Genomic DNA, 112660 nt, shown 5'->3' on the forward strand with positions numbered 1-112660 from the left:
AAGACGAGGTTGGGGGCGGTGCCAGTGATCGAAGCCTGCAGTTCCGACCCGACCGGGCCTGTGGTGACGGCGCCGATGGTGATCGTGCAGGGTTCACCGTCCGGTCCCGCGGCACCGAAGGCATCGGTGAACGAATCGAAACTCGTTCCGTTCCAATACATCATCGTGTCGGTGGTCAGCACCCGCCACGTCTTACCCGCATGGGCGGGACCGAGCTTCGGGCCGAGTGCGAACAACGCGGCCTGGTCGGCGATGTCGCCTTCCCATCGGAAGGCGCGGCACGGCGCACCGGCCGGACCCACCGGCCCGGAGATGCCGGTCATGAGTTCCAGCGATCCATCCCGGGGCGCGCCCTGCATCGACTGTACGGTCTGCGCTGTTCCGATGCCCTCGTCGATGCCGCGAATCAGCGTCGATTCGAAATACTTTCCTACAGTGGACATCTCAATCTCATCCGATCGGTTGTGCATTGACGACGAGCGAGGCATGGGCTTGGCCGAAGCCGATCTCGACATTGGCGCTCCCGTAGCGCTCGACCGCGACCACGAAGTTTACCGCCCGGCCCGCCGGTACGGTGGCGAAGGTCGACGTCGGTGACAGCGTCTTGGTGGTGTCGCCCTCGCGATAGGACGGGATCAGCGGCATGAGTGTCCATCCGTCGGCAGTGACACTCGACGCAGCCACAATCACGCCGTCCGCGGAATGCAGCCGAACCGTGGAATAGACACCGACGGTGCGCGACTTATCGTTCGTCACCTGGGCAAGATGACCGTGCACGATCGGCCGCCACGCGAAGTCCTGCGCGGGAATCGTGAAGGTGCCGGCAATGATTCGCGGCACCGTGGCGGCCGTGTCGGCGATGAAATCGGTCGAGTACCACGACCAAGGGCCGGTGCCGTATGGCGGCGGCGCGGAACGGAACTTGCCGCTGGCACGGTGGTAGGAGAAGACGCCATCACGAATCGGCTGGCTGATCTTGTCGTAGTCGTCTGCTTCAGTAATCGTGCCGGATTCGCCTGCGGGCCCTTTCGGGCCCCGCAAACCTGCCGGTACGGTCACCTTCAGCTGCTGCTGCGGCCCGGAGCCGACGAACTCGACTGCGGGGACGGTCAGATTCTCTTTGCGGATGGTCTCGATATCAGTGATCGAGTTGGCTTCGGCTACCGGTCCTTTCGGCCCGACAGCGTTCGGTGAGTGTTGCCAGCCGGCACCGGTCCACACATCCATGCCATTGTCGTCGAGCCGGTGCCACCATTTCCCGCGGTCATCGGCACCGAGCCCGGTCGGGCGGGCTGCGGTATTGGCGATTTCGCCCGTCTTTCGGAATGTGGCGCGGGGACGACCTTGCTGTCCTTGCGGCCCGGCCGGCCCTTCGGGCAGCGGCAGCCGGACCACATCGTCGTCGAGGTCGACCTGTGCGGTCAGAATGGGCAGCCCGTCGATATCAGGCTCCCGTTTCACGGTGAGGTGGGCGGGAAAACTGAGGTCCGCCATAGTGTTTCCTCCCTGAGGGTTAGAAGATGAGCAGATCCAGATCCGCGCCCACATCGGTGGACAGATCCTTGATCGCCGCGGCGAAACGCCCCATGCGCTGCCAGGCCTTGACGATGGAGTCCTCTTCGTCAGCGCCGTCACCCACGGTGATCTGCCATACGGCCGGGGTTTCGCGGTTGTCGGTGAAGGTCAGCTCGGTCACGTAGTCGGTGAAGACGAGCTGATCCATGGCGAAGCCGATCTGGTCGCCGAGCCCGAAATCCCTGCCCAGCAGGTAGGGGGCGTTGTCCTCGATGGTCACCTTGTGGCTGGTGTAGCCGCGGGTCAGGTGCAGGCCCTGGCGGGCCGCGACCAAGCCGTCGAGGTTGAACGCTTTGTCACTGCCGGTGATGTACAGCTCGCGGAAGGCGTACGGTCCGGCCTTGCGTGCGCGTTCCGCATCCCGGTACACCATCCAGGCGAGGAAGATGTCGTTGAGCTGGCCGCGGTAGAGGAAGTCCAGGCCGATCAGCGACAGCAGGCCCTTGATCACCACTTCGATGCCCGCGTTCACCCAACCTGGGGAACGGCCGCCGATAATGATGTCGGTGGCGGTGGGCTTGTGCAGGGCGATCTCGGATGGGCCGATGCCTGAGTACTCGCCTTCGAAATACCAGACCCACGGGAAGTTCTTGACCGTGCCGAACTTGCCCGGCTGTCCGTAGACGGCCTCGTACTCGGTGGTCGAGTCGAACTTCGGATAGCGGACCGGAGTGGTGCCGTCATCGGCGAATTCCTCGATCCACGACTGGATTCCGTCCAGCAGTGTTCCGGTGGAGCCGGTGACGCCGGACTTGTCGACGGTATCGAGCACCACGGTCGGCCGTTCCAGGTAGAACCAGTTCGGCGCGGGCTGCTCGTCTTCGCCCGGGATGAAGAACCGGGCGGTGAGCATCACGCCGGAATCTTCGAGCATCGGCTGGAACAGCTTGTCCGCCATATCGAATCGCGCCGACGCCGCACTCCAGCGGCTGGTGTCCTTCTGCGGATCGACCGGTACGACCGCGATCGGGAAGGTCGTGTCGCCGCCCTGGGGCCGCATCAGGTTCATGGTCAGGTAGGTGATGACGAGCGAGCGCACCGGCCCGAACAGAATGTGATGCCGCGGGAACTGCGCCAGAATCGGCGCGAACGGCGAGGCCCAGCAGCAAATCGTGGCGATGTGGTTCCAGGCGTGGATGGCCTCGATATCGACGGTCTCCACACCGTTCTCGTCACGGACGATCGATACCTTGGTGATGTAGCCGTCCCACCGGAATCCCTTGGTGTTCACCGTGATCGGGATCGTGGCATCTTGGCCGTACTTGTTGTTGAACAGGTGATCGAAGTGCACCATGTCGCGCGGGCAGATCATCTTCAGGCCACCGGCCGCATTGCGCGGATAGGTGAATTCCAGCGACAGATAGCTGTGCTCCTCCCCCACCTCTTGCATGTTCTCGTCCCAATAGCGCACCAGCACACCGGGATTCCGTGCCTGCTCCTGACCAACCCGATAGGTCCCGTCCATCCGCCGCGCTTCGGCGTACGGATCCCAAGTCCCCGCGCTCATCAGAACGGCCTCGAGGATCGCGGCGTGACCGTGGCAATCACAGTCGAGGCGGTGGTACCGCCTTCCACCTTCACATTGATATCGGTGGAGCTCCACGGATCCATCGACTGCAACCAGCGGCGACCGGCGAGCTGGCCCCACACATTGCGCGGCTTCGTGACGCCCTCGACATAGAGTTCAGCGGTCCGATGTCGCGGATGCGTGTCGATACGCAATGTCTCGTTGGCCTGCAAGGTTGGCGTTTGCACCATTCTCACCAGATCGCTGTCGAGCGGATCGAGAATCTCCCATCGCCCAGGTCCGTTCATCGTGTACCGCGGCCAAACCGGCTGGTCAGCGGCATTACGCAACCGCAGCACACCCGATCCGGCGCCCGAGGTGTTGGTCCACACCGAGTGCTCGTCGAAGTGCCGCTCGAGCGGATCCATCGCGGTGGCCGACATCTTGTATGCCGCAATGGCATTCCGCGCCGGATCCACCTCGCCGACCGGTTCCGGCGCGGAATCCAACTGCGCCTGCTGAAACCGCCAGCCCTGATGCCGCGTGTAGTAGCCGACAGTCACCGGCTTGTCCGTGGACCAGCCCCGGAACCAGGCGTCATGCACGGCATGGAAGTCCCGAACCGGGTCCGCCCCATTGTTTTTCGCCGCACCGGAAATGACGACCAGAAAGTCCCACTCCTTCTTCGACCGCACGGATCGAATGAAAGTGGCGCCGTCCTGCCGCGCCCCCTCCGAAACCAGCAGCTGCACAGGCGCGAACATGAACCCTGCCTGTTGCGAAAGCCGCACGCCCTCCCGCCCCGAATTGGTGCCGGACACATGCCACACCCGGCCGTTGACATCCCACACCACGACCTTCGTGCCGTGAGTTTCCAAAAGTTGGTGGGTCATCGCCCGAAACCTCCTCCGCGTTGCTGCGCCAAAGCCCGGCGCCGGCGCACCCGCTCGGTCGCGATCGACGCGCTCTTGGGGTCTGTGCCGTTGAAGTTGTAGATATCGACCCGGGCGGTATGCCCGCCCGGGCCCTCAGCCAGATCGGTCAGGCCGAAACCGGTTCCGACCAGCTCTTTGAAGGTGTTCGCACCCCATTCGATCGGCTTGGTGACCAGCTCGGCAGCCTTGGTTGCGAGCAATGAGCCGGCCATGGATCCGATCGCGGTACCCAACGCGCCGCCGAATTGGCTGCCCGCATCGGATGCGAGACCCTTGATCGCGCCGGTGATTCCCTTGACGAACCCGCCGTTGGCAGCGCCGGTCAGGTATCCCTGCACTCCGGCAACGAGCTGACTAGATGGGTCGAGGTTGAAGGCTTGCGGTTTGTCCTTCTCCATCAAGGGGACGTCGACGGTCTTGTCCGCCGACCAACCCAGGAGATTGGCGATGGGACCACCGGGTTCCAGCGCGGCCGCCACGCCCGGACCACCGAATGCACCGATCAATGAGGCGATCTTCGCAGCTGCCTGCTGACCTGACTCGCCCAGCGGTGCAGCCAGTTCGGTGCCGACCATGGCCGCACGATCGATGGTGTCGCTGTCCTGATAGATCAGCGGCCGCTTCGGCGTCAGGCTCTGCTGACCCGCCGGGTACTCACCTGCGGGCTCGCCGTTCGGTGTGATGCCACTCCCGGTCTGCACAACTTGCAGGCCAGGACTGACAAGGGATTCCGTGGGCAGACTGGATACCGGATCCGATCCGTAGGTACAAAGACCAACCTGGGGTATCGCGGGGGTGTACGTATTGCCTTGGAGGTCAACAACACCACTCGGTGTTGTGCCGGGCACGTCTCCGCCGCTGAGCTCCGATCCGGAGCCGCCGTCGGGCTCTACCTCGCTGCGCAATGTCATCGACGCCTGCAGGCTGCCGCCGAACTCAGGACCGATCAATCGGCCAAGTTGCTCGCCGATCAGCGGCGCCAGGTCACCGGCAGTCCCGAGCGCGGGAGCGAGTAACTGCCCCAGCATCGACCCCACGCGACTGCCCGCCGTGGTCGCGGCGCCGGTGACTCCGGAGCTGAGGGCCTCGGACAGAGATCCGAGCTCACCGGAGCCAGTTTCAGCCGGGCCGGTCGACAGACCGGGCATACGGAGACCGGCCAGGGCCCCCAGTAGCCCGGTGGGAGTGGCCTGCATCGACGCCGTCAAGGGCAGTGGGGCATCCGGCGCGGTCGAAGCCGACGGACTCTGCACCGACCCCAACGCGCTCCCCGGCTGCGAGGCCAGCGGACCGCCGGGCCGGAACATCGGCGCCAGTGCCGATCCCACCGCTGCACCGGCCGATCTGCTCGCATTCAAGGCGGCATCGCCGATGCCGCCCAACATGTCCGCGACACCACCCTGCCCGAGCATGTCTCGCCACAATGCGGGGTTCGCCGCCGGATCCCCAACGGGCCCGGACGCGCCGAACTCGTTCAACAATCCGGTCAGGTACCGGGCCGACGGCACCCATCCCGCATTGATCGCCTGCAAGATCGGCAGCGTGTCCGAGTTGGTCGCCGCGGCGTTCACCACGAACTCGCCTGGGGAGGCGAGCATCAGGACTCTGTCCTCAGTCGGGCCTCCCGGCCCGAACACCAAACCGCCGCGCGCTCGCCGGATCGGTTCCACTCCGTCATCGGTTGCCGAATCCTCGTACATCCGATGCTCTTCGACGATGTTCTCCCCGCCCGAGCGGTTTCGCCGCTTGGCCGGATTGAGCAGCGTCGTCTTGGAGCTGATCTTGACGATGCGAGTTTCGGTCTCGACATCGTCCGGTTCGGTGTTGCCGCGCAACAGGTTCAGTGCTTCGGAAGCGACATGGTCCGCAAAGAAGTTCGGGACGTGGCCGAGAACCTCCTCAAAGATGCGAGCCAGTGCACCGAACGGCCGGGCGCGCCCGACAATGGAGTTCGGCAGACCCTTGTCGTCATCGGCAACGAGGATCGGATCCTCATCGGGAAGGGTGATGAGAGACGTCCCCTTGGTGGGTCCACCCTCCCACACCGCACCGCTGGGAAGTGCGATCTTCTTCCCCGGAGCCGGCTGCCCGCTGGTTGTCATCGCAAGAATGTCCGGCAAGGTCATTGCCGTTGGGCGTTGCTTGTCCACAATTCACATCCACTTTCTGTGCCGACTGCGCCCGAGCTCGGCCCACCGGCGCGCGATCACCGGCTCCAGCCGAGGAATTCGTTCATCCGATCGACGCCCGTGGCCGTGCCCACCCGTTCGCGGTCAGTGCCGACGCCGGGTCGCTGGATGCGTTCGGGCCGGTTGCGGCCGTTCCGCGCGTCGTCGGTCTTCTTCCAGGCCAGCCAGCGCACGGTGTCGACGGCTTCCGCGAGCAGCTGTGCCTCCAGCGGCCACTGGTGCTGATCGGGGTAAAGGGTGCGCATCAACGCCGAATCGCTGGGCAGAAACTGCACGATGGCTTTCAGGTCACCCCAGGTCAGGGTTTCACCGCCGAGTCGGCGCAGCCGAAGTCCACGGGTGATCAGGTCGTATTCGATTGCCTCGCCATGCTCTTCGAGAAGAGCATGGCGGCCTAGGATTCCCCCAGGCTGATCCCCGAGTGCGCGCGCCAGGCCTCCAGCATTTCATGGTAGGCGTCCGGATCCATATTGTCCAGGGCCGCAAGCGCTTCGGGAGACAGCGTGATCTCCAGCAGGGTGTACATCGCGTCCACATCACCCAGGCGGCGGATCCGGCGAACCAGGCCCGGCTTGAGGTAGGACAGCGACGGCAGCTGGATCTCGACGCCGCTCACCCGGTAGAAGAAGTCGTCCTTCACCTTGACCGGAGTGGTGATCGTGATAGGGGCTTTCGGGGAAGTCATTGTTACGCAGACCTTTCAAGGTTTGAATTGGTTATGGGTTTCCAGGCGTTGAAACAAGAAGGGCCCAACAGCGGCGGGCGGGCCTGCGCATAGGATTGGAATCCCGCCGCCGTTGGGGGTTGTTGGACGGCCATCACCCGTCGTCAGGCATGGTTCGACCCACTCGGGTTCTCCCCATGGTGATTTTGACGGTCGATGCCGTCGAGATCAGGCAGTGAGCTTGTTGCCGTCGTTCAGGTAGCGGTACGCCTTCACACCGCTGTCGTCCTTGAACGCATCAACGGTAATGGTGAACCCGGCCAGCTCATTCGACACGAACTTCTTCTCGGTAACCGAGGAGATCTTGGCGTTCGGCAGCACGATGCGCAGCTTCTTGTCCTCGTTCATCATGTCGAAGACCCACGAACGCCGCGGCAGCACCGAACCGGTCTCCTTGACCGTGTACAGCGCACCGGAAGTGGTGGTGGCATTGGTCGGAACAACATTGTCCTTACCGAACACCTCGGTCAGAACATCCTGATCCCACACCGCATACAGAGTCAGCCCAAACCGCACCGAATGCTCGGTCTGCAGCTGGGCAATAATATCGGCGTTCCAGTCCTTGATCGACTCGATCCGCCGCTCACCCATCGATTCAATGCAGTCCTCGGATACATACCCGAGCGCCTTGAACGCAGGATCGATAACGCCATCCGCACCGGTCGGCAGCGAGGTAGCCAGCGGAGCAACCAGAACACCACCGGTAACAGCGATGTTCGGAGTGCCGGCACCAATAAACTTGCTAGAGGGCTTAGCCATCTTCATATCTCCCTTGGGATTGTTGCGCAGGCCCTAGGGATGTGTATTCAGTTGTTACTCCCGCGCTTTCGGGGGAGTCACGCGAGGACTTTTCCTCGCACGATCATATCGGCAATAACCGTATACCGCGGAGCAGCAGTCACCGGGTCGGTATCGTTCTGTTCACCGGCATCCTCAACATAATCGCACCACACAGCGCCGATATACCCAGGCGCAGCAGCGTTCACAATGCCTCGGACCAGAGCCGCCAGACTCGCTGCGTTACCCTCATCATCGGTGCACTCGAACACAACACGCGGCCGATCGAGGATCAGGCGAGGGCCTCGGCTCCCCTCCCGATCTTCACGATCAAGCCGCGCCTTGCGGTCGTTTCGGGTTATCCGAACCATCCGCATCGGCCGCGGCTCGGGAACCCTTGTCACGACCGTTGCATTGTCCGAGAATTCCCCGAGTTGGGCAGACAGATAATCGACAAGCGCCTTTTCAATGTCAGGGAATCTTATTTTCTCCAACACAGATATCACCCCTTTCGCCATGATAGTTACACTAGGATTCAAATTTCTGATCGAGGTACGATGGGTCGGTCAATGACGGCCAGCCACTACTCGTCAGTGGCGTCTGGAAGAGATGCGGGGTCAGGGTATTCTGCGCGCTCCTCCTACATGAGATACGTGCGATTCCAGAGTGACATGAGGTGATCTTTTTCATCTCAGGTAGGAGCACGATCTTCACCACTAACAACTTCCAGGAGGCCATCGATCTCCGCATACAAATCATGAGCTGGATCAGATCCATGCTGGAAATCTGCACGCACCCGCTCCGCATCAACTATGAACTCATCCCGCTCCAACTCCCAGATCTCTGGATGTCCAATAATCGACATGGCCTTACCCACGACACTCGATACCGCTGGCTCGAAATGCCCCGTATCAGAATTGATAATAAACCCGACAATATGCCCTTCGGAATCCTTCTCCACCCGCAACGGTCGATTGAAGTACGAGTAGTAAATAGGAAACTTCATTAGCCCAAACGTCCTTTCGGAAGACCCTTCGCGAGCGCTTCCCAGAACTCACCGGCGTGGCGATCATTCCTCAAATCTGGTCCACACATCGGACGGAGCACCTCCTGGATCGAAGAAGTTGTCGATACCCGTCGCTGTCGGCCTACCGAAATAGGTTGGATCGCCTGGGTCTATCTCCGAATCCAGAGCCATGGAAAGATCCCGCAGTGCAGCAGCCAGACGTGGCTGATTCGCTGCATATGTTTCAGGTTGAGGCCGACCTCGCAAATCGTACGGCATCCAGGCATCGGAGAACGTCACCAGTTCAGCGGCGACGTAGTCCGCATAGACGTCAACACTCAACCGGAACAGGTTGCTGTGAACGGCCTGCTGTTCGCCCCCACTGACTTCGCCGACACAGTTGACGGTGGCCGTCACCGAGCCGATCTCACCAGTACGCAGGACGCCGCGAACCTCGTGTGCGATGAGCGCTGCGCCTTCCGCTGGTAATCGGCTGTTATCAGGGGCAAACTCGCCGTCGAAGAGATAGCTCCTGGGGCTCCCTGCCTCGGATACCCTCACGCGGAAGACTGGTGCACCGACTGCAAGCCGCAAACGGGCCAATGTGGCGTATGCGGCCATAAATTCGCGCATGCACAACTCGACAACGTCGGCTTCTTCGTGGTCACGTCCCCATGTCCATCGACCGACGGGTGTCCTAGTGATCACAGCGTTCCTTCCGGAGTAAATCGACCGTTCAGAGGGATGAAGATGATCCCGTCTGGGGTACGGATGACTACCTGGATACCATTCTTCAGGTAGTTCTGTTCAAGACGTACGAGGTGCGGTGCGAGATCTACCTTTAAGACGGACGTATCGAGGACAAACGTCTGGACGTCGGCACCGGAGTCCGTCAGCTGTCGCATTTCTTGGAAAACCTTGCCGATCACCTTCTTTGGGTTGTTCGACTGAACATCCTTGAACTGCCAGCCGTGCACATCACCGTTCTGGTCTCGTGCCATCAAGTCCAGATCGGTACGCTCGCCGGTAATGACACCGCGCTTGATCTCATGCCCCCCTTGCTTGACCTCGAATACGATGTCCGTGATTCCGCGGTCCAACAACCGCCCAGCGAGCCTAATCTGCTCCAAGCTGCCAGGAATCACATCATACCGAGCGAGATTCGACACCACAGACGAGAAGTTGGTAGCGTCCTTGAACCGTCCGGAGGCGATGGCCTCGGCAAGTTCCTTACCTGCTGGATGGTTGGCGAGGTTGTCCAGGATCGTGCCCACATCGCCTGCCTTAACCTTGGTACCCACCAACTGATCTCGAACCTGCTGTTCCAATTCCCCACCCCGATCGAGCGGTCTTGGGGCGCTGCCGGGCCGCTTCCAACCGCCGGATCCAGACGAAGGTTGTTGTCGCCCTCCTCCGGAGGATTGATTGAACTTGGCACCGGTCCACGTACCGCCGTCTTCCAAGCCACCGCCAATGGCTCTTGAACTCGGATGTTTTGGAGGGAATAGCCTGCCCTCAAGCGAGGCTTTCCCTGCTAGCCCTTGCAGGACGCCCATGTGAGCGCCGCCTGGAACTAGACGCAGTCCTCCCGACCATCCAGCTGGACCGCGGAAGAAGTCCTTGATAGGAATATCGATCTTGACGAAGCCAGTCAATGTGGCTCCACCACGGCGGTCGGCCAATGTGCCAGCCGTCTTTGGCGATGGCGCACTTATAGTGTTTGCAGACGCGACAGGGGTTGGGCCGGTTTCTCGGCTGTTGATAGCTTGTTGTCTAAGCACCAGAGACCTGGGTCCGACCGCACCTGGTTGACGACCAGCCTCGGTCGTCACATAGACCTTCGTAGACTGAGCCAACTTTGGTCGCCCTCGGAAGTCCGTCTGGTCGAGTACAGCGCGGTAGGAGTTTCCGAGAACCCTTGGCAATCCGCCTCTTCTGCCACCGTAGCTCATGGCGACATTCATGAAGAGCTGGAGAAATCCCTGGGACCACCCTTGTGGAGGTAGAGCTGGTAGGGGGGAGACGTAGTGGCTGGCGCCGGATTGGTCGATGATGACGAGTCGGAAGTCTTGGAGCTGGTAGAGGGCGAGGGCGGGAACGCCGGGCGGTAGGGGGAGTTGTTTGCTGGGGATGGGGAAGGCGGCCGTGATCCAGCTTTGTGGCCCGGTTCCGCGGTCGTCGAGCCACATGCCGATGGGGCCGAGGGGGCGTAATCCGTTGGTGGGGTCGATGACACGCTGCAGGTCGGGGCTGAAGGCGACTTTGTGGCCGTTGACGTTGTAGTAGGGGGTGCCGTCGGGGCCGATGTAGTGGTCGGTGCCTTCGCGGTCCCAGGGGATGTTGAGGCTGCGTTCGGCGGGTGTAGGTGGGAGTGTTTGCGGGGTGGCGTCGACCCAGTGGTATTTGTTGTCGTTGCCCAGCAGGATGAGGCGGCTGTCGTGGGCGTAGAGGGCTTTGCCGGGGACGCCGGGGGGTAGGGGGATGGGGTCGAGTTTGGTTGTCCAGCCGTCGGCTTCAACGAAGCCGATAGCGTTGTTGGCGTCGGGGAAGGGGTGGATTTGTAGGTCCGGGCTCGGTAGGCCGGGTGGGTCGACCACCTTGCCGTTGGGGCCGATCGTGAGGGTGTGGCCGGCGCCGAGCAGGAAGACCTTGTCGCCGGTGGGAGTCAGTGTGTAGTGGGCGAGTTCGCGGCCCTCGGCATCGAGGACCCGGACGTCGATTGTGGGTTTGATTCCGTTTGTGCCGCCTTGTGGGCTGCGGACCTCGATCGAATCGTCGGGGCGGGCGATGATTTGGGCGGGTCCGGTGGCGGTGAGCCAGGCGGGGATGCGGTCTTCGGGAGTGAATCCGATGGGTGTGTCGGCGGGAGGATGGATCCAGCGCCCCAGCATCGGGTCGAACATGCGGTTGGCGTGGGTGCGGCGCGGTGGGGCGATCCGGGGGAGTTGACCGGTGTCTCAGTGCTGTCGGGGTCGATCACGACCATGCTGCCGTCGGGGTGGATGACGAGGTGGAACAAGCCTTCCGGGCCCAGGACCGGCATCACGATCGTTTCCGCGCCGCTGGCGTTGACGACCGCGACGGCGGGTGGCGGGCCGAAGGATGGTCCGGTATCGAGGTCGAGGGGTTGACCGTCGGGCAGGGTCCAGCTCGCGCGGCCCCAGGCATCGACCGCGACGTTGGTTCCACTGGGCAGCGGCCTGGATTCGCCCGGCGCCGGGAGCCCCTGACTGCCGATCGCGAGAATGTCGGTCGTGTCGAGTGGAACGGGCCGCTGCTGTTGCGGTGTGGCCAGTCCCAGGATGACCGCCATCTCCGCAGTGGTCCCTTCCGGGATCACCGGCACGGTCGTCGCGGTGACCGGGGAATCGGGCGCGATAGGAGCAGGGTCACCGGTCGGTGTGGTGGCCGATGGTGGGACCGGAACCGGTCGGATCGGAACGACCGGCAGCTCGGTCACCGCCGGTGGGGCAGGAACCGCCGCGGGGGTGTTCGGTGCCTGCGGCAGCAAGTCCCTCGGCGTGCCAATATTCGGCTGAGCCTGGGGTCGCCCGCCCGGCCCCGGCACCCCGAGAAGCCAGGCATCCTCCGGCGAGATCTCCCCACTGATCGGAGACGCGTACACCGCAGTATCCGGCCCACCCTCAGTCATCGCATTCACACTGAGGATCCGCGCGTACTTTGCGACAGCCTCCTCCGGAGAACGCACCGAGAAGTTATGAACCCGCACACGAGAGTTGGAGTCCGCTACCTCGTTCGGAGTGATCGACATGTTTACTCCTCGCGGGTGCGACGGGCTTGGTCAATCCGCTCGCGGAGTTGGTCGACAAGACCGGCGTAGGCGTCGGTTTTGGTGGGGGCTTCGACAGCGAGACCGCGGGGGTGGGTGGCGAACCAGATGCCGTCGTCGGTTTGTTTGACCTGGATGTCTTCGAGGTCGTAGAAGGATTCCGGGTCGGGGGTTGGCCAGTTGCCGTTGGCGTCCTTGGTGATGTGTTTGCCGGTGTCGAAGGCGCCGGGAGGGCCGTCGGGGGTGGGGACCCAGCGGATTTCCTCGAGTTCGGGGTGGACTCGGACGCCGCGGTTGACGAGGTATTCGGCTACGCGGGTGGCCTGTTTGATGGCGGTTACGGTGGGGTCGGCCAGTTTTCGGCCTACCTCGCTGTGCCATTCGGGGAGGTGGATTACCGATAGTTCCTCGGCTAGGGCTCGGACCTGGGGGTCGAGTTCCTCGTCGGGGTGGTGTTCGGCGAGTTTGCCGGAGAGGGTTTGCTGGATGAAGGACAGGAAGTCCGGGGTGACCAGTTGGCCTGTATCGGTTTTGACGTAGTCCGTGGGGGATGGGTCGTTGCCGAAGCGGACGGAATCGATGATCTCCTTGCCGGGCATGGGCTTTCGGAACCTTCCTGATCGGGGCATGAAGAATTCCGGGCCCTGGTGCGGGCTCGGGATTCGGAGGATTGGGGTCCCGCCCCCGGTGAGAGGGGAATGGCCGGGGGCGGGACCGTTTCGCCCCTGGCGCTGCGACCGGTGTCTGCGACCGCGGACCACCTGCGGGAGACGGGCGCGCCAGGGGCGGGCATGCGGCTTGCTCTGAACCCGCGGTGTACCTATCAAGAGGTTTTCGGGGGCGAGCCGCATGGGCTGGAACGGCTTGTGGCCGTTAGATCTCTTCTTCGAGAGTGGTGGGGATTTTGTAGGTGGCCTGCGGGGGTTCTTGGGCTGGGACGTGCAGTCTGAGGAAGCCGAGCAGTTCGTCGATGTGGCGTTGCAGGGCGCGGATCAGGCGGATGGCGTCGCGGAAGCGGCGTTGGTCGCTGGCGGCCTGGTCTTCCAGGGCTGCCACGCGTTCGCGGAGGTTGGCGACTTCGCGGGCCTGCCAGGCGGTTACGGCGCCGATAACTGTTGCGACTGCGACTCCGATGGCTTGCACGAGATCGGGGTTTAGCCAGGATTGCATTCAGGCATCACCCTCCGAGTGCTGCACCGGAGTTACCGCCGGGCGGATGAGGGCGCCGGCGATTACGGGAGTGAGCAGGCCGTAGATGGTGAGTGCTGCGTCGATCCATTCGGAACCTACTTCGCGGCCCAGCACGAAGGCGATGACTCCGGTAATGGCTACGAGGACGGATCGCACCAGAGCGGGCTCGGGAACCCTGTTGATAAGCATATGTTTTCCTTCCGACAGCGCCGCGGTCCCGATTGCTGCTCTGGAAGCAGGAACCGCGGCGTGGATTACAGAACTAGCGGGGCAACGGTTGCCAGGAGCTGGACTACGAGTCCGGCGAGATGGATCCATTGGTCGACAGTGAGGCCGAAAACCATTACTGGTCCTCCTGATTCGAGGGAAGACGTGTTTCAACGACAGAAACCCCGATCCATCGGAGGATCGAGGGTTCCAGGTGAACACGATGTGGTCGGCAGACAAGGCTGAAACCCTGTGCCGGAGTGATGGTTTCCCGTGATTTCGGGATGAAGGCGCAACTGTGGCGCTGCAGATATCTTCACTTAAGCGGAGCGGAATGTCAACACTCATCTTGGAGATTCATGAAAAGTGCAGGTAGATCAGTCCTTCGTGACGGCCTCGCGACATCGGCTACTGCCGGAAGCGCAGAAGTCCCGGCCCACGGATGGTGGGCCGGGACTCGGGATATCGTTTCGGACAGCTCATTTGGTGAACGACGTCAGTGCCTCCGAGCGGCGTCGGGAACAATGCGGCCGGACTCGATGAGCACTTCGAATGCCGCTGTCTTGCGCGGGCAGTAGTAGGCGGCGCACTCGCGGTGCAAGCGCATGATTTCGTGTGCCTCCTCGGTGGTGAGCGGGGTGTCGGGCCCTTCGTGGGCAGCCATCTCGATGAGTTGGGAGAGCGTGAAGGTCATTTGGGTCGGCCCACGCTTTCCCGCTCGACTCGGGGACGTGCCGGATGACCGCCGCACTGAGCTGACGAGGTCCTTTTGGCGCGTACGGGATGGGCGAGGTGCGCATCCAATACCTCGCCGACGAGGAACTGCTCGGGCCAGTCCACCGCCCACGGGCCGGGAACGGGGCTGACCTTGCCTGCGTCGCGCAGGGTTTGGATGCGGCGGACCGTGACGGCGCGGAATGGCTCGCCCAATCGTTGTGCGAGAGTGGCGATTCCGGAGGCATTGAGGAGGGCGCGGCGGGCGGCCTCGATGGCGTTCGGATTCACCGCGATTCGCTCGGGGGGTGGGCAGACGATCGCTTCGGCCGCTTCGACGGCGGCGCGGAGCTCGGCCGGGGCGGATTCGACGCCCTCGGTCATAGCGAGGGCGATCAGGTTTCGGTTGAGCCAGCGGGCCAAGGCTCCGGTGGAGGGGTGACCGGGATAGGCGATGGCGCGTTGTTCGCAGATCAGGCGGACCCAGCCGACGAGGACGGTGTGCAGGTGGTCGCGGATCTTTGCCGCACTCGGGCTGAAGGGGAGGGGCTGGTCGCTGGTGCGGGTGTTGAGGCGGAGATTGGGGTCGCCCAGGCGGGCTCGGCCTGCGACAGTGTCTTCCAGATCCTCAGCGAGGGAGGGGATTTCGCGCAGGAGGGTGGAGAGGTCGCGGATTTCGTCGTGGGAGAGGTACAGGTGGGGCTCGGATTGCGACATCAGGCGACCTCTCGGTTGATGGTTTCGGCTAGGCGGGCGGCGTGGCCGTGGCGGACGTAGTCGGTGGTGTGGCGGCCGTCGGTGACGTAGCCGCGGGTGTAGGCGAGGGCGCCGGACCAGGCGCTCCAGTTCTTGGGGGCCCACCAACGCTGCATTCGGCGGTGCAGGACGACGTCGAGCAAGTCGTTGCCCCAGCGGGCGGTGGCTTCGGGTGTTGCGAGACAGAAGAATTGGGAGAGGTCGGCTACCAGGCGGAGGGCGTTGCCGGCGGGGAGGGCGGTGATGGGGTCGCCGGGGGCGGCGGACCAGAAGACTGGGATGTTCGCGATCCAGCGTTGGCCTGCTATGCCGTAGCCACCCGGATCGGGGCCGACGGATTGGCCTGCCGGGCGCAGGGGGTCGGCGATGAGGGCGCAGGCCGCGACTTCCAGCTCCGGCCATACGCCGCAGCCGATTTCGGCGGCGATATCACCGGCGATGGCCGCGCCCTGCGAATATCCGTCCAGGACAACATGATTGGGCGAGGCAGCGATGGCCACCAGCAGCGCGGCCTTTCCCGCAGCGCTGCTCTCCGCGTAGGGCATCGCCCGGCCGTAGTCCGCCGGGTACGGGACCATCCGGGGTGCGAATCGGCTGTGATTGAGGGTTCGGGAGAACGTGTCGGTGACGGCTTCGCCGTGGGGAGCCCAGGTCCCACCGACGATCAGGACGTCGATCATGCCGCTTCACCCCGGCAGTGGATATCAGCGCGAGCGACGACTACCGTTGTAGATTGATCAAGCAACTCCACACGGAGCACAGTAAGGTCCATATGGACCTCTCACAAGTCCGTATGGACTAGTTATTAAATCGTTACTAGAACTAGGTTTAAAACGCGACACAACACGACTCGATCAAGCCGTTTGCAAGATAGCTGTTTGGACTTCAGAATGGTCCATATGGAACTGCGGGAGCTCCACGACGGCATCAACCGCGCAGTGGGCGGCGAGCTCCGGGCCGCGCGGGCGCGGCGGGACCTCACTCGCCCACAGCTGGCCATCCTCTCGGGGGTGGCGATCAGTACGATTCAGCGCTTCGAGAACGGGGAGCGCTCACCCGATATGCATCAGCTGTTCGCGCTATGCCAGGCGCTCGAGGTGTCGCCGCTCGAGATCATGGATCGGGCGGTGAAACTCGTCGATGCGGGCGAGCCCGAGACCACCGGCTCCGGACCGCAACTCGTCGAGGGATCCGGGCAGTAGCTTCCCGAAATTCAGCCCGACGGCCATCGACGCCAAGTAGAGATCCGCGACCGTGGCGCCTCCGCGCGTCACGCGATCCGCCAGTTCCGAACCCAGCTGCTCGGCCACGATCCCCATGGCCTCACCATCGAATTTCCCCGCAAGCCATGCTGCCAACGCATCTGCGAGCACCGCAGAACCCCTTCTCATTGATCGAAAGAATTCCCCCGACGGCCGACCGGCCGCTCCTGTCCCCCAGCTACGCACTACCTCAGCAGTTGATCTATCACGCCATTAGGCTACAACACTTCATGCAATTTACATACAAAAAGATACAACCGCCTGCTCAGCGAGCCCGCAGGCCCGCCACGAACGCGGCGACCTTGTTCAGGTCGTCATCCGATAACCCGGACAAGTCAACGACCGCGTCGGCATGCCGACGTGACGACTCTCCCCGCGCGGGCGCTTCGAAGCCCGCTCTGTGCAGCAACGGAGCGGGATCCATTCCGACGGCCTTGGCCATGGCCTGCAAGGTGCGAGCAGTGGTTCGAGCAGCGACTTTACCGTCGTCTTTGTACTGTGTGCCGAGTTCTACCTGAGTCCACAGGCTGATGCTGATACCAGCCGCACGCGCCGCGGCGTCCCGAGACAGCCCCAGGGCCTGCCTGGCATCCCGGATCGCCTCGCTGACCTCCCTGGGTACTGGGGCGCTCTGACGAGTACTCATGCAACACAATATACATTGCTACCTGCATTTACACACGCATTTTGTATGGTGCGCCGCCGTGGGGCCTACCACACCTCGCAGCGCATGGATCATGCGATAAGTCACCCAATTAGTGGCAGTTCGAGTCGTCTTGCCGCAGCGATCTGATGTCCGAATCCTGACACTTGGGATGTAGATTGCATGCAACCAAGCACTGCGCTTCAGCGGTAGGCGACGACCTCGGTGATCGTGGTCCGCAGCGCATCGGAGAGCTTCCGATGCACCGGTACCGGCTGGGCATCGGTCCAGACACAGCTGATCGGCAGCGGATAGTCCCCGGCATCCGACCAGTCGAGGCGATCGACCATATCGGCCGGCAAAGCGCGTCGTTCCGCTCTCGACAGCGTCCGCAGCCGGTGGCGGACCGTATCGGGATTGACCTGGAGCAGGTCGGCCGCATCCTCGACACGGGTGTACCGCGCGAGCGCTTCCCTGAGCGCATCGACCGGAATCAGGTTGCGGCAGGCCACCTCGTACACGCGGAGTTCGGCGGCCAGCCGGGATTCCCGCCCCATCCGGGTCCTGCGCACCACCTCCGAATGCTCCAGCTGGGCGTGCGCGATGGCGTGGGCCAGACCTTCCCGGCGATCCACCGCCGTCAGATCCGCAGCGATCATCACTGCCCGGCGTCTGGGTTCCCAGATGACAATCCGCGCCTCGAATGGGAGGACGCCGATCGTGAGGTCGAGCTTCGCGGCATGGGTGCGGGCGTCGTACCGTTTACTGGCCTTGCGGCGGGGCATGACACCGGCACCTCGTTACACGATCTCTCATCTCATCGGAAATTCTTGCACTACTCGGTAATCCGATATGCCCCGACGACATCGGTCACCGCATCGGCTAAGCCAGCATGGCCAGGAACTCGTCGGCCAATTCCTTATCGTGCCGACTCAAATCGGATAGAGCGCCGAACTTGGGGATTGTGTGTTTCGCCATGGCAAAATTGTCATCGAGATCGGCCCGCCCTGCACCCGGTTCCGAGGTGAGGGCACCATCGAACTCCTCAGGTGTCTGCGGGGCGAACTCGAATTCCATGAAAACTAGTCTACAACCCGGCTTTCCATACTTCAGCGCGACCTGATGGTGTGCGACCCGGCCCCGCGCGATCGAGCATGAGATCGCGAAGGTCACTGCGCTGCTGAGTCTTTCGAAGCGAGGACTACAAGCCGGTGAATATGACCGATTCGATGACCGATTCGAGGTCAGCGGGGGCTCGTGGAGGTGACTGTGGGTTGAGTGAGGAGAGGGAGGGGGGTCAGGGGTGGGGTGGGGGTGGAGGCGGTGCCGGGGGCGTTGGTGGCGCTGGGGACTGCCGGTTTGATGGAGGATTCGGGGACGGAGGGATGGGTGTAGTCGTGGGAGTTGGTGATCAGGTCCACGGATTCCGTGACCGGCTGGGGGCTTTGGTCTCCCAAGTCGAGTGATTCCCAGGGGATTTGATCCGGGAGTGGGGCGTGATCGGATTCCACCGGGGCGGTGGGGTCGGATTCCGCTGGGAGAGTTGGGTTCGGGTAGACCGGGATCGTCGGGTCGATGAATTGTGGTTGGGCGGAGGGGAATTCGCTGACGGCGGGGCCCAATTCGAGGTTTTCCGTTGTGGGGGAACCGGAGTCGCCCGCGGAGTATCCGGCGCGGAGGACGTGGCCGTCCAGGGCGAGGATTTGGCCGGTGGTGGAGTGGACGGCGGCGGTGGTGCGGGGGTCTTCCTTGTCGGTGCCGGGGTAGGCCTGGCAGTCGGTGGTGTCGCAGGTTTCGGCGTAGGGGTAGCGGGATTCGGCTAGGGCGTAGGAGCGGGCTGCTATGGCTTGGGCGCGGAGGGCTTCGGTGCCGCCTTGGTCGGCCCAGTTGGGGACCATTTCGGCGGGGACTACGCCTTGGAGGTAGTCGTCGATGTCGATGTAGTTGATGGTGCGGAAGGCGCCGTTGTCGAGGGCTACGCCGAGGGCGCCGCGGTAGGCGCTGCCGCCGCAGAGGGTGAGGTGTTCTTCGGCGGGGCGGTCGGGGCCCTCGTAGATGGGGTAGACCCAGGGGTCGTCGGTGGCGCCCTCCCAGAGGACTTCGCCGTCGCAACCGGTGGTGATGACGACATCGGCGCCGGTGGGGGTGGGGGTGAGGTGGGCGGCTTGGCCGGGGATGACACGGCGGCCCGCTACCAGGAGACCTGATTCGGATTCGACATCGAGGGTGCTGTCGTCCTGGGCCATGAGGCGGACGCGGACCGGGACGGGGGCGATTTCGGTGAGGGAGGCGCCCGGATAGTAGTGGGCCAGGATCGATTCGGCGGTGGAGCCGTCCTGGGCTTGGTTGTAGGCGCCGTTCTGGCTGAGGCCGCGGCCGTGGCCGGGGCCCATCGAAGCGCGGAATTCGATACCGCCGGGCCAGGCGTAGAGCAGGGCTCCGGTGCTGGTGGCGAGGGTTAACGCGGTTAGGGACAGGGTGAGCAGGCGGCGCCTTCTACGGCGCCTGTGTAGGTGACCCTTCGGCATGTCATACCCGTTCTTTCGTGAGGCGAAGCTACATTCGAGTTACCCAAAGCTAATCCTCAACCAAACATTCAGGGCTTGTGACAGTTGGGACTAGTGTGATCGTTGATTCGCCGGGAAGCAACTCTGGCGTTCGGGCGAGGTTCAACGGTTTTACCTGGAATGGGAGATGCACGTGCCGTACCGCAGAGCGAAACAGTCCTATGCGCTCCCGGTTGTCACCATCCTGGCCCTGACCGCGCCTTTTGCGGTCCTGGGACTCAGCGACTCCCCGGATATTCGGGCCACGGATGAGAGCAATCTGGCAGCAATACCTGCGACTCTGGCCGAGGTGGGTTTGGCCTCGGCACCCGACATCGTCTTGCCGCTGCGCGAGCTGACCTGATTGGATCTACCGGATCTCCGGCTGTCGGACCTGCGGAAACTACCTCTGCCCGCCTCCATTCGGGTACCGGACGCACTGGAAGCGCCGCTCGGGATCGAGCTACCGGACGAGATTCCGCTACCGCGACTAAGTCGGCCGGAGCAGCCCGGCGCAACCAGCCCTTACGGACCCTCCCAGAACGCTCCGGGATTCATTGCCGATCCCGAACCGATCGACGAATCCCCGGCGGGCGCAACACAACCCGCCCTCCCGGAAATCACCGGTGATCCGCGCACCCCGGCCCTCGCGCCCGGTGCGGTGCCACACGAACTGGCGGCCAAGGTCGGCCCGCAGGTCAAGGAACTCACCCGCGACACCCCGTTCAGCATGGTCGCGCTCACCGCACAGGACATGGCGGGAACGACAGCGCTGATCCGGGCCAAGCGGCCCGACGGCAGCTGGGGGCCGTGGTTCTCGGCCGAACCCGTCGACTCGCCGGGACGACCGGGTGCGACGCGCACCGGGACCGAACCGATCTACGTCGGCAACACCAAGGCCGTGCAGATCCTGGTGACGCGCAAGGACACCGGCGCGACGCCGGGATCCGCGCCGACCACACCGGGCGCTGAAGTGCCTGGTACGGCACTCGATACGCCAGGGGTGGCACCGAATTCGCCGGGTGCGGTGCCCGGTCAGGTGCCCGCCGCCGCCCCCGTGCCGCGCACCGACACCGCGGGCGATCCCGCCCAGGTCAACCTGGAAAAGCTCGCGGCCATCCTCATCGATCCCGGCCGCGGCGCCGCCGACGAGAACCTGCACCAGGTGGCGGCCTCGCTGCCGGGCGGCGGTCCCAAGGTGATCACGCGCTCGCAGTGGGGCGCGGACGAATCGATCCGCTGCGACGAACCCACCTATGACGACGGCCTGTCCGCCGTCACCGTGCACCACACCGCGGGCCGCAATGACTACACCCGCGCGGAATCCGCGGGCATCGTGCGCGCCATCTTCGCCTATCACGCGAAAACCCTGGGCTGGTGCGATATCGGATACAACGCATTGGTCGACAAGTACGGGCAGATTTTCGAAGGCCGTTTCGGCGGACTCGATCGCCCGGTCGAGGGCGCGCACGCGGGCGGATTCAATATCAATACCGCCGGTGTCGCCTTCATGGGCAATCACGAAGACGAGGAACCCAGCGATGCCGCCGTCGAATCGATGGGTGAATTCATCGGATGGCGCGCCAAGGTCGCCGGATTCGATCCGGAAGGGTCCTCCACCATGTATTCGGAGGGCAGCGAATTCACCCGGTACGCATTGGGCCAGGCCGTCAAATTGCCGAATGTGTTCGCGCACCGCGATGTCGGCAATACGTCCTGCCCCGGTGATGCCGCCTACGAGGTGATGGACCGCATTCGCGAAATCGCGAAATCCTTCGCGGGCCCGGGCCCGGTGACCACCACGACGCCCGGCAATTCGCGGCCGCGTCCGGAGCTGAATGCCGGAAACCAGTACCCGCAGAAGCCCACCACCCCGAACACCGACACCGACCTGGCCACGCTGGCCGAGCTGACCACCAAACTGCTGGGCCTGCTCGACACCAGCCCGGTGGCCCGGTACTGGAACGACCAGGGCGGCCCCAATGGCGCACTCGGACAACCGGCTTCGGAACCGCAGCCGACCGCGGACGGCGGTCAGTACGCCAAGTTCGTCAACGGCTACGTCTATTCCACCCCGGACGGCCGGGTGTTCGCGGTCGTCGGCAAGATCCTCGAGCGCTTCCTGCAACTGGGCGCGGGCACCGGCATTCTGGGCCTGCCGCTGAGCAACGAGTACGCGGTCGACGACGGCGTGCGCGCCGATTTCCAGCACGGCTCGCTGATCTTCAACCGGCTCACCGGCATTGTCACCACCGTGCTGAAGAACTTCGGCGCGGTGCAGGATCCGGCCGGATCGGCGCTGCCGGAGATTCTCGGCAATCCGCCTGCGCAGGGTGATCAGATCCCGGCGCAGCTGCCGGACTACACACCGGCGCAACCCGCCACGCCTTAGTTGTCACCGATCGCTGCCGCCGGGTATCGAGGACGCACTGTCCCCGGTATCCGGCGGCTGCCGTTCGAGAACCCGGACCGAGGCGCTTACATCCACCAGCGTTCGAGAACCCGCGCCACACCGTCTTCGTGATTGGCCGCGGTCACCTCGTCGGCCGCGGCAATGGCTTCCGGATGGGCGTTGGCCATGGCCACGCCGTGCCCCGCCATCTTCAGCATCGGCACGTCATTGGGCATATCGCCGAAGGCGATGAGCGTCGCGTGCTGCACGCCGAGCCGCTGCGCCACCGTGGCCAGACCGGTCGCCTTGGTGACGCCGGGCGCGGAGAGCTCGATGAGCCCGTTGTCGGTCGAATAGGTGAGATCGGCCCGGCCCGCGAGGCGAGGCTCGAGGATGGCGCGCATTTCGCCGCTGGTCATGCTGGGTAGTCGGATCAGCATCTTGATGGCGGGCGCGGCGATCACCTCGGCCCGGGACACCTCGGTGTCGTCCGGATTGAGCCAGGCGTGCTCGTATTCGGGGCTACTCACAAACTGCGGAGTCGCCGCGTCGTGGGCGCTCGCGCCGACGCGTTCGGCCGCGAGCCCGCAGCCGGGCAGCAGAGCTTCGGCCAGATCCGCCGCCCAGGCCAGAGTGTCGGTATCCAGGGTGTAGGTCGACAGGATGCGGTCGTTGGCGCTGTCGTAGATGACAGCCCCATTGCCACAGACACACAGCGGCGCGTAGCCGAGCCCGTCGACGACCGGATCGATCCAGCGGGGCGGCCGACCGGTGGCGAGCACGAACGGCACGCCGTCCGCGATGAGGGCGTCGATCGCGGCTTTCGTACGCGGGCTCACCTGCTCACTGTGGTCGATGAGCGTGCCGTCGACATCCGTGGCGACCATCTTGGGTTTAGGCAGGTGAAAGAGAGTCACCTAGTCCATCCTGCCTGAAATACGGACATCGATTGGTAACGAGGGGTGAATTGCTCCGCATTGGCTGAATCGTTGTGCCTGCGCTACCGCCCGGTTGCGCACCACGGTCCTTATGATCTGACCCAAGACTCGACCCGAGAGGGACTGATGGCCGGATTTCTGCTGCGACGGGCGCTCAACTACGTCGTGCTCTTGCTGCTGTCCTCGTTCCTCGCATTCTCGGTGTCGGCGTGGACGTTCGAGCCGCTGGCCTATCTGGAGGAGCGCAATCCACGCCCGCCGCAGGCCACCATCGACGCCAAGCGGGCGGAGCTGCGTCTCGACGATCCGATTCCGATCCGGTACGCCGCCTGGGTCTCCGGGGTCGTCCAGGGTGATTTCGGCAAGACCATCGCCGGGCAGCCGGTGAGCGAGGAATTGCCGCGCCGCATCGGGGTCAGCCTGCGATTGCTGGCCATCGGGGCGATTGTGGGCACGGTGCTGGGCGTCCTGATCGGCGCGGCCAGCGCCATCCGGCAATACAAGTTCAGCGATTACGCGACGACCGTGCTCTCGCTGCTGTTGTTGTCGACGCCGGTATTCGTGCTCGCCACCTTGCTGAAATACGGTGCGCTGGAGATCAACCTGACGACCGGGAAACAGATCTTCCTCTATACCGGCGAAACCTCGGCGACGCCGGTGAGCGGACTCTGGAATCAGATCGTGGACCGCATCCAGCATCTCATCGTCCCCACCACCGGCCTGGCGCTGGGAGCCATGGCCGGATACAGCCGCTACCAGCGCAATGCCATGCTCGACGTGCTGGAGAGCGATTTCATCCGCACCGCCCGCGCCAAGGGCCTGACCCGCTCGCGGGCGCTCTACAAGCACGGCCTGCGCACGGCCTTGATCCCCATGGCGACCCTGTTCGCCTACTCCATCGCGGGCCTGTTCACCGGGGCCACCTTCACCGAGAAGATCTTCGGCTGGCACGGCGTCGGCGAATGGCTGGTCGATGCCATCAATGCCCAGGACATCAATATCGTCCTCGCGGTCACCGTCTTCTCGGGCGCGCTGGTCCTGGTGGCCGGGCTGCTGTCCGATATCTTCTACGCCATTCTCGACCCCAGGGTGCGTGTCGGATGACAGACGTCGAAATCATCGTCCAGGGCGCGCCGCCGCCGGTCGGCCGCCGCAAACTGGTGTGGCGGCGGTTCCTGCGCAATCACGTCGCGGTGGCCTGCGGCATCATTCTGATCCTGCTGTTCGCGGCCGCGTACGTGCTGCCGCACTTCCTGCCCTACACCTATACCGAGCTGGATCCGACGGCGAAACTCAAGCCGCCCAATGCGAAACACTGGTTCGGCACCACCGCGCTCGGCGAGGACGTGCTGGCGCAGACGCTGCGCGGATTGCAGAAATCCCTGGTGATCGGCTTCGGCGCGGCGCTCATCGCCGCCACCATCGCCACCGTCGCGGGTTCGGTGGCGGGCCTGCTGGGCGGGGTCGCGGACACCGCCATCATGTGGGTGGTGGATCTGCTGCTGGTGATCCCGTCCTTCATCATGATCGCGCTGTTCACGCCCAAGGTGCAGGGCAACGGGTCGATCCTGCTGCTGACCTTCCTCATTGCCGTCTTCGGCTGGATGATCACCGCGCGCATCGTGCGCGGACTCACCATGAGCATGCGGGAACGCGAATTCGTCCGGGCCGCACGGTATATGGGCGCGAACACCCGGACGGTGATCACCACCCACATCCTGCCCAACATCGCCTCCATCCTGATCATCGACACCACCCTGGCGGTGGGCTCGGCGGTCATGGCCGAAAGCGGTTTGAGCTTCTTCGGTTTCGGCGTGCAGCCGCCGGACGTATCGCTGGGCTCGCTCATCGGCACCTACTCCAAGTCGGCGCTGACCTATCCGTGGACGTTCATGTTCTCGGCCGGATTCCTGGTGATCATCGTGTTGTGCGCCAATCTCATGGGTGACGGCCTGCGCGACGCCTTCGATCCCAGCGCCAAGAAGGCCCGGTCCAAGCAGGCGCGGCGGAAGGTCGACCGGGCATGAGCGGTCAAGCGCGGAGGCGGCAGCGGAGCGTAACCACGCAGCGCTCCGCTCATGCCCGAAAGGACACAGTGTGAGCGAGAATTCGGCCGACAGGCTGAAGGCCACCACCGCGCCGCTGCTGGAGGTCGCGGACCTGCGCGTCGCCTTCCCCAGCGAGGAAGGCCGGGTGGAGGCGGTGCGTGGCGTGGACTTCCGGGTCGGCGACGGTGAAGTGCTGGCCATCGTGGGCGAATCCGGATCCGGGAAATCGGTGTCCTCGCTGGCGGTCATGGGTCTGCTGCCCGAACAGGCCCGGGTGCGCGGCTCCATTCGCCTGCGCGGGCGCGAACTCGTCGGGCTCGGCGACAAACAGCTCTCGACCTTGCGCGGATCCCGGGTCTCGATGGTCTTCCAGGACCCGCTCTCGGCCCTCACCCCCGTGTACCGGATCGGTGATCAGATCGCGGAAGCGCTACTCGCGCACCGCAAGTTCGACAAGAAGGAGGCCGCCGAGAAGGCGGTCGAACTCCTGGATCTGGTCGGCATTCCGGATGCGGCCGTGCGCGCCAAGGGTTTTCCGCACGAATTCTCCGGCGGTATGCGCCAGCGCGTGGTCATCGCCATGGCCATTGCCAATGATCCCGAGCTCATCATCTGCGATGAGCCGACCACGGCGCTCGATGTCACGGTGCAGAAGCAGATCCTCGGCCTGCTGCGCAAGGCCCGCGATATCACCGGCGCGGGCGTCATCATGATCACCCACGATATGGGCATCGCCGCCACCATCGCCGATCGCGTCGCCGTCATGTACGCAGGCCGCATTGTCGAAACAGCGCCCGCCGCAGGGCTTTTCACCGCACCGCGAATGCCGTACACGGTCGGGCTGCTCGGCTCCATCCCGCGCATGGACGGACCGGCTCGCGCCCCGCTCATTCCCATCGAAGGCGCACCGCCCGCCATGCACGCGCTGCCGCCCGGGTGCTCCTTCGCGCCGCGCTGCCCGATCGCCGTCGACGACTGCCGGGCCGCGGAACCGCCGCTGGAGGACACCGATCCCGGGCACCGCGCCGCCTGCATCCGGACCTCCGAGATCGGGGCGCAGGAACTGTTCGCCGCCTATCGCGCGACGGTGCGCAGCGAAGCCGCCGTATCCGAGTTCGCCAACGCGCCCCAGCTCGGCAAAACGCCCGAGCGCGCCGCCGAGCCGACCAAGGATCCCGCGCCCGGTGCCGCCGCCCGTCTCACGAAGGATCCCGCGCCCGAAGTGGTACTGCGCGTGGAGAACCTGCGCAAGACCTTCCCGATCACCTCCGGCGTGGTCTTCCGCCGCCGCACCGGCGAAGTGAAGGCCGTGGACGGCATCAGCTTCGAAGTGCATCGCGGCCGCACCCTGGCGCTGGTCGGCGAATCCGGATCCGGCAAGTCCACCACGCTCACCCAGATCATGGAGTTGAAACAGCCCGAGGGCGCGAACCGCAAGGGCGACCCACAACAGCCCGGCGGCAGTATCGAGATCCTCGGCCACGATGTCGCCCGCCTGACCACGGCGCAGCGCCGGGAGATCCGCGGCAAGATGCAGATCGTCTTCCAGGACCCGTCCTCCTCGCTGGATCCGCGCCTGCCCATCTCCGACGCCATTGCCGAACCGCTGCGCATCGCGGGGCGGCCGAAGGACGACATCGCCCGCCGGGTACCGGAACTGCTGCGCCAGGTCGGGCTGCGTCCCAAACACGCCGACCGCTATCCGGCCGACTTCTCCGGCGGGCAGAAACAGCGCATCAATATCGCCCGCGCCCTGGCCTTGGATCCGGAGATCCTGGTGCTCGACGAACCGGTGTCCTCGCTGGACGTCTCCATCCAGGCGGGCGTGCTCAATCTGCTGCGCGATCTGCAAGCCCAGCGCGGTCTGTCGTATTTGTTCGTCTCTCACGATCTGTCGGTCGTGAGTAATCTGGCCCACGACATCGCGGTCATGTATCGCGGGCAGATCGTCGAATACGGCCCGGCCGAAAACGTTTTCGCCGACCCGCAGGACGAGTACACGCGGGCATTGATCGATGCCGTGCCCGTCCCCGTAGCGACCCGATAGGAGCTGGCCATGCGGATTCGCCAATGGGAGAAGGGGTCCCGGCTGGGGCGCTGCGGCGGCGCGGTGCTGCTGGCCGCCGGACTGGCCCTGGCCGGGTGTAGCGCGCCGGACGACAGCGGCACCGGAACCGCCGAGATCGGCACCGGCAGCGCCATCAACCCGCATGCGCGCGACGACATCAAGGACGGCGGCAATCTGCGGCTGGCCACCACCGCGTACCCGGAGAACTGGAACACCCTCCAGATCGACGGCAACAACAATGAGATCGCGGAGATCGTCTGGCCCATGATGCCGCGCGCGTACAGCACCGACGCGGCGGGCAATCTGAGCGTCAACCACGACTACTTCACCGATGTGCAGTTGACCGGCACGAATCCGCAGCAGGTCACCTACACCATCAACCCGAAGGCCGTGTGGACCGACGGCAGCCCCATCACCTGGGAGGACATGCGCCAGCAGTGGCTGGCGCTGAATGGCTCCGACAAGACCTTCCTCATCGCCCAGACCAATGGCTTCGACCGGGTGTCGGCGGTGGAACGCGGGGCGGACGACCGGCAGGCCGTGTTCACCTTCTCGCGCCCTTACGCCGACTGGCGCGGCCAGTTCTCGGGCAACTCCATGCTGTACCCGAAATCCGTGACCGCCACCCCGGAGGCGTTCAACACCTCGCAGGTCGAGGCCATCGGGCTCACCGCCGGACCGTTCCTGGTGCAGTCCACCGACCGCACCCAAGGCCGGATCGTGCTGGGCCACAATCCGAAATGGTGGGGTGAGAAGCCCAAGCTGGACACCATCACCATCAGTGTGCTCGACCGGCTGGCCTGGCCGCAGGCGCTGCAGAACAAGGAACTCGACGCGGCCATCCTGTCCACCATCGACGATCTGGCGACGGTCCGGTCGACGCCCGGTATGGAAATCCGGACCGCGCCGGGCAATCGCTGGCGGCACTTCACCTTCAATGGCGCGCCCGGCTCCATCGTGGCCGATCCCGCGGTCCGCGTGGCGATCATGAAGGCCATCGACCGGCAGCAGATCGCCGATGTCATTCAGAACGGCCTGGTCGCCAAGCCGGAACCGCTGAACAATCACGTCTTCCTGCGCGGCCAGACCGGCTATCAGGACAATGCCTTCGCCTTCGATCCGGACGCCGCCAACCGCGAACTCGACGCGCTCGGCTGGGTGCGCTAGGGCGATGTGCGGGTCAAGGACGGCCGCAGGCTGAGCATTCGCGATGTCATGTACAACGATCCGACCTGGGTGCAGATCGCCAAACTCATCCAGCAGGATCTGGCCGAGATCGGCGTCGAGCTCACCATCGACACTCGCGCGGGCGCACGGTATTTCCCGGATGTCATCCAGCCCGGCGATTTCGACGTCTGCCAGTTCACCTTCGTCGGCGACGTCTTCGCGTTCAGCAGCATTCCGCAGACCTACGGGTACTACCCGGACGATCTGCAGAACAACTTCGGGCGCATCGGCTCGCCGGAGCTCAATGAGCTGATCGAGAAGACGCTGTCGGAACTCGATCCGCAGAAGGCCATCGAACTGGCGAATCAGGTGGACCGCAAGGTCTTCGAGGAGGGGCATTCGCTGCCGCTGCTCCAGGGGGAGGGTAACTACGGCGTGCGCGCGGACCTGGCGAACTACGGTGCGCCCGGGCTTGGGTCGTACGACTACACCAACATCGGTTTCTTGAAGTGACCGTCCCGGAGAAAGGAGCGATCCCGATGCGGATACGTTCGGCTGTCATACGATTCGCGATTCCGGCGGTCGCGCTGGGACTACTGGTCTCGGGGTGCAGCGCCGATGAGGGCACGGGCGGGACGGCGGAGATCGGCACCACCGCCGCCATCAATCCGCATCCGGTCGAGGATCTGCAGGACGGCGGCAACCTGCGGCTGGAGGTCAGTTCCTTCCCGTCGACCTTCAACTACCTGCATATCGACGGCGGTGACTCCGACACCAGCGCCATCATCGCTCCGACCATGCCGAGTAACTTCACCAGCAATGCCGCCGGTGAACTGACCGTCGATCACAACTTCTACACCGATATCCAGCTCACCGGCACCAGCCCGCAGCAGGTCACCTTCACTCTCAACCCCAAGGCGGTGTGGTCCGACGGATCACCCATCACCTGGGAGGATCTGCGCTCGCAGTGGCAGGCGCTGAACGGGTCGAATCCGGAATACCTGATCAACTACTCGTCCGGCTTCGACCGGGTCGCCAAGGTGGAGCGCGGAGTCGACGACCGGCAGGCCATCGTCACCTTCGACAAGCCGTACTCGGAATGGAAACAGCTCTACGGCATCCTGTACCCGAAGCAGATCACCGGGACGCCGGAAGCGTTCGAGAATGCCGCGCGCAATGACGCGCCGCTCAGCGCGGGCCCGTTCATGATCACCAATATCGATCGCACCGCCAACCGGATCACGCTGAGCCGCAATCCGAAATGGTGGGGCGATACCCCCAAGCTGGACACCATCACCTTCAGCGTGCTGGCCAATGAGGCCCTGCTGCCCGCCATTCAGAACAACGAGATCGACTACGCGTACATGTCCGGCCTGGAGAATGTGACCGGTGCCAAGAACAGTGCGGGCGTGGAGATTCGGCGCGCGGCCGAACCCTCCTGGTCGCACATCACCTTCAATGGCGCGCCCAGCTCACTGCTGGAGGATGTGAAGCTGCGCCAGGCCATTGCCAAGGCCATCGACCGGCAGGCCATTGTCGAGAACAGCCAGTACGGCATCGTCGACAACCCGAAGCCGCTGAACAATCACATTTTCATGGCGGGGCAGAAGGGCTACCAGGACAATTCGGCCCCCATTGCCTTCGATCCCGACGCCGACGCTCGCATGCTCGACGAACTTGGCTGGGTGCTGCCGCCCGGTGGCGATGTGCGTGAGAAGGACGGTCGCAAGCTGGAACTGCGCAATGTCATGTACCAGCAGGACCGGTGGGTGGACACCGCCAAGATCGTGCAGCAGAACCTGCAAAAGGTCGGCGTGAAGATGAACATCCAGACCGTCCCGGGCACCGGCCTGTTCCCGCAGGTCATCGATCCCGGCAATTTCGAACTGGCGCAGTTCAGCTGGGTCGGCTCGACCTTGCCCATCGGCGCGCTCCCGCAGATCTACGCGTACGACCCGGAGAACCTGCAGGGCAACAAGGCACGCATCGGCTCGGCCGAACTGAATGCTCTCATCGACCACACCATCTCCGAACTCGATCCCGAGAAGGCCATCGAACTCGCCAACCAGTGCGACAAGATGATCTTCGAGGAGATCTACTCGCTCCCGTTGCAGCAGGCGTCCGGTACCTACGCCGCCCGCATCAACCTCGCGAACTGGGGCGCGTTCGGCCTGTCCTCTCCCGACTACACGAAGGTCGGCTTCCTGAAGTGAATTCCCGGACAGGCCATCCCCTGGCCTACCCGGTGCTCGTGACGATCGGCGTCCTGGCGGTAGGTCTCGCCGGGACGCCGTTCGCCGATCCGGAGCTGCTCGGCCTGCTCGCGACCGTGGGCCTGATAGTGCTGGGCTACAGCGGGTTCCGGCTGTTCATCGCGACCCGCACCACCGCCGGCGCGGCCAAGTTCGCGGCGGAGATCGCCCCGGGAGAGGCACCGGAAGACCCGCGCGGAGTGATCGTGCGCCGGGTCCGGCAGCAGCATCGGCTCACCAGCCGGACCTGGCTGGAACTGGACGCGCGGTTCCGGACCGTCTGGCTGCCGGTGTATTTCGATCCAGCGCTGACCACGCTGACGCCGAGCCGGATCGATATCTCGGCGGGCGGCATCCATATCGACGGGCTGCGCGTGTATCCCTCGGGGTGGCTGCGCCGCACCGAACCGGTGGGACGGCTCGTCGACAATCCGGCACAGGCCGATCCGAACGGCCCCGCCATCGCGGCCCGCGCCGCGCGCATCGGGCGGCGACTGCTGCTCGACGCCCAATCCGCCGTCGTCGCACCATTCGTCGGCCTGCTGTGGGTCTACGTCGCGGGCGGCGGAATCACCGCCTTCGCGGCCGCCACGGTCGTCGCCGCCGCGACCGTCGTCTGGCTGGCCGCCATCCGGGGGTCCGACCCCAGCTGAGGGTGACCACTCTCATGGTTGCCGACGTCAACTGGGAGGAAACACCTCGATAGGATCGGCCCATGCCACGCCGCCCCGAACACCGCGATTCCGGCGACCCAGCACCGGTGCACCGGGAGATCGCTCCCGAAACACCGTCGAAGGTCGACCTGGAGAAGGTGATCGGCCGCCAGGTCCGGGCCCTGCGCATGACCAGCGGCCTGTCCGTCGGCGATATGGCCGCCAAGGTCGGCATCTCCAAAGCCATGCTGTCCAAGATCGAGAACGCCCAAACCTCGTGCAGCCTCTCGACTCTCGCCCGCCTGGCCGCCGGACTCGACGTGCCCGTCACCTCCCTGTTCCGCGGCGCGGACGCCGCCCGCGAAGCGGTCTTCACCCCCGCGGGCAACAGCGCGGTCATCGTAGGCCGCGGCACCCGTGTCGGCCACCACTACGAACTCCTCGGCGCGCTCCGCGGCCAGCACAAACGCCTCGAACCGGTACTGGTCACCCTCACCGAGGCCAGCGAAACCTTCCCCCTCTTCCAACACCCCGGCACCGAACTCATCTACATGCTCGAGGGCGTCATGGTCTACGGCCACGGCGACTCCGAATACACCCTCCGCCCCGGCGACACCTTGCTCCTCGACGGCGAAGGCACCCACGGCCCGAACAACCTCGTCCGCCTCCCCATCCGCTTCCTGGCCGTCACCGCCTACCCCGACAACCACGAATCCTGAGCGTTCACACCCCTTTCCGCCGGTTCACACCGCTTAGGACCGTCGATTACAGGTGTGAACCGGCGGAAAGGGGTGTGAACGCCCAGGCTGTGATGACGGCGGCGAGGGCGGCTGCGCCGGTGTGACAGTCGCTGCTGTCGGCGTGCTCGGCGGGGGAGTGCGAGACGCCGGTGGGGTTGCGGACGAAGAGCATGGCGGTGGGGATTACGGCGGAGAGGATTCCGGCGTCGTGGCCTGCGGCCGTGGGGATGACGGGGATGTCGTCGAGGTGGGAGAGGGCCTGTGCCAGTCGCGTCCTGGGTTCGGGCGGGAATTCCACTATGGGCGTGAGTGATTCGGCCTCGATCGCGAGGGCGACGTCGTCGATTGCGGCGTGGGCGCGAGCCGCGGCAGTGATGCGGGCGACCAGGGATTCCAGGGTGGGCTGGTCGGCGGCGCGGGCGTCCAGCCAGGCCCGCACACGAGAAGGGATGGCATTCGTGCCATTCGGGGAGACCAGTACCTTGTCGAAGGTGGCGACGGCCTCCAGCGCTGCCGCTTCCGTTCGTGCGGTGTGCACCGTGGACGCGAAGGCGAGCATCGGATCGCGCCGGTCCACCAACCGGGTGGCCCCGGCGTGATTGGCCTCGCCGGTGAACTCGAATTCCCAGCGGCCGTGCGGCCAGATGGACGAGGCCAAAGCCAGTGGGCGATCCACCAGATCCAGGGCGCGCCCCTGCTCGATGTGGAGTTCCACGAACACCCCGACCCGTTCCGCGAAAGCCGGATCCGCACCCACCTGCTCCGGGCGACGCCCGGCACGAGTCAGCGCCTCCGCCAAGCTGATTCCATCGACATCGCGCAGCCCGAGAGCCCGTTTCGGTGCGAGCGCACCACTGGTCAACTGGGAACCGATGCAAGCCACGCCGAACCGCGCCCCCTCCTCATCCGAGAACGCGACCACCGCCACCGGAATCAATGGCTCCACGCCACGCTCCCGGAGCAGATCGACAGCGGCAAAGGCCGAAACAATGCCGAGCGGGCCGTCGAACGCGCCGCCATCCGGCACCGAATCCAGATGCGACCCGGTGACGAACGCACCCTTGGGGTCTCCCACCCAATTCCGCGGCAGCCACCAAGCCCACAGATTCCCGTTCCGATCCTCCTCCACATCCATCGACCGTGCCGCCGCGCACCCCCGAAACCACTCCCGCAACGACAAATCCGCATCCGACCACACGTAACGGCGATAGCCCCCGGTCGCACCACAACGACCCACCCCGGCGATCTCGGACCACAGCGGATCGAAGAACCGTGCCGCGCCGACGAATTCGGCCTTCGTCTTCGGATCATGCCGACCATCCACGTAGTCGCGACTCATGCGATGGTCCCGGGAATCCAGGCAGTTCCAGCCAGGGGGACGCGGGCCATGGCGGCGGATTCGACGGTGAGGGCCACCAGGTCTTCGGGTTCGAGGTTGCGGAGGTGGGATTTGCCGCAGGCGCGGGCGAGGGTTTGGGCTTCCATGGTGAGGACGCGGAGGTAGTTGGCGAGACGACGGCCGCCTTCGATCGGATCCAGGAGCTGGGCGAGCGCGGGGTCCTGGGTGCTGATGCCCGCGGGGTCGCGGCCGTCCTGGAAGTCGTCGTAGTAGCCGGGGGCCGAGCCGAGGGCCTCGTAGTCGGCGGTGAAGCGAGGGCTGTTGTCGCCCAGGGCGATCAGGGCCGCGGTGCCGATGGCGACCGCGTCCGCGCCGAGGGCCAGGGCCTTGGCGACATCGGCTCCGGTGCGGATGCCGCCGGAGATGATGAGCTGAACCTTGCGGTGGACGCCGAGCTCCTGGAGGGCTTGGACGGCTTGGGGGATGGCGGCGAGGGTGGGGATGCCGACGTGTTCGATGAAGACGTCCTGGGTGGCGGCGGTTCCGCCTTGCATGCCGTCGACCACGACGACATCCGCGCCCGCCTTCACGGCGAGTTTCACGTCGTAATAGGTGCGAGTTGCGCCGATCTTGATGTAGATCGGTTTCTCCCACTGGGTGATCTCGCGCAACTCCAGGATCTTGATGGCGAGGTCGTCCGGGCCGGTCCAGTCCGGGTGGCGGCAGGCGCTGCGCTGGTCGATGCCCTGCGGCAGGGTGCGCATGGCGGCCACGCGGTCGCTGATCTTCTGGCCGAGGAGCATGCCGCCACCGCCGGGTTTCGCGCCCTGGCCGAGCACGATTTCGATGGCGTCGGCCTTGCGGAGGTCGTCGGGATTCATGCCGTAGCGGGATGGAAGGTATTGGTAGACGAGGTGTTTGGACTGGCCGCGCTCCTCCGGGGTCATGCCGCCGTCGCCGGTGGTGGTCGAGGTGCCGACGGCGCTCGCGCCCCGGCCGAGGGCCTCCTTGGCGGGGCCGGACAGCGCGCCGAAACTCATGCCCGCTATGGTTATCGGAATGTCCAGGTGCAGTGGATGTTTCGCATGGAGGTCCCCGAGCACCACATCGGTGTCGCAGCGCTCGCGATAGCCCTCGAGCGGATACCTGGACATGGAGGCGACCAGGAACAGCAGGTCGTCGAAATGCGGCAGCGGACGCTTGGCGCCCCAGCCGCGAATGTCGTAGATGCCGGTTTCGGCGGCGCGTTGGATCTCGGCGATGGCGCGCCGGTCGAACGTCGCGGATTCCCGCAATGCCGGGTTTGACGAGGTCATCGGTTCTCCTGAGGGGCTTCACACCCCCTACACCCGGTTCACACCCGCTATATCGAGTGTGAACGCGCGGGAAGGGGTGTGAACCCAGGGGTCAGTAGGCGCGGGCGTTGTCGACGTGGAAGTGGTAGAGCTCGCGGGCGGAGCCGTAGCGGGTGAAGTCGGCGGGGTCGGCGGTTATGCCTGCGGCCTCGAGCAAGGCGCTCAGTTCGGCGAGATGCTCGGGGCGCATGGGCTTGCGGATGCAGTCCGCGCCGAGGGACGCCACTGTGCCGCGCACGTAGAGGCGGGCCTCGTAGAGGGAATCGCCGAGGGCTTCACCGGCATTGCCGCACACCACCAGGCGGCCCGCCTGGCCCATGAAGGCGCCCATATGGCCGATATTGCCGCCTACGACGATATCCACGCCCTTCATCGAAATACCGCAGCGCGCACCGGCATTGCCCTCGATGACGAGCAGCCCCCCCCCGTGTGCGGTCGCCCCGGCCGATTGGGACGCGTCGCCGCGCACCCGCACGGCGCCCGACATCATGTTCTCGGCGACGCCGACGCCCGCGCTGCCGTTCACCGTCACCGTGGCGCGCTGGTTCATGCCCGCGCAGTAGTAGCCGACATGACCGTCGATGGTGACATCCATGTCCCGGTCCAGCCCACAGGCCAGCGCGTGCGCGCCGCGCGGGTTCGCGAGGGTCACCGCCCGCGGTGCGTCCGGCGACAGCAGCACCGAATTGACTGCCCGCGTGCCGGATTCGGCCACATCCAGGATGGTGCGCTCACTCACGATCGCCGCCATACGTACACCTCTTCCGGTTCGGGTTCGAAGATTCGGGCCTGCTCGATACCGGGCAGATCGGCCAGGGCGCGGTATTCGGAGGCCATGGCGACCCAGCGGTCGGTCTCGGCGATGACGGCGGGTTTGCAGCCAATGGCGTCGCGCACCACCGCGAACGAATCGCTGGTGGACACCAGCAGGGTGTAGAACCCATCGAACACATCGTTGAGCAGTAGCAGCGCCTTCTCCAGATCCGCACCGCCCGCCAGCTGCTCGGCCACGAACCGCGCACCCATCTCGGTGTCGTTCTCGCTGTCGAATTCGACTCCGCGCCGCCGCAATTCGTGCTTGATGCTCATGTGATTGCTGAACGACCCGTTGTGCACCAGGCACTGCCCTGCCCCCACCGAGAACGGGTGCGACCCCTCGGCCGTCACCGCGGATTCGGTGGCCATGCGGGTATGCACCACCCCCTGCCAGCCCTGCGCCGCGGGCAACCCGAAACGCCGCGCCAGCTCGGCCGGATCGCCGACACCCTTGAGCACGGCGAGCCCGGCGCCGAAACCGATCACCCGCGCACCTGGCGCCACCGCCCGCACGGCGCTCGCCAGCACCTCGGACGCGGCCGCCTCGGGTCGGTCCCGCACCGTTGCGGCGCCTGCGGAACCGACGCTGGGAGCATGCAGCACGATCGTGGGCTCCAGCTCGATGGCGGTCACCGCCACACCCAGTGCGGCCGTGAGCTGCTCCGCCAATCGACCGGTGGATACCGGCGAATCCAGCACGGATACCGTGACCGAGCCGGGCGGCGACCAGACCGGATCGCCGTAGACCGCCATCCCGGCCGAATCCGGGCCGCGATCGCACATGTGGCCGAGCATGCCGGTCAGCAGTGTGCCCAGCCGTGGGTACAGTTCCGGATCGCGCAGGTGCAGGCCGACAATGCCGCACATCTGTAGTCACCGTCCTTTCCGGGGTTCAATGGTCGATTCGATACCGCGCGAGTATCGGATTACCTTGCCGCAGTGCTGATTCCGAATCATCAGAAGGCGGTGAGGTAGCGGTCGATCTCCCAGCTGGAGACCTGGTTGTGCCAGGCGAAGAACTCTTCGCGCTTGCGCTCGGCGAAATAGGCGGCCACGCCGGGACCGGCGATATCCAACGCACCGGTGAGCACCGGATCGGATTCGAGCGCGTCCATGGCGTGCACGAGCGTCATGGGAAGCATGTCGCCGTGGCGTTCGCCGGGCGCGCCGGGATCCAGGTCCCGGTCGATGCCGTCGAGTCCGGCGGCAATGGCCGCCGCTGCCGCGAGATAGGGATTGGCCGAGCCGTCGGCACCGCGCAATTCGACGCGATGCTGGTCGGGGACGCGCAGATAGTGGGTGCGGTCGTTGCCGCCATAGGTGGCGTAGCGCGGCGACCAGGTCGCGCCGCTGGCGGTATTGGTCGCGCCGATTCGCTTGTAGGAGTTCACGGTGGGGGCGATGACGCCTTGCAGGGCGCAGGCATGGTCGAGCAGCCCCGCCAGGAAGGCGTAGGCGGTCGGCGACAGACCCAGCCCGAGCGGATCGGCGGCATCGGGGAACAGGGAACGGCCGTCGGACCACACCGAGAGATGCATGTGCATACCCGATCCGGTCCGGTCGGTGAACGGCTTCGGCATGAAAGTGGCCTTCATACCCCGCTTTTCGGCAATCACCGACAGCAGATAGCGGGCGGTGATGACACGGTCGGCGGTGGTGAGGGCGTCGGCGTAGTCGAAGTTCTGCTCGAACTGACCGTTCCCGTCCTCGTGGTCGCTGGCGTAATTACCCCAGCCGAGAGCATTCATCGCTTGCGAGACCTCGGCCAGGTGGTCGTACATGCGGGTGACATCGCGGGCGTCGTAGCAGGGTTGCAAGCTGATGTCGGCGGTATCGGCGGGGACCAGCCCCTCCGGCGTCTTGTCGACCAGGAAGTATTCGATCTCCGCGCCGACATTCACCATGTAGCCGCGCTCGGCGGCCCGGGCGAGGGTCCCACGCGGGGCGCGAAAGGCCAGGGCTTGCCCTCGACGTGCGGCGTGCAGTGCACCATGGCCAGACCGGGACGCACGAACGGGATGGGTGTGAAGGTGGCCGGGTCCGGCACGGCGATCAGATCCGGATCGCGCGGCTGCTGGCCGATCATGCCCGCGGCGTACCCGGCGAAACCGACGCCGTCCGCCTCGAGCTGGTCGACGGCTTGGACCGGAACGAGTTTCGCGCACGGTTTACCGGACAGGGTGGTGAACACCGCCAGGATGAAGGCGGTGTCGGTCAGCCGGGCCTGTTCGGCCAGGGTGCGGTGGGTGGTGATCGGCGTGACGGTCGCGGCGGGGATGTCTATCGCCATGTCGGCTCCTGGAGCAGGGGTTCTGTCGGATGGACTGGGGTTCAGCGCATTTCGCCCGCGCCCGTGTACGGGTGCGGACTGAGCAGGGGGGCGGCCCTCGGCGAACCGCTCGTGGCGGAAATCGGCGGGATCGACATTCGGCAGTCCGGTGCGCCCGTCCAGCAGCAGATCCGCGACCAGGCGGCCGACCGCGGGGGAGATCTTGAAACCGTGGCCGGAGAATCCGGTGGCCAGGAACAGGCCGGGGACGGGCGCTGGACCGATGATCGGGTTGTAGTCGGGGGTCACGTCGTAGGCGCCGACATAGCTGCCGGTAATGCGCGGGTCGGGCATTACCGGCAACCGGTGATCCAGTTTGGCGACGACCTTCTCGACGGTGGCATCGTCGGCGCGATCGACGAAATCGTCCGGGTCGACGTATTCGGGCACGGCGTGATCGCTATTGCCCGCCAGCAGTTCGCCATTGGGTTCGCGGCACAGATATTGCAGGCTCGCCAGATCGGAGAGCACCGGCACCTCGGCCAACGGTTCACCCTGATCGATCAGAACCAGCTGGGCGCGTTGCGCTTTCACATCGACCTCCACGCCGACACCGAGCGTCAGGCCCGGCGTCCACGGCCCGGCGGCGAGCACCACGGTCGCGGCGTGCACCTCGCTGCCGTCGGCGAGCCGCGCACCTGTCACACGACCGCCGGACTCGAGCAGTTTGACCACCGCAGCCTGCTGCCGGATTCGCACGCCGAGTTTCCGTGCGGCGGCGGCGAATGCCATACCCGTCAGATACGCCTCGCCGCGGCCGCCGCGCGGTTCGTAGGCGAAGCCTGCGGAGTCGTCCAGCCGCAAACCCGGCCACAGCGCGGCCATCTCGTCGTGGCCGATGAGCTCCACATCGATTCCGAGCACCCGCTGCATGGAAACATTGGCGCGCAAGGGATCCAGATTGTCCGCGCCGACGCCCACTACATAACCGCACTGCCGGAAGCCCAGATCGTCGCCGAGGATGTCGCGCGCGTTCTCGAAGAACGGCACCGACCACCACGACATGGCCGCCAGCGACGGTGCTCCGTAATGGCAGCGCACCACGCCGCTGGACTTGCCGGTCATCCCCGAGCACAGCGTATTCCGTTCCAGCACAAGTACATCTGTGGCGCCGCGCGCGGCCAGCGACCAGGCGATGGCGAGTCCCTCCAGGCCGCCTCCGATGATCAGGTACTCGGCGGTATCGGTCATGCGGTATCCCTCGGCTTCATCACTGTCTTCTGTAGTGAATCAATATTTATTAATAGGAAACCAAGTGACTGTGTCGTAGCCATTACGCGGGCATCACGGGCCGATGACGCGCGCTCGGCGAATCATGGTCTGTGTACTTTGCATACGACCACCCGGGTTAACCCACCTTTCACAGCCTCGTACCCCGGCGCAACATCCACGGTGGTTCACTGCCAAGCAACGACTATTCCTATCAGGAACGCCGTTGGTAGCGAATACGTTCTAAGCAAGGTGAAAAATGGAGCAAGCAGTGGCCGCGGCCGATACCGCGTGGATGCTCGCCGCTTTCGCGCTGGTATCCGTCATGGTGGCCGGACTCGCGCTTTTCTACGGCGGCATGGTCAGCGTCAAGAACACACTGAACATGGCCATAATGGTCTTCGGCGCCTTCGCGGTGGTCGGCGTGCTGTGGATCGTCGTCGGCTATTCGGCGGCCTTCGGGGATTCACTGGGCGGACTCGGGCTCATCGGTGACCCGCTCGAATACCTCGGATCCACCAAACTCCTCACAGCGCCGGAGAGTCCGGGACTACCCCCGGCCATCTTCTCGGCGTTCCAATTGCTGTTCGGCGCGATCACCGTCGCGCTCATCGCGGGTGCGGTGGCCGACCGCATGAAATTCGGCTCCTGGATGATCTTCGCCGGTGTCTGGGCGATCCTGGTGTACTTCCCGGTGGCGCACTGGGTGTTCGCCTTCGACTCCAAGGACGGCTCGGTCATGGGCGGCTGGATCGCCAATGACCTGAAGGCCATCGACTTCGCGGGCGGCACGGCCGTGCACATCAATGCCGGTATCGCGGCGCTGGCGCTGTCGGTCGTACTCGGCCGCCGCCACGTCTTCCCGAATTCGCCCCGGCCGCACAGCCTTCCGCTGACCATGCTGGGGGCGGGCATCCTGTTCTTCGGCTGGTTCGGCTTCAATGGCGGTTCGGCGCTGGCGGCGGGCAACTTCGCCTCCGTGGTGGTGCTTAACACCCTGGCCGCCACCTGCGCGGGCATGTGCGGCTGGCTGCTGGTGGAGAAGTTCCGGGAGGGCTACGCCACCTCCCTGGGCGCGGCCTCCGGCATGATCTCCGCCCTGGTCGGCATTACCCCCGCCTGCGGTGCGGTCTCACCGATCGGCGCGCTCGCCATCGGCGTGATCTGCGGCGCCGCTTGCTGTTACGCGGTCTCGCTGAAGTTCCGTTTCGGCTTCGACGATTCCCTGGACGTGGTGGGCATCCACCTGGTCGGCGGCATTCTGGGCACCGTGCTCATCGGCTTCCTGGCCGATCCGGACGCGCCCAATGCGGTGACCGGACTGTTCTACGGCGGCGGTGTGGACCAGTTGTGGCGGCAGGCAGTGGCGGCGGCCGCGGTGCTGGGCTACACCTTCGTGGTCACCCTCGTCATCGCGACCGTGCTCAAGATGTTCGGCGGTATCCGCGCGGATTCGAAGAGCGAATCCACCGGTCTCGACCTGGCCGTGCACGGCGAATCCGCCTATGTGCTCGACCATCTCGAAACCCCGGCCACCACCCCGGCCGATCCGGTCGGCGCGGCCGAGGCCATTACCAGCAAGGCCGCGGCCGGAGTCGACTAGATGACCCGCGCCCGCCGCGTTTCACCCTCATCGGAAAGCCGCGGCGGGCGCTGCCCGAAAAGGGGTGTGGCCGCAGACGTTCTGCCGGGCCGCGCGGTCACACCTCTTTTCAATTCACTCCTGCGACCGCGACTCCCGGCGCGCGGCGCGCTCGGCCACCTCGGCGGCATCGAGGGCGTGGGCCTCTTCCAGGGTCGGGGCGCTGCCGCCCAGCCGGGACGGCACCCAGTACGCGCCCGGTTCGTGCGCATAGTCCTTTTGCAGGTCCAGCAGCATGGATTCCATTGTGGAATGCAGCTTCTCGGTCAGGGCCGAGGCGGGCTCGAACGGTTCGATCGGCTCACCGACCGCCATGGAAATGGGGGTATTGGTGCGGCCCAAGCGCTTGGGGTGCCCCTTGGTCCACACCCGCTGCGCACCCCAGATGGCAATCGGGATGATCGGCACATTCGCCTCGATGGCCATGCGCGCCGCGCCCGACTTGAATTCCTTCAATTCGAAACTGCGGCTGATGGTTGCCTCGGGGTAGACGCCCACCAATTCGCCCGCACGCAGCCGCTCCACAGCCTCGCGGTAGGAATCCGCGCCCGCGGCCCGGTCCACCGGAATATGCTTGAGCGCCCGCATGATCGGACCGGCGACCGGATTGTCGAAGACCTCCTTCTTCGCCATGAACCGGATGTAGCGCTTCGTCGTACGCGCGGGCAGACCCGCGTACGTGAAGTCCATGTAGCCGGTGTGATTGATGGCGATGACCGCTCCACCCGTGGCCGGGATGTTTTCGTCGCCTTTGACGGTGAACTTCAGGCCCTGCAGCGCGAACACGGTGCGGGCCAGCCCGATGATCGGGTAGTAGACGGGTTCCACAATTCCGCTAACGTAGTCGCTGCTCAGCTCGGAACCTGTGACACAGGCAACACCTGATCCAACGAATTCGAAAGAGGTTCGCACGAGTGGAAAACGCCCGGACAGCACTGCGTTCACACGACCGCAGGGGCCTGCTCGGCAGACGGACTCTCGCGGTACTCGGCGCGGCGCTGCTGGCCGCCGGTTGCGATTCCGTGGTCGGAATTCCGGGTGACGAACCCGCCGGGTCCGGGGACTCCCGCATCGCCATATCGGTGACCGACACACCCGGGCCGGACGAATCCGCACTCGCCGCGGCGGCGGTGCGCGGATTCGCGGCCGATCTGCGCGGCGGTGACCTCGACAAGCTCGAGACCACCTGCTGGACCATGGCGCCCTTGAACGTGCGAACCATGTACGCCGAGCCGGAGCCCATCCTCGCCGCGCTCGAGCGGCCGGGGGCGCACACCGGGTCCACCACGGTGTGGAAGACGAATGCCGTCACCGTCGTCGTGCCGGACGCGTCCGTGACGGGCGGGTACGCCTGTCCATATGTCTACACGGCCGGGGACGAGATCGGATTCAACGATGCGGACGCCCGGCACACGGTGCGCCGCTATCTCTCGCGATTGATCGGCGAACCGGTGCATCCCGATGACGACGAGCAGACCCATCCCTTGGTCTGCGCCGCCGGATCGGGCGACTGGGATCCCAATCAAACAGGCAAAACGGGCAAACCACCGCTGGCCGGAAACACCGCCGCGCTCGCGGGCATCCAGGGCTTCGTGGATCAATCCATCAAATCGGAGTGGCCGCGCGGTGCGTACATCACCGTATCGGTACCGGTCACCACCGCCGCGGGGGTCCAGAAGAAACAGGTCTTCACGCTGAAGTCCGGCAACGAGGGTTACTGCATCGGCGACGTCTCGGGGTAGCAAGTACCCTGGGTGGCTGGTAACGGTCAGGGAGGAAGATAGCTCGTGCAGATCACCAGCGTCGGACACGCCGGATTCCACATCCGTACCGCAGCGGGGACGATCCTGTGCGATCCATGGGTGAACCCGGCCTACTTCGGATCGTGGTTCCCGTTCCCGGACAATACCCAGCTGAACTGGGACGAGCTCGGCAACTGCGACTTCCTCTACGTCTCGCATCTGCACCGCGATCACTGGGACGCCAAGCACCTGGCCGACAAGGTCAACAAGGACGCCACGGTCCTGCTGCCGGACTATCCGGTGCCGGATCTCAAGCGCGAACTCGAGAAGCTCGGTTTCCACAAGTTCGTGGAGACCGAGGACTCGGTCAAGCACCGGGTCACCGGTCCGGGCGGCGATCTGGACATCATGATCATCGCGTTGCGCGCCCCGGCCGACGGGCCCATCGGCGACTCCGGCCTGGTCGTCTCCGACGGCGAGACCGTCTGTTTCAACATGAACGACGCCCGGCCCGTCGATATGGATGTGCTGCACGACGCCTTCGGGCACGTCGACATCCACCTGCTGCAGTACTCCGGGGCCATCTGGTACCCGATGGTCTACGACATTCCGACCAAGACCAAGGCCAACTTCGGCAAGCAGAAGCGGCAGCGCGGTATGGACCGCGCCCGCTCCTACATCGAACAGGTCGGGGCCACCTGGATCGTCCCGTCCGCCGGGCCGCCGGTCTTCCTCGACGACGAGCTGCGCTACCTCAATGACGATCGCGGCGACGAGGGCAATATCTTCCCCGACCAGATCGTCTTCCTCGAGCAGATGAAGATCCACGGCAACGAGGGCGGGCTCCTGATGATCCCGGGCTCCACCGCGGAGCTGCGCGGCAAGGAACTGCTGGGGCTCACCCACCTCGTGGATCCGGATACGATCTACAGCGACAAGGCCGCCTATATCGAGGACATGGCCCAGCGCATGGCGCCCGTGCTCGCGGCCGAAAAGGCTTCCTGGGCAGTCGATGACGGCGCTCCCCTGCTGCCGCAGCTCAAGGAGCTCTTCGAGCCGATCATGGCGCAGAGCGATCTCATCTGCGACGGCATCGGCTATCCGGTCGCCCTGGTCATGGGCGCGGAGACCGTCGTCCTGGACTTCCCCAAGCGCGTGGTGCGCGAGCCCATCGAAGGTGAGGGCAAGCAGCGCTACGGATTCCGCATCGACCCGCAGCTGGTACGCACCGTGCTGCGCGATAACGAGCCCGACTGGGTGAACACCATTTTCCTGTCGACCCGCTTCACCACCTGGCGGATCGGCGGCTACAACGAATTCCTCTACACCTTCTTCAAATGCCTCACCGATGAGCGCATCGCCTACGCCGACGGCTGGTTCGCCGAGGCGCACGACGATTCCGCGTCCACCGAGCTGGCCGGGTGGGAGGTGCAGCGCCGCTGCCCGCACCTGAAGGCGGATCTGTCGAAATTCGGTGTGGTGGAAGGCGATACCCTCACCTGCAACCTGCACGGCTGGCAGTGGGATCTGGAATCGGGCCGCTGCAAGACCTCTAAGGGCCACGAACTGCGCTCGCGCAAGCTGTAGATCACACGACTCCGGCCGACTCGCACACGTCGGCCGGAGATTCGCCGGGCAGCGAACTCAGGTCAGCTCACGGCTCAGGCGCGACGACCACGGACACCAGAAGCAACCCGGCAGGAAGGCGCCGCACGCCTCGTCGAGATGGTCCTCGAGGTACTCGATGCTGGAATCGCAGACCTCGATGGCCATGGTGAAGAACGTGATCGTGTCCGGGTCGAGGTGGAAACTCCAGCCCGGGTTGTATTCGGCCTGTGTCTTCCGGATTCGGCCCATGACGTGGGTCGACATGGTTTCCTCGCCGGATAGGATGCGGTGCGCCTCCGCAATGCGCGCCTCGTTCGTCAGCCGGATGACGAATTCTTTGCCGGAATAGTCGGTGAATGCGAAGTCCGCCATGATGATCCCTCGCTCGATGCGTTCGGGTGAATGGGGGGAAATCTTGCCATTCGATGGTAAGTCTCACGAAGCAGTCGAAGCATTGAATTCGATTGTGCAGCAACATATTTTGAGAACCGACCCGTTTGCAGGCGGGCAAACGATCGCGGTGAGATCGACTACCGGCGATCCGGTACTGTTTGCCCGTTTCTGTCCGTAACCGTCTGTCCTGCCGTCTGTTTCGCCTGGATTATGAGATCCCGCACGGCCATGGCGCCGCGCGCCACCGGCGCGGCGACCCGGCCGTCCGCAGCGATCAGCACCCCGGACGGCGTGCCCCGCACCCGATATCGCAGCGCCGCTTCGTTCCCCTGCTGCACCAGCACCGGAATCTCACCCAGCCCCTGCGCCCGCCCCCACTCGGCATGCTCGTCGACATCGCCATTGCCCACCACCGCAATGGTCAGCGCCCGCGCCGCCCGCACCTGCCAGCGCGGCAGCTCCCGCGCCAGCGCCGCGCACAACTCGCATCCGGGATGCACGAACACCAGCAGCAGCGACCGCCCCGGCGCCAGCAGCGAACCCAGATTCGCTCGCCCGTCCCCCGAGGTCTTCAGCAGCTCGAACTCCGGCGCGACCGCACCCGGCGGCAGCCCCTCCGCGCCCAGCGTGGACAGCGCCTGCTCGTCCAATCGCCGCCGCAGCACCCGCATCTCACCCGACAGCCACACGAACAGGGCGACGAAAACGGCCGCCACCACCATGCCCACCGCGTGATCGGTCGGCAGCTCCCCCGGCACCTCCGGATATCCGATCGCACCCACCGCGACCAGCAGCGCGAGCAGCATCAGAAGCGCATTGCGGATCACCGTCCGCACCCCGATCGGCGCGGCGCTGCCCGCCCCGAAACACGAACACGCCGGATGCCGCCCCTGCCGGAGCAACCGCAATACCGTCCCCGTGAACACCCCCAGCAGTCCGACCGCCACCAGCGCCGCCACCGCCGCCGTCCACGACGGCAACACCGCCACCGCGATCACCGCCTCCACACCCGGCAGCGCCCATGCCACCGCGGGCACCCAGCGCAGGCGGATACCGAACTCCCCCACCGCCTTCCGCGTCCCCGCCAGATCCGCGAACTTCCCCGCCGCCGACAATCCGAACACCACCCCGAGCGCCAGCCGCAGTCCCCACACGCCGTATTCGATGGTCATGCCCGCACCATGACACACGCGGGCGAACTCGAAACGATAACCGGGAGAACGCGATTCGATCGCCGATCGGATCGTGGACCACACCTCCGAGGGGACGCTGACGACACCACAGCGGAACCCGGGCACAACACCGGTGCGGTCCGGGCGACCTACGCGGCTCGTGCCGGTGCGCGCGCGGCGAGCGCCACCGCGACGAAGGTCAGCACGCAGCCCGCCACCACGGTTGCGGACAACCCCGGCCCGGTCGGCGTCAGCACATCGAGCACCAGCGACATGAGCAGCTGTCCCGCCACCGTGGTCAACCCGAGCAGCAGCACCCCGATCCAGCGCACCGTCACCACGGCCAGCGCGATGAACACGACGCCGAGCACCCCGCCGAGATAGAGCCACGGTTCATCGGGAAACGTTGCGGGCCACCCACTCCGGCCGATCACCACCGATTCGACCACCAGCAATCCGGCCAGCCCCGTCACGAAATTCGCCAGCGTCGCCGACTGCGGCCCACCGACCTCCCCCACCCGCCCGTTCACCGCCTGCTGCCACGCCACCCCGAACCCCGCCAGCAGCGGCAACCCGATCAGCAATACCTGCGGACCCCCGCGCAATCCCTCCGGCACCGCCAGCCCACCCCCGTTATCGGCCCGCCCCACCGCCGCCAACGCCACCGCCGCCAATGCCAATCCCGCACCCCCGGCCCGCAATCCGGTCACCGGCGTCCGCCCACTCGGCCCGAGCCCCAGCCGATCCACCACCAAACTGCTCACCAACTGGCCCGCCACCACCGCCACGGTGAACGCCGTAACCCCGATCGCCGCCACCGTAAGCCCCTGACACGCAACGAAAAACGCCCCACACAACCCACCCAGCAACTGCCACCACCGCAGCCCACCCGACCGCAGCGCCCCCCACACCCGCCCCACCCCCACCCGCAATCGCCCACTCACCCCGAACGCGATCAGCAACAACACCAGCCCAACCCCGAAACTGATCACCGCCGCCGCCACCCCATCCTGCAACCGCTCCCCCAACGCCCCATTGATCCGAGCCTGCCCCGCCACAGCAGCCCCGATACACCCCCCGAACACCAACCCAACCCGCCGCCGCACCGCCACGCCCCGATTCTGCACCACAGCCGCCAGCTCCACTGTGAGCGCAGCCGACCGCTGTCGGGGGCCGATCACGCCACCACTCGCACGACCGGATCGGCTGTGCTCGAAGCCAATCAAGCCGGGACCGTGGCGGCGATGGCTGGGGCGCCCACCCGGACGCACTCCGCCGACCGAGTGCATCAGGCCGCGCGATGTGGTGCGGCCGGGGCCCGATCAGCCGGGTGGGGCGGCAGCCAGGCCGGGACCAGAGCGGCAGTGGCCAGCAGTGGGATGCCGAGCAGGGTGACCACGGCGGGGATGGGCAGCCAGAGGGAAGCCAGGCCGACGAAGGCGAAGACGACCAGGGCGAAGACCTCGGTGAACAAGCCGGAGACCGAGGTGACGGTGGCTCGGGCCGGGCCCTCGATGGCGTCCTGGAGGCGGGCGTCGGCAAGGACATTGGCGTTGTAGTTGATGCCGTAGGCCGCGCCGATGGCCGAGAAGCCCAGGGCGGTCAGGACATGGACGGCATTCGGGTAGACGACGGCGAGACCGGCCACCGCCGCGCCGCCGATGAACAGCAGGCCGCTGACGGCCACGGCGATGGACATGGTGCGCGGGGCGATGTTTTCGGTGCGACCGGCTGTGACCGCGCCGATCAGCGCGCCCGCGACGGTGACGCCGACCAGGATTGCCGCCACCCAGGGTGAGACACCGACATCGCCCGCCAGCAGGGCGAAGTACTCGTCGTAGGCGGTGATACCGTCCAGCAGCGCGGCCAGGATGACGCCGCGGCGAATCACCCGTACCTGCAAGGCTTCCCGCAGGCCGGTGCGGAGCATGTGCAGGTAGCGGGACATGGCCGCCGCGCCCGCTACCGGCGAGATCGGTCCGGGCGCAGCGGCGTCCACCGGCGAATTCGGTTCGGGCGCACCGGCTTCGGACGGCTCGCCGTCCTCCAGTTCCTCGACGTCCCCGGCGGAGACGGCTTTGGGAGCACCGGGCAGGCCGAAGGCCGACACCCTGTGCAGGGCGGCGATCGCCACGCTGGACCAGCCGACCAGGGCGTAGCCGCCCCAGGCGTACAGCGGCGCTGCGGCCAGAATGCCGATCAGGGCGGCGGATTCGGCCGCACCGCGCACGTATCCCATGATGCGAGCGTAGTCGGCCGTGGCGTCTCGCGCGGCGAGCTCGTCGTAGACGAGCGCCTCGAAGGTGCCCGAGCGCAGCGCGCCGGAGGTGCCCCACAGGATAAAGCCCGCGGCGAAACCGGCGAACGTCGGCCACAAAGTCCAGGAGGCGAAACCGGCGACCAGCAGGGCGCCGGACAGGATCAGCAAGGCACGGCGGGAGACCGTGTCGGCCCAGGCGCCGGACGGTACTTCCAGCAGGAACGAGGTCGCGGACCAGATGCCCAGCAGGATGGAGATCTGCGCCGTGTTCAGACCGTGCTCGGCGAAGAGCAGGGCGTAGAGGGCGTAGTACGGAATCAGGTCCGCCGACAGGGAGAACAGCACCGCACGGACGGTGAGACCACGCACCGATACAGTGCGCTGATCGCGGTTGCTACCGCGGAGGGCGCGTAAGGATCAACAGCCGTAGATGAGCATGCGCATGTGGTCAGCTTGCTGCCGTGCCGGGACCGCCGTCAAGGGGATTATCGATGGGGATCCAGCCGTTGGTGTTCACCTCGTGCTCGGCGACCCCCGCGCCGACCAGGCCGTGGCGTTCGTTGAGGTCGCTGATGAGCTCGGAGACCGGATGCGAATCGCTGTAGTGGTAGCCCTGGGCGAGCGCGAAACCGAGTTCGGTGAGCACGGCGGCCTGGTACTCCGTCTCCACACCTTCCGCGATGACCTGCAGGTCTAGGCATTTGCTCAGCGCCGCAATGACTCCCAGCAGCGGCGGGGCCGGGGAATCGGAGCGGATGGCGGCCACGAAGGACTGGTCGACCTTAAGGATATCGCTGGGCAGGGTGGCCAGGCAGCTCAGCGACGAATAGCCGGTGCCGAAATCGTCGATGGCAATGCGCACGCCGCGCTCCCGCAGAATGTGCAGATTCGCAATGGCGGTTTCGGATTCGGCGGCCAATTCGCTCTCGGTGACCTCGAGGACCAGTTGATCGGCGGGCCAGCCGGTATCGGCGAGAATTCCGGAAACCCGGTCGGCGTATTCGGTTTCGGCCAATTCCAGGCCGCTCACATTCACATTGAGGGTCAGATCCAGCTGGGCGAAGGTCTCCTGCAGCCGGGCCGCATCGGCGCAGGCCCGGCGTAGGACCAGTTCGTCCAGATCGGAGATGAGGTCGTATTCCTCGGCCACCCGGATCAGGCCCTCGGTGGTGACATCCGGCTGCGCGTGCGAGGACCAGCGCAACAGCGCCTCCACGCCGACCGCGCGGGTGGCGCCGTCGGCGAGGCTGACGATGGGCTGGTACTGCACATCGAGAGTGCCGCGATCGATGGCCTCGCGCAGCTCCACCGCCAGCGGCAGCTGCCGCGAGGATTCCAGCACGGTGCGATTGCGGCCCGCCTGCTTGGCCCGGTACAGGCCCACATCGGCGCGGCTCACCAGCAGCGAGCCGGATTCGCCCGGCTGCCACGAGGTCACGCCCGCCGAACAGCCGGTGGTCACCGCGGCGCGCAATTGCTCGGTCAGCAGAATGGCGGCCTGTTCGGTGGTGCCGGGCAGCAGCAGCGCGAAGGCGTCACCGCCGTAGCGGGCCAGACGCTGGTCCGGCGCAAGCAGTTTCGACCAGGTGTCGCCCACCCGCTGCAGTACCGCGTCACCGGCGCGGTGGCCGAGATGGTCGTTGATCTTCTGGAAGCGGTCCAGGTCCACCAGCACCAGCGCCAGCCCCTGCCCGGTGCGCCCGGCATGCGCGATGGCATTGCTGAGCGCCCGGTCGAAACCGCGGCGATTGAGCAGACCGGCCAGCACATCGATATCGGCATCCGACGCCATACGCGTCAAAATGCCCACCACGATGCCGATTCCGAAGGTGATGCCCGCCGGAATCAGACCCGACCACCACGGCAGGCCGCGCGAGGGCACCACCCACAGACAGCAGGCGATGGCGAAGGCCAGATGCACGCCCAGCCAGCGCCAGGCGAAGAAGATGGCGGCATCACAGGCCACGAACACGTAGAACGCGGCCAGGCTGATGGCGCCCACGGTATTCGGGAACCAGTGCACCGCAATGGTCACCAGCACCGTCGCCATTCCGACGTACACGTGATGCACCGAATGCGGCATCCGCGGACCCCAGATCAGCAGACTGATGCCCAGCAGCAATGCCACCAGGGCCGCCGTACCCACCAGCGGCCGATTGCCCTCATCACCCGGAGCGACCGCGGTGATGATCAGACCCAGCACCCCACCCATGACGTAGAACGCCCCGGTGGTCCGAGCCATGACCATTGCCGTCGCCAGCGCCGACGCCGCCCGCACCCGGGTTCGGGTATCGCCGCGAGACCCGATTCCTCGCACGGGACCTAGCCTAACTGTGCTCGATTGCCTCCGCTTCGCTTCGGCGGTTCGCGGCGCCCGAAGTCTCGGTGAACGAACGCCGGGGCAGTCTCGCCCCGGCGCACCGCCTTTGGTCGCGTCAGGCGTGGATGGGCCGCAGCACGTCGGTGCCGACGAAGGGCACCAGCGCCGCGGGCACGCGCACCGAACCATCCGCTTGCTGGTGGTTCTCCAGAATCGCGACGATCCAGCGCGTGGTGGCGAGGGTGCCGTTCAGCGTGGCGGCGGTCTGCGGCTTGTTGTTCTCGTCGCGGTAGCGCACGTTCAGGCGGCGGCCCTGGAAGGTGGTGCAGTTCGAGGTCGAGGTGAGTTCGCGGTAGGTCTGCTGGGTGGGCACCCAGCCCTCGCAGTCAAACTTGCGGGCGGCCGAGGAGCCGAGATCACCGGCCGCGACGTCGATCACGCGATAGGGCACCTCGACGGCGGCGAGCATTTCGCGCTCCCAGGCCAGCAGGCGCTGATGCTCGGCATCGGCGTCCTCGGGCTTGGCGTAGACGAACATCTCCACCTTGTCGAACTGGTGCACGCGAATAATGCCGCGGGTGTCCTTGCCGTAGCTGCCCGCCTCGCGGCGGAAGCACGACGACCAGCCCACATAGCGCTTGGGGCCCGCGCTCAGATCGATGATCTCGCCCGAGTGGTAGCCCGCCAGCGGCACCTCGGAGGTGCCGACCAGGTAGAGGTCGTCCTCCTCGAGGTGGTAGATCTCGGCGGCGTGCTGGCCCAGGAAGCCGGTGCCCGCCATGATCTCCGGGCGCACCAGCACCGGCGGGATCATCATGGTGAAGCCATTGGCCGTGGCCTTCTGCGCCGCCAGCTGCAACAGGCCCAGCTGCAACAGCGCGCCGTAGCCGGTGAGGAAGTAGAAGCGCGCGCCCGAGACCTTGGCGCCGCGTTCCATATCGATCAGGCCCAGCGATTCACCCAGTTCCAGGTGATCCTTGGGCTGGAAATCGAATTCGCAGGGCGTGCCGACGGTCTCGAGCACGATGTAATCGTCCTCGCCGCCCGCGGGCGCGCCCTCCTGTACGACATTCGACAGGGCGCGCATGGCGGCGTCGAGATCGGCGTCGGCGGCATTCTCGGCCGCCTCGGCCTCCTTCACCTTGGCCGACAGCTCCTGGCCCTGGGTCAGCAGCACGGCGCGCTCCTCCGGAGACGCCTTGCCGACCTTCTTACCGAGGGCCTTCTGCTCGGCGCGCAGATTGTCGGCGGTCGCGACTGCCGCGCGCCGGGCCGCATCCGCCTCGAGCAGGGCGTCCACCAGGGCCGGGTCCTCGCCGCGCGCACGCTGCGACGCGCGGACCACGTCCGGGTTCTCCCGCAGGAATCGAAGGTCGATCATGGGTCTCAAGCCTAGTGGGCCGCCGCTACCGAATTTCGCCCAGGTCGGGGCCCGGCCGAGACCGCTTGTCCCGCCGCCGAGCTCGCGGTTCCCCCCGGTTTTTCCTCCGTTTTCGGCCACCGCCCAGCCCACCCCGCCATAGTGGGGGCCATGGACACAGCGGAGTCGCCGAGCCGCCGTGTGAACCCGCCTCCGGTAGCGGGCCCATCCCTTCCGTGCCACGGTTGTCGTGCCGACCGGTCGGCGCAGTCAATTCCGAGGAGTTCCCATGCAATACACCCCGGACACAGTCGATTTCATCGTGGTCGGCGCCGGATCCGCCGGGGCGGCGGTGGCCGCGCGACTGAGTGAGCGCTTCGGCACCAGCGTCGCCCTCGTCGAGGCGGGCAGTGCCGACCGGGACAAATTCATCCGCATTCCGGCCGGGTTCTCCCAGCTGTTCGAGGGGCCCAACGACTGGAACTACCGCACCGAACCGCAGCCCGAACTGCACGACCGGCAGGTGTACTGGCCGCGCGGCAAGATGCTCGGCGGCTCCTCCTCCATGAACGCCATGATGTGGGTGCGCGGCTTCGCCGCCGACTACGACGAATGGGCCGAGCACGCCGGACCCGGCTGGTCGTTCGAGCAGGTGCTCCCCTATTTCCAGCGCATGGAGTCGGTCGAGGACGCCACCGAACCCGGCGAGGGCACCGGCGGGCCGCTGCACATCTCGGGCCAGCGCAGCCCGCGGCCGCACACGCTGAACTACCTGCAGGCCGCCGCCGAGGCGGGATATCCCCTCGAACGGGCGAATCTGGATGAGCCGCAAGGGTTCACGCAGACCATGGTCAATCAGAAGCGGGGCGCGCGGTGGAGCACGGTGGACGCCTATCTGCGGCCCGCGCTGCAGGCGCACCGCGATCTCACCATCGTCACCGACGCGCACGTGACCCGCGTGCTCTTCGACGGGACCCGCGCGATCGGCGTCGAATACCAGCTCGGCGGTGAGCTGAAACAGCTCACGGCCAAGCGCGAGGTGATCCTGTCCGGCGGCGCGATCAATACCCCGCAGCTGCTCATGCTGTCCGGTATCGGCGATTCGGATCAGCTTCGGGCGCTGGGCATTCCGGTGCTGCACCACGCACCCGAGGTGGGCCGTAATCTGCGCGACCACCTGGCCGCGCCCATTGTCTACCGCACCCGCGCGGGCAGTCTCTTCGGCGCGGACAAGAGCATTCCGGAACTCGCCAACTACCTGCTACGCCGCCGCGGCCAGCTCACCTCCAATGTCGGCGAGGCCTACGGCTTCGTGCGCAGCCATCCCGATGTCGGGCTGCCCGATCTCGAATTGATCTTCGGCCCCGCCCCGTACATCGCCGAGGGGCTCGGCGATCCGGACGGCCACGCGCTCACCTTCGCGGCGATCCTGCTCAAACCCAAGTCCACCGGCGAGATCACCCTCTCCTCCGCCGACCCCTTCACCGCGCCCCGCATCGATCCGCGCTACTGCTCCGAATTCACCGACCGCACCGCCCTGCTCAACGGCCTGCGCACCTGTGTCGAGATCGCGCACCAGCCCGCACTGAAGGAACACATCGGCGAGCTCATGCAACCCGCCCTGCCCGCCGACACGCCCATGGAGGACGTGCTGCGGCGCTGCCTGGAAGACCATTCGCACACGCTCTACCACCCGGTCGGCACCTGCCGCATGAGCGCCGACGAGACCGGCGTGGTGGATCCCGAACTGCGCGTGCGCGGCGTGACCGGCCTGCGCATTGCCGACACCTCGGTCATGCCGGTCATCACCCGCGGCCACACCCACGCCCCGGCGGTACTGATCGGCGAGAAGGCGGCCGACCTCATCAATTCCTGACCGAAACCGACAGGTCCTGACACAAGAGGACATGGCGGGGGCCGGACCGCGCTGCAATGATGGACCACGATGTCCGAACAGTCGCCTCCGCCACAGCAGCCCACACCTACCGGCCGTCGCCGGTCGGCGCCGCCCAAGGGCGGATCCCTGCCGGGCCCGCTGGAAGGCTTGCGCGCCAAGCTCGACAAGGGCCCGCTGTCCGCGCCGACCCTGCGCTGGGGTCTACTCGCGGTCGCGGTCGGCGCCATCCTGGCCGCGCTCATCACCGTCGCGGTCTCCGGCTTCCACGCCGGGCGCGTGGAGGCGCACAATCCCGGCTCGGCCTCGCCGACGGGCGCCGTCGCGGGTGCGGCCTTCGGCACCGCCAAACAGGGCGACTGCCTGGCCTGGTCCAAATCCAATGCCAGCGATCTGGTGAAGGTGGACTGCGGCGACAAGCATCTGTTCGAGGTCACCTCCGATATCGATCTGAGCAAGTACCCGGGCGTGGAATTCGGTCCGGGTTCGCGCTTCCCGGATTCACTGCGCTTCTCCGAACTGCGCGACGAGCACTGCGTCAGCGCCGCGCAGTCCTATCTCGGCGGAAAGTTCGATCCGCGCGGCAAATTCGTGGTCGGCCTGATCAATCCCGGTGAGGCGGGCTGGAAGGCGGGCGAGCGCACGCTGCGCTGCGGCCTGCAGGTCGCGGGCAGCTCCGGCACCGCCACCCACACCGTCAGCGGCAGCGTGCAGAACGCCAACCAGTCCAAGATCTACGACGTCGGCACCTGCATCGGCATTGCCCGCAACCTGCCCACCGATCCGGTGGACTGCGCCCAGCCGCACGCCTTCGAGATCGTCTCCACCGTCGATCTGAGCAGCCACTTCCCCGGCGGCCCGCCATCCAAGGACGAGCAGGACCGGTTCATGAAAGAGCAGTGCGCCAAGGACTCCACCGACTATCTCGGCGCCGAGGACGCGCTGCGCAACAAGACCCTCACGCTGTTCTGGGACTATCTGGACAGCCGCAGCTGGCTGGCCGGGAGCAAGAGCCTCAACTGCATGATCGGCAAGGGCGCGGATCAGGAGGGCTTCGCCGCCATTACCGGATCGGCGCGCGGCGACATCCTGGTCGACGGGCAGGCCCCGGTGCCGCCGCCCAATAACGGCCGCTCCACCCCGCAGCCGCTGCCCGGCGCCGCGCCGCCGGTCATTCCGGCGCCGAGGTAAACCGTGCCGGTCTCCATGTCCGACGATCGTTTCGAGGAACTCGTCGGGGACGCGCTCGATCTCATTCCGCCGGAATTGTCCAAGGCCATCGACAACGTCGTGGTGCTCATCGAACCGCGCAATGACGAGGACCCGCATCTGCTCGGGCTCTATCACGGCATCGCGCTCACCGACCGGGACTTCAGCCATTACGGCGGCGCGCTACCGGACACGGTCACCGTCTACCGCGAGGCCATCCTGGAGATGTGTCACAGCGAAGAAGAAGTGGTCGAGGAGGTGACAATCACAGTGATTCACGAGATAGCTCACTATTTCGGGATTGACGACGACCGCCTTCATCAGCTGGGATGGGGCTAACTCGCGGCAAACCGGGAACCGATCCACTCCCCCGTCGCGTCCAATCTTCATATCGGGACGCGACCGCGTACCCGGGGGAATCCGAAGGGAGATCGATCATGGTTGGCCACGTCCTCGTGCAGCCGGAAGTCGTCCTCGCGGCAGCCCTGGAACTCGACCTACTCGCCGAGCGGCTCTCCGCCGTTTCGGCGGCGGCCGGTCCGGCCACCCACGTTCTGCCCTCCGGCACCGAAGAGGTCTCGTTCCTGGCCGCCGGGCATTTCAATCACGCCGCGTTCAGCCATGACCGGGCCGTCGCCCAGGGCATTCTCGAACTGCACCACGCCGCCGCCACGCTGCGCAGCCAGCTCGCGCAGTACCTGATCCAGGACGCGGTGCACGCCGCCGGTATCGCGGCCATTCAGGTCTAGGGGGAAGACATGACGCTGGGAATCACCGGGGTGTTCTGGCTGCCCCGCATGGCGGAGTTGAACTCCGTCACCTTGAACGCGGGCGCGCACGCCATTCTGATCGCCGCGGCCAGCACCTCGTGGGGCGTGCTCACCGGCGCCTGGGTGGAGGCCACCGCCACCGTCGCACGGGTCATGGCCGAGGTCGGCGTCGGCCTGCAGGGCGTGAACGGGCTCAATGTGCTCGCCCGCCTCGGCGGCTTCACCGTCTGGGCCGAACAGCAGGGCGTCATGGCCGCCGTCATGGCCGCCAAGACCGCCGCCAATGCCACCGCCTACACCGTGGCCTCCATTGCCATGCCGAGCCTGCCCGAAATCGCCCTCGTCGAGGCCGCCCGGGTGGCCGCGCACTCCACCGGCGGCGCGCTCAACGGCACCGCCGGAGCGGCCGAGGCGGCCAAGCTGGCCCTCGACATCCGGGCCGCGCTGGTCATGGAGACCTACGAGGCCGCGACCACCGCACTCATCACCACGCCCGGCCAATTCCTCATGCCGCCGCCCATCGCCATGGGCGCGGGCTCGGCCGATGCGGGCGCGGCCGCCAATATGGCCGGTGATCCAGTTCAGGCGGCCCTGGCCACAGCGGCCGGTCTGGCCAACAATCCGGCCGTCATCAGCACCGTCGCCCAGGCCGCACAGGTCGCCGGAACCGTGGTCACAAGCGGTGTCAGCACCGCGGGCCAGGTGGCGGGCACCGCCGTGACAGCGGTCGCCAACGGCCTGACGCAGACCGCGGCCGCCGAGGCCCAGCTGCCCATGATGGCCGGTATGGGCGTGGCCGCCGCGGGCGCGGGCGCGGCAGGCGCGAGCACGCGCGCGGTCTCGTTCGGCGGCGGCGCGAACGTGAGCATCGGAAACGGCGGCGGCACACTGAAACTCCCCGAGGGCTGGGGCGCGGGCGCCGGAATCGGCGCTGGCGCCGCACCCGCCGCACCGATCGTGGCCGAACCCGTTGCCGCCGCCCCGAATACGGCGGCCACCATACCGGTCCGGTCCGCGAGCACAAGCCCGCTACTCGGCAGCAACCCCATAGCGGACGAGGACGAGACCCACGACGGCAAGGACTACGGGCGTTCGGTGGAGCACTTCGCCGACGGCCGTGTCATCGCGCCCGCCGTCATCGGCGGCGACCCGGCCGACGCCCCGTGACGGTGCTCGGCGCGGGCCGCGGACCATCCCTGCTGCGGGCGGTCACCCTGAGCCTCGACGAATTGCAGTATCTCCAGGAGACATTGGGGATCGACGAGCTGCCCGTGGTGCTGAATGCCCTGGGCCGCTACGACATACCGCCGACCACGACGCCGCCATGACCGCCGCCGCCGCGACACTCGCCGACCGCGAACTCCTCGACGGTGATCAGGTGCATCCCGAACTGGCCGAGCGCCTGCGCGCGCTCTACCGGCCGCACTGGGTCCTGGCCCTGCGCTGGTATGTAAACGGACAGGTCAACCGATTCTGCCTCGCCAAGGGCGACGATTTCGCAGTGGTCGCCCTGCGCGGCCCGGACTCGTACGTCATCGACGAAGCGGGACACGATCTACCGGGCACCGTCATGGCGGCCCTCGGCCCCGCCGACCCCTTGGACCTCACCGGAATGAACGCGCCCACCGAGGAATTGGCCCCCATCTTCGACGACGCCGGTGACGCAACCACCACGGCCACCCGGCTCGCGAAAGTCGGCAATCCGACACGAGACGCGAAAACCCTTGCCTCGGCACTGGTTCAGGTCGACGCACACGCCGAACTCACCGCCGTCGTCTACGGCGACGGCACCCGCGACATCACGGACAACCACATCGCCGTCTTCGACACCCGCCACGGCCGCTTACTGGCCACCGCCAGCCGCGCCGACGACGGCGTCAAATGGACCGCCCTGTCCAGCGGCACCCCCGCCCGCCTGCGCACCGCGATCACCGATCTCATCACATCCCTGCCGATGCGACAGGATTTTCCGGCCCACCGGCCCGTCTGATCCGAACCGGTCATCCCGATTTCCGACGACCGCAGGCAACGCCGAGGCGATCGAGGGCGCGCGCCCCGTCACCCTGTAGTTTTGCCACCTATGGGTAAGAGCAAGCGGTTCCGACCCATGAATTCGGTAGCGTGCAGGTCAGGGGTTTGTGAGATGAGCTGAATGCCCGAATTCGGCTCTCAATCCCGGAGATTTCCCGGAACACTGGTGCGCTCGGAGCCGTACGAGCGCATACCCCCCTTAGGCGGCGTCGAACCAGACGAGTTCGATGGCCTCACGGGTCTTGTCGTCCTGGTCCGGCCAGATGTGGGTGTAGATGTCCAGCGTGACTTTCGCACTGGCATGGCCCATACGCCGCTGAACGGTCTTCACGTTGATGCCATGACGGATAAGGCTGGAGGCGTAGAAGTGCCGGAAGTCCCGCCACGTGTACACCCGTGAGAGCGTTGTCCGGTTCGCGACCCTGTGCAACCAGTCGCCCAAGTCCTTGCTGCTGTACGGTTTGCCGTTCGCCGTCTAAAACAGCAAGTCGTCGAGCTCCTTGCCCTCCATGAACGGCTTGATCTCCGCGATGAGAGACAACGGGATCGGCACCGTGCGACGGCTTGCCTTCGTCTTCAGTACTGAGGTTGCGACCCGTGTCCGGCTGATCTGCTGCATGACCGAAAGCGATGCGTTCTCGACATCGATATCCCGGACACGAAGCCCGGCTATCTCTGCGGGGCGGAGGCCGCATTGCATGCCGATGAGCATCATGACCCGGATCCGGCCGTCCTTGGCCGCCTGCAAAACCATCCGGCCCTCTTCGAGGGTCATCAGGTTTTCGGGCAGCACCTCGGCATCGATTGGTGGGAGCTTCACTGTCGCCGCATGGTTCTTCACCAGAATGTCATCCGCGACGAGCTGATTGAGGACCGCCTTTAGCATGTCCAACCGGCGCTTGACCGTCCCCGGTTGGAGCGGCTTGCCGTCCCGCCATGGGCGACCCTTCAGAAGCACATCAACCCAGGTGCGAACATGTGGTGTCGCCCGAAGATCCGCAATCGCGACGCGCTCCAGCTCCCCGAGATCAGCGTGCAACGCCCAGCGCTGTTGCTCAGTGCCCTCGGTGCGGGCACGTCCCGCCCACACCATGACGGCTTTGCCTACCTGCTGTTTCGACAACTTCGGATCAACGTATGTGCCCTTCGCTATCTGCTCTTCTAGTTCTCGTTTCCGAAACCGAGCCGTTCCAGCTTCCCTCGTGCTCCCAAGCTTCGAATAGCTCTCTGATTTCTCCTCATCGGGGTTGTCTATGTACCAGCGGACTACATACTTGCCGTTCTTGCTCTGTATCCAGACGCTTGCCATTGCCTTGCTTACGATGTCGTGAAGTGGCTGTTCTGCCACTCGATTACGTCGGAGATGCGGTAGCGACACTGGCCGCCGCCGACTCGCGCGAAGCGCGGCCCCTTGTCCTCCAGCGCCCAGTTGGCCAGGGTCTTCGGGGAGTAGCCCAGCAAGTTGGAAACCTCCTTCCGGCTGAGCCACTCGATTGATTGACGCGCTCGCTGTACCCCGGTGCTGATGCTGTTCTTGCCCTTCTCTCCCGTTTCGGCCGGTCCGTCCGGCAAGGCACGACAATACGATCGGCCAACCTATTTGGCAAACAGGTTGGGTAGCGAGGTTCCTCTCAACCTGCTTGGTTGAGAGGTTGGGTATGGTGTCGCGTATGAGCGAGGATCGGATCGTTACCCAGGATCTCGGTGACTGGGTGGTGCGTATGGAGTGGCCTGTCGGGGTCGAGCACGGCGGCCCCGGCGCGCTGCTGATCTCCCCCGCCGATCCGGAGACCTACCCGGTTGGTGGCCTGTCCTCAACTGTGCTGCGGGACATTGATTTTCGCGCGGCGCTTGAAACGCTGCGCCGCCAGCTGGAGGGCTCACGGCGCTGGAGCAAGGGCCGCGAAAGGTATGAGGCCGATCGCGCGGAACGCTTGAAAACGGCTCTTGCACAGGGTGTTACGGATGAGTACCTGGCACTGCTAGCGAGTGCATACGTTTCGGCAGCGAACAGAGGACAGGCCAAGCCCCTTGAATACTTAGCTGAAATGGTCGGTAAGACACCAAGCACTGTTAAGGGGCACCTGTGGCAGGCCAGGAAGAAGGAGCTACTCAGCGGCAGCGCTGGCCGTGCTGGGGGGCAGCTCACGGACAAGGCAACCAAGATCCTCGAGCGAATCGTGCCAGCCGCGCCCCGCGGACTCGTCTGATGATCGCGGAGGAGTTCAAGTACCGACCTGGTGATTGGGATTGAGAACCGAGGGGCGACACCCAACTTTTACGAACAGAGCAGGAGACCGGATTCAGACTCTTCGTTCGAGGCTGCCAGCCGATGCGCTGGCCTTGTTGGACTCCGTGGACGGGCACTATTCGGAGTGGGCTACGGCGTCGGCGCTTGCCATGTACGCGATGAACGCCGGGCTCGATGAAGACGACTTCGTAGAGCTTGTCACGACATCCGAGTTTTCCCACGTGTTCGCCACCGAGAATGGCCGAGATCGCTCCTACCGGCTGGAGGGTCGACTCCGCAAGGTCTGGCGACGCGCGGAGGATAGGTGGAATCCGCCTGTCGGTGGCGGGGTGGCCGAGGTTCGTAAACGGCTGGAGGCGCTATCCAAGCGATTGGACGGCCCTTGGTATCGCCGGACGGCTAGTAGCAATCGCGCTGTCTCCTTGGCGCTGGTGGCCAAGGCGCACGAGGTAGGTGCTTGGACTGTCGATGTCTCGCAGCGAGAACTTAGCGTTCGAGCCGGGGTGGCCCGGACGACGGTCGGCAACGCGTTGAAGCGGCTAGCCGACATGGGGGCGATCGCGAAGGATGAAACCAGGGAGCGAGAGGCCGACCACGCGCAGCGGTGGGTTATCAACCTGGACTGGCCAGACGTCGATGATGAGCCAGCAATTAGGGACAACACTGGACCATATGAACCTCTCCCCCCAACAGACAGCTCATATGGCCTGACGATGTCCCTAAATCACCCGGCCTTCCTGAGGGCCGCTCTAGGCCAAACCGCAGAACGTGTCTGGCTGGACCTTGCGGCCCATCCTGGCTCGACGGCTGTCGATATCGCCTCCCGGCTTGGCATGACCGCCAAGACGGCTCGCAGGGCACTGGATATGAAGCTGATTCCGAACGGGTTGGCTGTGAGATCGGGGGGAGAGCCGACCGGCAAGGGTCGGCCCTCAGCGGTGTATCGGGTTGATGCGTCAGCCGATTTCGATCGGCTGGACAAGATCGCCGAGGAGTATCGCGTGTCGGATTGGTACGACAAGACTGGTGCCGAGTACGAGCGGCAACGGGCTGGCTTCTCGAAGTTGAGGGAGCAGTGGGGTCGTCCTGTCATGACAGATGAACCGGATCCTGTGCAAGAAGTCCCCGAACCGGCGGATTGGGTTGAGCTGTCGGACGAGGAGAAAGCCGAGATTGAGCATGAAGTGGCGGAGGACCAACTCCGGCACTGGCATGAGCAACAGCTGATCCGTCAGCTGAAGACTGCCTAACGAGTTGGGTTGGCCCTTGGGGGATGCCCCTCCGCCCCTTCTGTGGCCCATCCTCAGGCATATGGGCCTATCCCCCCGACGTCCGGGGGGATAGGGGTGGCGAATCGTTGAAATATCAGAGGACCCCGGCGCGGTTGCGGGTGCCGGGGTCGTCTTTGTGAAGTGCAGGATGCAGCGGATTCCGCTGCTCGCGCTCGTGTCATCGGCTCCCCCTTCCTGGACTCCCGAGCTACGGAGTGGTCTAGGTGGTCCGACCGCCGTGGTTGACCGGATCGGGGGACGGCTCTTTGATGTCGCCGTCTTCTCCCCAGTCCCGGCAGTACGGGCACCACGGCCGTAACCGGTGATGGAACCGAAGCGAACTCGCCGCAGTGATCCCCCAGACCTCCATGGGAGCGAGAGCCACGCTGCGGACAGTGACGGGCAGATGCGCGGAGACCAGAAGCGGGATGAGCACCAGCGCAGCCACTATCGGCACGGCGCCGAATCCGGTCCAGATGTGCCAGACCCGTAACAGCCACTTTCGCTGCTCGGCTGCATCCTCCGGCACCTCCTGCATACACGGCACGCATATACGGGTGTACTGGCTGTGCAGGAGGGCTATCGACAGTGCCCCGCAGAAGGCTACGACGACCACGAGCGACGGAATCGTCAACCACGATTCAGCGGAAAGCCATGTGATTACACACATCACGGCGTATACCGCGATGAACCACCCGAACCTGTGGGTGATCCAGTCAAGTACGCGCCCTAGCGAGCTGTCCGGGTTGTTGAACGGGTCGACGATCATCGGCTAGGCCCCGTCCGCCTGTGCGGGCGGCAGGTCTCGAAGCGGCGGCGCAGTCCGCCGGGCGTAGGTCTCTTCCGGCGTCACGGTGATGACGTCCATCCGTCGAATCAGATCAAGCGGAATTTCCCTGTCCTCGAAGTGATCTGCGCTGGGCACGATTACGGCTGCAGCGTGCAAGCGGGTGGCTTGTGCCTTCAGCCGTGCCAGCGGTGGCCGACCGAACCGAGGATCGTAAACGATCATGTCGGCGAAGTCGTAGCCGAGTTGATCGGCTCGCTTGCGGACCTGCGACTGATCCCGCAGCAGCGCCATTCCGCTGATGTCGGTCCGGAGGTAGCCGAGAATCGTTGGCTTATACCGCATGTCCCGCCTCCGGTCGTTCGTCATCGTCTCTGGTGTCGTCTTCGGGTTGGAACAGCTCCAGGTACACGCCGGAGTCGTCGTCTTCGCCGTAGGCGTTGGTTTCCAGAAAGCCGCCGGGGAACTCGTAGATTCTTCGCTGATAAGCCATCTCAGCCCCGTTCTCGTCGTCGGCTGTTCTTGGTGCCAGACGGCTCATTGGCCTGGTCCAGGGCATCGGCGAAGCGCACCATAAGCGCAATGGACGGCATCGGGACCGTCCACGCGGTGAAGCGGTACATTCCCGGTTTCCATTGCGGTAGCTAGCGCTTCACGATCTCTCCCCGGCAGACGGCCCACGTTGGCAAGGCAGTCCGGGACCGAGACGACTGCACCCGTCCCGAACGTCTGCTTCGACGCTAGATCTCCGGCCAATCAGGGCGCGACAATGTTGCTCCAGATTGCTCAGATTCATATCCAGTCTTGGGCTTCACCTGGGAGGATGAGTGAGTCCGACAGCTACATTGAGCAAGGAATGACTCATATGAAGGTTCGGCTACTTGGCGGACCTACAGGGGGCAACGGCTCACCTCGGATATGGGCAACCGACCGTGGTACGGACCTCATCCAGGGCTGGCCGACCAGCGAGCCGCATTGCATCGAGGTCCCACATCAACTACTCGGATATCTAGAACTCGGCACGTTCCTCCGGGCGGAGCTTCGTGACAGCGGCATGGGTACCTTCACTCTCGAAGGACGACCCGTGACCGATTCGGAAGCGTTGGCCACCATGGCGATTCCCGCGCACGAGACCGTGATCGAAGTTGACGTTGTGAAAGCGAGCTACCCGTATGCTCTATCGACCCAAGTTTGATGACCTTTACCGCACCTACGCACGAGCCTTCCACCTCGAAGTTCAGGACTCCTACGGGGTGGCCTCCGAGAACGAGCAGCTGCAACGGTTCCTGGCGGGTGAGCCGACCAGCTATCCGGAGGATTGGCAGCAGTGGGACGCGTTCGTGAAGGAGGTAACCGACGCAGGAACCAGCATCCAACGGCTACGTGTTGTGACTGAACCCCACACCGATTACACCCGGTTTCTGCTGCACCACACCGACCGTAACGTTGCGGCCGGTGAGCAGGTCCGCTATCTGCCACGTCACCAGGTGAGCGACGACGCGTACACCGTCGATGATTGGTGGCTGTTCGATGACACCGTTCTGGCGTTTTCGATCTTCACTCCCGAAGGCGAATGGGCCGGAGGGGCGATAACCGAAGATCCAGTGTTGGTGTCCCGCTGTGTCGAGGTGCGTGACCGTTTGTGGCCGTTGGGCATTGAGTTCGAGACCTACCTCCGTGCCCAAGGTTGACGATGCCCGGCTAGCACTCGGGGTTCGTCTTCGCGAACTCCGAGTGTCCGCGCGTATGACCGGCCGGGCGCTGGCTTCTGCAGCGGGCTGGGAGCCGTCGAAGGTCTCCAAGATCGAACACGGCAAACAGCTGCCGTCCGAGGACGATCTAGCCACATGGTGTCAGCTCACGGACAACAACCTGGCATTGCCCGACCTGACGGCAACCCTGAGAAACGTAGCCGCCGCCTACCTGGAGTGGCGACGCATCGCAGCTACCGGACATGCACGCCGCCAGCGACAGAGCATCCAGATCGAAGGGGCGGCGGGACTCGTACGCGGATTCGACGCCCTGATACCACCAGGTCTTTTGCAGACCCGCGACTATGCCGAGGCGGTGCTCAGCCGATGCATTCGGTTCCTGGGCGGCCCCGACGACATCAGCGAGGCCCTAGAGGCGCATATGCAGCGCCAACGAGTCCTGCACGAAGGTGTAGGCCGATTCCATTTCCTCATCGGTGAGCCAGCGTTGTACACGTCGATCGGTGACGATGAGATCCGACGCGCCCAGCTTCAGCGCATCATTGACTCGATGAGCCTGCCTCGACTTCTGATCGGCGTGGTTCCCAGCACAGCCGAATTCTTCTACGAGACAACGAACTTCCTGTTCTATGACACGAAACTTGTTCAGGTCGAGACTATCAGCGCCGAACTGTCGATCAGGCAGCCGCGAGAGCTGGTGCTGTACGAACGGGCATTCAAGGCGTTGGCTGATCAGTCGGCCTACGGAGATGATGCTCGCGTCTTGATTCGCAAGGCTCGCGAGATACGTCCCGAACGAGCCTGAGCCTGGATCGATGCGACCAGAAAGACTCAACTCGGATACCCATACTGAAGGTGCATCTGGTCATTCGCCGGACAAGTACCGGTGGTTTCTATTCCGCAGTCCTTGGAGTTCTGGGTCAATGCTAATTCGACATAACTCGAAGTTGTTGTGATTTATCGCAGAACGTCTTGTCTACTCTTTCGTGGGGATGCTATCAATGAAGTTGGGGCCGTAGATGGCGCGTACGAGCTAGCGCATCCGGCATTCCCGATTCATATTCTCTGAGCCATGGACGATTCCGTGGCCTTTTCATGCCCTCAGCTTCCCGAAGGAACTCTTGCAGCAAAACTATGTCTTGAACGAGGTAGACGAACCGCGGTCGCACTCATATCCCCAGCGCTTCAGAGGCCGGCGGAATCCGCAGCTGTCCGATCTGGTTCGCAGCGCCCATGGGTTCACCGTGGAATCCGTGGGGCGTCGTGGCGAGATTCCTACTGAGTGCATCTACTGTGGTGGGCCGCTGCCGCTGGATCGGTCGGGGGAATGGTATTGCGAGTTCGGCGAGACCGGCCCGGACGGCGAGCGACTTCCCTTGACGCCCGGATATGAGCCCGCGTGTAGTTGCAACTGGTGCCTGATACGAACCGCAGGTATCCGAAAGAGAGGCGGTCAGCCGAGGGTATGCGGATCGCTCGCATGCAGGCGGAAGCTGCGAAACGCTCGGCAACGACGGTACCGGCAGCGACTCAAGTCGCAAAACTATGACGTAAACCACGGAAGGTTGGGTGGCTGCAGCGTGCGAAATGTAGACGTTGAATCACTAAAGGTAGAGCCGTGAGAAGGTAACCGCCGAATCCGAAGAGCCCCGGGATCATTTCCGGGGCCTTTTGTTTGCGGTTCTTCGATGGACGATGCCCGGACAACCACGAGAGGAACCGAGCATGGCGACCCTATACAACTGTGGACACCCTCGAACCGTCGAGAACACGCTTCTGGAATACGGATACCCGAGGTGCCGCGAATGCAAGCGCGCAGCTTCCCGCCGCTATAAGCGGCGCAAGCGAGCCGAGTTCATATCCGAACACGGTCACTGGAGTACGAATCCCAACGCTGTGTAGGCGGAAGACGACCAATGAAAGGACGACTGAACTGAACAGGACGAAGCCCACCGAAGCCGAGATCCGTGCCCGATTCGAGGCATGGATGGAAAAGCACAGGGCGTACGACAACGCCGTTCGTGTCAGGGGCGGACAGCTCTGGTCGGAGGACTACGAGAAGCGTTACGAACTCTGGAAACGGCGCTATCAGCGCCCGGCGCCACCGGAGATCCCGGCGTGAACTGGTCCACGTCCCAGCGACGTGAACACCTACCGCCGGATTGGCCTCGGCTGCGGTCGACGATCCTTCGCCGCGACGGTTATCGATGCAGGATCGGTGGACCCTGTTGCCTCGGCACAGCTACCGACGTGGACCACATCCACCGAGGCAATGACCATTCCCTGGCGAATCTCCGTGCTGCGTGTAGACGCTGCCATGCGCGGAAGTCCTCCGCAGAGGGCCACATCCGCAGAGCGGAGTTGCGAGCCCGCAGATACCGCCCTGCCGAGCGGCACCCCGGATCAACCCACTAGCTGCCTAAACGGCTGCACGCCACCATTTCTCGAACGGAAGAACGTACATGCTCAAATCCCCTGATCTCGCCCGTAGCCTCCGAAACCTCGTACAGGACATCCGCGCTCTCGGTATCGCCATCCCCAACGATCTCGACGAAGAGATCAAGCTCGTCCGGCAGCTCGGCGACGAAGAACGAACTGCTATCCAGGCAATCCAGGCCAAGCAAGCCCAACTCCGCACCGTGGCCGCGAAGGACTACACACAGACCCGTGGCGAGCTGATCGAGTTGCTGAATCTCGAAACCGCTCGGCGTGACAACGATTTCCGGCAGTTTGAGAACGACACAGTAGCCAACCGCATCGCTCGCTCTATGGCGCAGGCGGCAGACGACTTCCAATCCGGACTCGCAGACGTGTTCAACCAAGTTGTTGCCGACCATCGGCTCAACGAGAGCGCTGCCGATCTACCGAAATTTGCGGATCGGCATCTCTCGGTTCTGAATCTCACCACGGCCCAGCACAATGCCGTCGAGGCGTGGAAGTTGGGAGCGGAAGCACTCCGGCCGATCTGGGGTGCGTTCGCCCGGCTGGGCACCTTCCTCGGCTACGAACTCGGCGCATCTAGCGAATATTCCGCCCAGCTCGACAACGCCTATGTACTCGGCGATGTCACCGAGCCCCAGCAAGCGCATCGTATGGCGCAGTACTTCAACTCGCTGTGGCACGGCACCGACTCGCACAAGCCGCTTCAGCCTCTCATGCCGTTCGTCTACGCCGCCTATGCCGGGGTGCCGCTGCGGCTGAAGACCCTGGACGTAGCAGCAGAACTTCGTCGCCAGATCCAGGCAGCGTGACCGTATACGGAATTGTCCATCCCGAGTTGAGGGCCCGCCAGCGGGCCAATTCTGTGGCCGAGATGTTCCGCCAACGGATGATGGACGCTGGCGGATAGGTGGACTGAAGGGGTTCAGGTGGTTCTCGCCGAGGTTGAGGGTGGTCCCTCGGCATTCCCCCTTCGGGCGAGATCACATGCGCGGGGCTATTAGACCGGCTTCCATATGCCGATTCGACTGCTCTGGAACTGTCCTGCGCCCACCGGGATCGTGATGGTGATCTGTTGCGCCGAGCTGACGAAGTTGTTGTCCATTATGTCGCCAGACGGACTGGTGATTTCCCAGTAACCGTCCTTGATCACGGTGGCGCCTTCCTTCGGGACGGCACGGTAGGTGCCTGGCGGCATCTGGTCCGGGCCGTATCCGATGATGTATGTGCTGTCACCGAACCAACGCTCGATATCTCCTGACAGGTACCGCTGCATCGCCGCGTTCGCATTCTCATCGCACAGCAGCGGGAAGCCTGCCTGCAGCACTGCCGCGAGGTCCGGACTCGACTTGGTGTCCTTGGCCAATATGTGCTCGATCCACTGGGAGGGCGAGTTTGGTCGGTACTTGGTGTTGAAAATTCGCTTGCACTCCTCCAGTACCAAATATGACGGGTAGCGCAGGGGGTTCTTGTAGGCCGGATCGGTCAGGGGGAGCACGCTTCTACTTCCGTCGTAGATCTTCCACTTGTTCTCGTACACCAGCTTGTCGAGCTGGCCTCGTGGGTCATCGGGGAACGACACCGCAGGTGCCGCTTTGGTCGTTGTCGTGACAGCTTGCTGAGCCTGGGTCGTGACCGGAGTGATGAGAACTGGTGCGTTGGATCTCTTGGCGTTGTCGGAGGAGCACGCCGAAACGGCGAACGCGCATAGCAGCGCCATTGCCATGAGTGTATGTCGCCTCATCGTTTTTCGTTCTCCCCCTTGAGGTCTGGATGCAATCCAGGGTTTCGCAGTGCTGATGGATTATTGCAATAGCCTCGTTCAACCGTCCAGCTTTCAAGATGGACTATCTGTGCCCCTTAGCTCAGTTGGCAGAGCACACCGTTCAGCCGGTGAGGTCCTGATCGAGTCCGGGCAGGTTGGCAAATGGGAAGACGGTCCAGCCTTTCGGGGAGGCCAAGTATCCGAACCCTCGACACCCCAGCGGGATACGGTCGGCTATGGGCACCCAGGGGGTATAGCCCCATCCCCGGCATGCCTGGATCGGCCGGTACTGCGGCCACCCTCGCCGGAGCATCCCGAAACCCTCATTTTTCGCAATCGGCCCAGTTCGGGCCGTGTTTACCCCTGTTTGAACGGAGGTTTGAATGCCCAAGAAGGCGTCCACCGTCCCGAGAGCCCCGCGCGGGCTCCGAGCCCACGGTTCCCGGCTGTGGCGTGAACTGCACGAAGTCTTCGACTTCTCCCAGGATCCGCACCGCGCCGCCGTGATTGAGGACATCTGCCGGACCGCTGATCTGATCGACCGTCTTCAGGCCGAGGTCGACAAGGGGGACCTCCGTGTCAAAGGGTCTCAAGGACAGCCTGTCTCGGCACCGGAGATTCCCGAGCTTCGGCTTCAACGCGAAGCGCTCGTGCGGATGCTCGCGCGCCTGGATCTACCGGAAACCGCCGAACAGCGCGAGGCGAAGACAGCTCGACTCACGGAGATTCGGCGTGATGCGGCCAAGTCGGCACGATTCAAGGTGGTGACCGATGGTCACTCGGCGTAACGAGTCAACCGGCGGAGACCTGGGAGCCGTGCTGGAGCGGCTCCCGGATCAGTTCCGCGAACCAGAGGTCTGCGTGGGATCGAATGCGGCGCTCCAGATTCGCGCATACGTCGCAGATCTCGACACCTGGCTATGCGAGGCAGGATTCCGGCGAACCTCGGCGCAAACGGTCATGGATGCACTCGGGCTGTCGGTCGCGGACTGGTACCGCATCGTGATGAGCGGAGGTGACCGGTGAGCCTGCTGGATCGTGGCAACGAAGAGGTGACTGCCTACACGACCGAGACCATTACCGATGTGGACGGCAACACCATCACCCGACCGTCACGGGTCGGTGTGGTGGTGCGGGCCTCGGTGCAGCCGTTCGCTAGCACCGAGGACAACGAACTCGGATTCACGACACGCGAGACCTATCGGCTCCGCATCGCACGCGGGTACTCCGTAGAACTGGGCGCACAGGCGCCGGTCGACTGGCGCGGCCAGCGCTGGTCCGTCATCGGTGAGCCGCTGCGGTTCAACGGTTCTCGCCGAACCGGGCGCCTCGAATATCTGATCGAACGGCGCTAGCGGTTGCTGACATGCACCGAGTTAGGGCTCGAACACACGTGAGTTGCTGCATGCTTGGACTTCTCCGCTGTCTTCCTTGCGCTCACAAGACAGGAGCGTGCGAGTTCGCGCGCATCTTGGATTTGCTTGTCGCTCGGCTTGTGGTCCGTCTCGACCCATTGCCCCATGACCAAGGTGACGTATCCGCGGGCCGCTTCGGCCGCTGCGGAGAACTCGTATAGCTCCAGTTTCGCGGTGGCGACTTGAAGGTTCTGCACAGCATCCACCGCCCGCTGGTTGAACTGGTTGTATGGCTCTGAATCTGGCGCCGTCGCTCGTAGTACGTTCACCGTTGAGGCTGCTACCTCCAGCGCAGCAACAGTATTAAGAATCTGCTCGATCATCTGCGCCCGCTGTCCAGCTTGGCGCTGCGCTCTGACTGTCGTAAGGATGCCGACGTAAGCAACTGAGGCGGCTACGACCGCCAACGCTCCAGCGATCACAGTCGCGCCGGGCTGTGTCAGAGTCATGCGCGAAGCGTATCGACTGACGGCCTTGCTACCGCTAAACCCTGAGCGCGACACACGATACCGCCACCTATACCCCGGTATCGTATGCCGAGAATCCCGGAGATTTCCCGGAACAGCTGGTGAAACGGCTGGATTCCGGGGGATAAGCAGGGAATAGTCAGGAAAAGCAAATGAGCAGGTCAAAGCGGGGAAGTAGGCCCCTGCCTGCTACGCTGCCGCATCATGGGTAAGAGCAAGCGGAATAGTCCCAAGCCGGACAGCAACCGGGCGCAGAAGCTGGCCGCGCGCCGCGCCGCGCAGGAGCAGGCCGCGCAGACCGTCACGCGCCCGTTCGAGGGCTTGGCCGCGGAATGCGATCTCGTCGCGCTACGGGAGTTCGTGCCGTCCGCGACCGCGACGCTGAAGCTGTCACCGAATGTGGCCGCCGAGCGGGCCGTCACCCTCGCCACCGTGCTGCCCGGCGCGGTGGCCGCGCTGGTGCGGGCCGGAGACGAGGCGACCGGTTTCGTCGGCACGCAGGTGCAGTTCCAGTCGGATAATCCGGCCGCGGATCTGGCCAACGCGATCCTGTGGACCCAGTCCGCCGAGCCGGGAGATTCGCTTGCCGCCGCGAGTACCGATGGCGTGCCGAGTCTTTCGGAGGTTCTCGACGCGGGCGCGGCCCTCGATCTGACCGTGCACCAGGACTTCAACTGGTGGGTGCCGGAGGGCGTGACGCCGGATCCGCAGGTGGCCGCCACCATCGAGCAGGCCAATCAGGCCATCATGCCCTCGGCCCGGTTAAATCTGGGCGCCGACGGTATCGGCGCGGCCTGGTGGGTGGACGCGGGCGAGAAGGCGCATGTGCGCTGGGTGCGGCCCGAGGACGAGGATGCGCTCATGCTGGCGCTCGCGCGGCTGCACGCGGCGGGCGGCCTGCACTTGGGCGAGGGTTCGCGGTTCGCGGGTTCCTTCCGCACGCACGGCCTGCTGGTCCCGGTCTTCGATCTCGATCCGGAAAAGCACGCCACCGAATGGGAGGCTCCCGCACGGGAATTCGGCGCCCGCTTGGCCGACGCGCTGAAGAACGACACGCCGCTGACCTCCGAGGAGCGTCGCTCTCGCGATGGTCTGCGCTCGCGCCAGGTGACCTTGCGCTGAGTCTCTGAGCTGCGACTTCCGGGCCGCTCGCCGGTGGATTCCGATCCGCTGCGGGCGACCCGCGGTTTTCGCCGGGGAATTTTTTGAAAAACAGCCTTTTCGCAACCTGTTCTAGGTTACGTTCTCATCACCCCAGAAGGTCGGGGGCCGAACCGGGAAACCGATTCGGGCAGTGATGAGGAGAAAACAATGGATGCCATTCTCGAGCTGATCAAGAGTCTCGTTAGCACTCTTTCCAGCAGCCTCTCCAAGGAATGATCGACCTTCCCCGGTAGATCAGCGACAGCCCCGGTCCAGCGCAAGGGACCGGGGCTGTTGTCCTGAAATCTAGAGTGCGCCGCCGGCGGCGTGCGGAGCGCCGGACGCATCGCTCGGGGAACTCATTTCGCGGGATACGTAATTCTCCAGATCGAACAGGTTCGCACTGGCCCGTTCGGCCACGGTGAGCAGGGTGCGCATGGTCGCCACTTCCTCGACCTGCTCCTTGAGGAACCACTGCAGGAACTGCTCGCCCTGGTAGTCGCCCTCTTCGCGGGCGGTCTTGGCGAGCTGGATGATCTGCTCGGTGACCGTCTGCTCCTGGGCGAGCGCCAGTGCGATGGGCTCCTTGGCATTCGCGAATTCGGACTTCGCGGCATCGGTGTTCGCCACCTCGACGCTGATATCCAGGTCGAGCAGATAGCGGGCGATCATCATCGCGTGATTGCGTTCCTCGACGGCCTGCTTGTAGAAATACTTCGCGAGGATCGGCAGATCGGCATTGTCGAACCACAGTGCAATGGCGATGTACTGGTGTTCGGTATTGAATTCGTTGCGGATCTGATCCTGCAGCAGGGAGTGGAACTTGCTGCGCTTGGTTTGGGTGCGGGTGGACATGGGGGAGACATTAGCCCTGGTCATACCGCGTGTCATCCAAGTGCAACCTTATTGAGCACAGCCTTATTGAGGCAAGTATTACCTAAAACGGGCGTCCGGTTTACCCCTAATTCCCGACCGTCGTGATCAGGTCCGACGGTATCGGCTGGTCGGTTTCCAGGGCCTCGAAGAACCTGCTCGCGCGGTCTTTGTCCCAGAGCAGCACATTGCCCACATCCGTATCGGTGAACCCGCCGATGGGGACCGTGGTTGCCACCGGATCGCCGCTCAGCGCCTTGCCCAGTAGCGCCAGATGCCAGACGTGATCTCCGTCATCCACCTTCAAAGCCTTTGTCAAGCCCTGTATCAGCGGCCAGGACCGGAACGGATTGGCCAGCGTGGCCGGGCTGGACGCCTTCTTCAGCAGGGCGCTCAAGAACTTTCGCTGATTGAGCATGCGCTCCAGATCGGCGGTGGAGGTGGCGCGTGAGCGCACGAAGCCGAGGGCATTGGCGCCATTGAGCTTCTGGCAGCCCGCGGGCAGATCGATACCCGCGAGCGGATCGTTGATGGGCTGGTCCAGGCACATGTCGATACCGCCGACGGCATCGACGATATCGGCGAAGCCGCCGAATCCGACCTGCGCGTAATGGTCGATGTGCAGACCGGTCGCACCCTCCACCGTCTGCACCAGCAGCCGCGGGCCGCCGAAGGAGAAGGCGGAGTTGAGCTTGTCCTTGCCGTAGCCCGGAATGCTCACATACGAATCGCGCGGCAGGCTGACCAGCGTCGGCTGCCCGGACTCCGGAATGTGCACCAGCAGAATGGTGTCGGTCCGCTCGGACCCGACCTCCCCGCCGGTCGACAGTTCCTGTTCCTGCTCCGCCGTGAGCCCGGACCGGCTGTCGGACCCGACCAAAAGCCAATTCGTCCCGGGCGTGTCGCCGGGGCGCCCTTCGTAATCGGTGAGCACATCGATGCGCTCCAGATTCCGGTCCAAATAGATGGCCGCCGCGACGGGCAGGCACAGCAGCACCACCAGCAGCATGAGAACGATGCGCCCCCAGCGGAACCGATATCTGCGCTTTCGCGGCTCCCGCGGCGGCTTACCGCCACGCTCGCGCCGGGATGGCGGCGACGGCGGCGGTGGCGGGGAAGTCGCCTCCCGATACGGCACCGGTTGCTGGGTCGGCGCATGCGTCATGGGCGCGCGCTCACGGTCCGGATAGCGGGGCGGCTGCTGCCGCTCCCGAACCGGCGGCTGCGGGGGTTGCGGCGGCCGCGGCGGCTGATTGCGCGGATTGCGCACCGTGGGCGTCTGCGAATAGGCAAGCGCCGGACCGGCTTCCTCGCGCGGCAGGCGCTTGGTCGGCCCGAGCGAATCGGGTCGCGGACCGCGGGCCTGCGGTGGCGGCCCGGGATTCGGCCGGGGCGGCCTACCCGCCCAGCCCGGCGGCGGCTCCCGGCGCATCCGTGCATTGTGCTGGGGTTCGTCGCCGTTCATCACCGATGATGCTACTGATCGAACCGTCCGGGGGGTTCATTCCGATCGGATCACGGCAGCCAGGAGACATGCCCGCGCAGGGCCGCGTAGCCGAGATAGGCGATGGTGTCGATGAGGGCGTGGGCCAGCAGCAGTGGCCATAAACGGTTGGTGCGCTGCCAGTATCGGCCGAAGATGAGGCCCATCACCACATTGCCGAGCCCGCCGCCGACACCCTGGTAAAGGTGATAACTGCCACGCAGCAGGGCGGACGCGAGCAGTGACCGGTTTTCCGACCAGCCGAGCTGCCGGAGCCGGGTGATCAGATAGGCGACCACGAGGACTTCCTCGGCCGCCGAATTCGCCCAGGCGGTGAGCACCAGCATGGGCAGGCGCCACCAGTACTCGAGCGATCCGGGGACGATGGTGACGCTCACGCCCAGGGCGTGCGCGGTGAGATACAGCCCCAGGCCGGGGATTCCGATCACCGCGGCCAGCACGAGTCCGGGCAGTACATCGGCCTTCCAGCGCAACCGCGCGGCCAGCCCGATCAGGCGCGGCCCGATCCCGCTGCGCCACAACAGGTACAGCCCCAGCGCCGCCCAGCCCAGCAGCCGGGCCACGCTCAGGAACTGGAACAGCAGGTCGATGGCCGATTGCGCGGCGCGCGAGGGGTTGAGCGCAATGGTCTGCGCGCCCACCCCGCCGGGCGAGAGCGCGCTCTCCAGCAGCGACAGCGCCGCATTGGCCCCGCTCAGCCCGAAGGTGACGATCAGCACCACCGCAATCTCGAGGCGGATGGCCCGCTGCTCCGATGCGGTGGTGGACGCGGGCTCGGCTGCCGAAGACATGGCAGTCAATCTAGGTGCCGCCGGGCGCGGCGGCCGGTTGCGGCCTGCGCTCAGATGCGGTGCAGGCCGCGGCGGAACGGATCCACGGCGAGCGCTTGCACCGCGCGGCTGAGGGATTCGACATCGTCGGCGGGCGAGGGGAACGACAGCCGGATGTCGTGGTCGGCCTCGGCGGCCTCGACGCGCAGCGTCACGCCGTAACGGTCGATGGCCAGCGGGTGGACCAGCGCGCCACGCCGGATATCGGAGGGCAGGTGATGGGCCAGCCGGTCGATGACATCGGCGTGATCGGCGTGCAGATGCTGCAGCCAGGCGGCTTCCATGGCGCAGAACGGATCCGGCCGGGCGGCCCGCAGCTGGTCGCGGTCGACGGCATCCGCGCCCGCGGTATCGGCGACCACGGCCGAGTCGACCACCAGGCGCAGCAGCGTGGCGGTGTGGCCGATATCGAGCAGCGCCGGATTCGGATGATCCTCCGCGACGGCCGCGGCCAGGGCGCGCTGGGCGTGGGCGGGCACCGCGTGCACCCAGCCGCGCAGCCACACCAGGGCGCGCACGGGTTCGCGCAGCGGCAGCGGGGCGTGGTCGGTGAGTTCCAGGACCGCGGGCGAGCCCGCGGTTCCGGTGCCGCCGACCAGCAGATTGGCGGTGGAGGTGGATGGCACCGCGACGACGATGTCGCCGCACTGCCGCAGCAGGTGCACCGAGGTGGGTACCGGATCGAGGCCGGGCAGGGCCAGCACCGCGCTCTCGGCGTGGGCGCAGGCGCTGTGCACGCGTTCGGCGATATTGGGGGCGACGGCCGGTGCCGCGTGGGGCATACACACCTCCGAGAGGAAATTAGGTAAACCTAAGCTAAGTGAGAGTGTGATCTCGCGCAACCCATGGGCTCGCATACGGTGAAACTCGTGCCGCACGATTCCGCTCCCGCGCCCGAACCGGTCCTCATGCAGTTGACCGTTCCCGGGAAGAACGCCGCGCCGACCCTGCTCGACGGACTGGTGCGCCCGATCGGCGCCGTGCCCGCCGCCGCGGTCCTGGAGCCGACCGCCGACGACGAGGCCGTATCGGAATTCCTGGTCCGAATCGCGCACGGCGACACCGGTTTCGTCGCCCGCACCGACTCCGGTCCGCGGGCGCTGGCCCTCGTCGCCGCCACGGTCGCCGCGCTCTGCGGTGAGGACATTCGCGCCGCGCTGACCTCACCGGACATCGAATTCGTCAAGGGTTTGAAGCCGCCCGCGGTCGAAGCGCTGCGCGGCGTCCTGGTCGCCGTCGAGACGAATGATCCCGACGCCGTGCACGCCGCGCTCGCCGTCCTCGCCGACTGATCGGGTGTGGAGTTACTGAGGAGTCGGCCAAACCGCGAGGGGACTCCGGATCCGCAAGTAATGTCGTAGCCGTGCCGCGTATCGCCTACTTCGGGCCGTCGGGAACCTTTACGGAGATGGCCCTCGCAAAACTCGAGTCCGCCGGAATGTTCGGCGGGCCGGTCGAGCGTGTCCCAGCGGCCAGCCAGGGCGCGGCGATCGAACTGGTGCGGGCCGCGAGCGTCGAGGGCGCGGTGGTGCCGATCGAGAGTTCGGTGGAGGGCTCGATCGCCCCCACCCTGGACGCGCTGGCTGTCGGGCCGCGGCTGCAGATCATGGCCGAGACCGAACTGGATGTGGCTTTCACGATTCTCGGCAGGCCCGGCACGGAGTTGGCCGATGTGCGGCGCGTCGCCGCCTATCCGGTGGCGGCCGCGCAGGTCCGCATGTGGCTGGCGCATCGACTACCCGAGGCGGAGCTCTACACCTCGGCCTCGAATGCCGCCGCCGCCGAGGATGTGGCCGCCGGGCACGCCGACGCCGCCGTCTCGACCGCGCTGGCGGGACAGCGTCTCGGCCTGTCGGTGCTGGCCTCCGGGGTCGCCGATCATGATCAGGCGGTGACCCGTTTCGTCCTGGTCGCGCCGCCGCAGCCGCCGCTGCCGCGCACCGGGGCCGATCGCACCTCGATCGTGCTGGAACTGGCCAAGGAGCCAGGTTCGCTCATGCGCGCGCTCGCGGAATTCGCCGCGCGCGGCATCGATCTCACCCGTATCGAATCGCGACCGACCCGCACCGGTATGGGCACCTATCGTTTCTACCTGGACTGTGTCGGACATATCGACGACGCCGCGGTCGCCGAAGCGCTGAAGGCGTTGCACCGCACGGCCGACCGGGTCCGTTACCTCGGATCCTGGCCGACCACCGCGCCGACCGGAACCCCGCCGCCCGCCGATGAACCGGCGGCGGCCTGGCTGGCCGATCTGAGGAAGGGGGTGGCGGACCTGTGACGGGCAAACTCGTCCTGGTGCGGCACGGTGAGACCGAGGGCAATGTCGCCAAGATCCTGGACACCCGGTTACCGGGCCTGCCGCTCACCGAACGCGGTGTGGCGCAGGCCAAGACCTTCGGCTCGAACCTGAGCAAACCGCCCCGCAAGCTGTTCTGCTCGGAAGCGCTGCGCGCCAGACAGACCGGCGGCTACATCGAAGCCGCCACCGGCGTGCCGCTCGAGATCCTCGACGGACTGCAGGAAGTTCAGCTCGGCGATCTCGAGGGACTCAATACCCGCGAGGCGCACGAGACCTTCCAGGACATCTACCACTCCTGGCATTTCGGCGACCTCGACACCCGCGTACCCGGCGGCGAATCCGGCCGAGACGTCCTGAACCGATACGTTCCGGCCCTGGAGCGCCTGCGCGACGAATACCTGTCCGACGGCGACGACGGCGATGTCCTCCTGATCAGCCACGGCGCCGCCATGCGCCTGGTGTCCCGCGAATTGACCGGCGTCCCACGCCTGTTCGCGGCCAACAACCACCTGGACAACACCGAGACCATCGAACTGCTCCCGTTCTCCGACGGCCAGTGGGAGTGCACCCGCTGGGGCCGCTACCCGGCCCCGTTCGCGGACTACATCGAACCCACCGGCGACGACCCTATGGGCTGACCCGCCGTCAGGCACCAGGGCCGAGGTCCTGGCGAGATCGAATCTCGAGGGCCTCGCGGATCAGTTCCAGAGCCACCTCTCCCTTGACGGCCTGCCGGACCAAGATCCGAAATGCCCTCTCGTACAAGGCCACCTCGCGCGGCTGGGTTATCGTCAGCTCTGCGGTGGCCGTCTCCACGTGAACCTGTCGGACGTCGTACATCAGGAAGTTTGTGACGGGGCAGCGGAATTGCACTGTTCGCGGGATGACCCCCACAGCAAGCCGTGATGAACGAACGTGAGCTTCGAGGTGTTCGAGCTGGCCGACCATGATCGCATCCGATCCAACCGTCGTGTACAACGCCTGCTCGGCGACCAAGAAGTGAAAACGCCTCGTCCCCTTGCGGAGAACCTGCTGGCGCTCCATCCGCGCCACTTCGGCGGCGGCCAGATCGTCAGGGCCGCCTACGAACTGGATGCACTCCCTGAGAATCTCCGTGGCGTAGTCGCGGGTCTGCAACAAGCCTGGAATCAGGTCGGGGTCATATCCGCGGATCAGCTTGGAATCGGTCTCAACCTGCGCGGTCTTCCGTTGTGCGTGGTGGGATTGAATACGCTTCCACTCCAACCAGGCGGCTTCGACATTTCGGACGGAAGCGATCAGGTCGGCCACCTGAAAAGGCGCGTCGGTCAGAGCACACCATGTGTGGATGTCTTGCTCGGTTGGGATTTGTTTCCCGTGCTCGTAACGAGAAACCTTGGAATTGTCCCAGCCTGCGAGCCTGGCCAGCTCCAGGCCCGTCAAGCCGGACTGCTTTCGGAGTTCTCGAAGTCGCGCGCCGAGTGTTTCTCGTGCTTGCTGGACGCTGCTCACTACTTGATTCGGTATTCCGCGTGAGGTGTCGCGAGACCCCATACGCGATCACGGACAGAGCCGCAGTAGGCGACGATCCCCTGGTCATGAGTGACAGCAAATCCGCCGAGGGTTTCGTCAGGCCTGAAGGCCGTGAACGCTACGGTGTCATCATCGAACAGCCACCAATCGTCTGCTGTCAGCTCGGCCGGATCGATTGCATGGCGTGGAAGCCAACGGATGTCCTCACCGGAGTCGATGTTGCTTCCCGTCGTGGCATACAGGAACCGCGTGTAGTCGGTATGCGGTTCGGTCACCACACGGACCCGCTGCACCGCACGACCTGATTCGGTGACCTCGAGCATGAGGTCGTCCCAGTGCCGCCACTCCGGGTCGTACTCGAACTCACCGGTTTCGAGGAACTTCGCCAATGCCTCGGCTTCATCCTCGACCGCGTAGCTGTCCTGGACCTCTAGATGAAATGCACGATGCCGACAGTCCCTGAACAACTGCTCGTGTTCGTCAGCGCTGAGTAGTTGCATCGTCAGGACGGACTTCCTTTCCCATCGGTACCTCGATACTGCGTTCCCCGGCCGAGGAGTTGATCGCTTCCAACGCGGCCGGATCGGTGACAGGTTCGCCTTCGAGCAGGAACGTCCCGTGTCCGGTGTCGTGGAGCAGGGTACCGAGGCAGGTCCCTTCTTCGAGGTAGGTCAACAAGCGATGTGGAATCTCGATGTTTCGGGAGTCTTGTTCTGGGACTTCCCATCCCAGGACGATGTACGTATCTCGCTCTGACGCGTACAGGGTCGGTGACCCGCTGTTACGGGTGTCTACTCCGAGGAAGCGCAGAAGCATGATCGATACCTCCCGATCAGAGTTGTTGGTAGCTCGCATATGAGCGTGTTCCTGATTCGCAGGTCAGGTCAATGGTTTGCAGGGAACCTGTGCAAACATCTACAAACCGCTGGTCATAAGCCTGCGTCGCTCCATAGCGTTTGGATAGCGCTCGGGGACGGTGCAGTCGTCCCGATCCCGAGTCGCCCCACCACGACGACAGGGGCTGATGTGAGCGACGAACCGCAGATTCAGGACAAAGCGATCGTCTATATCTTCCGGCCGTTGCTGACCAGTAAGGCGGATCTGGATTGGGCGGAGTTCTATGCCCGGCAGCGAGCGGAAGCGTTGAACCTTCGGGTTGCTCACGTTCTCGTTGTGGACAACACGAATTCGGATCGGATGGGGATGCTGTATCGGCTTGCCCGGCAAGTCGATTCGGGTTGCGTGATCACGCCCGACCTGAAACACGTCGGTGGGAACGCAAGGCGGGTCACCGCTTTCGCCGAGTTGCTGACGGTGAAGCCGCCGTGGCGGTATCGCTGGCGGCTCCGCGTGTCTGCGCACGAATTGCGGAAGGCCCTGGAGCCGTTGCCGGATGGGGTTGTTATGCGGCGGTGAGCAGGGACTTGGTGCGGCAGGGGTGGTTGGTGGCGACCCAGCTGACGCCGAGGTCGGCGCAGAGTTTGATGTCGTCGGCGTCGTCTACGGTCCAGCAGTAGGTGGCGCGGCCTGCGGCGGCGGCGCGGTCTACCAGGTCCGGGTGTTCGCGCAGGGCGCGGACGGAGGGGCCGATGGCGGTGGCGCCCACGGTGGTTGCGGCGCCGCCTGCCAAGTAGAGGGAGGATTCGCCGAGGAGGACGGTGGGGAGCAGGGGTGCGGCGCGGCGGATGCGCCAGACCGCGGTGGCGGCGAAGGACATGACGACCGCGCGGGAGTGGTCGGCGGAGGCGGGGGTGGCGATGTTGTAGCGCTGCAATTCGTTCAGCAGCGTGGTCTCGACCAAGGCGCCGTAGCGGACGGGGTGTTTGGTCTCGATGAAGAGTTTGGTGGGGCGGCTCTTCCAATCCAGGACCAGCTCGATGAGCTGCGCCAGGGTGAGGATGGGGGCGGGTTCGCCGTCGGCGCCGAAGTCGAGGGCCTCGAGCTCGTCCAGGGTCATCTCGCTGACCGCGCCGGTGCCATTGGAGGTGCGGTCCACGGTGCGGTCGTGCACGCACACCAGATGGCCGTCCTTGGTCAGGCGGATATCGCATTCGACGCCGTCGGCGCCCTCCTGCAAGGCGAGATCGTAGGCGGCGAGGGTGTGTTCGGGCCGTGCCGCCGACGCCCCCCGATGCGCGACCACGAATGGTGCGCGATTGGCCGAGCTCACTTCGCCAATACCTCCTCTTGCTCGCGGTCCGGCGCACCGCCGGAGTTCGCGGGCGCGGCATCCGGATTCAATGCTCCGAGCTCATCATTCCCGACGGCGGCGGCGGGCGCGCGCCCGGCGGAACCGGAGGCGTCGGCGGCCGCGCCCGGTTGCACCGGTTCGATAACCGGTTCCGCCCCGGCGGGCGCGATCAACCAGCGCTTGACGGCCAGTTCGCGGCCCCGCAGATCCCGTCCGGCGAAGGCCCGCACCACCCACAGCGTGAGCGCCGCCACGGCGGCGGCGATCAGATCCGTCACCACCGTGAACAGCACGCCGTCCGCTTCGACCTGCAGGGATCCGGCGCACTTGTACAGCAGCGCGATGACGACGACCGCACCGTTCAGAACCCAAGCGCTCCACCAGATCCGCACCACCCGCAGCAGGCGATCAGCACCGCGCAGCCGTGCGGCCTCGGTCAGGAAGACGCCCGGGAGCACCAGGTTCACCCCGGGCACCAAGCAGCCCAACGCGAGCGCGCGCGGCGAGCGCGGATCCCGTTTCCCGGCATCGGCATACGCGGCCCGCCGGGTCGCGGTCAGCCAGGCCACCAGCGCCAGCGCGGCGACCAGCGCGAGCAGCAGGCCCAGCACGGCCGAAAAGATCACGGCGGCATCCGATCCCCAGAGCAGCCAGGGGTGGATCAGCCGGGTGCGATTGCGCAGCAGAATGCCGTAGCGGAGCAGTTCGGCCAGGGCGGCCACGCCGAAGACCGCGGCGGTGAGGGTGAGCAGCAGGGGGATTCGCGTCGCCAGCCGCTCGAGCCGCCCCTGCGGTGCGGTGACCGGCTGCGCCGGACGATCCTGCAGACCCCAGCGCGGAATCCCGGTGTAGCGCGGGGTTTCCGGATTCGCCGCGCGGCGCGGCGAGGTCCGATCGGGATGTCCCTTACGGCCCGGGGGTCGCGCGACCCAGCGGTAGTTGCGGCGCTCCGGCGGCGCGTCCACCGGCGCCGGTGACAGCAGTACGCCGTGGCAGCGGGGGCACCAGTGCAGCGGCTTGCCCTGGACGGCCCAGCGCGCGCCGCAGCGGGCGCAGGGCTGTACGACCGGCGAGCGCGAGTCGGCCACGTGTCCCCCGTTCACTAGTAGATCTTCGGCTCTGCGCCGTCGCCCGCGAGCGGGCGGCCGGTCTGCTGCCAGGCGACCATGCCGCCGTTGACCTGTATCGCCTCGAAGCCGATGTTGTTCAAGTACTTCACCACTTCGATGGAGCGCCCGCCTTGCCGACAGACGACGTAGATCTCGGCGTCGATATCCAATTCGTCGAGGCGGGCGGGCACGTCGACCATGGGAATGTGGACGGCGCCCGGCGCGTGCCCGAGCTGCCATTCGTCGTCCTCACGGACATCTAGCAGCTGGGCGGTGTCCATGTTCGGCTCGGCCGCATCGAATTCCGCAGGCACGGCGTCGATCGGTACAGAGGGGACATGGGGACTGGTCACATTTCGATCCTGCCACGGGCGTCGCGGAGCTGTGGAGTTCTGTCCAGTGTGCATGACTCCGGCCGGGAGTTATCCACATAATCCACAACCTGATCCACAGCTTCAGACCTGTCCCGATTGTCCTTGTATGTCTGGTGCACAAGTCGAAGGCGCGCCGGTCGGCGCGCGAAAATCGGAAATCCCTGGACCTACCTGGACGAGTCGGTAGCCTGGCGCTATGACCGCGCACAGGGGGCTACTCGACGGACTGGATATCACCGGACTCAATACCGCACTCTCCGAGGCCACCTGCCTCGGCGTGGATGTCGACGCGGCGGCCGGCACGCTCCGGCTGGAACTCGACGTCCTCACCCTGCCCGTCGACGGCCCGCCGCCGGACGACTGCGATGTGTATCTGACCCTCACCGGCGTCAGCCGGGTCGCGGCCTCGTTCCGCATGCAGCGCTGGGACGATCTGGAACCGGTCATCCTGCCGCTCGCCGTGGACGGCCTGCACGACGCGGTGAGCAGTTTCGGCGGCGGCGCCCTGCACGGCTGGGAATTCTTCGACCTCGACGACAATGCCTGGACGCAGTGGCGCAAACTGCTCAGCTTCGACACCGAGCTGAGCGACCGGCAGGCCGCCCACATGCTGGAGTTCTCCCAGGAAGAGGGCATCGACCCGCGCGAACTCGATGTGCGGGTGTGGTTCGAGGGCGTCACCGTGCAGGACAAGCAGGGCAATGCCATTCCGGTCGACGAGTTCATCGCCGGTGGCGTGCGCTGGTGGCAGGCCCACGATGCCAACGACCCGCGCACCCAGAAGCCGAATATCGTGCCGCCGCTGTAGCTTTCCGCCGTGGCATGATCACGCCACTGGCGTGAATACGCACCGGGGCCGTACCGCGAATCGGCGGTGCGGCCCTTCCGCATGCGGAATGCGGGGGCGCAGAGCCCGGTTGCACCCGAGCGGGTGTACGAATGAAGGTTGAGTGCCACGGCAAACGCCGGTGAGCACGCTAGCCCCGACACTGAGGAAGGGACATCGTGGCTGTTTACATGCTGCCAGATCTGGATTACGACTACAGCGCCCTGGAGCCGTTCATCTCCGGGCAGATCAATGAGCTGCACCACTCCAAGCACCACGCCGCGTACGTCGCGGGCGCGAATGCCGCGCTGGAGAAGCTGGAGGCCGCTCGGGAGTCCGGCGATCACGCCGCCATTTTCCTGAACGAGAAGAACCTGGCCTTCCACCTGGGCGGCCACGTCAACCACTCGATCTGGTGGAAGACCCTGTCCAAGGACGGCGGCGACAAGCCGGTCGGCGATCTGGGCGCCGCCATCGACGACCAGTTCGGCTCGTTCGACAAGTTCGTCGCGCAGTTCTCCGCGGCCGCCAACGGCCTGCAGGGCTCCGGCTGGGCCTGGCTGGGCTACGACACCCTGGCCGGCAAGCTGCTCACCTTCCAGCTCACCGACCAGCAGGGCAATGTGCCGCTCGGCATCATCCCGCTGCTCGGCCTGGACATGTGGGAGCACGCCTTCTACCTGCAGTACAAGAACGTCAAGGCGGACTACGTCAAGGCGTTCTGGAACGTCGTGAACTGGGCCGAGGTGCAGGACCGCTTCGCCCGCGCCGTGAACCAGGGCAAGGGCCTCATCTTCGGCTGACCCGGCCCCGCAGTATCGAGCGGCCCGCGAACCCACCGGTTCGCGGGCCGTTGTCGTTCGCCCCGCAGCGCTGGCACTCATTGGTACTTGTGTGCCAGTTCATTGTGGGTACAACCTGGGTATCCAGAAATAGGACGGGCAAAGCCGCCCCCGGATCGTTCGGGAGGCACGTGATGAGCGACCAGATCGGTGTCATGCCGTTTCAGGCGCGCGGATCGCTGCGCGGATTCGTGATCTCCGGCCGGTGGCCGGATTCCACCAAGGAGTGGGCGCAGGTCCTGATGCTCGCGGTGCGGGTGGCCAGCCTGCCGGGGCTGCTGCCGACCACGACGGTGTTCGGGGCGCGGGAAGAACTACCGGACGAGCCGCAGCCGGGGATGGTGGGGCTGGTGATCGCGGAGGGGACGGTGCTCGGGGAGGAGGCGCTGGCGCCCGGAAAGTTTGCCGAACATGTGCCACCGGCCTTGATCATGTTGCATCCGCCGCGTGAGACGCGGCCGAGCCTGCCGGAGTGCCTGGGCGCCGCATCCGGGTGCCTGCTGCTGCCGGGCTTGCCGCATCTGGGGTTGGAGCATCGGGCGGCCTGGGTGGAGACCGACTCCGACGGGACGGTGACCTCCATGGTCAGCCGGGTGGGCGTGGACCCGATCAGCGATCCCGACACCGCGGTTCTGGCCATGCTGCTGGCCGCGTGAGGGCACCGGGAAAGTACGAATGAGGATTCCCGAAAAATCGCGGCAGTTACCCCAAACTTATTGTGCGCATTGCGATTTCGATTACGCGCGTTTGCGCGTGCCGGAATTGCCCGATAGAGTGGCGGGCAGCGAAGGGGAGTAGCCCCCAATCATGCAGTCGACATACTGACCCCCCGTGGGATCCGGCTGCGTGAACCGGAATCACCCGGTGGGCGAGACCTTCGGCCATGACGACCAAACCGATTACCGGTGCGGGATGTCGGCTGAAGCGCCCCCGCATTCTCAGCTGACAGGCCGGAGACCTTGGAGCTGAGAAGAAATGATCACCACGATTTTGCTGAGTTTCGGCGCGCTGTTTCTCGCCGAACTGGGCGACAAATCGCAGCTGATGGCCTTGACCTTCACGCTGCGCTATCGGTGGTGGGTCGTGCTCAGCGCCATTACGGCGGCCAGCGTCCTGGTGAACCTCATTGCGGTCGGTGTCGGGCATTTCCTCGGCGCCGCGCTGCCCACGAATGTCATCGCCGCGTTCGCGGCCGCCACCCTGATCATCGTCGGCCTGTGGACGCTGCGCGAGACCCTGCCGGGCCACGCCGCCGCCGACGAGACGGAATCCGCCGCACCGCAGGCCAAGTCGCGGTCCGCCTTCTTCGTGGTGCTGTCGGCGTTCCTGCTGGCCGAACTCGGTGACCGCACCATGTTCGCGACCATGGCCCTGGCCACCAAGAACGGCTGGCTGGCGGTGTGGATCGGCTCGGTGGTCGGCATGGTAGCGGCCGGTGGGCTGGCCATTCTGATCGGCGTGACGGTCGGCAAGCATCTGCCCGAACGGCTCATTGCCATCGGCTCGGGTCTGCTGTTCCTCTACTTCGGCGCCATGACGCTGCTGGACGCCTTCGCCGCGGGCCTCGGCACGCCCGCCGTGCTCACACTCGCCGCGGTGCTGCCCGCGGTCGCGGGGCTGGCGCTGGCGGTGCTGCGCCGCCGCGCCTCACGCGCCGAGCGGCGCGCTGCCGAAGAGTTCACCGCTGCGCCGGATGAGATCGAGCAGCGGCTCGCGTAGCGAGCGCAGGCCGTCCAGATCGCCGACCGCGACCCGCGCGGTGACCATGGCGCTCAGCGCGGCCACCAGGGTCTGGCAGGCGAAACGCTGCTCCTCGGTCTCCGCGCCCAGGGTGTCGGCGACCATGGCCACGAAGGTCTCCTGCAACTGGGTGCGGCGGGCAATGGCCTCCGCGCCGACCGCGTACACCTCGACCAGGAACAGCCGGGCGTAGGCCGGTTGTGCGGCAAGGGCATCCAGATAGGCGGTGAGCAGCCGCTCGATGCGCTCGACCTGGGTCTCGTCCGAGGGTCCCTCGGTGCTGGCGGCGAGCACGCCCGCCAGCAAGAGTTCCACCGTCCGCTCGAAGGCGGCCTCGAAACAGTGCTCCTTGGAACGGAACTGCTCGTAGAAGGTCTCCCGGGAGACGCCCGCGCGCTTGATGACCGCGGCGACCGGCGTTCCGACATAACCGTTCTCGGCCATGGCCTCGGCCATGGCGAGCAGGATGCGGTCGCGCTGGGCCGCGACCACGGTCTCCCGGGGCAGACCGTGGTCGCGGGGCAGCTGGCGGGCGGTGACAGCCGAATCGGTCATGGGACTCCGTTGGGCCGGGGACGGTTAGGCGAGCTTCCTCATTCTGCGCGGACGGGCCGGCTGCTCCGTCGTGAAGGCCGTCTGCTCGGTCCGGGCGATATCCAGGCCGGGGGCGACGCCGTCGCGCAAGGAGTATTCGATCATGCGCTGACTGATTGCGCGGAAATTCAGCACCATGCCCACCCAGAACGGCGAGACCACGCGGCGGGAGCGGCGCGCCAGGGCGCGTTCCATGGCGTCGATGGCCGGGCCGAGCGGGGCGATGCCGGAGACCGTGGAGCGGCCCAGAATGCTGCGCGCGGCCTCGGTGTCGAAGCCGCGGCTGGTCATATCGGTGTCGAGTTCGGCGAAGTAGGCGACGCCGACCTTGGCGCCGGTATGGCGCAATTCGATGCGCAGGGTCTGGCCGAGGGCGTCCACGGCCGCCTTGGACGCGCTGTACGCGCCCGCCAGGGGTAGGTGGACGGCGGCGGCCAGCGAGGACACCAGCAGGATGTAGCCGCCCGGATGCGCGATGTGCGGGCCCGCGGCGCGCAGGGTGTAGTACGCGCCCAGGACATTGACGGTGAGGGTTTCCTCCAGCACCACCGGATCGCCGCCGAGCAGCGGAAGCTGTTTGGCGATACCGGCATTCACCACCACGGCGTCGAGGCCGCCCAATTCCTCGGTGAGCGAGTTGACGACCCGCTCGATCTGCGCCAGATCCCCGATGTCGCAATAGCGCCACGGCGCATCGCCGCAGTCGGCGGCGACATCGGCCAGCAGGGCCTCCTCGATGCCGAGCAGGGCGACGCGGGCGCCGCGGGCGTGCAGCTGGCGGGCCAGACTCGCACCGAGCCCCCGGGCCGCGCCGGTGATCAGAATGCGTTTTCCGGCGACGAGCGGGGCGGGACGGAAGAGACCACGGCGCGAACGTCGGGCCGTGCTGGCGTTCATGCGATCGACGGTACCACTGACGAACAGTTCTGTTCGCAAACTTCACGGTCGTCTTTCGCGCACACATACCCCCGCCCCGAATCATCCGGGCAAACGCCCCCATTAGGGTGCCTACTGACGGAGGGCCAGTGAGAGGGCGCTCCACGTCTGAGAGGACCAGATCACCGTGGAGATTTCGGGCTCCGCCGCCATCGTCACCGGAGGTGCGTCCGGGCTGGGCGCGGCCACCGCCAAGCGTTTCGCCGATGCGGGCGCCACCGTGTTCGGGCTCGACCTGGCGCAGTCGATCGAGCGCGCCGGCGATAGCGTTCCCGCCGGTGTCACCCTGATTCCGACCGATGTCACCAGCGCCGACGAGGTGGCCGCCGCGGTCGCCACCGTCGTCGAATCCGGTGTGCCGCTGCGCATTGTGGTCAACTGCGCCGGTGTGGGCTGGGCGGGGCGCATCCTGTCAAAGAACGGTCCGCACGATCTGGAGCTGTTCCGCACGGTGATCACCGTGAACCTGCTCGGCTCCTTCAATATCATGCGCCTGGCCGCCGACGCCATTGCCAAGACCGATCCGGTCGACGAGTACGGCTCGCGCGGCGTCGTCATCAACACCGCGTCGGTCGCGGCGTTCGAGGGCCAGATCGGCCAGATCGCCTACTCCGCGTCCAAGGGCGGCGTCGCCGGTATGACCATTCCGGCCGCGCGTGACCTGGCGCAGTTCGGCATTCGCGTGAACACCATCGCGCCCGGCATCATCGACACCCCGATGCTGGCCGGTGTCACCGAGGAGTACCGCAAGGGCCTCAAGGCGGGCGTTCCGTTCCCGTCGCGTCTGGGCCGCCCGGACGAGTACGCGCAGCTGGCGCAGTACATCACCGAGCACGACTACCTGAACGGCGAGACCATCCGCATGGACGGCGCGCTGCGCATGGCGCCGCGCTGACGCTGGGTCTTGGGGGCTCCGCCCCCAAACCCCCGAAGTAGAGGGGGAACGGGGGCTGCGCCCCCGAACCCCCTTACCCGGAGAGCAGACAAGGCCCGCACCGGAATCCGGTGTGGGCCTTGTTTTTCAGGCGGGTTGGGGCCGAGGCCCTAGTTCACCGCGCTGGTGTTTCAGTGAGGGCGAACGGCCGCGGCCTGCGGACCCTTCTTGCCCTCGGTGATCTCGAAGCTCACGGCCTGGCCCTCTTCGAGCTGGCGGTAGCCGTTTCCTTCGATCTCCGAGTAGTGAACGAACACGTCGGGGCCGTCCTCGCGGGCGATGAAGCCGTAGCCCTTCTCCGCGTTGAACCACTTGACGGTGCCCTGAACCATTACCTTCTCCTGACGAGGCATTTCAACCACCGCGGTCGCGGTGGTCCGGTCGATCAGAAGGCGGCTTACTACTTGCCTGGCAAGAGGAAGCGACGCCCGCACAATGTTCCGCGCGAGCATGTTGAACACGAACGCTAAAAACTTACGACCAAGACGTACAACGTACGCGTCTTGGAAGAGTTCCCGAAATCGATGCGGGATAACGAGCGTCACATTTGCGCCACGTCGGTCATGACCGAAACCCGCAGGCGCGGTTCGCGGCTGCCCGGCGGAGTCGACCCGCCGGGCAGCCGGACCTCAGAACTTTGCGCAGTTCACAGGGTGCGGGCGAGGCGATCCGAGAGAATCCGGGCGAAGTGCGCCGGGTCCTTCAGCTCGCCGCCCTCGGCGAGAACGGCTGTGCCGTAGAGCAACTCGGCCGTCTCGGCGAGTTCAGCGGGCTTGTCGGCCGCGTCCGCCACCTGCGCGTAGGCCTCGCGCAGGCCCGTGACCAGTGGATGCACCGGGTTGAGCTCGAGAATGCGCTTGGACTCCGGGAGTTCCTGGCCGGAGGCCCGGTACATGCGCTCGAGCATGGGTGTGAAATCGAACACGTCGCCGACGACGCAGGCCGGGGAGGTGGTCAGGCGCGAAGTCAGGCGGACCTCCTTCACGCTGGCGTCGAGGGCCTCCCGCATCCAGCCGAGCAGACCGGCGAAGTCCTTCTCCTGCTGTTCGCGCAGCGCCTCGGACGCCTTCTTCTCGTCCTCGGACTCCAGATCCACCTCGCCCTTGGCAATGGACTGGAACGGCTTGCCGTCGAACTCGGGCACCGAGCCGACCCACATCTCGTCGACCGGATCGGTCAGCACGAGCACTTCCCGGCCCTTGGCCTGGAACGCCTCCATGTGCGGGGAGTTCTCGATCTGCTGCCGGGACTCACCGGTCATGTAGTAGATGGCCGACTGGTCCTCGGGCATGCGCTCGATGTACTCGGCCAGACCGGTCAGCTCGGTCTCGGAGTGCGTGGACGCGAAAGACGAGACCTGCAGGATGGTTTCGCGATTGTCGGTATCGGAGAGCAGACCCTCCTTGAGCACCCGACCGAACTCCCGCCAGAAGGTCCGGTACTTCTCCTGGTCCTCGGCGCCCTTGAGGTCCTTGACCGTCGACAGCACCTTCTTGACCAGGCGCTTGCGAATGGCCCGGATCTGCCGGTCCTGCTGCAGGATCTCGCGGGAGACATTGAGCGACAGGTCCTGCGCGTCCACCACGCCCTTGACGAAGCGCAGGTACTCCGGCATCAGCTCTTCGCAGTTGTCCATGATGAACACCCGGCGGACATAGAGCTGCACGCCGCGCTTGTGCTCGCGGGTGAACAGATCGAAGGGCGCGTGCGACGGAACGAACAGCAGCGCCTGGTATTCGAAGGTGCCCTCGGCCTTCATGGGGATGATCTCGAGCGGATCGTCCCAGGCGTGCGCGACGTGCTTGTAGAACTCCTGGTACTCCTCCTCGGAGACCTCGCTCCTGGGGCGGGTCCACAGGGCCTTCTGGGAGTTCAGGGTCTGGGTCTCGGTGATTTCCTTCTCGGTCTTCTCCTCGCCCTCACCGTCCATGACGGTGCGCGTCACATCCATGCGGATGGGCCAGGCGATGAAATCCGAGTACTTCTTCACGATCTCGCGGAGCTTCCACTCCTGCGTGTAGTCGAAGAGGTGATCGTCCTCGTCGGCGGGCTTCAGATGCAGCGCCACCGTGGTGCCCTGCGGGGCCTCGTCCAGCTCCTCGATGGTGTAGCTGGAGCTGCCCGCGCTGGATTCCCAGCGGGTGCCGCCGGTTTCGCCCGCTTTCCGGGTGGTGAGCGTGACCTTGTCCGCCACCATGAAGGTCGAGTAGAAGCCGATGCCGAACTGGCCGATGAGCTCCTCGGCCTGCTGCTGATCGCCGGACTTGGCTTCGAGCAGTTGCTTGCGCAGCTGCGCGGTGCCGGACTTGGCCAGGGTGCCGATCAGATCCACCACTTCGGCGCGCGACATGCCGATGCCGTTGTCGCGCACGGTGAGCACCCGGGCGTCGGAGTCGACGGCCAGCTCGATGTGCAGATCGGAGGTGTCTACCGACAAGTCCTTGTCGCGGTACGACTCGAGCCGCAGCTTGTCCAGGGCATCGGACGCATTGGAGACGAGCTCCCGCAGGAAGGTGTCCTTGTTCGAGTAGACCGAGTGGATCATCAACTCGAGAAGTTGATGGGTCTCGGCCTGAAACTCCAGGTGTTCGACGTGTTCGGTCATGAAGCGATACTACGACGGGCGAAATCGGCGATGGCCGGAACCTCGGCATCGGCCCGCTGGGTCATCCACTCCCGCAAGGCCTTCGTGGCGAGCACATCGTCCTCGTTGTACTCCAGAATGCGGGTGCGCTGCGACATGTCCGGTTCGCCGCCGTCGTAGGCGACCGCCAGGCGATACCAGGCCATGGACGCCTCGCCCCCGGCCTCGGCGTCGCGCCAGGCGAATCCGGCCACGGGCGCGATCTTCTTGAGCCCCTTGCCGTTCGGGCAGATGAACTGTTCGGAGACGGCCTGGAACATGTCCACCCACTGCGGGCCGTCCACGAACTGCTGCACCTGCTTCTCGGTCGGGATGCCCGGCATACCGGCGAAGCGGCGCGCCGACTCGTAGAGCCACTTGTCCTCGGCGGTGCGGGAATAGCAGTAGGCGGCAAAGGTTTTGCCGTTCGCGGCGGCCTCGGCGCGCACGCCCATGAGCCAGGTCCAGAACTCGGCGAAGGAGCGGCCCTCGTCCCGGGTGGGCAGCGGATCCCAGGTGACGAACGGGCGGTAGACGCCGTCCAGGAGGGTGCCCCACAGGTAGGCGCCGTACTCCTGGAAGCTCTCCAGGTCCACGTCCACCTCGACATCGGCGCGCTGCACCCGCACCTTCTCCACGCGCCGCACCAGCGGTGCGCCGGTGGCCCAGGCCCGCGCCGTCACAACGGTTTCGGTGAACGGCTCGTACTGCCAGTCGTCGGGATCGTCACCGGTCCAGGCGGCCAGATCGTCGATGGTCTCCACACCGTGGCGGCGCAGCACCTCGGCGCGCGAGCCGGGGGCCACCAGACTCACATCGCGATGCTCGGACAGCCACTGCGAGCAGCTGGGCTTACCCTCCTCGGGGGTGCGGCTCCACCACGGGCACTGGCGGCATTCGGGCACCTTGGACGGGACGGTCGGCAGTTCGCCGCGCACCACCGCGATGCGGTCGGCATAGCGAATGTCGTAGTCCTCGAGGACGGCCCCGATGTCGTGCACCAGGATCCGGTCGAAGTGATAGCCGATGGCGCCGCCCACCAGCGCCGGGCTCGCACAGCCGTGCCGCTGCAACATGCGGTAGAGATGCGCGAGCCGCTGCTGATCGCGCGGCTGCGGGCGGGTGCGCACATGCCGGTCCGGCTTCGGATCCCAGTGGTGCAGATCGCTCGTCGCCGGGTGGTAGTCCGCCGGATCGGGCTGGCGCGGATCGGTCACCTTGTGGTTCACCACGATGATCGGGATGTACCCGCCGCGATCGGTGTCCCGCATGAGGATTTCGCAGCCGCCGCGGCGGCCGGTATCGGATTCCTGCGGCAGCAGCCCACCCCAGATCCAGTCGGCGCCGTCGGCCATGGCCGCCATGGTCGCCGCGGCCCGCTGCCCCGCCGACATGCCGGGGTCGATCACGAGCCAGCGGTCCGGATTCGCTCCGACCAGCGTGTCCCGCACATTCGATCGATGCGCCGCCGCGGCCTCGCGCCGCTGCTGCACCCCCGCGTCCTCCGCGACCCCGGTCAGCACTCCCGGATGCGTGGCGTCCAGAAACAGCCGGTGCCGGCACCCGATCAGCGAGCGCGCGTCGAGGAACGCAGTCCGCTCACCATGGTCACCGATGCCCGAATACACACCCGCCAGTATGGCGGTATCCCCCGACATGACTCCCCTCCCGCCCCGGCGAAGACCCAACTCTCGGGACTCTCGGGGGCTTCGCCCCGGAAACCCAGGGACATTCTGGGCTCCGGACCCGAACCCGACTTTCCGACCCGATAGGGTGGGGCAAACTGTGTTTCATGGGCGGACAGGCATATCCCCCGGCCCTATGCTGCCATGGCGAACCAGCATGACGGAGGCCATTTATGGGGTTGTTCACCAAGCGCAAGAAGCGGGTCAGCCGCCGAGCCGAGGCGAAAGCCCTCAAGCACAAGGCCGCGATGGAGGCCAAGCTCGGGGCGCGCAACGAGCGCAAGCGCAATCGCAGCGAGGCGCGCACCCAGGAGAAGGTCGCCAAGGCCGAGATCGCGAAGCTGCAGGCCGAGGAGAAGGCCGCGCTCAAGCTGGCCGCCAAGGCCGAGCGTGATCCGTTCAGCCCGGCCCAGGTGAAGAAGTATCTGAGCGTGGCCCGGATCCTGCTCCCGGTGCTGGCGCCGCTGGCCTACCGGGCCGCCACCGTGGTGCGCGGTCAGCTGGGCATCGGCGTGACGCAGCTCGGCGAATTCTCCGGTCCGGGCGCCAAACTCCAGGCCCGGCTGGCGAATGTGGAATCGACCCTCGCCGAGGTGGAGCGCAAGAACCCGAACGACGCAGACACCAAGAAGTTCGCCGCCGCCACCCGCGATCGCCTCGACAGCCTCGCGGCCGCCGTCCGCACCGCGGCCCAGATGCCGGTGCAGCGCCGCCGCGCCGTGCACGCCTCCATCTCCAACGAGCTCTCCGGTATCGAAGCCGATGTGCTCGCCCGCCTCGGCGTGAACTGAGCGCCGTGCGCCGCCGACGACGAGACGACGGGCGGGCCGAATCCGGCGCCGTGCGCGGCTGTCTCGCGGGGGCGGTGATGGCCGCCCTGGCGGTGGCCGGGCACGGGCTGGCGGGCGGTGGCTATCCCGATTCGGCCGGATTGACCGTCCTGGTGCTGGTGGCGGCCGGAATCGGAACGGCGGCGGCCGGATTGCGCACGCCCGGTGCGTTGTTCGCATTGATGGCGGCAGCGCAACCGGTCTGCCATGTGGCGTTGAGCGGCCTGGCTCACAGCGGGCACGGTTCGGCCGCAATAGATTTCGTGACCGACGGCGCCATGGCGGCGGCGCACACCGCGGCGACGGTCGTGTTCGCGCTGTTGATTCTGATCGCGGAGCGGCTGTATGCGGTTGTCTCGCAGGCGATTCGGGTGGTGTCGGCGCGGCCCGCCGGGGTGCCGGTGCGGACCGGGTCGGCGCGCTGGGCGCATGCCGCACCCGCCCTGTGCGGGCGGCTGGTGCGCGGCGGCTTCGGGCCGCGGGCGCCACCGGTTGCGGCGTGACTCCCATTCACCCGTAACCCTTTGTCAGAAAAGGCAATCCATCCATGCACACCTCACTTTCGCGTGGGCTCGTCACGGTCGGTGCGACCGTGGGCCTCACGCTGCTGGGCGCGGGCATCGCCGCCGCCCATGTCTCGGTGGAGGCGCCCGGCGCCGAGCAGGGCGGGTACTCCGTCGTCACCTTCAAGGTGCCGACCGAATCCGATACCGCGTCCACCACGAAACTCACCGTCGCCGTGCCGAATCTGAAGTCCACGCGCACCGAGCCGCTGCCGGGCTGGTCCGCCAAGGTGGAGCGGAACGACAAGGGTGAGGCCACCTCGGTCACCTGGACCGCCGACCCCGGCAATCCGGGTGTGGGACCGGGCCAGTTCCAGCGCTTCGTGCTGTCGCTGGGCCCGCTGCCCAAGCAGGAGACCGTGAGCTTCGCCGCCACCCAGACCTACAGCGACGGCAAGGTCGTGAACTGGGATCAGCCCGCCACTGCGGACGGCAGCGAGCCGGAGCATCCGGCCCCGTCGCTGACGCTGGCCGCGAGCAATGGCGGTGACGACCACGGTGTCGGCACCGCCGCGGCCACGGAGGAGAAGTCCGAGGACACCACCGCCCGCTGGCTGGGCGGTATCGGCCTGGCGCTGGGCGCGCTGGGCGCCGCGCTCGGTCTGGGCGCCGTGATCCGGAGCAAGAAGGCATGAGGCGCAAGGTTTTCGCCGGTCTGCTCACCGGCCTGCTGATCACCGGTTTCGCGCTGCTGGGCGGCGGTGTGGCGAACGCGCATTCGGCCGCCATCGGCTCCACCCCGGAGAACGGGGCGCAGATCGACACCTCGCCCGCGCGGGTCAGCGTCACCTTCAACGAGGATCTGCAACAGAGCTATCCGTCCATGACGGTCACCGGCCCGGACGGCAATCTGTGGTCCAAGGGGCAGCCGCTCATCGAGGGCGCCACGGCCAGCATCGAGGTCGGCGAACTGGGACCCGTGGGCGAGTACACCATCGCCTACCGCGTCACCTCCGCCGACGGCCATCCGGTCAGCGGCACCCGCAAGTTCGAACTCACCAAGGCGGGCAACGGAATTCCCGGACCGAAGGCCGACTCCTCGGCCAAGTCCGGCGGTTCCGACGGCGGCGGCGTCCCGCTGTGGGTGTTCATCGCGGGCGCGGTGGTGCTGTTCGGCGGCGGTCTGGCCTTCGCCCTGCTCGGCGGTAAGGGCAAGCAGCGCAAGTGAACCGGTCCGACCGCACCGATCGCCGCCGGGAACCCGGGACGACCGGCTCTACGCTGCGCTGGCTGCTGCTGGTCGTTCCGCTCGGCCTGGCCGGTGCGGGTATCGCCTGGGCGCTGGCGGCCGCCGATCCGGTTCAGCCGGAGGCGCCCGCCCGGGTGCTCGCGGATATCGCGGGCGCGACGGTCCTCGGCCTGGCGGCGCTGCCGCGCCTGCACGAGCGGCTGACGCCGTCGTGGCGGCCGCTGGCGGTGCTGGCCGGGCTGTGGGCGGCGACCGAATTCGCCATGCTGGCGCTGGAAGCCGCCGAGGTGCAGGGCATTCCGGTCGCGCGCATGGGCGCGGGCCGGTTCGGCGAGTATCTGACCACGGTGAGCGGCGGTCAGATCGGTATCGCCATTCTCATCGGCTGCGGTGCGGTGGCGGTCTACAGCGCCTTCGCCTATCGCAATCCCGATCGGGCCACCGTCGATCTGGTGCTGGTGTTCGCCGCGGTGACGGTGGCGCTGCGGCCGATCACCGGGCATATGTCGCAGCAGATGTTCGGTTCGGTGCTGGCGGCCGTGCACGCGCTGGCGGCCTCGGCCTGGTTCGGCTTGCTGCTGGCGCTGGCATTGACGGTGCGCACGCGGGGCGAGTGGGCGGCGGTGCTCCCCCGGTATTCGGCGTGGGCGCTGCCCCTGGCCGCGGCGGTGGCGCTGACCGGTGTGGTGAACGGCCTGATCCGGGTGGGCGGTCTCACCGCGCTGGCGACCACCGGCTACGGCCGCATCCTGCTGGCCAAGACGCTGTTGCTGGCGGCGCTGCTGGGGCTGGGCTGGTGGTGGCGCACCCGCTGGGTGCCGCGGGCGGCCGAGCATCGGATGACCGCCGAATCCTCGTTGCGCCGTGCGATTTCCGAAGTGCTCGCCATGGCGGTAGTGTTCGGTCTGGCCGCGACGCTGGCTGTCACCGCGTGATCTGCGCCTCTGTCCGCCTCCCGTGAGAGGCATACCGAATTAGAACACGTTACAGTTTTGCGCATGACCGAAGTCAAGATCGTCGCGGACTGCGCCGCCTCGGCCGAATCCGCCTTCGCCTATGTGAACGACTACCGGCACCTGCCGAAATTCATCAATGAGATCAGCGCCTTCACTCCGCTCACCGAGCAGACCGAGGGCGTGGACGCCACCTTCGACGGCACCATCTCGCTGGACCCGGTGACGCTGCATTCCACCATCAAGATCGTGCGGCACGAACCGGGCCTCGCCATCGGGGTGAAGTCCATCAAGGGATTCGAGATCGAATCCACCTTCCTCTTCCACGACAAGGGCGAGGAATCCTGCACCATCGACGCCATCGTGGACTACAAGGTCCCAGGCGGCCTGGCGGGCAAGGTGCTCGGCAAGACCATCGAGCCGTTCGTGAAGCTGGCCGTGAAGGGCTCCACCAAGAACCTGGTCACCCAGGTCGCCGCATTCCACACCGCGCGCACCAGCGCCTGACCTACGGGGTCGTCAATGACGCCGACCCCCGGAGTTGTCCCCCACCGCGCCACCGGGGATCCTGGGCACATGCCCGAACGCACCACGCCGAGTCCGCTGGAACGGATCGGCTACGTCTGGGGCCGCACCCTCCCGCCCGCCATGCGGGGATGGGTGCTCGAGGATCTGACCGGGCCCGGCGCCACCCGGCGCTATCTGCTGCGGATTCTCATACCGATCATTCCGGTGCTCTGCCTGTTCCTGCTGGTGCCCGGACCCGTGTGGATGGGGCTGGCCATGATGGCGCTGCTCTACATTCCGCTCATCTACTTCACCGCGGCGCTCATGTACGTCTATCGCAGGCATCGGCTCATCAAGCACGGACTGGATCCCGCACTCGCCGATATCGATCGGCGCACCCGCGAGGCCGCCGACCGCCGCGCCTACGAACAGCGGCACGGCCGGGCCTGAACGATCTCTGTGGTTCCGGTCTCCGTTGCGGCGGCGAACCGGTTTCGGGAATACGCTCGGTGGGAAGACATTGTTGCTTCGGGTTCGTGGGAGAGCCATATGGAACCTCACTGGGCCGCCGCACATTTCCGCGCGGGGGATGACGATCGGGACCGGGTGGTGGAAGCGCTGAAACAGTGCTTCACCGAGGGGCGGATCGACGCAGACGAGCTGTCGGATCGAATCGGGCTGGCGCTCAATGCCAAGACCTACGGCGATCTGGAACGCGTCATGACCGGATTGCCGGCGGTGCGGCTCGGGCCGGCCGTCTATCCGAATACGCCCATGTTCTACGGCCCGCAGCCGCCCAGACCGCAGGCCAGGGCGAACGGTATGGGGATCGCCGCCCTCGTCCTCGGCATGTTCGGCATCGCCTGCGGCATCACGGCGCTCCCGGCCGTCGCGCTCGGATCGGTGGCCCTGTTCCTCGATTCGCAGCGCGAGGACAAGGGGCTGGCCATCGCCGGTGTGGTGCTCGGCGCGGTCTGGGCATTGCTGTACGGCATGTGGCTGTTCTGAATTCGGTTCAGCCGAGTTCCGGGCGCTCCGCCACGGTGCGCTCGAATGCGCGCAGATCGGCCTCCAACTGCCGGAAGAGCCAGTAGTCGCCGAGGAATCCGAGCACGCCCGCCAGGCACAGCCACTTCATGGGCTCGATGACCAGCGACACCTCGTCCGGTTTCAAGGCCATGAATCCGGTGACCACGGCGATCAGCGGAATGGAGGCCGCCACCGCGAGATAGCGGGTGCAGCGCCGGCTCAGTGCGCGCAGATCGCGGTCGTCGCTGGTGGTTTCGCCGTGGATGAGCAAGGCCGGATAGATGCAGCGGACAATGAAGAAGGTGATCAGGAAGAACGGGTACGCCACCGCCACCGTGCCCGCGACCAGCAGCGTGGCCGCGAAGTGCAGCGCCTGCGGTACGGACAGATCGGTGTAGTGCAGCAGGATGAACGGCGTCAGGACCGCATGCTGCAACCAGCCCGCGAAGGCGACCCAGGCCACCCGGTCGCCGTACACGAGCGTGTCGCGGCGGGCCGCCGCCAGCTCGGCCGGATCGTAGCGTTCGCCCCGCTGCAGGCCGCGCCACACCAGAAAGGCCTTGCGGCACATGAAGTTCGTGACGATCAGCACCAGCATGGTGGTGAACCACCCGAACAGTCCGCTGATGGTCTGTAATCGCGGCTGCTCGTCGTGCGGTATCCAGGCATCGAAGAGCGGGCTGCTGTGCAGATTGCTGTACAGCACCCCGAGCACGCCGCCGGTCACACTGGCCAGGGTGATGATGCCCTGCAGCGACCACGGACCCACCCTGGCGCGCAGGCTGTCCGCGGGCGGATCCACCAGATCGCGGGCGCGCTGATCCAGGACCAGATCCAGCTACCGAGCCAGTTCGGCGCCGGTGGCCCAGCGGTCCTCCCGGTTCGGGGCCAGACATTTGAGCACCACGCGCCGCAGGGTCGGCGGGCAGTCCGGCGGCAGCAGCGACAGTTGCGCCGGATCCAGTTCGCGGCCGCGCAGTTCCAGCATGCGCTCGAGCGAGGATTCGGAATCGCCCGCGCGGGATTCGTCGTCGAAGGGGCCCTGCCCGGTGAGCAGCTCCCACAGCACCACGCCGAGCGCGTAGATATCGCTGCGGCCGTCCAGATCCTCTGCGCTGGCGGGCAATTGCGGATGGCAGGCGGCGAGTTGCTCCGGTGACATGTAGGCGAGCGAACCGCCGAAGTAGGCCAGCGGGCTGGTCCCGGCCACATGCAGGCTGAAGCTGATATTGAAGTCGGCGAGCTTGGGAATCCCGTCCCCGGTGAGCAAGACGTTGGCAGGCTTGATATCCCGGTGCAGCACCCCGTTGGCGGCGGCGTAGTCGAGCGCGCGGGCGAGCCTACTGCCCAGCCACGCAACGGTTTCCGGCCAGCTGCGCGCGGCCGCGGCGGTGCGGGCCGCGGATTCGCCGGGCTCCAGCCCGCCCTTGTCCCGCATGGCACGGTCGACGACCTCCAGCAGCAGCGCGCCCGAGCGCCGGTCCGGCGGCTGCTCGCGCACCAGGCTCAGCAGCTTGGACAGCGTGCCGCCCGGCAGATACTGCATGTACATCAATTTGAGTTCGTGCTCGGCCATGAGCCGCTGATCGAAGACGCGCACGATATTCTCGTGGTCGAGCTGGGCCAGGGTCTCGGATTCGGTGCCGTGATTCTGCGAGATCTTCACCGCCACGAGCCGCTGCATGGACCGCTGCCGGGCCAGGAAGACGCGGGCGAAGGCGCCGCTGCCCAATTCCACGAGCAGGTCGAAATCGTCCACCCGGTCACCGACCTCGATGACGTCGAGGGCGGCGCGCGCCTGCGGCCGGGCGATGAGAGTACTGCGGTAGTCGCGCTGATCCCATTCGATCTCGGTGGAGGCGGCCTCGGTGGGGAAGCCGCTGTGGTCGATGCCGCGGCCGGAGCGGCGCAGGGCGTGGAATTCCTCGTAGGCCAGATCCGGCGGCAGCGGCCCGGAGCGCAGCTCGTCGTACTCCAGGCGGTATTCGGCCAGCCGCTTCGGGAATTAGTAGCGAATCCACCGATACTCCAGATCGACCCTGATAAGCTCGATCAGGCACAGCCTCCGCAATTCCGGTGCGGCGGGCAGGAATTCGGCCAGCTCCGGCGGCGCGCCCGCGGCCTCCCATGCCGCGGTGAACCGGGCGGTGAGCGCGGTCAGCAGCGAGCGGGTCTCATCGACGGCGTCGGAGTCTATGGCCGGCTCCACATCAATGCCCTCCCCTGCGACCGGCTTGTACGTGCGGATCAATTCTCAGCTGTTGGATCGTTGATCGCACCCGTATTGCTTCACCAACTACGCTCCGGGGCATGAGTGAGCAGTTTCCCGACCGGATCTGGGGATCACGCACCAATCTCCTGTCGCGCCTTGCCAGTCCGTTCGCCGCGACGAAATTCGGCTCCCTGGTGATCCGCAAACTGACGCCGCTGGATCGCAAGGTGCTGGAGCGTACGAACGGCAAATACACCGTGCTCGGCCCCATCGGCGCCCCGGTCGTCCTGCTCACCACGGTCGGGCGCAAGTCCGGGCAGCCGCGCACCAGCCCGCTGCTCTATGTGCACGGCGGTGATGTGCTGTATGTGATCGGCAGCAATTTCGGGCAGGCAAAACATCCGGCGTGGACCGGAAATCTGCTGGCCAACCCGGCCGCCGAGGTCACCATTGCCGGGCAGCGCATACCGGTCACGGCCGCGCTCGTCGAGGACGAGGCGCGCAAGAAGGACATCTTCGCCCAGTTCGAGGAGACCACCGAGGCGTACACCGCCTACAAGAACCGCACCACGCGTGATTTGCGAATTTTCGCCCTGACAAGATAGGCGCGTGACCGAATCAGCAAACGCGGTAGCCACCGCGGACCTGGCCGATGAGATCGGCCCCGAGATCCGCAGCTGCGACACCCAGTTCATTCAGTTCGGCGGCCGCGAGACCTTCTCCGGCCGCATCGTGACCATTCGCTGCTTCCAGGACAACCTGCTCGTCAAGCAGACCCTCGGCGAACCCGGCGAAGGTCGCGTCCTGGTGGTCGACGGCGGCGCCAGCGTGCACACCGCACTCGTCGGCGACATCATTGCCGGGCGCGGCGTGGACAATGGCTGGGCGGGCGTGGTCGTCAATGGCGCGGTCCGCGATTCCGCCATCCTGCGCACGCTGCCCATCGGTATCAAGGCGCTGGGCACCAACCCGCGCAAGAGCACCCAGACCGGATCCGGTGACAAGGATGTGCCCGTCGAGTTCGGCGGCGTGACCTTCGTCCCGGGCGACATGCTCTACAGCGACCACGACGGCGTGGTGGTCAGGGCCGAGGGCTGACCCGACTCTCGGGACTCTCAGGGGCTTCGCCCCCGAACCCCCAGGCCCCTGGGAGCCCCGTCAACCCGCGGTCACTCGCGCCCGGTGCCCTGCCAGCGTCACCACATCGCCCGCGTGTAGCTGCCGCCCGCGGCGCAATTCCACTTCGTCGTTGACCCGCACCAGGCCCTCGGCGATCACCGTCTTGGCTTCCGAGCCGGAATCGATGAGATTCGCCAGTTTCAGGAACTGGCCGAGACGAATGACCTCGTCCGCGATCGGAACATCGACTGGATCCGTCATGGGATACATCCTTACCCGCGCGCCGCGAGAGTCCAAATACGGGCCTCCCGCAACCGGTCGGTAAGTGGTCTCATGCCGACACGAACCCGGTTCTGAGTGCGCGCGGGCAAGCGCACCGTACACACTGGTGCGGTGACTTCGACGCAGGACCGGCAGCACCAGGACAGCGAGCACAGACCGGACGCGCGGTCGCCGGAGGTGCCGCATCGCGGGCACGGCCGGTTCCGCGAGGTCCCGCACGTCGCGGGGCTGATCCTGGGCGTTTTCGCGGCCGCCGTCGCGCTCTGGAGCATTTCGCCGGGGCTGCGGTATCTGACCGCGCCGCTGCGGCACTACGTCGACAGCTACTACTTCGACGCGCCCGACACCTCACTGGTGTGGGCCGTGGTGGTCGGATTGCTCGCGGGCGCGACCGCCAGCCGCAAGCGCATCGCCTGGTGGTTACTGGTCGGCTACATGGCGGCCTATGCGCTCGCCAATGCCCTGGAGTTCGCGGCCGAGAAGGACTTCAACGCCCTGGTGGCCTTGATCGTCCACCTCGCGGTCATCGGATTCCTCATCGCGGCGTGGTCGGAGTTCTACACCCATGTGCAGCGCGGCGCGGTGTGGCGGGCGCTGGGCTGGTTGGCCGGTGGGCTCGCGCTCGGCTCGCTCATCGGCTGGGGGCTGGTCGAGCTGTTCCCGGGCTCGCTGGCGGGCGGCGTGCAGCGGCCGCTGTGGGCGATCTCGCGAGTGACCGCCGCCATCCTGGTCAGCAATGAGAACTTCGACGGGCGGCCACCGCATCTGGTGAACCTGCTGCTCGGCCTGTTCGGCGCCATCGCCCTGCTAGCCGCGGTGGCGGTGCTGTTCCGGTCGCAGCGGGCGTCCAACGCGCTCACCGGAATCGACGAATCCGCCCTGCGCGGGCTGCTGGAGCGCTCCGATGTGGAGGATTCGCTGGGCTATTTCGCGACCCGGCGCGATAAGGCGGTGGTGTTCGCGCCCAGCGGGAAGGCGGCCGTCACCTATCGCGTGGAACTGAGCGTCTGCCTGGCCTCCGGCGATCCCATCGGGCAGAAGGAGGCGTGGCCGCACGCCATCGACGCCTGGTTGCGGCTGGCCGACCAATACGGCTGGGCCCCGGCCGTCATGGGCGCGAGCGAGCTCGGCGCCACCGCCTACCGGCGAGCCGGACTGTCGGCGCTGCGCCTGGGCGACGAGGCCATTCTGGAGACGCGCAGCTTCTCCCTGGCCGGGCCGGAGATGAAACAGGTCCGCCAGGCCGTCAACCGGCTCTCCAAACAGGGCATCACCGTGCGGGTGCGGCGGCACAGGGAGATTCCGCCGGAGGAGATGCGCGAGGTCATGCGCCGGGCCTACGCCTGGCGCGATACCGAGACCGAACGCGGTTTCTCCATGGCCCTGGATCGCCTCGGCGATCCGCTCGACGGCGACTGCCTGCTGGTGGAGGCGGTCGACGCCGACGAGCGCGTCCTGGGCATGCTGTCCCTGGTGCCGTGGGGCCGCACCGGCGTCTCTTTGGACCTCATGCGCCGCGACCGCCAAAGCCCCAATGGCGTCATGGAATTGATGATCTCCCGGCTGGCGCTCACCTCCGAGCAGTACGGCATCACCCGGATCTCACTGAACTTCGCCGTCTTCCGCGCCGTCTTCGAAGAGGGCGGGCGCATCGGCGCGGGACCCGTGCTGCGGCTGTGGCGCAGCATTCTCATGTTCTTCTCCCGCTGGTATCAGCTGGAGGCGCTGTACCGCTCCAATGTGAAATACCAACCGGATTGGGTGCCGCGCTTCTCCCTGTTCGAGGAACGCCGCCAGTTGCCCCGGGTGGCCATTGCCAGCGCACTGGCCGAGGGCTTCCTGCCCCGGATCGGCAAGGATCACGACGCCTCCGCCCACACCGGCGTGCGCTCCTCGGTGCCCGACACCATGACCGGCCTGCACGCCGACGGCAGCCCGCCCGAGCTGACCCCGGAGGAACTCGAGGAAGCCGGACCGCGCCGCCCCGAACAGGTGCGGGTGCGCATGGACAAACTGAAGAAGCTCGACGAGGCGGGCATCGACGCCTATCCGATCGCCTATCCGCCCACCCATACGGTGGCCTCCGCGCGCCGTTCCCCGCAGGGCACCACGGTGCGGGTGTGCGGACGACTCTTGCGGATTCGTGATTACGGCGGCGTCGTCTTCGCCCTGGTGCGCGACTGGTCCGGGGAGATCCAGCTGGTCATCGACCGCGGCCGGGTGGGCGCCGAGCACAGCGCCGAATTCGACGAGTTCTTCGATCTCGGCGATCTCATCGAGGTGAGCGGTCAGATCGGCCGCAGCCGCCGCGGCGAATTGTCTTTACTGGCCGCGGATTGGCGCATGCTGGGCAAATGCCTGCACCCGCTACCCGACAAGTGGAAGGGCCTGGCCGATCCCGAGGCGCGCGTGCGGCAGCGCTACGTGGACATGGCCATCAATACCGATATCCGCGAGCTCATGGCCAAACGCAGCGCGGTGGTGCGGTCGCTGCGGGACACCTTGCACGGCTGGGGGTTCCTGGAAGTCGAGACGCCGGTCCTGCAGCAGGTGCACGGCGGCGCCAACGCCACCCCGTTCACCACCCACATCAATGCCTACGACCTGGACCTGTACCTGCGCATCGCGCCCGAGCTGTACCTCAAGCGGCTGTGTGTGGGCGGTATGGAGAAGGTCTTCGAACTCGGCCGGGTCTTCCGCAACGAGGGCGTGGACTTCTCGCACAATCCGGAGTTCACGGTGCTGGAAGCCTATGAGGCGCACAGTGATTACGAGCGCATGATGCACACCTGCCGCCAGCTCATCCAGGAGGCCGCCGTGGCCGCCAACGGGAAGATGGTGGCGCTGCGGCCGAAATCCGACGGCACCTTCACCGAAGTGGACATCTCCGGCGAATGGCCGGTGAAGACCGTGCACGGGGCGGTGTCGGAGAAGCTCGGCGAGACCATCACCCCCGAGACTGACGAGGAACGCCTGCGGCTGCTCTGCGACAAGGCCGGGGTCCCGCACCAGATCGGCTGGGACACCGGGCAGATCGTCCTGGAGATGTACGAGCACCTGGTGGAATCGCAGACCGAGGAACCCACTTTCTACATCGACTTCCCGACCTCGGTCTCCCCGCTGACGCGGCAGCATCGCCACATTCCGGGCGTCACCGAACGCTGGGATCTGGTGGCCTGGGGCGTCGAACTGGGCACGGCCTACAGCGAATTGACCGATCCCGTGGAGCAGCGCCGCCGCCTGACCGAGCAGTCCATGCTCGCCGCGGGCGGCGACCCGGAGGCCATGGAACTCGACGAGGACTTCCTGCAGGCCCTGGAGCACGCCATGCCGCCCACCGGCGGTCTCGGCGTGGGCGTGGATCGCGTCGTCATGCTGCTCACCGGCCGCAGTATTAGGGAAACCTTGCCATTCCCATTGGTAAAACCGCGTACCAGCTAATCTGAACGGGGCCCCGGGAGGAGGGCCGTACCGACTCGAAATGGGGTTCCCGATGTACTACCTGGACATGATGACCCAGGCAAACCTGCTGGATCACACCGTATGGACCGATCCGAACACCTGGACCTCGGCGATCGAGTACGAGGCCGCCAAGAAGAAGGGCAAGCGCGGCGGCAGTTTCTGGATCTTCGCTGCGGTCTGCTGCATCGGCGTCGTCGCCCTCGTCCTGGGCATCGTCTACTTCATGACCAAGCGCAAGAAGCAGCAGTAGCGCCGCGCCGCCGGGGCATGTGACCCCACCGTGCGGCAGAGTGATGGCGTGCAGTTGATCCTCGTCCGCCACGCTCAGCCGCAACGCGTCACCGAGTTGTCCGGCCCGGCCGACCCGGATCTCACCGAGATCGGCCGGGAGCAGGCCGCGCGCGTCCCCGCCGCGCTGGCCCATCACCGCATCGCGGGCGTGGTGAGCAGCCCGCAGCTGCGGGCCCGCGAAACCGCCCGGCCCACAGCCGAAAAGCTGGGCCTGACCGTCGATGTGCTGGACGGGCTCGCGGAATACGACCGCGACCTGCCCGCCTACATTCCCATCGAGGACGCCAAACGCGATTTCGCCGAGGCCTACGCCCGCATCAAGGCCGGCTACCTGCCCGAGCAGATCGACGGCCCGGCCTTCGTCGACCGTGTGCTGGACGGCATTTCGGCCGTGGTCGCCGCCGCGCACCACACCGAGACGGTGGTCGTGTTCGCGCACGGCGGGGTGATCAACGTGCTTCTCCAAGACGTGCTGGGCCTCGCCCGGCCGCTGACCTTCCCGATCGACTACTGCTCGATCACGCGAATCCTGTACTCGCGCACCGGTCACCGCACCGCCGCACCATCAATGAGAACGGGCACGTCTGGGACCTGTTGCCCCGGAACGTGCCCGCCCGCATGTAGTTCCCGCGATTTACGCCGCGTCGGCCAGCCAATTGTGCATCCAGGTCAGCGCGGTCTGCCCGCCGCCGACCGGGTAGTACCCGTAGCTGGTGTGCTTACCGGTGCGGAAGAACTGCTCGAACTGCTTGGCCCGCTCCTCGTTCGCGCCCTCGCTGAGCTGCGACTGCAAGGTCGGGATGCCGCCCTGCGCCATCAGATCGTTCATGATCGCGCCGAATTCGAGCTGATACCGCCACAGGTTCACCGGGTTCGGATTCGAGGTCTGCGCCAGGAAGCCCACGAAGCGGCTGACGAAGTCGCTCTCCTCGGTCGAGCAGTACAGATCGCCGAGCGCGCGGACGGTGCGGACCTTGTCCGCGATCCAGCCGAAGCCGCCGACGCGCGGACCGCCCGCACCCATACCCGGCACGGCCGGACCGACCTGAATATCGGTGGGCGAGCGACGCGGATCCGAGATGAGCGCGACCGCGCCGATCCGATCCGGCGGCACCACGCTGAGTCCGGTGCCGATCTCGGCGGCCAGATCACCCGCGGCATCCGCACCCTGGCTGTAGCCGGTGATGGAGATGGTGGTGCCGGGGCAGCGAGACCCCATGGCCGCCACCAAGCCTCGCGCCTTGTCGATGGCGTCCTTCTTGGACGCGCCGTAGACGTCGCCCTCCCACGGGAAGGCGGTGGCCGCGTAGACCACGTAATCGACCTGACCCGGTAGTCCATCGGTGACATCGGAGAGCATTCCGGGTTCGGGCGCCTTGTCTCTGCCGGTCTCCCACGTTCCGGGAATCGCCACCGTATACATGACCGGGCATCCCGGGTCCGCCGTAACGGGACCGCTGCCGATCACGATTCCCGCCATGAGCACGCTCGCCGCTGCCCCCGCAGCGGCGACAACCTTCTTCAACCGCATACTGCTCCAGTTCACGCCATTTGCTGCCCGGGACCGCTGCTACCGTCCCGACTCCCGATCATGGTGAAGTCGCCGGATGTCGATCCGGTGCACTGGGGGTTAACCGTAGTAACCGCCCCGTATGAGATGCGCGAACCAGACCGCGTGACAGAGATCAGCGACACACCGCGCATAACAATAAAGGGGCCTTGCCCACTCCTCCAACCAACTGCCTGAATCTGTCCGAATTCTTCCGCCGTTCAGACAGCGAAGCGCCCGTGAGCCAGTGGCTCACGGGCGCTTCGGGTTTGCGAGCTATCGCTGGGCAACCATGGTGGGGGTGATCGGGGACGGGAGTGCGGTCTCGCCCTCGAGGAACTTGTCCACGGCCGAGGCGCAGGCGCGACCCTCGGCAATGGCCCACACGATCAGCGACTGGCCGCGGCCCATATCGCCCGCGACGAAGACGCCGGGAACCGTGGTGGCCCAGTCATTGTCGCGCTTGACATTGCCGCGCTGGTCGTAACCGACGCCCAGGCCCTCGAGCAGACCGTTCTTCTGCGGTCCGACGAAGCCCATGGCCAGCAGCACCAGATCGGCCTCGAGGGTGAAGTCGGTGCCCTCGACCTTCTCGAAACGGCCGTTCACCATCTTCACCTCGTGCGCCTGCAGCCCGGTGACCTTGCCGTTCTCGCCCACGAAACGCTCGGTATTGACGGAGAACACGCGCTCGCCGCCCTCCTCGTGGGTCGAGGACACGCGGTACATGAGCGGGTAGGTCGGCCACGGCGTGGAACCGGCGCGCTCCTCCGGCGGACGCGGCATGATCTCGAACTGGTGCACCGACTCCGCACCCTGGCGGTGCGAGGTGCCCAGGCAGTCCGCGCCGGTGTCGCCGCCGCCGATGATGACGACCTTCTTGCCGCGCGCGTGAATCGGCGGCAGGCCCTCGGCATCGGTGATGTCGTCACCCAGCTGCACCCGGTTGGTCAGCGGCAGGAACTCCATGGCCTGGTGGATGCCGTCCAGATCGCGGCCCGGCACCGGCAGGTCACGGGCGATGGTGGCGCCACCGGCCAGCACCACCGCGTCGAACTGCTCGCGCAGCTGCTCGGCGGTGATGTCCACGCCCACGTTCACGCCCGCCTTGAAGATGGTGCCCTCGGCCTCCATCTGCGCCACGCGGCGATCGATGAAGCGCTTCTCCATCTTGAATTCCGGAATGCCGTAGCGCAGCAGGCCGCCGATGCGGTCGTCGCGCTCGAACACGGTCACGGTGTGCCCGGCCCGGGTCAGCTGCTGGGCAGCCGCCAGACCGGCGGGGCCGGAACCGACCACGGCGATCTTCTTGCCGGTCAGACGGGTCGGGTAGACCGGGGTCACCCAGCCCTCGTCGAAACCGTTCTCGATGATCTCGACCTCGACCTGCTTGATGGTCACCGGATCCTGGTTGATACCCAGGACGCAGGACGCCTCGCACGGGGCCGGGCACAGGCGGCCGGTGAACTCGGGGAAGTTGTTCGTGGCGTGCAGCCGGTCGAACGATTCCTTCCACGCGCCCTTGTACACCAGGTCGTTCCACTCGGGAATCAGGTTCCCGAGCGGGCAGCCGTTGTGGCAGAACGGGATACCGCAGTCCATACAGCGGCTGGCCTGGGTGCGGAGGGTGTCCTTGGAGAAGTTCTCCTCGTACACCTCCTTCCAGTCCATCAGGCGCAGCGGAACCGGACGGCGCTTCGGCAGTTCCCGCGAAGTGTGCTTCAGGAAGCCTTGTGCGTCACCCATTTACCACTCCAGTCGTGCTAGCAAAGTTCTCGAAGAAGGTCAGGTCAGCCACGAGCGGCCTCCATGATCGCCTCGTCCACGTTCCGTCCGGCCTTCTCGGCCTCGGAGATGGCGAGCAGGACCTTCTTGTAATCGCGCGGCATGACCTTGACGAACTTGCCCGCCTGCTGCGACCAGTCGCTGAGCAGGCGCTCGGCCACGGCCGAACCGGTCTCGTCGCGATGCTGCGTGATCACGTTCTGCAGCCACGCGGCATCGTCGCCGGAAAGCTGTTCCATATCCACCAGTTCGGTGTTCAGGTTCGCCTCGAAGCTGCCGTTCGGGTTGTAGACGAACGCGATACCGCCCGACATACCGGCGCCGAAGTTGCGGCCGGTCTCGCCGAGGATGACCACGCGGCCACCGGTCATGTACTCGCAGGCGTGGTCGCCCACGCCCTCGACCACCGCGGTGGCGCCCGAGTTGCGGACCGCGAAGCGCTCACCCACGGTGCCGCGGATGAAGGCCTGGCCGCTGGTGGCGCCGAACAGGATCACGTTGCCCGCGATGATGTTCTGCTCCGCCACGAAGTCCGACGGGGCGTCGGCAGACGGGCGCACGATGATGCGGCCGCCCGAAAGACCCTTGCCGACATAGTCGTTGGCGTCGCCGAGCACGCGCAGCGTGATACCGGCCGGGACGAACGCACCGAAGGAGTTACCGGCGGAACCGGTGAACGTGATGTCGATGGTGTCGTCGGGCAGGCCGACGCCGCCGTACAGCTTGGTCACCTCGTGGCCGAGCATGGTGCCGACGGTCCGGTTCACGTTGGTGATCTTGGTGTCGAACTTGACCGGCTTGCCGCGCTCCAGCGCATCCGAGGCCTGCGCGATGAGCTGGTTGTCCAGGGCCTTGTCCAGGCCGTGGTCCTGATCCTTGGTGCGGCGGCGATCCTGGAACATGAACGCCGTCTCGACATCGTCGAGGATCGGCGACAGGTCCAGCTTGCTGGCCTTCCAGTGCTCCTTGGCCTTGGTGGTGTCGAGCAGATCGACCCGGCCGATGGCCTCGTCCAGGGTCCGCAGACCCAGCGACGCCAGCAGCTCGCGCACCTCTTCGGCGATGTAGAGCATGAAGTTCTCGACGAACTCCGGCTTGCCGGTGAAACGCTCACGCAGCACCGGGTTCTGGGTCGCGACGCCGACCGGGCAGGTGTCGAGGTGGCAGACGCGCATCATGATGCAGCCCGAGACCACCAGCGGAGCGGTCGCGAAACCGTACTCCTCGGCGCCCAGCAGCGCGGCGATCATGACATCGCGGCCGGTCTTCATCTGACCGTCGACCTGCACCACGATGCGGTCGCGCAGACCGTTGAGCAGCAGGGTCTGCTGGGTCTCGGCCAGGCCGAGCTCCCAGGGACCGCCCGCGTGCTTGAGCGAGGTCAGCGGGGAGGCGCCGGTGCCGCCGTCGTGGCCCGAGATGAGCACGACATCGGCATGCGCCTTGGACACACCCGCAGCGACGGTGCCGACGCCCGGCTCCGCGACCAGTTTCACGTGAATCCGCGCCTGCGGGTTCGCGTTCTTCAGGTCGTGGATGAGCTGCGCCAGATCCTCGATCGAGTAGATGTCGTGGTGCGGCGGCGGCGAGATCAGACCCACGCCGGGCGTGGAGTGCCGGACCTCGGCGACCCACGGGTACACCTTGTGGGCCGGAAGCTGGCCGCCCTCACCGGGCTTGGCGCCCTGCGCCATCTTGATCTGGATATCGGTGCAGTTGGTCAGGTAGTGCGCGGTCACGCCGAAGCGACCCGAGGCCACCTGCTTGATCGCGGACCGCCGCCAGTCGCCGTTGTCCTCCGGCTCGAAGCGCGCCGGATGCTCGCCGCCCTCACCGGAGTTCGAGCGACCGCCCAGGCGGTTCATGGCCACGGCCAGGGTCTCGTGCGCCTCGGCCGAGATGGAGCCGTAGCTCATGGCGCCGGTCGAGAAGCGCTTCACGATCTCGCTGGCGGGCTCGACTTCCTCGAGCGGAATCGGGTTGCGGCCCTTGGACTTGAACTTGAACAGACCGCGCAGCGAGGCCAGTCGCTCGGACTGGTCGTCCACCATCTTGGTGTACTCCTTGAAGACGGAGTACTGCCCCGAGCGGGTGGCGTGCTGCAGCTTGAACACCGTGTCCGGGTTGAACAGGTGGTACTCGCCCTCGCGCCGCCACTGGTACTCGCCGCCGACCTCGAGCTCGCGGTGCGCGCGCTCGTTGCGGTTCTCCAGGAACGCCACCTTGTGCCGCTCGGCGACCTCACCCGTGATGTCGTCGAGGCCGATGCCATCCAGCGGCGAACGCAGGCCGGTGAAGTACTCGTCCACCAGGCTCTGCGCCAGGCCGACGACCTGGAACAGCTGCGCGCCACGGTAGGAGGCGATGGTGGAGATGCCCATCTTGGACATCACCTTCAGCACACCCTTACCGGCGGCCTTGTTGTAGTTGTAGACGGCCTTGCGGTAGTCGGCCGCCAGATCGCCGGTGCTGCCCGGCATCTGCAGCGAACCGCGCTCCAGCATGTCCTCGATGGACTCGAAGGCCATGTACGGGTTGATGGCCGCCGCGCCGAAACCGACCAGCAGGGCCATGTGGTGCACCTCGCGGGCGTCACCGGCCTCCACCACCAGGCCGACCTGGGTGCGGGTGCGCTCCTTCACCAGGTGGTGGTGCACCGCGGCGGTGAGCAGCAGCGACGGAATGGGCGCCAGCTTCTCGTTGGATTCGCGGTCGGACAGGATGATGATCCGCGCGCCGCCGTCGATGGCAGCGGACACTTGCCGCTGAACCGCTTCGATGGCCTTGCGAAGCCCCTTGCCGCCCTTCTTGACCGGGTACAGACCGTGCACGACCACCGAGCGCAGATCCTTGCGGGACCCGTCGTCGTTGATGTGGACCAGCTTGGCCAGCTCGTCGTTGTCCAGGATGGGCTGGGTCAGCGTGATCTGACCGCAGGACTCCTGACCCGGGTTCAGCAGATCGGCCTCCGGGCCGATCATGCTGCGCAGCGAGGTGACGACCTCTTCCCTGATGGCGTCCAGCGGCGGGTTGGTGACCTGCGCGAACAGCTGCGAGAAGTAGTCGAACAGCAGCCGCGGCCGGGACGACAGCACCGCGATCGGGGTGTCGGTGCCCATGGAGCCGAGCGCCTCGCCGCCGGTCTGCGCCATCGGCGAGACCAGCAGGTTCAGCTCCTCGGTGGTGTATCCGAAGATCTGCTGGCGGATCAGCACGCGATCGTGCGACATGTGCACGTGCGGGCGGTCCGGCAGGTCCGACAGCTTGGTCGGGCCGTTGTCCAGCCACTCCTGGTACGGGGCCTCCGCGGCGAGCGAGGACTTGACCTCGTCATCGGAGATGATGCGGCCCTGCGAGGTGTCCACCAGGAACATGCGGCCCGGCTGCAGCCGGGTCTTCTGCACCACGGTGGCCGGATCGATATCCAGCACGCCGACCTCGGAGGCCAGCACGACCAGACCGTCCTCGGTCACCCAGACGCGGCCGGGGCGCAGACCATTGCGGTCCAGCACCGCGCCGACCACGGTGCCGTCGGTGAAGCACACCGAGGCCGGGCCGTCCCACGGCTCCATGAGGAAGGAGTGGTAGCGGTAGAAGGCGCGCTGGGCCGGGTCCATGGACGCGTGCCGTTCCCACGCCTCGGGGATCATCATGAGCACCGCGTGCGGCAGGCTGCGGCCGCCCAGGTGCAGGAGCTCGAGCACCTCGTCGAAACGCGCGGTGTCCGACGCCCCCGGGGTACAGACCGGGAAGATCTTCTCCAGGCGGTTGTTGCCCTCGTGATCGGTGCCGAAGACATCCGACTTCAGCAGCGCCTCGCGGGCCCGCATCCAGTTCTCGTTACCGGAGACGGTGTTGATCTCACCGTTGTGCGCGACGCGGCGGAACGGATGCGCCAGCGGCCACGACGGGAAGGTGTTGGTGGAGAAGCGGGAGTGCACGATGCCCAGCGCCGACTCGACGCGATCGTCCTGCAGGTCCAGGTAGAAGGCGCGCAGCTGCGGCGTGGTGAACATGCCCTTGTAGACGAAGGTCTGACCGGACAGGCTCGGGAAGTACACCGACTCCTTGCCGACGGGTCCCTCACCGGCGCCCGCCTTGCCGAGTTCGTGCTCCACGCGCTTGCGGATGACGTACGCCCGGCGCTCCAGGTCCATGCCGGTGAGCTGCTCGGCGGCGCCCTTCGGAGAGGCGATGAAGATCTGCCGGAAGGTCGGCATGGCATCGCGCGACAGGGCGCCCAGCGACGACTCGTCGATAGGGACCTTGCGCCAGCCGAGAACCTCCAGGCCCTCCTCGCGGACGATCTTCTCCACGCCGTATCCCGCGCGGGCAGCCTCACGGCGGGCCTGCGGCAGGAAGGCGATACCGGTGGCGTAGGAGCCCTCGGCGGGGAGGTCGAAGTCGACCACCGCACGGAAGAACTTGTCCGGGAGCTGGATCAGGATGCCCGCGCCGTCACCCGAATTGGGTTCGGCGCCCGCTGCGCCTCGGTGCTCCAGGTTCAGCAATGCCGTAATAGCCTTGTCGACGATGTCGCGGCTGCGGCGGCCGTGCATGTCGACGACGAATGCGACACCACAGGCGTCGTGTTCGTTCGCCGGGTCATAGAGCCCGCGGGGTCCAGGGGACCTGTGGCCAGGAAGTTGCGTCATGCCTCTGCCTTCACAAAAAAGCAGGCCTTCGGTTCGTACAGCAGCAAGAATGCGGCCTTCGTCCAAAGCCTCCGGTCAGACTGCGCCCGGACGTTTCGGAGACCAGCGGCGCTGATGGTCATCCCGTGCAGTCAACTCTCCAGTTGTTTCACCCGCTCGGTGATGTAGTCGGGTGCTCGGTGGTAACCGAGCGCTTACGTGCTCGCTACCTACCGCGCCGTTCTCGCCCGCTAGGCTGAGCACCGATCGGGTCTCTGGTCCATATGGGGAGATATGTCGAACTTGTCGAGTTCGACGTCAGAGCAAACGATAAGTCAGGACAACAGCCCAACCAACTTAGGTTGCACTAATAACAGTGTCTAGCTGGGCTTCTTCATCGGTCCTCCACAATTTGCGCGTTCTCCAGTGTAAAGCAGGCGTGCACGGGCGTTTCAGTTGAGTTGCCCACTTGATTCCGCGCGAGGGGCGCCCTCCGGCGCAGCTCCGGAAAGGCCCCTCACCTGCAATGAAACAGATTTCCCCGCAAGGGATCCCGGCAAACCGGATGTAAGGCGGCTAACTTTCCGGACACCTTCCCATG

Annotated in this window: 112 protein-coding genes and 5 pseudogenes (1 of these 117 running past the window's edge); 52 read left to right on the top strand and 65 right to left on the bottom strand. The window is 65.9% G+C overall.

Features of this window, described 5'->3' with window-relative positions; translation table 11 throughout:
* The 18 genes from NC4_RS03440 to NC4_RS03525 all read right to left on the bottom strand — a co-directional run.
* Positions 1 to 443: the beginning of a hypothetical protein gene (locus tag NC4_RS03440; protein WP_157554211.1), read on the bottom strand. The gene continues 631 nt to the left of window position 1, outside the view; only the first 443 of its 1074 coding nucleotides appear in the window; the start codon lies at positions 441 to 443; its stop codon lies beyond the left edge, outside the window.
* Positions 444 to 450: 7 nt separating this feature from the next.
* Positions 451 to 1494, bottom strand: a complete 1044-nt coding sequence (locus NC4_RS03445; protein WP_067532069.1) for a hypothetical protein — start codon at positions 1492 to 1494, stop codon at positions 451 to 453.
* A gap of 19 nt (positions 1495 to 1513) precedes the next feature.
* On the bottom strand, positions 1514 to 3082 hold the full coding sequence (locus tag NC4_RS03450) for a Gp37-like protein (protein ID WP_067532071.1): 1569 nt from the start codon (positions 3080 to 3082) through the stop codon (positions 1514 to 1516).
* A complete protein-coding gene (locus tag NC4_RS03455) occupies positions 3082 to 3975 on the bottom strand; it encodes a phage tail protein (protein WP_067532073.1) in 894 nt (297 codons plus the stop codon). Before NC4_RS03455 ends, NC4_RS03450 begins: the two co-directional genes overlap by 1 nt.
* Positions 3972 to 6167, bottom strand: coding sequence for a hypothetical protein (locus tag NC4_RS03460; RefSeq protein WP_157554214.1), 2196 nt, complete (start codon positions 6165 to 6167; stop codon positions 3972 to 3974). The genes NC4_RS03455 and NC4_RS03460 overlap by 4 nt, the downstream gene beginning before the upstream one ends.
* A 56-nt stretch (positions 6168 to 6223) precedes the next feature.
* Positions 6224 to 6451: a DUF5361 domain-containing protein gene (locus NC4_RS03465; RefSeq protein ID WP_067532091.1), complete on the bottom strand. Its 228-nt coding sequence runs from the start codon at positions 6449 to 6451 to the stop codon at positions 6224 to 6226.
* A 149-nt stretch (positions 6452 to 6600) separates the two neighbouring features.
* Positions 6601 to 6891 carry a hypothetical protein gene (locus NC4_RS03470; protein WP_067532093.1) on the bottom strand — a complete coding sequence of 97 codons (291 nt, stop codon included), beginning with the start codon at positions 6889 to 6891 and terminating at the stop codon, positions 6601 to 6603.
* Positions 6892 to 7098: 207 nt separating this feature from the next.
* On the bottom strand, positions 7099 to 7689 hold the full coding sequence (locus tag NC4_RS03475) for a phage tail tube protein (protein ID WP_157554216.1): 591 nt from the start codon (positions 7687 to 7689) through the stop codon (positions 7099 to 7101).
* 77 nt (positions 7690 to 7766) lie between these two features.
* Positions 7767 to 8225 (bottom strand): hypothetical protein, encoded by a 459-nt coding sequence (locus tag NC4_RS39935; protein ID WP_157554218.1) that lies wholly within the window; start codon positions 8223 to 8225, stop codon positions 7767 to 7769.
* Positions 8226 to 8398: 173 nt separating this feature from the next.
* Positions 8399 to 8713: a hypothetical protein gene (locus NC4_RS39940; RefSeq protein ID WP_157554220.1), complete on the bottom strand. Its 315-nt coding sequence runs from the start codon at positions 8711 to 8713 to the stop codon at positions 8399 to 8401.
* 63 nt (positions 8714 to 8776) lie between these two features.
* The gene (locus NC4_RS39945) at positions 8777 to 9346 is read right to left on the bottom strand and encodes a hypothetical protein (protein WP_157554222.1); all 570 of its coding nucleotides are present in this window, start codon (positions 9344 to 9346) and stop codon (positions 8777 to 8779) included.
* A 71-nt stretch (positions 9347 to 9417) separates the two neighbouring features.
* Positions 9418 to 11616: a hypothetical protein gene (locus NC4_RS39950; RefSeq protein WP_157554224.1), complete on the bottom strand. Its 2199-nt coding sequence runs from the start codon at positions 11614 to 11616 to the stop codon at positions 9418 to 9420.
* A gap of 871 nt (positions 11617 to 12487) precedes the next feature.
* Positions 12488 to 13102: a hypothetical protein gene (locus NC4_RS03500; protein WP_067532111.1), complete on the bottom strand. Its 615-nt coding sequence runs from the start codon at positions 13100 to 13102 to the stop codon at positions 12488 to 12490.
* Positions 13103 to 13376: 274 nt separating this feature from the next.
* A complete protein-coding gene (locus NC4_RS39955; protein ID WP_157554226.1) occupies positions 13377 to 13673 on the bottom strand; it encodes a hypothetical protein in 297 nt (98 codons plus the stop codon).
* On the bottom strand, positions 13674 to 13883 hold the full coding sequence (locus NC4_RS03510; protein ID WP_067532117.1) for a hypothetical protein: 210 nt from the start codon (positions 13881 to 13883) through the stop codon (positions 13674 to 13676).
* A 514-nt stretch (positions 13884 to 14397) separates the two neighbouring features.
* Positions 14398 to 14595: a hypothetical protein gene (locus NC4_RS03515; protein WP_067532120.1), complete on the bottom strand. Its 198-nt coding sequence runs from the start codon at positions 14593 to 14595 to the stop codon at positions 14398 to 14400.
* Entirely contained in the window at positions 14592 to 15332 is a 741-nt protein-coding gene (locus NC4_RS03520) for a hypothetical protein (RefSeq protein WP_067532123.1), read from the bottom strand. Before NC4_RS03520 ends, NC4_RS03515 begins: the two co-directional genes overlap by 4 nt.
* Positions 15332 to 16051: a cutinase family protein gene (locus NC4_RS03525; RefSeq protein WP_067532126.1), complete on the bottom strand. Its 720-nt coding sequence runs from the start codon at positions 16049 to 16051 to the stop codon at positions 15332 to 15334. The genes NC4_RS03520 and NC4_RS03525 overlap by 1 nt, the downstream gene beginning before the upstream one ends.
* 219 nt (positions 16052 to 16270) lie before the next feature.
* Between NC4_RS03525 and NC4_RS03530 the strand changes: the two genes are divergently transcribed.
* A complete protein-coding gene (locus NC4_RS03530) occupies positions 16271 to 16573 on the top strand; it encodes a helix-turn-helix domain-containing protein (RefSeq protein WP_067532129.1) in 303 nt (100 codons plus the stop codon).
* Positions 16574 to 16898: 325 nt separating this feature from the next.
* Here the strand turns inward: NC4_RS03530 and NC4_RS03535 are convergent, their stop codons facing one another.
* The 4 genes from NC4_RS03535 to NC4_RS03550 all read right to left on the bottom strand — a co-directional run bounded on the left by NC4_RS03535 (position 16899) and on the right by NC4_RS03550 (position 19804).
* Positions 16899 to 17279: a helix-turn-helix domain-containing protein gene (locus tag NC4_RS03535; RefSeq protein ID WP_067532132.1), complete on the bottom strand. Its 381-nt coding sequence runs from the start codon at positions 17277 to 17279 to the stop codon at positions 16899 to 16901.
* Between the two features lie 200 nt (positions 17280 to 17479).
* Entirely contained in the window at positions 17480 to 18061 is a 582-nt protein-coding gene (locus NC4_RS03540; protein ID WP_067532135.1) for an ImmA/IrrE family metallo-endopeptidase, read from the bottom strand.
* Positions 18062 to 18158: 97 nt separating this feature from the next.
* Positions 18159 to 18353 carry a hypothetical protein gene (locus NC4_RS03545; RefSeq protein WP_067532137.1) on the bottom strand — a complete coding sequence of 65 codons (195 nt, stop codon included), beginning with the start codon at positions 18351 to 18353 and terminating at the stop codon, positions 18159 to 18161.
* A 167-nt stretch (positions 18354 to 18520) separates the two neighbouring features.
* Positions 18521 to 19804, bottom strand: coding sequence for a SpoIID/LytB domain-containing protein (locus tag NC4_RS03550; RefSeq protein WP_067532140.1), 1284 nt, complete (start codon positions 19802 to 19804; stop codon positions 18521 to 18523).
* A 172-nt stretch (positions 19805 to 19976) separates the two neighbouring features.
* Here NC4_RS03550 and NC4_RS42120 point away from each other — a divergent pair, with 172 nt between their 5' ends.
* Positions 19977 to 20186: a hypothetical protein gene (locus NC4_RS42120; protein WP_245721465.1), complete on the top strand. Its 210-nt coding sequence runs from the start codon at positions 19977 to 19979 to the stop codon at positions 20184 to 20186.
* The gene (locus NC4_RS03560; protein ID WP_067532146.1) at positions 20187 to 22214 is read left to right on the top strand and encodes an N-acetylmuramoyl-L-alanine amidase; all 2028 of its coding nucleotides are present in this window, start codon (positions 20187 to 20189) and stop codon (positions 22212 to 22214) included.
* Positions 22215 to 22300: 86 nt separating this feature from the next.
* Here NC4_RS03560 and NC4_RS03565 read toward each other — a convergent pair whose 3' ends face one another.
* Positions 22301 to 23101 carry a Cof-type HAD-IIB family hydrolase gene (locus NC4_RS03565; protein WP_067532398.1) on the bottom strand — a complete coding sequence of 267 codons (801 nt, stop codon included), beginning with the start codon at positions 23099 to 23101 and terminating at the stop codon, positions 22301 to 22303.
* A 177-nt stretch (positions 23102 to 23278) separates the two neighbouring features.
* Between NC4_RS03565 and NC4_RS03570 the strand changes: the two genes are divergently transcribed.
* The 7 genes and pseudogenes from NC4_RS03570 to NC4_RS03600 all read left to right on the top strand — a co-directional run bounded on the left by NC4_RS03570 (position 23279) and on the right by NC4_RS03600 (position 32059).
* Positions 23279 to 24256 carry an ABC transporter permease gene (locus NC4_RS03570; RefSeq protein ID WP_067532147.1) on the top strand — a complete coding sequence of 326 codons (978 nt, stop codon included), beginning with the start codon at positions 23279 to 23281 and terminating at the stop codon, positions 24254 to 24256.
* Positions 24253 to 25179 carry an ABC transporter permease gene (locus NC4_RS03575; RefSeq protein ID WP_067532148.1) on the top strand — a complete coding sequence of 309 codons (927 nt, stop codon included), beginning with the start codon at positions 24253 to 24255 and terminating at the stop codon, positions 25177 to 25179. The genes NC4_RS03570 and NC4_RS03575 overlap by 4 nt, the downstream gene beginning before the upstream one ends.
* A gap of 70 nt (positions 25180 to 25249) precedes the next feature.
* Positions 25250 to 27247: a dipeptide ABC transporter ATP-binding protein gene (locus NC4_RS03580; protein ID WP_245721466.1), complete on the top strand. Its 1998-nt coding sequence runs from the start codon at positions 25250 to 25252 to the stop codon at positions 27245 to 27247.
* 9 nt (positions 27248 to 27256) lie between these two features.
* Positions 27257 to 28948 (top strand): annotated as a pseudogene (locus tag NC4_RS03585) (ABC transporter family substrate-binding protein).
* A gap of 26 nt (positions 28949 to 28974) precedes the next feature.
* The gene (locus tag NC4_RS03590; RefSeq protein ID WP_067532404.1) at positions 28975 to 30648 is read left to right on the top strand and encodes an ABC transporter family substrate-binding protein; all 1674 of its coding nucleotides are present in this window, start codon (positions 28975 to 28977) and stop codon (positions 30646 to 30648) included.
* Entirely contained in the window at positions 30645 to 31340 is a 696-nt protein-coding gene (locus NC4_RS03595; RefSeq protein ID WP_157554230.1) for a hypothetical protein, read from the top strand. The genes NC4_RS03590 and NC4_RS03595 overlap by 4 nt, the downstream gene beginning before the upstream one ends.
* Positions 31341 to 31402: 62 nt before the next feature.
* Positions 31403 to 32059, top strand: a complete 657-nt coding sequence (locus NC4_RS03600; protein WP_067532149.1) for a helix-turn-helix domain-containing protein — start codon at positions 31403 to 31405, stop codon at positions 32057 to 32059.
* 46 nt (positions 32060 to 32105) lie between these two features.
* On the opposite strand, the gene NC4_RS03605 is transcribed toward NC4_RS03600, so the two are convergent.
* From NC4_RS03605 to NC4_RS03630, 6 genes and pseudogenes are all read right to left on the bottom strand, one after another.
* Entirely contained in the window at positions 32106 to 33419 is a 1314-nt protein-coding gene (locus NC4_RS03605) for an allantoate amidohydrolase (RefSeq protein WP_084528411.1), read from the bottom strand.
* On the bottom strand, positions 33416 to 34735 hold the full coding sequence (locus NC4_RS03610; protein ID WP_067532155.1) for an FMN-binding glutamate synthase family protein: 1320 nt from the start codon (positions 34733 to 34735) through the stop codon (positions 33416 to 33418). Before NC4_RS03610 ends, NC4_RS03605 begins: the two co-directional genes overlap by 4 nt.
* Positions 34736 to 34826: 91 nt before the next feature.
* Positions 34827 to 35525, bottom strand: a complete 699-nt coding sequence (locus NC4_RS03615; protein WP_067532158.1) for a protein glxC — start codon at positions 35523 to 35525, stop codon at positions 34827 to 34829.
* Positions 35510 to 36457: a class II glutamine amidotransferase domain-containing protein gene (locus tag NC4_RS03620; protein WP_067532161.1), complete on the bottom strand. Its 948-nt coding sequence runs from the start codon at positions 36455 to 36457 to the stop codon at positions 35510 to 35512. Before NC4_RS03620 ends, NC4_RS03615 begins: the two co-directional genes overlap by 16 nt.
* A gap of 89 nt (positions 36458 to 36546) precedes the next feature.
* Positions 36547 to 37880: pseudogene (gene glnT / locus NC4_RS03625) on the bottom strand (type III glutamate--ammonia ligase).
* A 41-nt stretch (positions 37881 to 37921) separates the two neighbouring features.
* Positions 37922 to 39110, bottom strand: a pseudogene (locus tag NC4_RS03630) (NAD(P)/FAD-dependent oxidoreductase).
* A 277-nt stretch (positions 39111 to 39387) separates the two neighbouring features.
* Between NC4_RS03630 and NC4_RS03635 the strand changes: the two are divergent.
* Positions 39388 to 40731 carry an ammonium transporter gene (locus tag NC4_RS03635; protein WP_067532163.1) on the top strand — a complete coding sequence of 448 codons (1344 nt, stop codon included), beginning with the start codon at positions 39388 to 39390 and terminating at the stop codon, positions 40729 to 40731.
* Between the two features lie 114 nt (positions 40732 to 40845).
* On the opposite strand, the gene NC4_RS03640 is transcribed toward NC4_RS03635, so the two are convergent.
* Positions 40846 to 41598: a lysophospholipid acyltransferase family protein gene (locus NC4_RS03640; protein ID WP_067532165.1), complete on the bottom strand. Its 753-nt coding sequence runs from the start codon at positions 41596 to 41598 to the stop codon at positions 40846 to 40848.
* An 86-nt stretch (positions 41599 to 41684) separates the two neighbouring features.
* Here NC4_RS03640 and NC4_RS03645 point away from each other — a divergent pair, with 86 nt between their 5' ends.
* Positions 41685 to 42512 (top strand): hypothetical protein, encoded by an 828-nt coding sequence (locus NC4_RS03645; protein ID WP_067532168.1) that lies wholly within the window; start codon positions 41685 to 41687, stop codon positions 42510 to 42512.
* A 45-nt stretch (positions 42513 to 42557) separates the two neighbouring features.
* Positions 42558 to 44099, top strand: coding sequence for a Rieske 2Fe-2S domain-containing protein (locus NC4_RS03650; RefSeq protein ID WP_067532171.1), 1542 nt, complete (start codon positions 42558 to 42560; stop codon positions 44097 to 44099).
* A gap of 57 nt (positions 44100 to 44156) precedes the next feature.
* On the opposite strand, the gene NC4_RS03655 is transcribed toward NC4_RS03650, so the two are convergent.
* The 6 genes from NC4_RS03655 to serS all read right to left on the bottom strand — a co-directional run bounded on the left by NC4_RS03655 (position 44157) and on the right by serS (position 51646).
* Complete coding sequence (locus NC4_RS03655; RefSeq protein ID WP_067532172.1) at positions 44157 to 44492, bottom strand: BP74-related protein; 336 nt, start codon at positions 44490 to 44492, stop codon at positions 44157 to 44159.
* A gap of 158 nt (positions 44493 to 44650) precedes the next feature.
* A complete protein-coding gene (locus NC4_RS03660; protein ID WP_067532174.1) occupies positions 44651 to 45685 on the bottom strand; it encodes a MauE/DoxX family redox-associated membrane protein in 1035 nt (344 codons plus the stop codon).
* Between the two features lie 149 nt (positions 45686 to 45834).
* Entirely contained in the window at positions 45835 to 46815 is a 981-nt protein-coding gene (locus NC4_RS03665) for a DMT family transporter (protein ID WP_245721467.1), read from the bottom strand.
* Between the two features lie 158 nt (positions 46816 to 46973).
* A complete protein-coding gene (locus NC4_RS03670; RefSeq protein WP_157554232.1) occupies positions 46974 to 48314 on the bottom strand; it encodes an MFS transporter in 1341 nt (446 codons plus the stop codon).
* A 79-nt stretch (positions 48315 to 48393) separates the two neighbouring features.
* Positions 48394 to 50262 carry a putative bifunctional diguanylate cyclase/phosphodiesterase gene (locus NC4_RS03675; RefSeq protein ID WP_245721468.1) on the bottom strand — a complete coding sequence of 623 codons (1869 nt, stop codon included), beginning with the start codon at positions 50260 to 50262 and terminating at the stop codon, positions 48394 to 48396.
* A gap of 118 nt (positions 50263 to 50380) precedes the next feature.
* Positions 50381 to 51646: a serine--tRNA ligase gene (gene serS / locus NC4_RS03680; protein WP_067532181.1), complete on the bottom strand. Its 1266-nt coding sequence runs from the start codon at positions 51644 to 51646 to the stop codon at positions 50381 to 50383.
* A gap of 268 nt (positions 51647 to 51914) precedes the next feature.
* On the opposite strand from serS, the gene NC4_RS03685 reads away from it, so the two are divergent.
* The 7 genes from NC4_RS03685 to NC4_RS03710 all read left to right on the top strand — a co-directional run bounded on the left by NC4_RS03685 (position 51915) and on the right by NC4_RS03710 (position 57488).
* Complete coding sequence (locus tag NC4_RS03685) at positions 51915 to 53501, top strand: GMC family oxidoreductase (protein ID WP_067532183.1); 1587 nt, start codon at positions 51915 to 51917, stop codon at positions 53499 to 53501.
* A 69-nt stretch (positions 53502 to 53570) separates the two neighbouring features.
* Entirely contained in the window at positions 53571 to 54710 is a 1140-nt protein-coding gene (locus NC4_RS03690) for a septum formation family protein (protein WP_084528413.1), read from the top strand.
* Between the two features lie 3 nt (positions 54711 to 54713).
* Positions 54714 to 55067, top strand: coding sequence for a metallopeptidase family protein (locus tag NC4_RS03695; protein WP_067532185.1), 354 nt, complete (start codon positions 54714 to 54716; stop codon positions 55065 to 55067).
* 98 nt (positions 55068 to 55165) lie between these two features.
* Complete coding sequence (locus NC4_RS03700; RefSeq protein ID WP_067532187.1) at positions 55166 to 55477, top strand: PE family protein; 312 nt, start codon at positions 55166 to 55168, stop codon at positions 55475 to 55477.
* A 9-nt stretch (positions 55478 to 55486) separates the two neighbouring features.
* Positions 55487 to 56665, top strand: coding sequence for a PPE domain-containing protein (locus NC4_RS43825; RefSeq protein ID WP_067532190.1), 1179 nt, complete (start codon positions 55487 to 55489; stop codon positions 56663 to 56665).
* The gene (locus NC4_RS42135) at positions 56662 to 56826 is read left to right on the top strand and encodes a hypothetical protein (RefSeq protein WP_245721469.1); all 165 of its coding nucleotides are present in this window, start codon (positions 56662 to 56664) and stop codon (positions 56824 to 56826) included. The genes NC4_RS43825 and NC4_RS42135 overlap by 4 nt, the downstream gene beginning before the upstream one ends.
* Positions 56823 to 57488, top strand: coding sequence for an ESX secretion-associated protein EspG (locus NC4_RS03710; RefSeq protein WP_245721470.1), 666 nt, complete (start codon positions 56823 to 56825; stop codon positions 57486 to 57488). Before NC4_RS42135 ends, NC4_RS03710 begins: the two co-directional genes overlap by 4 nt.
* A 240-nt stretch (positions 57489 to 57728) precedes the next feature.
* Here the strand turns inward: NC4_RS03710 and NC4_RS44365 are convergent.
* Positions 57729 to 58838: pseudogene (locus NC4_RS44365) on the bottom strand (tyrosine-type recombinase/integrase).
* Between the two features lie 8 nt (positions 58839 to 58846).
* Entirely contained in the window at positions 58847 to 59101 is a 255-nt protein-coding gene (locus NC4_RS03725; protein ID WP_245721471.1) for a helix-turn-helix transcriptional regulator, read from the bottom strand.
* Between the two features lie 98 nt (positions 59102 to 59199).
* On the opposite strand from NC4_RS03725, the gene NC4_RS03730 reads away from it, so the two are divergent.
* Both NC4_RS03730 and NC4_RS03735 read left to right on the top strand, forming a co-directional pair.
* Entirely contained in the window at positions 59200 to 59739 is a 540-nt protein-coding gene (locus NC4_RS03730) for a hypothetical protein (protein WP_245721472.1), read from the top strand.
* A 199-nt stretch (positions 59740 to 59938) separates the two neighbouring features.
* The gene (locus NC4_RS03735) at positions 59939 to 61030 is read left to right on the top strand and encodes a helix-turn-helix domain-containing protein (RefSeq protein WP_157554234.1); all 1092 of its coding nucleotides are present in this window, start codon (positions 59939 to 59941) and stop codon (positions 61028 to 61030) included.
* 241 nt (positions 61031 to 61271) lie between these two features.
* Here the strand turns inward: NC4_RS03735 and NC4_RS03740 are convergent, their stop codons facing one another.
* Genes NC4_RS03740 through NC4_RS39960 form a run of 3 tightly spaced genes read right to left on the bottom strand, consistent with a single transcriptional unit; the run spans position 61272 to position 62331 of the window.
* Entirely contained in the window at positions 61272 to 61820 is a 549-nt protein-coding gene (locus NC4_RS03740) for a hypothetical protein (RefSeq protein ID WP_067532202.1), read from the bottom strand.
* A gap of 3 nt (positions 61821 to 61823) precedes the next feature.
* Positions 61824 to 62132 (bottom strand): hypothetical protein, encoded by a 309-nt coding sequence (locus NC4_RS03745; RefSeq protein ID WP_084528420.1) that lies wholly within the window; start codon positions 62130 to 62132, stop codon positions 61824 to 61826.
* A gap of 40 nt (positions 62133 to 62172) precedes the next feature.
* Complete coding sequence (locus tag NC4_RS39960; RefSeq protein WP_157554236.1) at positions 62173 to 62331, bottom strand: hypothetical protein; 159 nt, start codon at positions 62329 to 62331, stop codon at positions 62173 to 62175.
* 679 nt (positions 62332 to 63010) lie between these two features.
* On the opposite strand from NC4_RS39960, the gene NC4_RS03750 reads away from it, so the two are divergent.
* The 4 genes from NC4_RS03750 to NC4_RS03760 all read left to right on the top strand — a co-directional run bounded on the left by NC4_RS03750 (position 63011) and on the right by NC4_RS03760 (position 66801).
* A complete protein-coding gene (locus NC4_RS03750) occupies positions 63011 to 63529 on the top strand; it encodes a DUF6879 family protein (protein WP_067532209.1) in 519 nt (172 codons plus the stop codon).
* The gene (locus NC4_RS03755; protein WP_067532212.1) at positions 63516 to 64355 is read left to right on the top strand and encodes a helix-turn-helix domain-containing protein; all 840 of its coding nucleotides are present in this window, start codon (positions 63516 to 63518) and stop codon (positions 64353 to 64355) included. Before NC4_RS03750 ends, NC4_RS03755 begins: the two co-directional genes overlap by 14 nt.
* A 1178-nt stretch (positions 64356 to 65533) precedes the next feature.
* Positions 65534 to 65965, top strand: a complete 432-nt coding sequence (locus NC4_RS38640) for an HNH endonuclease (RefSeq protein WP_218020900.1) — start codon at positions 65534 to 65536, stop codon at positions 65963 to 65965.
* Between the two features lie 47 nt (positions 65966 to 66012).
* Positions 66013 to 66801, top strand: a complete 789-nt coding sequence (locus NC4_RS03760) for a hypothetical protein (protein WP_067532215.1) — start codon at positions 66013 to 66015, stop codon at positions 66799 to 66801.
* 188 nt (positions 66802 to 66989) lie between these two features.
* On the opposite strand, the gene NC4_RS03765 is transcribed toward NC4_RS03760, so the two are convergent.
* Entirely contained in the window at positions 66990 to 67715 is a 726-nt protein-coding gene (locus tag NC4_RS03765; RefSeq protein ID WP_157554238.1) for an Rv1352/Rv1906c domain-containing protein, read from the bottom strand.
* A gap of 422 nt (positions 67716 to 68137) precedes the next feature.
* Here NC4_RS03765 and NC4_RS03775 point away from each other — a divergent pair, with 422 nt between their 5' ends.
* Genes NC4_RS03775 through NC4_RS03785 form a run of 3 tightly spaced genes read left to right on the top strand, consistent with a single transcriptional unit; the run spans position 68138 to position 69109 of the window.
* Positions 68138 to 68542 (top strand): hypothetical protein, encoded by a 405-nt coding sequence (locus tag NC4_RS03775; RefSeq protein WP_067532221.1) that lies wholly within the window; start codon positions 68138 to 68140, stop codon positions 68540 to 68542.
* Positions 68543 to 68570: 28 nt separating this feature from the next.
* Positions 68571 to 68780: a hypothetical protein gene (locus NC4_RS03780; RefSeq protein WP_067532224.1), complete on the top strand. Its 210-nt coding sequence runs from the start codon at positions 68571 to 68573 to the stop codon at positions 68778 to 68780.
* Positions 68777 to 69109 carry a hypothetical protein gene (locus tag NC4_RS03785; RefSeq protein ID WP_067532227.1) on the top strand — a complete coding sequence of 111 codons (333 nt, stop codon included), beginning with the start codon at positions 68777 to 68779 and terminating at the stop codon, positions 69107 to 69109. Before NC4_RS03780 ends, NC4_RS03785 begins: the two co-directional genes overlap by 4 nt.
* Here the strand turns inward: NC4_RS03785 and NC4_RS03790 are convergent.
* Positions 69106 to 69618: a hypothetical protein gene (locus NC4_RS03790; protein ID WP_067532229.1), complete on the bottom strand. Its 513-nt coding sequence runs from the start codon at positions 69616 to 69618 to the stop codon at positions 69106 to 69108. The genes NC4_RS03785 and NC4_RS03790 overlap by 4 nt on opposite strands.
* 219 nt (positions 69619 to 69837) lie before the next feature.
* Between NC4_RS03790 and NC4_RS03795 the strand changes: the two genes are divergently transcribed.
* A complete protein-coding gene (locus tag NC4_RS03795; RefSeq protein WP_157554240.1) occupies positions 69838 to 70758 on the top strand; it encodes a DUF5926 family protein in 921 nt (306 codons plus the stop codon).
* 327 nt (positions 70759 to 71085) lie between these two features.
* Here the strand turns inward: NC4_RS03795 and NC4_RS03800 are convergent, their stop codons facing one another.
* The 4 genes from NC4_RS03800 to NC4_RS03815 all read right to left on the bottom strand — a co-directional run bounded on the left by NC4_RS03800 (position 71086) and on the right by NC4_RS03815 (position 74768).
* Entirely contained in the window at positions 71086 to 71634 is a 549-nt protein-coding gene (locus NC4_RS03800) for a ferritin (protein ID WP_067532234.1), read from the bottom strand.
* Positions 71635 to 71740: 106 nt separating this feature from the next.
* Positions 71741 to 73117: an LCP family protein gene (locus tag NC4_RS03805; RefSeq protein ID WP_084528425.1), complete on the bottom strand. Its 1377-nt coding sequence runs from the start codon at positions 73115 to 73117 to the stop codon at positions 71741 to 71743.
* Between the two features lie 50 nt (positions 73118 to 73167).
* On the bottom strand, positions 73168 to 73947 hold the full coding sequence (locus NC4_RS03810) for a CPBP family intramembrane glutamic endopeptidase (protein WP_067532240.1): 780 nt from the start codon (positions 73945 to 73947) through the stop codon (positions 73168 to 73170).
* Between the two features lie 50 nt (positions 73948 to 73997).
* A complete protein-coding gene (locus NC4_RS03815; RefSeq protein WP_067532244.1) occupies positions 73998 to 74768 on the bottom strand; it encodes a DUF2470 domain-containing protein in 771 nt (256 codons plus the stop codon).
* 87 nt (positions 74769 to 74855) lie between these two features.
* Between NC4_RS03815 and NC4_RS03820 the strand changes: the two genes are divergently transcribed.
* The 3 genes from NC4_RS03820 to NC4_RS03830 all read left to right on the top strand — a co-directional run bounded on the left by NC4_RS03820 (position 74856) and on the right by NC4_RS03830 (position 76926).
* Positions 74856 to 75278 (top strand): hypothetical protein, encoded by a 423-nt coding sequence (locus tag NC4_RS03820; RefSeq protein ID WP_067532419.1) that lies wholly within the window; start codon positions 74856 to 74858, stop codon positions 75276 to 75278.
* A 71-nt stretch (positions 75279 to 75349) separates the two neighbouring features.
* On the top strand, positions 75350 to 76267 hold the full coding sequence (gene pheA / locus NC4_RS03825; protein ID WP_067532247.1) for a prephenate dehydratase: 918 nt from the start codon (positions 75350 to 75352) through the stop codon (positions 76265 to 76267).
* Complete coding sequence (locus NC4_RS03830) at positions 76264 to 76926, top strand: histidine phosphatase family protein (RefSeq protein WP_067532249.1); 663 nt, start codon at positions 76264 to 76266, stop codon at positions 76924 to 76926. Before pheA ends, NC4_RS03830 begins: the two co-directional genes overlap by 4 nt.
* 7 nt (positions 76927 to 76933) lie before the next feature.
* On the opposite strand, the gene NC4_RS03835 is transcribed toward NC4_RS03830, so the two are convergent.
* From NC4_RS03835 to NC4_RS03845, 3 genes are read right to left on the bottom strand one after another with little or no spacing between them, the layout of a single operon-like run.
* Positions 76934 to 77821, bottom strand: a complete 888-nt coding sequence (locus tag NC4_RS03835) for a helix-turn-helix domain-containing protein (RefSeq protein ID WP_067532251.1) — start codon at positions 77819 to 77821, stop codon at positions 76934 to 76936.
* Entirely contained in the window at positions 77779 to 78300 is a 522-nt protein-coding gene (locus NC4_RS03840) for a DUF6879 family protein (protein WP_067532254.1), read from the bottom strand. Before NC4_RS03840 ends, NC4_RS03835 begins: the two co-directional genes overlap by 43 nt.
* Positions 78281 to 78616 (bottom strand): hypothetical protein, encoded by a 336-nt coding sequence (locus NC4_RS03845; RefSeq protein ID WP_067532257.1) that lies wholly within the window; start codon positions 78614 to 78616, stop codon positions 78281 to 78283. The genes NC4_RS03840 and NC4_RS03845 overlap by 20 nt, the downstream gene beginning before the upstream one ends.
* A 210-nt stretch (positions 78617 to 78826) precedes the next feature.
* On the opposite strand from NC4_RS03845, the gene NC4_RS03850 reads away from it, so the two are divergent.
* Positions 78827 to 79216 carry a hypothetical protein gene (locus NC4_RS03850; protein WP_067532260.1) on the top strand — a complete coding sequence of 130 codons (390 nt, stop codon included), beginning with the start codon at positions 78827 to 78829 and terminating at the stop codon, positions 79214 to 79216.
* Here NC4_RS03850 and NC4_RS03855 read toward each other — a convergent pair.
* From NC4_RS03855 to NC4_RS03865, 3 genes are read right to left on the bottom strand one after another with little or no spacing between them, the layout of a single operon-like run.
* The gene (locus NC4_RS03855) at positions 79203 to 79970 is read right to left on the bottom strand and encodes a glycerophosphodiester phosphodiesterase (RefSeq protein ID WP_067532267.1); all 768 of its coding nucleotides are present in this window, start codon (positions 79968 to 79970) and stop codon (positions 79203 to 79205) included. The two genes, NC4_RS03850 and NC4_RS03855, sit on opposite strands and share 14 nt — an antisense overlap.
* Positions 79967 to 81094 (bottom strand): DUF4328 domain-containing protein, encoded by a 1128-nt coding sequence (locus NC4_RS03860; RefSeq protein WP_067532270.1) that lies wholly within the window; start codon positions 81092 to 81094, stop codon positions 79967 to 79969. The genes NC4_RS03855 and NC4_RS03860 overlap by 4 nt, the downstream gene beginning before the upstream one ends.
* On the bottom strand, positions 81094 to 81453 hold the full coding sequence (locus NC4_RS03865; RefSeq protein ID WP_084528427.1) for a rhodanese-like domain-containing protein: 360 nt from the start codon (positions 81451 to 81453) through the stop codon (positions 81094 to 81096). The genes NC4_RS03860 and NC4_RS03865 overlap by 1 nt, the downstream gene beginning before the upstream one ends.
* A gap of 217 nt (positions 81454 to 81670) precedes the next feature.
* Between NC4_RS03865 and NC4_RS03870 the strand changes: the two genes are divergently transcribed.
* From NC4_RS03870 to NC4_RS03885, 4 genes are all read left to right on the top strand, one after another.
* On the top strand, positions 81671 to 82282 hold the full coding sequence (locus NC4_RS03870) for a hypothetical protein (RefSeq protein ID WP_067532272.1): 612 nt from the start codon (positions 81671 to 81673) through the stop codon (positions 82280 to 82282).
* A 197-nt stretch (positions 82283 to 82479) separates the two neighbouring features.
* A complete protein-coding gene (locus NC4_RS03875; RefSeq protein ID WP_067532273.1) occupies positions 82480 to 83103 on the top strand; it encodes a superoxide dismutase in 624 nt (207 codons plus the stop codon).
* A gap of 173 nt (positions 83104 to 83276) precedes the next feature.
* Positions 83277 to 83798, top strand: a complete 522-nt coding sequence (locus tag NC4_RS03880) for a peptidase (protein WP_067532275.1) — start codon at positions 83277 to 83279, stop codon at positions 83796 to 83798.
* A gap of 319 nt (positions 83799 to 84117) precedes the next feature.
* Entirely contained in the window at positions 84118 to 84861 is a 744-nt protein-coding gene (locus NC4_RS03885; protein WP_067532278.1) for a TMEM165/GDT1 family protein, read from the top strand.
* Here NC4_RS03885 and NC4_RS03890 read toward each other — a convergent pair.
* Both NC4_RS03890 and NC4_RS03895 read right to left on the bottom strand, forming a co-directional pair.
* Complete coding sequence (locus NC4_RS03890; RefSeq protein WP_067532280.1) at positions 84790 to 85437, bottom strand: TetR/AcrR family transcriptional regulator; 648 nt, start codon at positions 85435 to 85437, stop codon at positions 84790 to 84792. The genes NC4_RS03885 and NC4_RS03890 overlap by 72 nt on opposite strands.
* A 24-nt stretch (positions 85438 to 85461) precedes the next feature.
* The gene (locus NC4_RS03895; protein WP_067532283.1) at positions 85462 to 86373 is read right to left on the bottom strand and encodes an SDR family NAD(P)-dependent oxidoreductase; all 912 of its coding nucleotides are present in this window, start codon (positions 86371 to 86373) and stop codon (positions 85462 to 85464) included.
* A gap of 166 nt (positions 86374 to 86539) precedes the next feature.
* Here NC4_RS03895 and NC4_RS03900 point away from each other — a divergent pair, with 166 nt between their 5' ends.
* A complete protein-coding gene (locus NC4_RS03900; protein ID WP_067532285.1) occupies positions 86540 to 87307 on the top strand; it encodes an SDR family NAD(P)-dependent oxidoreductase in 768 nt (255 codons plus the stop codon).
* A gap of 170 nt (positions 87308 to 87477) precedes the next feature.
* Here the strand turns inward: NC4_RS03900 and NC4_RS03905 are convergent, their stop codons facing one another.
* The 3 genes from NC4_RS03905 to NC4_RS03915 form a co-directional block, all read right to left on the bottom strand.
* Entirely contained in the window at positions 87478 to 87678 is a 201-nt protein-coding gene (locus tag NC4_RS03905; RefSeq protein ID WP_033085228.1) for a cold-shock protein, read from the bottom strand.
* 314 nt (positions 87679 to 87992) lie between these two features.
* A complete protein-coding gene (gene htpG, locus NC4_RS03910) occupies positions 87993 to 89951 on the bottom strand; it encodes a molecular chaperone HtpG (RefSeq protein ID WP_067532286.1) in 1959 nt (652 codons plus the stop codon).
* On the bottom strand, positions 89948 to 91627 hold the full coding sequence (locus NC4_RS03915; protein WP_084528428.1) for a TM0106 family RecB-like putative nuclease: 1680 nt from the start codon (positions 91625 to 91627) through the stop codon (positions 89948 to 89950). The genes htpG and NC4_RS03915 overlap by 4 nt, the downstream gene beginning before the upstream one ends.
* A 200-nt stretch (positions 91628 to 91827) precedes the next feature.
* Here NC4_RS03915 and NC4_RS03920 point away from each other — a divergent pair, with 200 nt between their 5' ends.
* The 8 genes from NC4_RS03920 to NC4_RS03955 all read left to right on the top strand — a co-directional run bounded on the left by NC4_RS03920 (position 91828) and on the right by NC4_RS03955 (position 96704).
* Positions 91828 to 92445 (top strand): DUF6474 family protein, encoded by a 618-nt coding sequence (locus NC4_RS03920; RefSeq protein ID WP_067532289.1) that lies wholly within the window; start codon positions 91828 to 91830, stop codon positions 92443 to 92445.
* Positions 92446 to 92450: 5 nt separating this feature from the next.
* Positions 92451 to 92987: a hypothetical protein gene (locus NC4_RS03925; protein ID WP_157554244.1), complete on the top strand. Its 537-nt coding sequence runs from the start codon at positions 92451 to 92453 to the stop codon at positions 92985 to 92987.
* 44 nt (positions 92988 to 93031) lie between these two features.
* A complete protein-coding gene (locus NC4_RS03930) occupies positions 93032 to 93682 on the top strand; it encodes a YcnI family copper-binding membrane protein (protein WP_067532295.1) in 651 nt (216 codons plus the stop codon).
* Positions 93679 to 94215 (top strand): copper resistance CopC family protein, encoded by a 537-nt coding sequence (locus tag NC4_RS03935; RefSeq protein WP_067532297.1) that lies wholly within the window; start codon positions 93679 to 93681, stop codon positions 94213 to 94215. Before NC4_RS03930 ends, NC4_RS03935 begins: the two co-directional genes overlap by 4 nt.
* A gap of 53 nt (positions 94216 to 94268) precedes the next feature.
* Positions 94269 to 95171: a CopD family protein gene (locus tag NC4_RS03940; RefSeq protein ID WP_067532428.1), complete on the top strand. Its 903-nt coding sequence runs from the start codon at positions 94269 to 94271 to the stop codon at positions 95169 to 95171.
* A gap of 63 nt (positions 95172 to 95234) precedes the next feature.
* Entirely contained in the window at positions 95235 to 95696 is a 462-nt protein-coding gene (locus NC4_RS03945) for an SRPBCC family protein (protein WP_067532299.1), read from the top strand.
* 69 nt (positions 95697 to 95765) lie between these two features.
* Positions 95766 to 96146 (top strand): DUF5313 family protein, encoded by a 381-nt coding sequence (locus tag NC4_RS03950; RefSeq protein ID WP_067532304.1) that lies wholly within the window; start codon positions 95766 to 95768, stop codon positions 96144 to 96146.
* A gap of 99 nt (positions 96147 to 96245) precedes the next feature.
* Complete coding sequence (locus NC4_RS03955) at positions 96246 to 96704, top strand: DUF1707 and DUF4190 domain-containing protein (RefSeq protein ID WP_067532307.1); 459 nt, start codon at positions 96246 to 96248, stop codon at positions 96702 to 96704.
* 7 nt (positions 96705 to 96711) lie between these two features.
* On the opposite strand, the gene NC4_RS42145 is transcribed toward NC4_RS03955, so the two are convergent.
* The 3 genes from NC4_RS42145 to NC4_RS42155 all read right to left on the bottom strand — a co-directional run bounded on the left by NC4_RS42145 (position 96712) and on the right by NC4_RS42155 (position 98934).
* Positions 96712 to 97527, bottom strand: a complete 816-nt coding sequence (locus NC4_RS42145; protein ID WP_245721475.1) for a hypothetical protein — start codon at positions 97525 to 97527, stop codon at positions 96712 to 96714.
* Positions 97528 to 97563: 36 nt separating this feature from the next.
* On the bottom strand, positions 97564 to 98484 hold the full coding sequence (locus NC4_RS42150; protein ID WP_245721476.1) for a serine/threonine-protein kinase: 921 nt from the start codon (positions 98482 to 98484) through the stop codon (positions 97564 to 97566).
* Between the two features lie 246 nt (positions 98485 to 98730).
* Positions 98731 to 98934 (bottom strand): hypothetical protein, encoded by a 204-nt coding sequence (locus tag NC4_RS42155; RefSeq protein ID WP_245721477.1) that lies wholly within the window; start codon positions 98932 to 98934, stop codon positions 98731 to 98733.
* A 101-nt stretch (positions 98935 to 99035) separates the two neighbouring features.
* Between NC4_RS42155 and NC4_RS03965 the strand changes: the two genes are divergently transcribed.
* The gene (locus NC4_RS03965) at positions 99036 to 99542 is read left to right on the top strand and encodes a nitroreductase family deazaflavin-dependent oxidoreductase (protein WP_067532311.1); all 507 of its coding nucleotides are present in this window, start codon (positions 99036 to 99038) and stop codon (positions 99540 to 99542) included.
* Positions 99543 to 99546: 4 nt separating this feature from the next.
* Positions 99547 to 100035 (top strand): ribonuclease E activity regulator RraA, encoded by a 489-nt coding sequence (gene rraA / locus NC4_RS03970; RefSeq protein ID WP_067532315.1) that lies wholly within the window; start codon positions 99547 to 99549, stop codon positions 100033 to 100035.
* A gap of 60 nt (positions 100036 to 100095) precedes the next feature.
* Here the strand turns inward: rraA and NC4_RS03975 are convergent, their stop codons facing one another.
* Positions 100096 to 100317: an RNA-binding S4 domain-containing protein gene (locus tag NC4_RS03975; RefSeq protein WP_067532435.1), complete on the bottom strand. Its 222-nt coding sequence runs from the start codon at positions 100315 to 100317 to the stop codon at positions 100096 to 100098.
* 132 nt (positions 100318 to 100449) lie between these two features.
* Between NC4_RS03975 and lysX the strand changes: the two genes are divergently transcribed.
* From lysX to NC4_RS38645, 3 genes and pseudogenes are all read left to right on the top strand, one after another.
* Positions 100450 to 103779 (top strand): bifunctional lysylphosphatidylglycerol synthetase/lysine--tRNA ligase LysX, encoded by a 3330-nt coding sequence (gene lysX / locus NC4_RS03980; RefSeq protein ID WP_067532438.1) that lies wholly within the window; start codon positions 100450 to 100452, stop codon positions 103777 to 103779.
* Between the two features lie 40 nt (positions 103780 to 103819).
* Complete coding sequence (locus NC4_RS03985) at positions 103820 to 104050, top strand: hypothetical protein (protein ID WP_157554246.1); 231 nt, start codon at positions 103820 to 103822, stop codon at positions 104048 to 104050.
* A gap of 48 nt (positions 104051 to 104098) precedes the next feature.
* Positions 104099 to 104581: pseudogene (locus NC4_RS38645) on the top strand (histidine phosphatase family protein); the annotation flags it as partial.
* 144 nt (positions 104582 to 104725) lie between these two features.
* Here the strand turns inward: NC4_RS38645 and NC4_RS03990 are convergent.
* From NC4_RS03990 to gltB, 3 genes are all read right to left on the bottom strand, one after another.
* Positions 104726 to 105622 carry a cutinase family protein gene (locus NC4_RS03990; protein ID WP_084528429.1) on the bottom strand — a complete coding sequence of 299 codons (897 nt, stop codon included), beginning with the start codon at positions 105620 to 105622 and terminating at the stop codon, positions 104726 to 104728.
* 294 nt (positions 105623 to 105916) lie between these two features.
* Positions 105917 to 107386 carry a glutamate synthase subunit beta gene (locus tag NC4_RS03995; RefSeq protein ID WP_067532328.1) on the bottom strand — a complete coding sequence of 490 codons (1470 nt, stop codon included), beginning with the start codon at positions 107384 to 107386 and terminating at the stop codon, positions 105917 to 105919.
* Between the two features lie 44 nt (positions 107387 to 107430).
* Positions 107431 to 112080 (bottom strand): glutamate synthase large subunit, encoded by a 4650-nt coding sequence (gene gltB / locus NC4_RS04000; protein WP_067532336.1) that lies wholly within the window; start codon positions 112078 to 112080, stop codon positions 107431 to 107433.
* Positions 112081 to 112660: the final 580 nt, after the last annotated feature.

The sequence above is a fragment of the Nocardia crassostreae genome (assembly GCF_001613405.1).
Taxonomy (GTDB): Bacteria; Actinomycetota; Actinomycetes; order Mycobacteriales; family Mycobacteriaceae; genus Nocardia; species Nocardia crassostreae.

Excerpts from the sequence above, each read along its gene's own strand:
- NC4_RS03445 (WP_067532069.1), bottom strand. The coding sequence starts at position 1,494 with ATGGCGGACCTCAGTTTTCCCGCCCACCTCACCGTGAAACGGGAGCCT.
- NC4_RS03450 (WP_067532071.1), bottom strand. The coding sequence starts at position 3,082 with ATGAGCGCGGGGACTTGGGATCCGTACGCCGAAGCGCGGCGGATGGAC.
- NC4_RS03455 (WP_067532073.1), bottom strand. The coding sequence starts at position 3,975 with ATGACCCACCAACTTTTGGAAACTCACGGCACGAAGGTCGTGGTGTGG.
- NC4_RS03465 (WP_067532091.1), bottom strand. The coding sequence starts at position 6,451 with ATGCGCACCCTTTACCCCGATCAGCACCAGTGGCCGCTGGAGGCACAG.
- NC4_RS03470 (WP_067532093.1), bottom strand. The coding sequence starts at position 6,891 with ATGACTTCCCCGAAAGCCCCTATCACGATCACCACTCCGGTCAAGGTG.
- NC4_RS03475 (WP_157554216.1), bottom strand. The coding sequence starts at position 7,689 with ATGGCTAAGCCCTCTAGCAAGTTTATTGGTGCCGGCACTCCGAACATC.
- NC4_RS39935 (WP_157554218.1), bottom strand. The coding sequence starts at position 8,225 with ATGGCGAAAGGGGTGATATCTGTGTTGGAGAAAATAAGATTCCCTGAC.
- NC4_RS39940 (WP_157554220.1), bottom strand. The coding sequence starts at position 8,713 with ATGAAGTTTCCTATTTACTACTCGTACTTCAATCGACCGTTGCGGGTG.
- NC4_RS39945 (WP_157554222.1), bottom strand. The coding sequence starts at position 9,346 with ATGCGCGAATTTATGGCCGCATACGCCACATTGGCCCGTTTGCGGCTT.
- NC4_RS39950 (WP_157554224.1), bottom strand. The coding sequence starts at position 11,616 with ATGTTCGACCCGATGCTGGGGCGCTGGATCCATCCTCCCGCCGACACA.
- NC4_RS03500 (WP_067532111.1), bottom strand. The coding sequence starts at position 13,102 with ATGCCCGGCAAGGAGATCATCGATTCCGTCCGCTTCGGCAACGACCCA.
- NC4_RS39955 (WP_157554226.1), bottom strand. The coding sequence starts at position 13,673 with ATGCAATCCTGGCTAAACCCCGATCTCGTGCAAGCCATCGGAGTCGCA.
- NC4_RS03510 (WP_067532117.1), bottom strand. The coding sequence starts at position 13,883 with ATGCTTATCAACAGGGTTCCCGAGCCCGCTCTGGTGCGATCCGTCCTC.
- NC4_RS03515 (WP_067532120.1), bottom strand. The coding sequence starts at position 14,595 with ATGACCTTCACGCTCTCCCAACTCATCGAGATGGCTGCCCACGAAGGG.
- NC4_RS03520 (WP_067532123.1), bottom strand. The coding sequence starts at position 15,332 with ATGTCGCAATCCGAGCCCCACCTGTACCTCTCCCACGACGAAATCCGC.
- NC4_RS03525 (WP_067532126.1), bottom strand. The coding sequence starts at position 16,051 with ATGATCGACGTCCTGATCGTCGGTGGGACCTGGGCTCCCCACGGCGAA.
- NC4_RS03530 (WP_067532129.1), top strand. The coding sequence starts at position 16,271 with ATGGAACTGCGGGAGCTCCACGACGGCATCAACCGCGCAGTGGGCGGC.
- NC4_RS03535 (WP_067532132.1), bottom strand. The coding sequence starts at position 17,279 with ATGAGTACTCGTCAGAGCGCCCCAGTACCCAGGGAGGTCAGCGAGGCG.
- NC4_RS03540 (WP_067532135.1), bottom strand. The coding sequence starts at position 18,061 with ATGCCCCGCCGCAAGGCCAGTAAACGGTACGACGCCCGCACCCATGCC.
- NC4_RS03545 (WP_067532137.1), bottom strand. The coding sequence starts at position 18,353 with ATGGAATTCGAGTTCGCCCCGCAGACACCTGAGGAGTTCGATGGTGCC.
- NC4_RS03550 (WP_067532140.1), bottom strand. The coding sequence starts at position 19,804 with ATGCCGAAGGGTCACCTACACAGGCGCCGTAGAAGGCGCCGCCTGCTC.
- NC4_RS03565 (WP_067532398.1), bottom strand. The coding sequence starts at position 23,101 with ATGGTCGCCACGGATGTCGACGGCACGCTCATCGACCACAGTGAGCAG.
- NC4_RS03570 (WP_067532147.1), top strand. The coding sequence starts at position 23,279 with ATGGCCGGATTTCTGCTGCGACGGGCGCTCAACTACGTCGTGCTCTTG.
- NC4_RS03575 (WP_067532148.1), top strand. The coding sequence starts at position 24,253 with ATGACAGACGTCGAAATCATCGTCCAGGGCGCGCCGCCGCCGGTCGGC.
- NC4_RS03590 (WP_067532404.1), top strand. The coding sequence starts at position 28,975 with ATGCGGATACGTTCGGCTGTCATACGATTCGCGATTCCGGCGGTCGCG.
- NC4_RS03600 (WP_067532149.1), top strand. The coding sequence starts at position 31,403 with ATGCCACGCCGCCCCGAACACCGCGATTCCGGCGACCCAGCACCGGTG.
- NC4_RS03605 (WP_084528411.1), bottom strand. The coding sequence starts at position 33,419 with ATGAGTCGCGACTACGTGGATGGTCGGCATGATCCGAAGACGAAGGCC.
- NC4_RS03610 (WP_067532155.1), bottom strand. The coding sequence starts at position 34,735 with ATGACCTCGTCAAACCCGGCATTGCGGGAATCCGCGACGTTCGACCGG.
- NC4_RS03615 (WP_067532158.1), bottom strand. The coding sequence starts at position 35,525 with ATGGCGGCGATCGTGAGTGAGCGCACCATCCTGGATGTGGCCGAATCC.
- NC4_RS03620 (WP_067532161.1), bottom strand. The coding sequence starts at position 36,457 with ATGTGCGGCATTGTCGGCCTGCACCTGCGCGATCCGGAACTGTACCCA.
- NC4_RS03635 (WP_067532163.1), top strand. The coding sequence starts at position 39,388 with ATGGAGCAAGCAGTGGCCGCGGCCGATACCGCGTGGATGCTCGCCGCT.
- NC4_RS03655 (WP_067532172.1), bottom strand. The coding sequence starts at position 44,492 with ATGGCGGACTTCGCATTCACCGACTATTCCGGCAAAGAATTCGTCATC.
- NC4_RS03660 (WP_067532174.1), bottom strand. The coding sequence starts at position 45,685 with ATGACCATCGAATACGGCGTGTGGGGACTGCGGCTGGCGCTCGGGGTG.
- serS (WP_067532181.1), bottom strand. The coding sequence starts at position 51,646 with ATGATCGACCTTCGATTCCTGCGGGAGAACCCGGACGTGGTCCGCGCG.
- NC4_RS03685 (WP_067532183.1), top strand. The coding sequence starts at position 51,915 with ATGCAATACACCCCGGACACAGTCGATTTCATCGTGGTCGGCGCCGGA.
- NC4_RS03690 (WP_084528413.1), top strand. The coding sequence starts at position 53,571 with ATGTCCGAACAGTCGCCTCCGCCACAGCAGCCCACACCTACCGGCCGT.
- NC4_RS03700 (WP_067532187.1), top strand. The coding sequence starts at position 55,166 with ATGGTTGGCCACGTCCTCGTGCAGCCGGAAGTCGTCCTCGCGGCAGCC.
- NC4_RS43825 (WP_067532190.1), top strand. The coding sequence starts at position 55,487 with ATGACGCTGGGAATCACCGGGGTGTTCTGGCTGCCCCGCATGGCGGAG.
- NC4_RS03710 (WP_245721470.1), top strand. The coding sequence starts at position 56,823 with ATGACCGCCGCCGCCGCGACACTCGCCGACCGCGAACTCCTCGACGGT.
- NC4_RS03730 (WP_245721472.1), top strand. The coding sequence starts at position 59,200 with ATGAGCGAGGATCGGATCGTTACCCAGGATCTCGGTGACTGGGTGGTG.
- NC4_RS03735 (WP_157554234.1), top strand. The coding sequence starts at position 59,939 with ATGAACGCCGGGCTCGATGAAGACGACTTCGTAGAGCTTGTCACGACA.
- NC4_RS03740 (WP_067532202.1), bottom strand. The coding sequence starts at position 61,820 with ATGATCGTCGACCCGTTCAACAACCCGGACAGCTCGCTAGGGCGCGTA.
- NC4_RS03745 (WP_084528420.1), bottom strand. The coding sequence starts at position 62,132 with ATGGCGCTGCTGCGGGATCAGTCGCAGGTCCGCAAGCGAGCCGATCAA.
- NC4_RS39960 (WP_157554236.1), bottom strand. The coding sequence starts at position 62,331 with ATGGCTTATCAGCGAAGAATCTACGAGTTCCCCGGCGGCTTTCTGGAA.
- NC4_RS03750 (WP_067532209.1), top strand. The coding sequence starts at position 63,011 with ATGCTCTATCGACCCAAGTTTGATGACCTTTACCGCACCTACGCACGA.
- NC4_RS38640 (WP_218020900.1), top strand. The coding sequence starts at position 65,534 with ATGGATGGAAAAGCACAGGGCGTACGACAACGCCGTTCGTGTCAGGGG.
- NC4_RS03760 (WP_067532215.1), top strand. The coding sequence starts at position 66,013 with ATGCTCAAATCCCCTGATCTCGCCCGTAGCCTCCGAAACCTCGTACAG.
- NC4_RS03765 (WP_157554238.1), bottom strand. The coding sequence starts at position 67,715 with ATGGCAATGGCGCTGCTATGCGCGTTCGCCGTTTCGGCGTGCTCCTCC.
- NC4_RS03775 (WP_067532221.1), top strand. The coding sequence starts at position 68,138 with ATGCCCAAGAAGGCGTCCACCGTCCCGAGAGCCCCGCGCGGGCTCCGA.
- NC4_RS03790 (WP_067532229.1), bottom strand. The coding sequence starts at position 69,618 with ATGACTCTGACACAGCCCGGCGCGACTGTGATCGCTGGAGCGTTGGCG.
- NC4_RS03800 (WP_067532234.1), bottom strand. The coding sequence starts at position 71,634 with ATGTCCACCCGCACCCAAACCAAGCGCAGCAAGTTCCACTCCCTGCTG.
- NC4_RS03805 (WP_084528425.1), bottom strand. The coding sequence starts at position 73,117 with ATGAACGGCGACGAACCCCAGCACAATGCACGGATGCGCCGGGAGCCG.
- NC4_RS03810 (WP_067532240.1), bottom strand. The coding sequence starts at position 73,947 with ATGTCTTCGGCAGCCGAGCCCGCGTCCACCACCGCATCGGAGCAGCGG.
- NC4_RS03815 (WP_067532244.1), bottom strand. The coding sequence starts at position 74,768 with ATGCCCCACGCGGCACCGGCCGTCGCCCCCAATATCGCCGAACGCGTG.
- NC4_RS03835 (WP_067532251.1), bottom strand. The coding sequence starts at position 77,821 with ATGGGGTCTCGCGACACCTCACGCGGAATACCGAATCAAGTAGTGAGC.
- NC4_RS03840 (WP_067532254.1), bottom strand. The coding sequence starts at position 78,300 with ATGCAACTACTCAGCGCTGACGAACACGAGCAGTTGTTCAGGGACTGT.
- NC4_RS03845 (WP_067532257.1), bottom strand. The coding sequence starts at position 78,616 with ATGCTTCTGCGCTTCCTCGGAGTAGACACCCGTAACAGCGGGTCACCG.
- NC4_RS03870 (WP_067532272.1), top strand. The coding sequence starts at position 81,671 with ATGACCGCGCACAGGGGGCTACTCGACGGACTGGATATCACCGGACTC.
- NC4_RS03880 (WP_067532275.1), top strand. The coding sequence starts at position 83,277 with ATGAGCGACCAGATCGGTGTCATGCCGTTTCAGGCGCGCGGATCGCTG.
- NC4_RS03885 (WP_067532278.1), top strand. The coding sequence starts at position 84,118 with ATGATCACCACGATTTTGCTGAGTTTCGGCGCGCTGTTTCTCGCCGAA.
- NC4_RS03890 (WP_067532280.1), bottom strand. The coding sequence starts at position 85,437 with ATGACCGATTCGGCTGTCACCGCCCGCCAGCTGCCCCGCGACCACGGT.
- NC4_RS03895 (WP_067532283.1), bottom strand. The coding sequence starts at position 86,373 with ATGAACGCCAGCACGGCCCGACGTTCGCGCCGTGGTCTCTTCCGTCCC.
- NC4_RS03905 (WP_033085228.1), bottom strand. The coding sequence starts at position 87,678 with ATGGTTCAGGGCACCGTCAAGTGGTTCAACGCGGAGAAGGGCTACGGC.
- htpG (WP_067532286.1), bottom strand. The coding sequence starts at position 89,951 with ATGACCGAACACGTCGAACACCTGGAGTTTCAGGCCGAGACCCATCAA.
- NC4_RS03915 (WP_084528428.1), bottom strand. The coding sequence starts at position 91,627 with ATGTCGGGGGATACCGCCATACTGGCGGGTGTGTATTCGGGCATCGGT.
- NC4_RS03920 (WP_067532289.1), top strand. The coding sequence starts at position 91,828 with ATGGGGTTGTTCACCAAGCGCAAGAAGCGGGTCAGCCGCCGAGCCGAG.
- NC4_RS03930 (WP_067532295.1), top strand. The coding sequence starts at position 93,032 with ATGCACACCTCACTTTCGCGTGGGCTCGTCACGGTCGGTGCGACCGTG.
- NC4_RS03935 (WP_067532297.1), top strand. The coding sequence starts at position 93,679 with ATGAGGCGCAAGGTTTTCGCCGGTCTGCTCACCGGCCTGCTGATCACC.
- NC4_RS03945 (WP_067532299.1), top strand. The coding sequence starts at position 95,235 with ATGACCGAAGTCAAGATCGTCGCGGACTGCGCCGCCTCGGCCGAATCC.
- NC4_RS03950 (WP_067532304.1), top strand. The coding sequence starts at position 95,766 with ATGCCCGAACGCACCACGCCGAGTCCGCTGGAACGGATCGGCTACGTC.
- NC4_RS03955 (WP_067532307.1), top strand. The coding sequence starts at position 96,246 with ATGGAACCTCACTGGGCCGCCGCACATTTCCGCGCGGGGGATGACGAT.
- NC4_RS03965 (WP_067532311.1), top strand. The coding sequence starts at position 99,036 with ATGAGTGAGCAGTTTCCCGACCGGATCTGGGGATCACGCACCAATCTC.
- NC4_RS03975 (WP_067532435.1), bottom strand. The coding sequence starts at position 100,317 with ATGACGGATCCAGTCGATGTTCCGATCGCGGACGAGGTCATTCGTCTC.
- NC4_RS03985 (WP_157554246.1), top strand. The coding sequence starts at position 103,820 with ATGGGGTTCCCGATGTACTACCTGGACATGATGACCCAGGCAAACCTG.
- NC4_RS03990 (WP_084528429.1), bottom strand. The coding sequence starts at position 105,622 with ATGCGGTTGAAGAAGGTTGTCGCCGCTGCGGGGGCAGCGGCGAGCGTG.
- NC4_RS03995 (WP_067532328.1), bottom strand. The coding sequence starts at position 107,386 with ATGGGTGACGCACAAGGCTTCCTGAAGCACACTTCGCGGGAACTGCCG.
- gltB (WP_067532336.1), bottom strand. The coding sequence starts at position 112,080 with ATGACGCAACTTCCTGGCCACAGGTCCCCTGGACCCCGCGGGCTCTAT.